Here is a 110,531-nt window from a genome sequence, read left to right on the forward strand (position 1 = left end):
CGAGATCACCGAGGGCAGCCGGTTCCCTCGTACGCCGTACGCCGCCCTGCTGAGCACCATCGTCGGCGCGGAGCCGCGCTTGCCCGCCACCGCGATGAAGCCGCAGAGGAGGAAGGAGAAGACGATGCCGATCACTCCGGCCGCGAGCGCCTGCCAGAAGGAGATGCCGAAGCCGAGCGCGAAGGCGCCGTAACTGAGGCCCAGGATCGAGACATTGGCCCCGAACCAGGGCCAGAACAGGGTCCGCGGAGTGCCCTTGCGCTCGGCGTCGCCGATCACGTCGAGCCCGTGCGTCTCCACCTGGAGCTGGCGGCCCGCGGGTCTGATGTCGAGGGAGTCCGGGGAGTCTGCCATCGTCGACCTACCTGTCTAGACGTGTTCAGCGGAGCGTAGGTCGACCGCCCCGGACGGTCAAGGGGCGCGAGCGAACCGGGGTCCGGCCCGCGGAGGTTGGGTCCCGCGGTGAGAAGCTGTGCCCGAACCGGCGTACTGAAGGTCGAGGGGCACCAGCCACCGAGCCCTTCCCTACCGGAGGTACCTCATCCGTGACCATCACCAAGGCAGCCCCGCCCCCGGTCGACCGCCGCGACGCGGACAACCGGCAGGGCCGACGGGGTTGGCAGATCAACTCCCCTCTCGTCCTGACCATGCTGCTGCTCCTGGTGGTCGCGGCGCAGGGGCCGGTCCGCCGGGCGCTGGCCGCGCCGGTGATGCAGAGCTGGATGACCGTGTTCGTGGCGGTGGTGATCCAGGCCCTGCCCTTTCTCGTCCTCGGAGTACTGCTGTCGGCGGTCATCGCGGTGTTCGTCCCGCCGTCGTTCTTCGCCCGCGCGCTGCCGAGCCGGCCCGCCCTTGCGGTGCCGGTGGCCGGGATGGCCGGGGCGGTCCTGCCCGGCTGCGAATGCGCCTCCGTGCCGGTAGCCGGGGCACTGGTGCGCCGGGGCGTCACGCCCGCGGCGGCGCTGGCGTTCCTGCTGTCCGCCCCGGCGATCAACCCGATCGTGCTGACCGCAACGGCCGTGGCGTTTCCGCGCGATCCGGAGATGGTCCTCGCCCGGTTCGTGGCGAGTCTGCTGGTGGCGTGTGTGATGGGGTGGCTGTGGCAACGCCTCGGCCGCGCCGACTGGCTGCGCCCACCGGCCCGCCCGGCACACGAGGGCCTCGGCAAGGGGGCGGCGTTCTGGGGATCCGTACGGCACGACGTGATGCACGCCGGAGGCTTCCTCGTCGTCGGGGCCATGGCCGCGGCCACTCTCAAGGCCGTCGTACCGGCGAGCTGGCTGCACGCCGCGGCGGGCAATCCCGTGGTGTCGGTCCTCGCCCTGGCGGTTCTCGCCGTGTTGTTGTCGATCTGCTCCGAGGCCGACGCGTTCGTGGTCGCGTCTCTGTCCCAGTTCTCGCTCACCGCCCGGCTGGCGTTCCTCGTCGTCGGGCCGATGATCGATCTGAAGCTCTTCGCCATGCAGGTCGGCACGTTCGGCCGCGGGTTCGCGCTGCGGTTCGCCCCCGCCACCTTCGCCTTGGCGATCATCATGTCGGTCCTGGTCGGGGCGGTGCTGCTGTGAACCGGCAGGCGCAGGCAGCCGTGCTCTTCCTGGTCGGCGCGGCGGTGCTGCACGCCGGCGCCACGGATCTCTACCTGCGGTACGTCAAGGCCGGGTTGCAGCCCTTGTTGCTCGGGGCGGGGGTTGTGCTGATCGTCGCGGCTTTCGCCACGGTGTGGTACGAGTTGCGCGGGGCGCGCACGGCCAAGCAGGTCCAACGCGGGGGCGATCACAGCGATACCCAGGGCGGACACGAGCACGGGCACGAAGCCGCGGACGAGCACAGGTACGTCCACGAACCAGCCGACGAGCACGGGCACGCCCACGAACCCGCCGACGAGCACGGGCACGCCCACCGCGAACCGCGTATCTCCTGGCTCCTCATCCTCCCCCTGCTCGCCCTGATCCTGGTCGCCCCGCCCGCCCTTGGCTCCTACAGCGCCATGCGCACAGGTACGGCCCTGCAGGCGCCCTTCGGTTACCCCGCTCTCCCCTCCGGCGACCCGGTCCCGCTCAGCCTGGTCGACTACGCCGGTCGCGCGGCCTACGGCCACGGCCGCTCCCTCGGCGACAGGCGGATCAAGATCACCGGCTTCGTCGCCCTCGACCGCGCCGGTACGCCGTACCTCGTCCGCATGGCCCTCAACTGCTGCGCCGCCGACGCCCAACCCGTCAAGGTCGGCCTGACCGGACGGATTCCGCCGGTCCTCCAACCCGACACCTGGCTCGAGGTCACCGGCACCTACATCAGCAAACGGGCCAAGGATCCCGTCAACGGCGGCATCATCCCGTTCTTCGACGTCAGCCGGGCAAGGCCGGTCCCGACGCCGCACGACCCGTATGACGAGAGCTGGAACAACTGACTGTCCGCCCTGCGCACATGCGTGCCCACGGCCGGGTCGGGCGTGAGCCGGGCGTGGACATGCTCAGCCAGGCGCATGGCCTCGACGTGAGCTTCGACGCCTGAGTCAGTCCGTCGAGGTCGAGTCGCGTCGGGCCCGCATTCACTCATGCGAGATGACCCGGCCCAATGCGGTGTACCGAGGAACTGCGCTCACTCATGTGAGGGCCCCTGAACCCCCAGATCCGCCCGCATCGTCGAGCGCATCGTGGACAAGTCTCGCCAGGCCTGCTTGATCTCGTCCCGTACGTCCTCGATGTCGTCGGCCTCGCGTGCCGTGCCGTGAGTGAGGCGGGCCAGGACGCCGTAGACCGAGCCCAGGCCGACGTCGACCCGTCTCACCTCCGTCAGCACCGTGTCCGGCACGGTCATCTGGGCCTCGGCGTACCGGCGGCGATAGTCCGCGCGGGCCGTCTCGACCGTGCTCAGCGACTCCTGCGGGTCGTACCCGATATGCAGTACGTGGGCGTGGTCATTCAGGGTTGCCAGGTAGTGGCGGGCAGCGGCGTTGAACTCCGTGTACGCCGTCCTGCGGGCCTCCCGGCCCGACTCCGCCTGCTGGGCGACCAGTTCGGCGCGGCGAGTGCGTTCGAGGTGTTCCCACTCCTCGCGGCGGGACGCGTCTCCGCGGCGCTGGGTCAACCACGCCGAACCCAGCGTGCCGCCCACGCCCACCACCGCCGCCAGCAGGCCTGCCACGGCCGAGTCCATCACGCCTCCTCCGTACCAACCACCGCTTCCGTACTGCCTCTTAGAAGTCATCTCATTTGGTTGAGTACGCTGTCGACCATGGCGGGGATCGTTGAGCGGCTGGTGCCGGACGAGTTGTGGGAGCTGTTCCAGCGGGTGGTGCCGGAGGCGCCGTCGCGGCCTCAGGGTGGTGGTCGGCGCCGGCACGGCGACCGCGAAGTGTTGGCCGCAATCGTGTTCGTGGCGACCTCGGGATGCACGTGGCAGCAGCTGCCGACCGCGTCGTTCGGGCCGTCCGGCGCGACGGCTCACCGACGATTCACCGAGTGGACGAAGGCCCGAGTCTGGGCCAGACTCCACCGCCTGGTCCTCGACGAACTCGGGTCCCGCGGTGAGTTGGACTGGTCCCGGTGCGCGATCGACTCGGTCAACATGCGGGCCTTGAAAAGGGGGATCTGACAGGCCCGAATCCTGTAGATCGGGGCAAGTACGGGTCAAAGATCCACTTGATCACGGAACGGACCGGCCTGCCCCTGTCCGTCGGCATCTCGGGCGCCAACACGCACGACAGCCAGGCGCTGATTCCCCTGGTACAGGGCATCCCTCCGATCCGCTCCCGCCGGGGACGCCGACGCCGCAGGCCCGACAAACTTCACGCCGACAAGGGCTACGACTACGCCCACCTGCGGCGATGGTTATCCAGCCGAGGCATCCGGCATCGCATCGCCCGCAAGGGCATCGAGACCTCACAACGACTTGGCCGCCACCGCTGGACCGTCGAACGCACCATGTCCTGGCTCGCCGGATGCCGCCGACTCCACCGCCGCTACGAACGCAAAGCCGACCACTTCCTAGCCTTCACCAGCATCGCCTGCACCCTCATCTGCTACCGCAGACTCACCAATGAGATGACGTCTAAGCAGCCGCGGCATCAGGCACCGCATCGCCCGCAAAGGAGTTGAGACCTCCCAGCGATTGGGACGTCACCGTTGGACGATCGAACGCACCATGTCCTGGCTCGCCGGCTGCCGCCGCCTCCACCGTCGTTATGAGCGCAAGGCCGAGCATTTCCTCGCCTTCACGAGTATCGCCTGCACGCTCATCTGTTACCGGCGGCTCGGCCGCTGATGTGGGCCCGCAGTAGCTTCATCGCCAGGTCGTGGCCGTAGTACTCGGCCACGTCCATGGGGGTGCGACCGTCTGGGTCGGCGAGCTCCGGGTCAGCCCCGAAGGCCAGCAGCACAGCAGTGGTGTGCACGGTCAACGGTTTGCCGCTCTGCAGGGAGCCGTCGCCCTCGGCATCGATCGCGTGCGTCAACAGCGTCATGTTGCTGAAGACCTCATCGGGATCGGTGCCGTCGGCCAGCATCTGGGCCAGGGTTTCCGCATCCTCGTGCTCGACCGCGTGATGCGCAGGTGTTGTCCAGAAGTTGCTCACCACGACATTCAACCGCCGCCACAGCACGTCTGCCAGCGACTATCGACGCCACTCGTCACCAATTGAGATGGCGTCTTAGTGTCCCTGACAGGCCAATGCCGCTCACTCCTCCTGCGGTGGTGCGGTGCCCTTCGGCGGCCGCGCTCCCCGCCCGCGGCAGAAGGAGCCGTCGGGGCGCACTACGTGCGACGTCCAGGCGAAAGTCGGGCTGGACATCGAAGCGAGTGGTCGCAGCTCCTGTTGATGTCAAACCTGGTTGATCACGCCCTGCGAACGGGTAGGCAGATCGGGCAGGGCGCTCCGGGAGGGGAGGCTTCGGTGCAGACAACGACGGCGGAGTAGAGCTGCCCCCTTGTGGCTTGCTGGACTTTTCACGGGGGAGGTGCATGGACATCGCATATGCGAGAAGAGGAGAGAGGGAACCAATGAGAGAATCTTTTCAATCAAGGCCGATTGCAATGCTATCGGCTGTCGCAGCCTTGTGCCTTGTGTCTCCAGGTGTCGCCAATGCCACATCGGCAGATGTCGCTCGTTCTGAGACATCCGCCTCGTATACCGACTCCTGCGCGACGGGGTTAGCGGTGTCTCTCTACAACGGACTGAAGATCCGAGCGCAGCCGAAAAACAATGCCACTGTCATCGCAACCGCAGGGTTGGGTGATCCCTATCCTTGTGAGTTGGACACCGTCAAACTGGGTGACCGGTATAACGGGTGTGGGGTGTACAACGCCAACGGCTGGATCATCATCCAGGTGGGCCCTGAGCGGTACGGATACTCCGCCATGACGTGTTGGAGAGACGCCTAGTCCCCAAGACGGATTGCCAGTGCAGCGTGTTGATCGGCCCCCGTCTGGCGGTTGCTGGGCGGAGGCCGTAGCTGGCGTCAGAGGTTATCCGGTGCGAAGTCTCGGGCCGATGTGCTGGGCATTCCCAGAAGGTGCCACCGCGCAGGCGTGGGGCCCACTTGGATGTACCGAGGTAACGATCACTCCGCTGATCTGGGGTTTTTGCGCTGGTTGGCATTGAAGCGCGCTTTCTTCTGGCGATTCCCGCACGTGTTCATGTCACACCATTTGCGGGTGCGACTTTGGCTGGTGTCGAAGAAGGCGGCTTGGCAGGTTGGTGATGCGCACAAGGCCAATTTTCCGTCTCGTTCGCCTGCGATGATGCTGATCGCGTCGGCGGCGATCACGCTGAGGGCATCTTCCACGCAGGAAGCCGAGCTGAGCCGCCATCGCCGCTTACCCTCGGGCGTCAGGATCGCTGCGGCCCGACCCTGAGCGCTGCGGTCATTGATGACTTGGACAGCAGATGCAGGGAGAGCGTCCTGGATCGCGGCCGCTGTCGCGGCGGCGTGAATCGACTCCCTCAGTTCCCGAGCGAGGTCGAGCTGGGCAGCGGTGCAGGAGTCCACGGCGAGGCCGTTCACTGCCAGCCAGTCGATGAGTCGGTGCGGCGTGGGAATGCGCTCCACAGCGTTGCCATGACGCTCCGACAGAGTCCCCGTGAAGCTGGTGGCCAGCACGGTACCGAGGCGGAAGTCGGGGAACCCAGCACGCATGGAACCACCTTAGCCGGTTTCACGCTGGCATGAAGACGGGTAGAACCGCCTTAGCCGGTTCGCATAGTTCGCAGCCGGCTCCACTATGTCCAGGGAGGTCTCATGCCTCGTCCAGCCAGCGACGTGCAAGTATTTGAAGCCCACGCGACTGACGCCGACCTCGACGATCTGCGCGCGCGACTTGCCGCGGCGCGACTACCGGAGGCCGAGACGGTGTATCGCGCCGCGCCCGACCCTCGCCGATGGGAACAGGGTGTTCCTCTCGCCGACCTCGTCGATGTCGTGAACTACTGGCGCACCGGGTACAACTGGCGGTCGTTCGAAGAACGCCTTGACCGGATCGGTCAGTTCCGCACGACCATTGATGATCTGGGAATCCACTTCCTGCACCGCCGATCCGCGCGCGCAGATGCCACTCCTCTGATCTTGACGCATGGCTGGCCAGGCAGCATTGCCGAGTTCACCGATGTAGTAGACGAGCTGGCAGATCCGAAAGATGCAGACGCGCCGGCGTTCCACGTCGTGGTCCCGTCGCTGCCAGGCTTTGGTTACAGCGACAAGCCGGCCACCACCGGGTGGGGAACCGAAAAGATCGCGGCCGCATGGGTGGAACTGATGGGAAGGCTCGGCTACAGCAAGTTCGCAGCCCACGGCGGCGACTGGGGAGGTAATATCACCACCGTTCTCGGCGGCAGGTTCCCGGCGCACGTTCTCGGCATCCACACAACGTTCGCGGAGGCACCACCCGGGTTGACAACGGACGGGCTGACGGCGGTCGAGCGCAAGTGGACCGAGGAAACCCGCGATTTCTGGCGCCACCGCGCGGCGTACGCGAAGCAGCAGGCGACCCGACCGCAGACCATCGGCTACTCGCTCGTCGACTCACCGGTCGGGCTTCTCGCCTGGATCCTCGACAAGTTCGCCGAGTGGACAGACACCGAAGACAGCCCGTTCGAGACGATTTCCAGAGACCGCGTTCTTGACGACGTCACCCTGTATTGGCTGACGCGGACCGGCGCATCGTCGGCCCGCATTTACTACGAAAGCCACAACTCGCTCGATCCCGAACTTCGGGTCGACGTCCCGTCAGCAATCAGTATGTATCCCGCCGACATCGAGAAGTGTCCGCGCGCCTGGGCACAGGAGCGGTACCGACAGATCGTCCGATGGAGGTCGCCCGAAATCGGGGGACATTTCCCTTCGCTGGAGGTTCCCGAGTATTTCGTCAAAGACCTGCAAGAGGGCCTCGCGGCAGTGCTGGCCGCTCATCGGTGAACGCGGCTCGGCGACCCGGCACTCGATCACCGCCTGATCCGGCTCAAGGCGTTGCCCGACGGCTTTCCGACCGCGCTCATCGAGACGGCAGAACGTGGTCAGTCGTGGCGCCCCTCCCCCTCCGTCCAGCCTCGACAGCCCAGGCTTGAACGATAAAATCGATCCGTCCGGCATGCGGGGCGCTGATCTCCGTTCATGCACATATGTATGGGTCGACCAGCGGGGGGATGCACATGACAGCCGGTTCCCATGGCCCACGTCTGACTCCGGGGCCGTCCGTGACCATCTCGGACGTCGCGGAGGCGGCCGGGGTGTCTCGACAGACGGTGTCCAACGTGCTCAACGCGCCCGACCGGGTCCGCGCCGAGACGCGGGAGCGGGTCAACCGGGCTGTCTCCGACCTCGGTTACCACCCCAACCGGGCGGCACGCTCGCTCAGGGCCAGCTCTCCCCGCATGGTGGGGTGCAGGATCCTGCCGGTCCACGCGGAGACGGTGGCCTCCATCCAGGACCGCTTCCTTCACGCGCTCGCCGAGGCGGGCCAGGCATGCGACCACCATGTGCTGCTGTTCACGGCGACCGATGCCGAGGAGGAGACCGAGCGGTGCACGGCGCTGTGGCGCGCCGGGGCCGTGAGCGCAGTAGTGCTCTACGACGTCACTCCGCACGACCCGCGGCCACGGCAACTGGTGGCAGCCGGCGTCCCGTTCGCCGCGTTCGGGCGTACGGCGACCAGTGTCGACGGCTACAGCTGGGCCGACGTCGACAACACGGCCGGTACGGCCTCGGCCGTCGATCACCTGGTTGCCGCCGGCCACCGGCGCATCGGATTCCTGGGCTGGCCCGAGGGCTCCAGTGTCGGCGACGCCCGGGCGCACGGCTGGCTGGCGGCCATGGACCGGCACGGCGTGCTCGCCCAAAGCCACCGGCTCGACGTACGGGGCGACGACACCATGTCGAGTGGTACGCGGCTCATGGCGGAGCTCCTGGACCGGCCGGAGCCGCCGACCGCTGTGGTCGCGGCAACCGACACCCTCGGAGTCGGCGCACTGCACGCCGTGCGCCACCACGGGCTGCGCCCCGGCGAGGACGTCGCGGTGGTGGGATTCGACGACACCCCGGCTGCAACGGCGGTGGGTCTGTCGAGTATCCGTCAGCCGATAGAGGAGGTCGGCCGGTTGATCATGGCGGAGCTGCTGCGGCTCGTCGGCCGGAACGCGGACAAGGACGTCGACGAGGCTGCCGAATCTCTGCACCGGCTGCTGGTTCCGGAGTTGGTCGTGCGCGCGAGTTCGGCGCCGCTGCGGAGCGCGCCCGGCGGCTGATCCGGACGCGTGCCCTGCCCCTGCCCCTGCCCAACGGCTAACCGTCCGCCACCGGTGTGCGCGAAGCGAGCCTGACTTCTCCCCCGGCCGGGACGTGATGGAGCTGTCCCGCGGCCTCCACCGGGAGCGATTCGCCCGCGTGCAGCCGTACCGTCGTGCCGTCGTGCCGGATGTCGATGTCGAAGACACGGCCCCTCCAGCGCAGCCGCCGCAAAGCGATGCCGTCCAGCGGGTCGGGCAGGATCGGTGCGAGGACGACCCGGTCCGTGCGCCAGCGCAGTCCCGAGTAGCCGTGGAGGAACTCCTGCAGGAAGCCGCCGTGCCCGGTGAGGAAGGTGAAGGCTCCCCCGGTCCGGGCCTCGGCGAACTGCTCGAAGGGCGGTCGGAGGAAGGGCTCGACGCTGCGCCGGGTGTGCTCGAACGCCGCCTCGGCGTCGCCGAGTTCGGCGTAGACGATGGAGTGTACCGAGTCAGTCATCGACGGGCCGTCCTCGTGCGTCCGGGGCACGTAGTACTCGAGGTCGGCCCGGGAGACCTGCGCGGGCTGCGGGTTCTCCCACGGGTAGGCGAGCATCACCACGTCGGCCTGTTTGATCCGTTGGCCTTCGTATCCGGTGAACTCCGGGTGGACGCCTTGGGCTTGATCGAACGGGATGACCAGCCGGTCCGCGACGTCCGTCCAGCGCGGGTCGGCCGGCTGCCCCAACGTCTCGGCGGCCCGGGCAGCGAAGCGGAGTGCGGCCCGGGCAGCGACGTTGGTGTAGACGGAGTCGTCGTGCGGCCCTTCCGCGTACTCGTCCGGCGGAATCACCCCGTTGATGTGACAGCGGCCCTCGGCGTCGGCGGTGACCCGGCTCGTCCAGAAGTCCGCGACCGCGCTGAGCACGGGCAGTCCCGACGTACGCAGCCACCGCTCGTCGCCGGTGGCCAGCCAGTACTGCCAGAAGGCCAGCGCGACATCCGAGCTGACGTGTTGTTCGAGACGGCCGAACGGGGCCCATGCCGGTGTGTCCTCGTCGCCGGTGAGACCGCTCTCCCAGGGGAAGCGGGCGCCGCTGTGTCCGCCGTCGGAGGCGTAGGCGCGGGCCGCGTCGAGCCGCCGGACCCGGTAGTCAAGGACGCTCTCGGCGATCTGCGGGTGCTGGGCGAGGAGGCTCGGCAGGATCCAGGTCTCGGTGTCCCAGAAGACATGGCCGTTGTAACTGTCACTGGAGAGCCCGGCGGGTGAGGGCGACCACGGCGAGTCCTCGCGCACGCTGGTCAGGAGGTAGAACTTCGAGGCCCGCACCTGGCGTTGCAGGCGGGCATCGCCGCGGACGACGATGTCGCCCTCCCACTCCCGCGCCCAGGCCCGGCGGTTGTCGTCGGCGAGCCGGCCGTATCCCGCACGGGCGGCCGCGTCGGCGTGGGCTCGGGCAGTGGCGGGCGGGTCGTCGGCGTCGTGCGAGGTCACGACGGACACGTATTTGGTGAAGCTGTGGGGGTGGCCCGGCAGCGCTCGTACCGTGACCGTCTGCGCCGCCGTCTCCTCCCCCTCCCCCAATGGACACGGCGGCTCGGCACCCGCGGCGTGGAGAACGGAGACGACCGCGGCCACGATGCCACTTCCCTCGGCCTCCGTGACGGTCCAGACCCGTCCCGCGCCCGCTCCCTGCCGGGCAGGTGTTGTGTGGGAAGCCGCCCGGTCGTCGAGGGTGTCGGTGACGACGAGTGTCCCCTCCCAGTGCGGGGTGACCGTCACGGTCACGGCGGCCACGTGAGGCCGGGACCGGTCGGTGAGCACTTGGTAGCGCACGTCCGTGACCCGGCCCGCCGGCGAGGTCCAGCGGGCCTCCGTGGTGATCACTCCGGTGCGCAGGTCGAGGGACTGCCGGTAGCGCTCGATGCCGCGAGCGGCTCCGGCTTCCGGCCGTGTCACCGCTGCCCAGTCACCTCCCACAAGCTGCTGCTCCGTTGCGCGTACGGAGCTGAACGCGTCGTTGAACGAGCCGCTGCCATCGCTCACGTCGAGCGTCGTCCAGGCGGGCAGGGACGCCTTGCGGGACCATCCGCCGACGCGGCCGGTGTAGAAGCCGGCGACATGGAACTGGGTACGCACGGGGGCCTCGGCGAAGCCGTTGCCGGCCGCCGGCACACGCGCGGCCAGTCGGCCGTTGCCGGTGAAGGCGGGGTGGTAGTCGGTCAGCAGGTCGTCGGTGCTCAGCACCCACTCGTCGGGGGCGGTGGACGCCCCGTCGGCCGGGGCGCTCACTTGGGCCGGTCCTCCCGCCGTGCGGGCGTCCACTATTTCAGTCCTCCTGCCGTGAGACCGTCCACGATCCGCCGCTGGAAGAACAACACGGCGACGACGAGCGGCAGGGTCACCACGACCCCGGCCGCCATCTGTGTGCCGAACGGCTGGTCGTACTTGTACTGGCCGGTGAAGAGCGACACGATCACGTTCGCAGTCATCATGTGACGGTCATTCACCACACTGACCGCGATGAGGAATTCGTTCCAGGCGCAGATGAAGACGAGGATCGCCGTGGTGAAGACGCCCGGTGCGGCGAGCGGGAGCACGACCTTGCGGAACGCCTGCGCGGGTGTGCACCCGTCGACCTGCGCGGCCTTCTCCAGCTCCGCAGGCATCTGGCGGAAGAACGCGGTGAGGTTCCAGACGGCCAGCGGCAGGGCGAAGCTCATGCTCGGGACGATCATCGCCTGGTAGGTGTTGATCCATCCCGCGTCCGTGAAGAGTTCGAGCAGCGGCACCACCAGAATGATCGGCGGGAACATCGAGGCCGCGATGATCAGCGTCAGGATCAGTGTCTTGCCGCGGAACTGCAGCCGCGCCAGCGCGTATCCGGCGAAGATGGCGACGACCAGCGTGACGGCGGTGGTGACACCGGCCACGACAAGGCTGTTGACCAGGGCCCGGCCGAATCCGTTGCGCGCGTCGAAGGCCGCGGAGTAGTTGTCGAAGGAGACCGGTGCGGGCAGCGGCGCGTTGGAGAACTGGTCGGCCGGTCTGCGCAGGCTGGAGACGACCATCCAGTAGAAGGGCGCGAGGCAGTAGGCCACGACCGCCGCGATGCCGAGGCGGCGGGCCCAGGCCGTGCCGCGCCCGGCGCGCTTCGTGCCACGCCGTACGGGGGTGACCCGCCGAAGCCTCAAGATCGTCGTACTCATGTCTCGCTCCCGGTGCCCCGGCCGATCAGATCGGCCCCGAACAGCTTCACGAACGCGAGGGCGACCACGGCCACGTACAGGAACAGGACGGTCGCGTACGCGGCGGCGGTGCCGAAGCGCAGATTGGTCATCTCGTCGAAGGCGATCATCGAGAGTGTCTCGACCGAATGTTTTCGCGGCCCCACCAGGACGTACGGCAGGTCGAACATGCGCAGGACGTCCAGGAGACGGAAGAGCACGGCGACCACGAGGGCCGGGCGGACCAGGGGCAGGGTGATCCGCCAGAAGACGCGCCATGGGGAGGCGCCGTCGACGCGGGCTGCCTCGTACAGCTCGCCGGGGATGATCTGCAGTCCGGCGAGGACGAGCAGCCCGATGAACGGCGCGGTCTTCCAGGTGTCGGCGATGACCACGGAGAGCCAGGCCTGCAACCCGTCGCTGCTCCACAGCACTTGGGCGCCGAGAATCTCGTTGGCGACCCCTTGGCTGTTGAAGATCCACTTCCAGAGCATGCCGGAGATCGCGGTGGGGATGGCCCACGGCACGAGGACGGCGGCGCGGACAAGGGCCCGGCCCCGGAAGGCCCGGTGCATCACCAGGGCCATGGAGACACCGATCAGGACCTCGAGGGTGACCGAGGCCAGGGCGAACGACGTGGTGTTCCACCAGGGCCGCAGCAGCCGGTCGTCGGAGAAGACGGACGTGTAGTTCTCGGCGCCGTAGGAGGTGGCAGTCACCTTGAAACCGGTGTGCGGGTCGATTGACTCGCTGGACACCTGGAAGGACAGCCGCAGGGCCGCCACCACGGGGTATCCGATGACCAGGACGAGGACCAGCAACGTCGGTGAGAGCAGGGCCGCGGCCAGACCGGCCGTCCCGGCCCGGCGCGATGAGCGCGCGGGCCGGGACGCCACAGTTTTGCGCACCGGGGTCGGTGTCGTGACGGACACGTGGGTGGCCCCGTCTACTTCGCGGCGATGGCGGCGGAGAGGTTCTTCTGCATATCGGCCAAGGCCTCGTCGACCGACTTGGAGCCGCTCAACGCGGCCGCGGCACTCTCCTGGATGGCGGCCGTGGCATCGCCGTAGTGCACGACCACGGGCCGGGGCGTCGCCGTGTCCAGCGACTCCTTGAGTGTGGCCAGGTACGGGAACTGCTTGCGCAGCGCCGGGTCGTCATAGAGGCCGGTGTAGGGCGGAGCCGCGGAGGTGACCTTGAGGTTGGTCCTGGCGTTGGCCTCACTGGAGAAGAATTTGATGAAGTCGAGGGCGGTCGCCTTGTTCTTGGCGAACTTGCTGATGGCCAGGTCGAGTCCGCCGAGACTGGACTTGCCGGGGCCGTCGAGGCCGGGCAGCGCGGCGACGCCGAACTTCCCCGCCACCTTGCTCGACCCGTCCTTGGCATTGGCGAGAGCCCACTGGTAGGGCCACTGACGGTGGAAGAGGAGCTTGCCCGCCTGGAAGGCGCGGCGGCCGTCCTCCTCCTTGTAGGTGGAGGCCTGTTGGGGAATGGTGCCGTCCTTGAACCCGTCGGCGAGGAATTGCAGGCCCTTCTTCGCAGCCTCGGTGTCGACGGTGGCCTTGCCCTTGTCGTCGACGACGCTGCCACCGGCGGAGGCCACGGCCTCGGCGAAGTTGACGGTCAGCCCCTCGTACTTGTCGAACTGCCCGGCGTAGCAGTCGACGCCCTTGCCCTCCGGGAGCTTCCTCACCTTCACGCAGTCCTGCTTCAACTCGTCCCAGGTGGTGGGCGGCTGGGCACCGATCCGGTCGAGAAGGTCCTGGCGGTAGAAGAGCAGACCCGCATTGGTGTTGAACGGGACGGCGTACTGCTTGCCGAAGTACTCGCCGGTCTTCACGACGGACGGGATCATCCTGTCGAGCGGGAACTCCTTGGCGGGGAGCTCGTCGATCCACTGGTTGGCCGCGAACTCGGCGACCCAGATCGGGTCGAGGTTGAGCACGCTGTAAGTACCGGACTTGGTCTGAGCGTTCTGGATGAACTGCTGGCGCTGCTGATCGGCGCTCTCCGGGAGCTCGACGAGAGTGACCTTCTGATCGGGGTGCTGCTTGTTCCAGCGATCGAGCTGGCCCTGCAGGGTGCCCGTGGTGTCCTTGCCAGTCGCCAAGGTGATCGGGCCGCGGTCCTGGGACTTCTCCGGACCTCCGGAGTCCGTGTCGGAGGAGTCCGAGCCACCGCATCCACCGAGCACCGAGGCGCACATCACCGCCGCCACCACCGCAGCCGCCCGCCGCACCGGCCTCGCGCCTGGGGGCTTCGGTCGGCCCTGTCCCGCACCGACGGGTATCCGCGAAGAACTCACGGTGTCCTCCTCGTTGTTCACCGGCAGATGCAGACGCTGCGTCGACCGGCTCATGGCAGCGGCCCTGCCAACGGCTGAATTTGATCGTTCAAGATGCCGTCCATGCGTCCTCCCGTCAACCCCTCCGACAGCGACTGTGCTCGTTCTCTTCCCGCCGCTCTGACCGGGGAGTTGATGTCGCAACTGGCGCTTAAGGGCTGTCTCTGGGCGGAGAAGTTTGATCGTTCATATCTGGGAGCGGGGGGCGACCGTGCGGCTCTCGACCGCGAGGGCGGGGTGGCTCACGTCGCGTTCGCTCTCACTTTGTGCAGCGAACGCTTTCAACCTGCCTTCCGGCGCAGGAGCGTGACCGGACCCATCGTCCTGCAGCAGACCGAGCGGGTGTCGGCGAGCAGCCCGGCTACGACGGCAGCTACGGCGCACGGGCGAGCAGGCGGGATTGCGCAGGCGTTCGCGGCATCGAGTACGGGAAGCAAGGCCTCCCGATGCCGAGGTCAGCTCTGCTCCCGCCCTGGGGGTCTGCCGACTCTGGCGCCATGTACCCATTCGCCGGCGGGCATTTGGCTCTGGCCGCTGGAGCTGAACTGCTGCCTCGGGAGTCCTGGGCACAGTGCGTCCCCTTCCCTCCATGGCACCAACGACTGGCAGCCCGCGGGTGTGCTCCAACCTCGCACGTTGCTGTCCCGTACGGCCGGCGGGTTCGTTCTGTTCCTGGGCGCTTCGGCGGGCAGGACCGGGGCCTTGCTCTGTGGTCAGTCGGGCAGGACGATGCCCTGCTCGTCGATGTGCTGTGCTGCCTTTTCTTGTGTCCTGAGCCAGTGGCGGCAGACCCTCCTGTACCGCACGAGGGTGCCCGAGGGTTCGCGGAGTACGGCTTCGGCGACCAGGGGCCGTTGGCATGCCTTCCAGCCGTGGGCGCTGCAGGCGGCATCGGACTTCGGCGGGTGGGCGGCGGGGAACGGCTGGATGGACTCGATGTCGGAGAGCATGCGTGCCGTCATGCCAGTTGAGCATACGGAAGCACGGGCCAGGTGGCGTGGCTACCAGCGCATGTTCAGGGCATCGAGTGCGTGGATGCGGCCTACGGGAGACGCTCTTTGCGACGGCGGGCGTTGCTGATCCACTGTCCGAGGCGTACGGGTGCGCCGTGGAGGATCTCGATGTGCCGCTGAGGAACGTTGAGGTGCCCTTCCCGGTGGTGAAGGGCGCGTGCGGCGGCCAGTCCTCTGGCCCAGCTCCGAGCGGCCGGTTCGCCTGGGCCAGGGGGCTGTTCAGCGATCTGTGCCAGGCCGAGGCCGGCGAGCAGACGCCGTTGCCCGGGCTGCAGGCGTTCGAGGTGGTGGCGTTGGGCGAGGACCACTCCCCCAGGCCGTGTCCGTCGTCGGTGGTGTATTACGCAAGGCACCCGCCAGCGACGACGACCCCCGCCACCTGGACGAGACCCGCCAGTATCTCAAGGACACAGAAGAACTGAGCGCCGTGGCCCGCCATGCCAAGGAGTTCACCGACCTGATGGCGCTGCGCCACCTGGCCCGCATCAACCCCACCGTCCTGTTCCTGACCGCCGAACACCCCTTCCCGGCACCACCGTCAACGACCGGGCCACTGAGTAGTAGCCAGCGATCGCCGCAGGCAAAGTCTGGGGTCGCCCCGTGATCTCGTGCCCGACGGAATGTGAGCGGAACTCATTCTGTTCGAGCCCCAGTGCGGTGTCGTACAGCGGGTCTGCCCGGTTTGATCACGTCACGCCGAGGAATGGCCGGGGTGTCGCACGCGTGGCGGCGAAGGCCCGCAGCCACTCGGTGAAGAGCCGGAAGGCGGTCATGCCCGACGCGTACGACCCTCGTGGAACGATTGGTTTACCCCAGGTGGGCCAGCCACCGCCGCCCCGTTCCCGTCAGTGCGTGCGGCGTCGCAACCGGCGGCCGAGGAGAACGACCGCAGAGCCGGCGCCCAGAGATGCGCCCGCGATGCCGCCGAAGGTGATCGCCTCCGCGCTGCGCCCCGACATGCCGGTGTTCGCGAGCGTCGGGCGAGCAGGATCGGTGGCGCCGGTGTTCGTCGCGGTGGCGGCCTGGAAGATCAGGTCGGCGACGGCGTCGGGGCGGGCGACGAGGGACACGTGGCAGGTGTCGATCTCCACGGTGTGGGAATGGGCGCGCTTGGCCTCGAAGCGTTCCTGCTCCGGGTTGATGGTCATGTCCTGCCGGCCGACGAGGGCCCAGGACGGGATGTCTTTCCACGCCGCGACCTTGGCCTTCTCCGAGAACGCGGTGGTCGCCGCGGGCCGCTGGGTGACCGCCAGCAGCTTCGCCTCCCTGTCCGGCAGGCAGTCGGCAAAGACCGGGTGCACCTTGTCGCGCTTGAGGTACAGGTCGGTTCCGCTGACGCCGCCCGCCTGGTACGGAACGGACGTGGTGGCGGTGCCGAGGGCGCTGGGGAACCGGGCGGACAACGACATGCCGCTCTCGCCCACGTCCGGCATCAGCGCCGAGACGTACACCAGGGACTTGACCTGGGGATTGCCGGCCGCGGCGGTGCTGATCACGGCTCCGCCGTAGGAGTGGCCGGCCAGCACGATGGGGCCCTTGACGCTCTTGAGCACGGAGGCGATGTAGGCAGAGTCGCTGTACAGCCCGCGCAGCGGATTGGCCGGGGCCATGACCGTGTAGCCGCGGCGCTCGAGCCGTTCGATCACCCCGTTCCAGCTGGAGCCATCGGCGAAGGCGCCGTGCACCAGCACGATGGTGGGCTTGGCGCCGCCTGTGCCACCGTCCGCGCCTGCCGGGGCCGCCGTGACCATGCACAGGGCGGCAACGGCGCCCCCCGCCGCCGCAACGTGAAGACGCCGTGTGCGGCGTCGTATGCCAGGGACCGCAGATGCCGTCATGCCGATCTCGCTTCCTCTTGAGGCCTTCGGCACATCAGCGTTCACGCGTCGGTGCCCTCAAGCCCGCTCATCCGGTGCAATCGGGTGAAAAGGGCGCGGCATCGGGGTGACAGCGAGCACGCTGCGCTGGTCGAGGCAGTCGACAGCCGCAGGAAGCGCCCGCTCGCAGTGACGTCCGCAGCATGGCGTGGAGACAGGAGCCTGCACCAAATGGGTGACCCCCCATTGGGGAAGCCTCGGCCGACCGCCGTGACGCACACTCCACGCCTCTTCGAAGTTGCGCCGATGCGCCGCTGAGAGACGATGGGAGGGGGGTATGGCTATCTATCATGGCCGAATACCAGAGGCAGGAGACGCATCATGTCCAGTTCCCCGTCTCTCTCGACCCCCGTCCTGGAACCCGCGGCCAAGGATCTGGCGGATGCCACCTCACAGCACCCGCGCATCTACGAAGTCCCACCGGAGAACGGCCGCGAGATCCTCGATGATCTGCAGGCCGGGAAGGCCGTGGCCAAGCCCGCGGTGGACGAGCAGTGGGTGAGCGTCGACGCAGGAGAGTACGGCCAGGTCCGCGCCCGGATCATCCGCCCCGAGGGAGCGACGGAAACCCTCCCGGTGGTGTTGTACATCCACGGCGCCGGATGGGTATTCGGCGACGAGAAAACTCACGACCGACTGGTCCGTGAACTGGCGGTCGGCTCGGACGCCGCGGTGGTCTTCCCGGTCTACGACCTGGCCCCCGAGGCGAAGTACCCCACCCAGATCGAGCAGAACTACGCGGTCGGAAAGTGGATCACCCACAACGGCGAGGAGCAGAACCTCGACACCTCCCGGATCGCGGTCTGCGGCGATTCCGTCGGCGGCAACATGTCGGCCGTCTTCGCGCTGATGGCCAAGGAACGCGGCGATGTTCAGCTCGCGGCCCAGGTGCTGCTCTACCCCGTCACCGATGCCAACTTCGACACCCCCTCATACGAGCAGTTCGCCGACGGCTACTACCTCACTCGCGACGGGATGAAGTGGTTCTGGGACGCCTACACCACCGACCCCAAGCAGCGCGCCGAAATCTACGCCTCGCCCCTGCGAGCTGACATCGAGCAGTTGCGTGGTCTTCCCACCACCCTGGTCATCACCGACGAGGCCGACGTACTGCGCGACGAAGGCGAGGCGTACGCGTCCAAGCTGCGCGAGGCGGGAGTGGACGTCACCGCGGTGCGCGTACTGGGGATGGTCCATGACTTCCTCATGCTCGACACCCTTCGCGACTCCAAGGCGACCGTTGTCGCACGCACACTGGCCATCGAAGCGCTGCGCCGAGCGCTCCACTCCTAGCCTCGATCTTTCATAGCGGTGCGTCGGTTCGCCGCCAGGCCGCTTCCGGCTCCTTGGGGTGTGTGGGCAGACGGACGGCCCGGCCGTCATGCCGGGCGGGCGCCGGGTTCACGGCTATCTGATCGCCTGGTGGACAGCCTGGTTCATGAAAGCGCGAGGTTAAGTGCCTTTGTAGAAAACCCTTGTTGATCCCGTGCGGGGCGGGTAGGCGATTTCGTTCTCCTGGGTGTCAGGAGGGTGCGCGAGCGAACCGGCCGTGGTTCCAGGCGTCGTACAACGCGCCGTGCCCACGCCGGAGTTCGGCCAGCAGCGTCAGATCGACTGGCGAGGCCACCGGCCCGTTCTCACAGAGCATCGCGTCCGTGAGCTCGAACAGCATGTCACCGTGCCGGGTCAGGCACGAGTAGAAGTCGAGTAGAAGTCGTCCCGGATTCCGAATGGTGTTCGTCAAGCCGCCAGGGCGATGGGGGGCGTCTGTTGGTAGCACCGCCCATCGCGCAGGAGAGCCCAGAGGACGTTGACACGGCGACGTTCGAGGCCAGAGGTCAAAAGCTGAGCGAGCCCACCGGACGATCAGTCGTCGAAGTAGGCCTTGGCAACGGCGTAGCTGTCCTCGTAGAGGTGGTAGCGGGTGATCCGCCCGTCCCGGACCGTGGTGTGCAGGGCGAACGCGGTGTCGATGTCCCGGCCCGTCTTCTTGACCTCGGAGACCATGCGCCCGATGAGCACCACATCGTCGCCCTCGGCGATGACCTGGCGGAGGTCGAACTCCTTGGCTTGCACATGGGTCTGCAGCAGCTCGAAGAACGTCCGCATGCCCTCCGCCGAGTCGACCTCCGGTACCCACGGAATGCCCGGCGGGTGCGGGATTGAGAACGACACCGAGTCGGCGAACAGCGCCGCCGCCTCCGCACTCTTCCCCTCGGCGAGCAGCGGGAACAAGCGTTGCACAGTCTGCGCCGGTGACTCTGCTGTCATGTGTGTCGACCTGCAAGTCCATCAAACCGTGATTCAAGAGCACCCTCTAAGGCGCCTGCCGCGCTCGATGCCCAGCGCGGTGAAACCTCCCTACATCATGAACCCTTCTCTGTAATGTCCCGTGACGGTTCGTGATTTTCGTTCAGCTGGTGCGGCCGTGTTCCATCTGGAGCAGGACGAGGGCGGCGCAGGTGATCCTGGTGATCGCCTTGGGGTCGAGGCTGACCCTGCGCAGAGCCTTGGAGGTCACCTTGAGCAGGGCGTTGGTGCGTTCGGCCACGCCGTGGACGCCTCGGATGACGGAGTTGAACGCCTTGGCGTCGTCGGTGAGTTCGCCGCCCTTGGGTTTTTTGACCGGGTGGTGGAGGCCGGCCCCGGCGTTCTGGTAGCCGAGGTCGGTCAGGGTGGGGAGGTCGAGGGTGGCGGCGAGCCGGTTCAGGGCGGCGATCAGGCCGTGGGTACGGGCGCAGGTGGTGTCGTGCTCGCGGCCGGGCCGGACCGGCGAGACCCAGAGCGGCCAGCCGTCGGGTGCGGAAATGACCTGGACGGTGCCGCCGTGGTGCTTGTGCTTGCCCGACCACCACAGGTCGGCTTTGTTCGGGCCAGGGGCGGCGACGCGATCGGTACGGATGACGGTGCCGTCGAGGTTGAGGTGTGTAAGGCCGGCCGCGGCCGCGCGCTCCAGTGCGGTGGACAGGTCCGGGGCGTGGTCGGCGAGCACGGTCAGCCCTTCGTGGAGGTAGCGGTAGGCCGTCGGGACGGAGATCCGGTTGTCGCGGGCAAGTTGAGTCAGCCGGGTACCGTCCAGGAACCAGCGACGCTCTGTTTGAACGACCCCAGGGCGCGGGTGCCCTTGCGGGTCCGGGTCCCGAGACGCTCACGGTGTTCGAGCAGCAGCTTCGCGAGGCCTTAGCGAGTGGCCCGGCTGACATCGAGCACGCCGGTGTAGGTGACACTGGTCAACGCGTGAAGCCTCTCGGTACCCGGAACCTGTTCTTCGTAGACCTGTTCCTACCAGGGGCTTCTCGCGTATCTGATGCCGGGTCAAGCCCGTCTGATGTCCCTGGTCAGGAAGATCTCGGATCCGTCGGAACGGCGGCATACTCTGAGCCCCGTCCGCACTATCTGGGAGAGTCATGACAAGTAGGTTCACCGAGTTGGCCGTTGACTGCCACGATCCGGAGAGGCTCGCGGCCTTTTGGTGCGAGGTCCTGGACTTCAAGGTGATCGACCGGAGCGAGGGCAAGGTCGAGATCGGCTCCTGGGCACCGACCGTCGAGGATGTTCGGGCCCGCCAGATGCCGCCCACCCTGCTGTTCATCCAGGTGCCCGAGGGCAAGACCGTGAAGAACCGGCTTCACCTCGACGTCAGCCCGATCGACGGCAGCACCGAGGACGAGGTGACCAGATTGCTCGGCCTCGGCGCCACCAAGACGGATGTGGGCCAGGGCTCAGACCGAAGCTGGGTGGTCATGGCAGACCCCGAGGGCAACGAGTTCGACGTCCTGCGCACCCTGGCACCGCAGAACTAGGCCGCGAGCGGGCACCCGCACCCCGTCACACACCGCAACTATCACGTTGCTGAGAAGACCTCCATGAACGTGATTCCGTAGCGGAACGCATGATCATGCGAAGGCCGTCCGCCTGCCGGGCGCCGAGCGGCCGGCCGTCACGGTGCGGTTGCGGGTGTCCGACCCGGCCGCCGTGGACGCGATGGCCGGGTCGGCATACGTGGGACGGGCCCGGCCGGTCCACCTGCCCTTCCGGGTAGAGGTGGTCCGGGCGGACCCGCCGGAACGGGAACCGGACGCGAAGCCGGTCCCCGGGACCCCCTGGTCCCGAGTGGCCCCCGGACCCACGCCGTCAGGAGATGCGGATGTCCGACCAGTTCGTGGCCTTGCCGACCTGCGACCGGTTGTCGAAGCCGCCCTGGCCGTTGCCCCGGTTCAGCCAGGCGCGGCCGTCCTTGTCGAGCGAGATCAGGTCGGCCCGGCCGTCCCCGGACAGGTCGAGCCCGCCGACCACGTCCTTGTAGGAGGTGCCCCAGTCCTTGAAGACCAGCGACCGGGGCGTGAAGGTGCCGGCGCCGGTCCCGCTGAACCGCCACAGCTCGTTCGACGCGTCGAGGGCCAGGAGGTCGTTCTTGCCGTCGCCGTCGAGGTCCCCGGCGGCGATCAGCCTCTTGTAGCCGCCGAAGCCGGACCCGGCGAGCGTGCGGGCCTTGAAGCCGCCCGCGCCGTTGTTCGCGTACACGTGCAGCTTCCCGGTCGAGGCGGACCGGGTCAGCAGGTCGGACCGGCCGTCGCCCGTCACGTCGCCGGGCGAGACGACCGCGTCGTACCCGCTCCAGTCCGAGGAGACCTTGACGTGGAACGACTGCTGGTCGGGCAGCCCGCCGCAGATCGTCGGGTAGACGCTGGCCTCGCCCCTCGGGTAGCGGACGAAGACGTCGCTGCAGCCGTCGCCGTCGAGGTCGCCGAACGGCAGCACCAGCGTGCCCGTCGGCCAGCTGCTCGCGCGCTGCCCCGCGGACAGCTTCGTCACGTCGCCCGCATACACCTTCAGCCCGGTGCTGTCCCGGCCGAACAGGTCGGCCTTGCCGTCGTCCGTGTAGTCACGCCACTTGGGCAGCGCGCGGCTGGTGGTGGTGCCCTGGTAGACGCCGTCCAGGACGACACTGTTCGTCTCGGTCCGCTTGTACTCGTCCCACAGCACGACGGGCCGGCCGAGCGCGTCGGCGGCCACCTGGGGCGCGCCGGTGGACTGGGCGCTCGTCGCGCTCAGCCGCCGCGGGGCGGACCAGGTGCCGCCCTTGAAGACGGCGGCCATCGCGTATTCCTGGCCCGAGTAGCCCTCACGCCACGTCACCGTGACCGTTCCGCCCGAGGTGGCGGCCGCGCCGACCGCGCGCACCTTCTTGTGCGTGGAGAAGCGCTGCGTGTACGGCTGCCAGACACCGGTGGCCGCCGAGCGCACCGCATACCAGGGGCCGGTCGAATAGCCGGGCCCGCCGGCGACGAAGAGGTCGCCGTTGGGCAGGTAGACGGGCGCCGTCATCCCGTACGTGCTGCCATAGTTGGCGGCGGACCGCGGGGTGCTCCACTGGGTGGCGCCGGCGGACCGGCGCGTGTGCATGAGGTGCGCGATGTCGTCGTAGAACACGTCGAACCCGCCCTGCGGGTTGGCGAACACCTTCGGGCGCGCCAGGTCCACGCCCGGGACGGGGAAGCCCTGGACCGCGGTCCAGGCGGTCGCGCCCGGGGCCTTCTCCAGGGCGACGACGGCCTTGCTTGCCTGCCACTGCCACACCAGCAGGGCGGTGCCGTCCTTGGCGACCGCCAGGTCCATGCCGGAGATGTCCCGGCTGCCGGACGGCGGCTGCTCGTTGAGGTCGGCCGGAGCGGTCCACGCGGCCTGCGGGCCGGTCTTCTCGGCGGCCTTCACGACGCCGGAGACCGACCACACGGCGACCAGCCGGCCGTCGGGGGCCGCCGCCAGGTGGTGGTAGCCCTTCTCGGGGACCGCGGCGACGTACTCGGGCTCGGAGAAGGCGGTCGCGCCGGGCGTGAGGGTGGCCACCTTCAGCCAGTAGTTGTTGTGGTCGTCGGCGCGCTTGGCCCGCCAGACCAGGCGCACCGAGCCGTCGCCGAGCGAGACCAGCTCGGTGTTGTACCCGCCGGCATCCGGCCAGGTCTGCGGGGCGAGCCAGCCAGTGCTGCCGGCGGGCCGGATCCGGGTGGAACGGGAGAGCCCGTCGCCGGTGAGGGAGACGAGGGCGCCGTTCCCGGCCGGCACCAGGGCGTTCAGCCCGCCCGAGGCGGAGGCGGGGTTGGGGTTCGGGGCGTGCAGGGTGCGGGTGCCCCACGGGCCCGGCGCACGCGTCCCGACGGCGGCCGGGGCAGTGCCGACGGCTGCCGTCGTGGCGGTGGTGTGGGCGGCGGCCGGGGCCGGGGCCGCGGCGGCCAGGGCGAGGACGGGAGTGAGCGCGATACCGAGCATCGCGCGGGACTGCGAAGTCATGGGAATGCCCCCCCCGGGCAGGGCGTATCCGGTGGCACGGATTCGCCGGACTGTTCGAGCAAGTCAGGCGAAGCGTATATCAGCCAAGATCGTCCCGCGTGGGAGGTTTCCCTCCCCTTGCTCAGAGGTAATCGGCCGGCGCGCGCAGCACCTCGCCCTCGTCGCACGACGGCAGTTGCGGCCACCACCTCCTCCACGCCCAGCTCCGTGTGGTGGTGTGCCCGCCGCCGAGCGGCAGCCAACGGCTGAAGGCGTCCATGCCCAGACCCACCTGATGGCGATGCTGGGCGCAGATCGCGCTGCGATCGGTAGCGTCCTCGCCTGTGGCCCGGCAGGCCCCGGCTTCCTCCAGACACCGGGGTAGGTGACCGCCCTCCTGACGTCGATCGCGACCTTCGGCGGGACATCCGACGACATCACCGAGGCCGTTAAAGCGCGCATGTAAAGCGCGCATGCGCCGCAACTCCGTGATCCGCGAGGGCGACCACCGGCACGCGATCCTCCTGGCCCGGCGGCCGCTCGTCTGCTGGATGCCCTGTCGTCGGACAACCTGGAGGCGGCTGAGCAGCGGATGCAGGAGGTAGCGGTCGCCCGGCTCGCCCAGCTGCTGGGCCTGGAGGGCGTCCCGACCCGGCCCGGTCCGCTGTACCAGCTCTCCTCGCCCAGCCACCGCTACGACAACGCCGGTCCGCAACCATCACCAGCTGACCCTCCCGTCCTTCACCGGCGCTGGCTCGGGGCGCTCGACCGGGACCAGGGCCTGCCCAGCCGGCCAAGCCAGTGTGCGACCTACCGTGCGCCTATCCCACGGCCGGCGGGAAAGGCACTTAAATGTCGAAGCATGACTACCGAGCCGCAGCGCTTCACTGTCTTGCTGGTCCCCGAACACGTCGAGGACGCAGACGGTGCTTCCGCGGAAGACTCAGCTGTGCGATCAGCAGTCGTCGAGGCGACTGGCGAAACAGGCGAGACGGGTTACCCCCGCTACGCCGGGGAAGGGATCGTGGCCGACATCGACCCCAGTACGCGCACGGTCGAGGCGCTGCTGGTCGACGGTGCGGAGCTGGACTACGGACTCAACGCCAGGGTCGCTTCCTGATCGAACCAGTTCTCCGGAAACTGCCGTGAGATCAGTACCGCTGCCACTTCTGCGGCCCGTTGCGAGCAGCGGGCCATCCTGACCGGGCCTCGCCGGAAGCCGCCCGCGCCGGTTGTGACAAGCGATCACAGGGCCGGAAACCGTCAACTCCCATGACGGGCAGGTGAGATGCTGTGCCAGACTACGATGATCGGAAACACCGCTGACCGCCTCGCGCGCTGGAGCCCGTCATGACGCCCGACATACCCAGCCCCTCGCGTTTCAACACGGACACGGCGCATCCCGCCAGGGTCTATGACTGGCTCCTGGGCGGCAAGGACAACTACCCCGTCGACGAGGCAGTGGGCGAGAAGCTACCGCCCGAAGCACGTGACGCGGCCCGACAGAACCGTCAGTTCATGCACCGGGCGGCCGCCTGGCTCGCCACACAGGGCATCGATCAGTTCCTCGACATCGGCACCGGCATCCCCACCCGGCCGAATCTGCACCAGATCGTTCAACAGATCACGCCGACGGCGAAGGTCGTTTATACCGACAACGACCCGATCGTGCTGCGGCATGCGGAAGCCCTGCTGATCAGTCATCCCGAAGGGGTCACGGACTACATCGAGGCCGATGTACGGCAGCCGGACTCCATCCTCGAACGCGCCCGTGCCGTACTGGACTTCAACCGCCCGATCGCGCTGTCCTTGATCGCACTGATGCACTTCATCACCGACGAGCAGGACGCCCACGGCATCGTCCGCAACCTGGTCGCCACCCTGCCACCAGGCAGTCACCTCGTGCTGTCGCACGCCGCCAGCGACCTCTACCCGGAACTGGCCGAACAGGTCACCGCCGAATACGCCAAGGGCGGCATCCGCCTCGGCTTCCGCACCCGCCCGGAAGTCACCCGCTTCTTCGACGGCCTGGACCTTCTCGACCCAGGACTGGTCACCGCCCCCCAGTGGTTCAAGACGGCCCCCGCACCCGCGCCCGAGGGCAGCGGTATCTACACCGGAGTGGCACGCATCCCCTGACGGACCGTCACCTGATCCTCCACCTCGTCCCCCGTGGCCGGCAGCCCTGCTCCGCCGACACACAGGGTGCAGGGGACGCACCATGGGCAGGGTTGCGCCTTCAGCGGGTGCTCTCCGTGCTGCCGATACCTCATCTGACGCCGCGGAGGCTGTGGGGCATGACGACACGCCCGGGTGGGAAGAGCGACCGCTCGCTCACCGCAACCAGATTTCTACCCTCGCGAAGGGCGCCGTAGCCGATGCAGTTGTGACTGAGCGTCTTAGTTGGTTGCGCGTCCGTGAGCTCTCGGCTCAGCGAGGTAGCGGAAGTCCGCTCCCGTTCGGAGTCCCCACGGAAGCGTGGCCACGGCCAACTGGGCTGCTTCGTCACAGCAGATGTGACTGCGCGTTCTCGCCCGTCACCCGGGTCACCGGTACGCAGCGCTTCTTCGGCCAGTTCGTACAGCCGACCCTCAACGCAGCCGCGCGAAATCCCGCCGATCACCTCGCCTTTCGGGCCTACCGCCGGACAAGCGCCAGGACCGAGCGGCGCACTGCCGTCGACCACAGCGACGGTGACCATCGCGAAGGGTGCACGGGCCCTCCAGGACGAGATGCGGCCCGGAAGCGGCGGTGAGGCAGGGCTCCGTAACGGGGTTACCGGCTTTCGGAGTTGGCATGAGTACCTCCCCTTGTCGAGTGCATGGCCCGGGGGTGGTGGCACCAGCTCTGAAGGCACTGACATCCCGCTGATTGGGGGGCATGACCGACCGGCTTCTTCGCAGTTCGGGAGGATCTTCGCAAGGTGAATGTGGCGATCGGTGCCGTGGCAGGGCCGGACGGGTACGACCGGATGACACGCCACGTGATCGATACCGGCGACAGCGACGCGCGTTCGCCGCGCTGGCCGACCCGGCCTCCCGCACCTACTACGTCCTGCACGGCGTCGGCCGGCTCGACGGCGGCGAGAGCGAACACGGCGCCGCGGCTCCGCCTGCACGCGGCCGACGGTGAGACGTGCGGGGAACGCTTCGGAGCGGAGCGATAGGGACGGCAGCACGTCCAGGGGCATGGAGTGCGCCCCGGCGGCGCCCGCCCTGTGGCCGCCGTCAGGCGCATCCGGCAAGTGCGATGAGCAACTGCCACGACGCACGTCGTAACGTTCATTCAGACATGCGCACACCCGGGTCGCAAAACGATGCCGCGCCAACAACAACCAGAACGAGAGCGGGAGCACAATCCAAGGAATTCGGATTTTGCATATTATCCGAGCTTCGCAAACGCTCTTGTCTTGACCTCACGTTCTGCAGCTAGCTGGCTGCTGCGCCCACTTCATGGCCCGGGTTCCAGATGAGCCCTGGGCCGACCGACAGCACTTCGGCCAGTCCCCTGGGCCGTCGGTCAGGGAGGTGGGCGGCAAATCCCGCATGTGAGGAGTAGTCATGAAGAAGGCCTACGAGGCACCGACGCTCGTCCGGCTCGGTACCTTCCGGAAGGAGACGGGGCTCCTTCAGCGCCACGGCAACGACCGACTGATCCTGAGCAAGAACTGACGACCGACGGTCCCTGACCGACGTCATGACTGAACTGCACGAAAGTGCGGGGACGGGCCCCGGCGACGCGCACTTCGCGGTCTTCTCGGACCATGCGGACGCGGCCGCCGTGGCCCGCTCCTTCGCCCGCCCCGGAAGCCGGACCCTCGCACATGCGTCGGGCCGGCCCTGGCTGGTCGGCCACTGGCACGACGACGAGGTCCTCACAGCCAGTGCCGGCGGCGCCTCCGTCGCCGTCGTCGGCTGCTGCCCGATCGACGCCGACGAACTGCGGCGTCGCGCCGCACGGTTGCGTGATCTGGCGGAGCTCGACGCACTGGCCCGATCCCTCCCCGGCAGTTTCCACCTCGTCGGCGCCCTCGACGGACAGATCAGAGTGCAGGGCACCGCCTCCGGACTGCGACTCGTCTTCCACGCGGAGATCGGCGGCGTGCGGGTGGCCGCGACCCGCGCCGACACGCTCGCCGCCGTCCTGGGCCTCGACCCCGCCGTGGAGGAACTGGCCGTAAGGCTGCTGTGGCCCGCCCCGTATCCGCTGTTCGAGACGTCCATGTGGCGTGCGGTTACCGCCGTTCCTCCACAGGACGCCGTGGTCGTCGCCGCGGACGGGCGCACCGTACGACACACTCGTTGGTGGATTCCGCCGGAGCCGGTCCGGCCGCTTGCCGACGCGGCGCCCCTGATCCGGGAGGCACTGGAGGAGGCCGTCGACGCACGTACCCGTCAGGGCGGCGTGGTGAGCTGCGACTTGTCCGGCGGCCTGGACTCGACGTCCGTCTGCTTCCTGGCCGACCGCTCCCCCGCCCGCGTCGTGGCCAGTACGTGGCCGGGACGCGACCCGGCGGACACCGACCTGTACTGGGCCGAGCGGGCGATCGGGCACCTCCCGGACGTCGAGCACGTGGTCTGGGACGCCGACGCCTCGCCGCTGGTCTACGAGGACCTGCTCGGCATCGACGACCTCCTCGACGAGCCCACCATCGGCGTCATGGACCGCTCCCGGGTCCTGCACCACCTGCCCGGCCTCGCCGCACGCGGCAGCCGGTTGCACCTGACCGGCATCGGCGGCGACCACGTGGCATGGTGCTCCGAGGCGTACTACCACCGGCTACTGCGCACCCGTCCGCTGTTCGCCCTGCGCCAGTTGCGTGGGTTCCGGGCGCTGTGGCACTGGCCGCTGGGCGGCACGGTCCGCGCGGTCGCCGACTCCCGGCCGTACGGGAAGTGGCTCGCCGACGCCGCCCGCCACCTGCGTGGCCCGTTGCCCGCGTCCGTCGCCACGGGTCTCGGGTGGGGCATGGCCCCGCGCCTGTTCGACTGGGTGACTCCCGAGGCCGAACGGATGGCCCGCCAGGCACTGCTGCGTGCTGCGGCGACGACCTCGCCGCTGCATCCGGACCGTGGACTGCACACCGACCTGGAGCAGATCCGCGCGTGTACCCGCGTCATCCGGCAGTGGGACCGGATGGCGGCCCGCGCCGGCCTGCCGATGGCCTCGCCCTTCCTCGACGACCGCGTCATCGAGGCGTGTCTCGCCGTACGTCCGAGCGAGCGCGTCACGCCTTGGCGGTACAAGCCCGTCCTGAGCGCCGCGATGCGCGGGATCGTGCCTGAGGACTGCCTGCGGCGGGCCAACAAGGCCACGGCCGCCATGGACGCCTCCAACGGACTGCGCGAACACCGCGCCGATCTGGTGGCCCTGTGGGAGGACTCACGGCTGGAGGAGCTGGGCCTGGTGGACGGCGCCGAGCTCCGCCGCCTCGCCCGGCGGCCCGCCTCCCCGGGGCTGTCCGACGCCATTCTCTACTCCACGATCGCCGCCGAGGTGTGGCTGCGGGGACTTGCCCGCAGTCGCACCCGTGTCCCACGACCCTGACCACATCCCCCGTCAGACACGTCAGAAAGGCCCTCACATGCCCTTGCGGTTCGGCGACGACGTCTCCACGGCCGAGACCGACTACGGCACCGTGCTGCTGGACGAACGGGCCAGCGCCTACTGGGAGTTGAACCCGACTGCCACCCTGGTGGTGCGGACGCTGCTCGGCGGCGGCGAGGAGGCGGACGCGGCCGCCGCCCTGGTCCAGGAGTTTGACATCGACCAGGCGCAGGCCCTGCAGGACGTCGAGGCGCTCGTACGGCAACTGCGCCGCTCGGGGCTCGCCTCATGACGACGCCCAGCGCGCTGGAGCGCCCCACCGGTGTGCCCCTGGCCCGGCGCCTGGCCGCCCGCCTCGTCCTGTTCCCCGCCGTCGCCTTCGCCCTGCTGCCGCCCCGCCGCATCCGCACCGTACTGGGCATTATGCGGCGCGGTGCCGCGCCCGCCACCTCCGCGCAGGCCCAGAACGCACGCGACGCCATGTGCGCCGCCAGCCTGCGCTGCGCCGGACCGAAGGGGTGCCTGCCGCGCTCCCTGGGGGCGGCAATGCTGTGCCGGCTCGGCGGAACGTGGCCGACCTGGTGCACCGGTGTACGCGTCGTCCCGCCCTTCACCGCGCATGCCTGGATCGAGGCGGAAGGCGGTCCCGTCGGCGAGGGTGTGCCAGAGGGCTACTTCGCCCGGCTGGTGACCGTCGAGCCGCTGCCACGGCCGACGGACCGATGACCGGCACGACGGTCCTGCACGGCGGCCGGGCCATGGTCACCGAGGGCGACAAGTCCACCCGGGCGGCGGTGGCCACGATGTACCGGCTCACCGCCGGGCACCGGAGCGCCATCGCCGTCGCCACCGCACTGACCCTCGTGGGCTCCGGCCTGGGACTGGCCCAGCCGCTCGTCGCCAAGCAGGTCGTGGACGCGAGCGGCCGTGGACAGGTCATCTGGCCGCTGCTGGGACTCCTCGGCGCGCTGTTCGTCACCGAGGCGGCGACGGGAGCCGCGGGCCGCTTCATTCTGGAACGGATGGGCGAAGGCGTCGTACGGCAGCTCCGTCACGGGCTGGTGGGACGACTGCTCCGGCTGGAGATGAGGGAATACGGCCGTCATCGCAACGGCGACCTCATCTCCCGGGTGACGGCCGACACCACCTTGCTCCGGGAGGTCGTGTCGCAGGCCCTGGTCGATCTCGTGACGGGAAGCCTTGTCGCCGCCGGGGCGATCATCCTCATGGCGTGGCTCGACCCCCTGCTGCTGCTCCTGGTCGCCGTCACCGTGGCAGCGGCGGCCGTGGTCGTCGGCTCGCTGCTCACGGGCATCAGATGCGCGTCCGAACACATGCAGGACGCGGTCGGTGCCATCGCCGCCGATCTGGAACGCGCCCTCGGTGCCCTGCCGATGGTCCGCGTGCACCGCGCCGAGGAGCGCGAGGCGGCCGGCATCGGCACCCGCGTCGATGCCGCCTACGGCGCGGGGGTACGCGCCGCGAAGCTCGCCTCCGTCATGAGCCCCGCCGTCGAACTCGCCGTCCAGGGCTCATTCCTCATCGTCCTGGTCGTCGGCGGCCTGCGCGTCAACGGCCACGCCGGCTCCCTCGGCGACCTCGTCGCCTTCCTGCTGTACGCCTCGTACCTCGTCCTGCCGCTGTCCTCCGTCTTCCGTGCCGTGGGCCTCGTCCAACGCGGCATGGGCGCCTACCAGCGCATCGACGAGGCGCTCTGCCTGCCGGTCGAGCCCACCGCACCCCAGATCCCGGGAGACCGCGCACCCACACCGACACCGCGGCCGACCAGGGCCTCCGCCAGCCACGAACAGCCCGCCCTCGCCCTGCGCGACGTCCACTTCGGCTACGCCCCGGAGCGGCCGGTCCTCCGCGGCGTTTCGTTCGCCGTCCAGCACCGCCGGCACGTGGCCCTGGTGGGCCGGTCCGGAGCCGGCAAGAGCACTGTGTTCGCCCTGGTGGCGAGGTTCTACGAGCCGGACGCGGGCACCGTGCTCTTCGACGGACGGCCCACGAGCGAACTCACCCGTGACGCATGCCGCGGACGCATCGCCGTCGTCGACCAGAACACCCACGTCGTCCACGGCACCCTGCGCGACAACATCACCTACGCCGTGCCCGACGCCACGGATGCGGAGATCCGGCGCGTCGTCGAACTGGCCCGACTCGAAGAAGTCGTCGACCGGCTGCCCGGCGGCCTGGCCGCTGTCATCGGCGAACGCGGCAGCACCCTGTCCGGCGGCGAACGCCAGCGCGTCGCTCTCGCCCGCGCGTTGCTGGCCCGCCCCTCGCTGCTCCTGCTGGACGAGCCCACCTCCCACCTCGACGCGATCAATGAAGCGGCGCTCACCACCGTCATGAAGGACGTCGCCCAGGAGTGCGCCCTGCTGGTCATCGCCCACCGCCTGTCCACCGTGCAGCACGCCGACCACATCGTGGTGCTGCAGGACGGCCGCACCGCCGCCGGCGGACGCCACGAGGAGTTGCTGGCCAGCAGCACCCTCTATCGCGAGCTGGCCGCGAGCCAGATGCTCCGGCCGGGCGGGGAGCCCGGGAGCGGCAACCGAGGACGCACGGACGGTTGAAGCCGTGCCGTCCTCGCGGCCCAGCCGACCGAGATGCGGACCATGCCCGGGCCGAAAGCCCAACGGCCGCGGCCTCTCCACCCGCCGGCACCTGGACTGCGGACGGACTCCACGCGCGCGGCTGAGGTGGTACCAGCGGTCTGCGATGGCGGCGGGGTCGCCGTCGCCGCTGCCGGGCAGGATCGGCAGTCCGACGCACATGTGGCCGACGTAGACGCCCTGGGGGGCGAGTTCGGTGTGTGCGGCGCCGGCCCAGTTGCGCAGGCCGGCCTGGGCGATGCCGGCGTTGCCGAGGATCGGCATGGGGGTGATGGCCGAGCGGCCGGTGGTGAACAGCAGGGCGCCGTCGCGGGCTTCACGCATCGCGGGCAGGACGGTGGCGACGGCGGTCAGGGCGCCGCCGACGACGAGGTCGAACTGGGCTCGGGCGGAGGCGGGGGTGGTCTCCAGGGTGCTGGTGATGCCCATGGCGGCCATGTCGGGCAGGCCGCCGCCGGAGTGGTCCCACACCGGAGCGGGGCTGTAGGAGAGAACGCCGATGGCCATGGGATGATCTTGAGACCCGGAGAGCCCCGGCCCGTCACCCATTCGGCTCAGTGTCGTTGGTGGTGATGGTGACCATCGTCTTGGGGCCTGCGGTGAGTTGTGACCTCGATCGAACGGACCGCGTATCCACGGTTCAAGCGGCTGATCACCGCGCACGAGCTGTATCCGTTCTTCTCTCCGACGCGCGATGCGCCTCAGTGGGCATCGGATGCCACCGACTGCGATGAGCATCTGCTGGCCTTGTTGCTGATGCTGAAGTCGTATCAGCGCATGAGGCGCTTCCCGAAGCTGGAGGACGTCCCGGAGCAGGTGGTGGACTTTGTCCGGCGCCAGGTTGAGCTGCCGGAGGGCGCGCTGCCGGTGTAACAGGCGGAGAAGACCGCCAAGAACCACCGAGGCCTGGTCCGCAAGCGCGTCGGGGCGCTCTACGAGCAGGCGGAGGCCCGGCGGATCGCGGAGGAGTCGATCCGCAAGGAGGCGGCTGCGAAGAACCGCCCGGCGGACCTGATCAAGATCGCGCTGGAGAAGGTGGTGGAGGCCGGGGTGGAGCTGCCAGCGTTCTCCACCTTCGACGCGATGGCCTCGAAGGTCCGCCGCCAGGTGAACACCGCGATCTGCGACGGCATCCACGGCCGGATCAGCCCGGCGGAGCGGGTCGGCCTGTTGCGGCTGCTGCTGCTGCTGCTGCGGAACGCAACGCGGACGGCACGACGCTGTTCAACCGGCGAAGAAGCCCGCGCAGGGGCCCAGCTGGTCGCACTTCAAGCGCCTGACCAGCCGTCTGGAGTGGGTAGACGGCCTCGGCGACACGGATGTGGCGGTGGAAGGTGTGGCCGCTGGGAAGGTCACCGACTTCGCTGGGGAGGCGGACGCCGCCGACGTGCCCTCGACAGCGGTTCTTCCTCGGCATTCACGACGCTCTCCTGGCCCTCGGATCGCCGGCCCGGCTCGTCCGCCGGCTGCCGTCACAGGCTCAGCAGCAGGTCCCGGACCGCTGCAGGCTGGGACAGGAACGGGTGGTGGCCGGCGTCAAGTTCGACGACGTTGCCGGCGCGGCGGGCGAACTCGCGCTGCAGCCACGGCGGGGTGCCCCGGTCCTGAGCGCAGACGAGGTACGTCGAGGGCAACTGCTGCCATGCGGCCGCTCCGACCGGCTGCCCGGTCACCTGCACGCTCTGCCGGGCGAGGTGGTCCGCCGCCTGCGCCTGGACCTCGGGGTCGCAGTCCTGCAGGAACGTGTCCACGAGTTGCTCGGGGCGAACCCCGAACGTGCCGGCGTCGGGGTCGATGTCGAGGAACGGGGCGGGGCTGCCGTCCCCGAACTCCGACAGGCTCTGCCCGACCTCGGGCAGGTAGCTGGAGACCAGCAGCAGGTGGCGCACCGACCCGATTCCCGCGGCGGCTTCCGCGGTGATGATGCCGCCGTAGCTGTGGGCGACCACGACGGTCGGCTCGTCGCTGTCCTGCAGCACCTGCCGCACCGCGGCAACGTCCTCGGGCAGTCCCGGACCGCCGACGCCGCCGGGCAGGCCCGCCTCGCCGCAGCTCGGCAGCGCCGGCGCCACGCTCGGCACCCCTCGCTCCTGCAGCAGCTCGGCGGTGCGGTGCCACCACCACGACCCGTCCCGCACGCACGCCCCATGCACGAACACGACCCTCATCGCTGCCTCCACGTCTGCCTTGACTGCCCCCCTGCCGACGATAGACGTAGTAGCCGTTACGTGAAAAAGTTGGGCCGTGGGCAGACGACCGCAACCGCACATCAAGGAAAGGCTGCTGGATGCCTGCGCTGATCACGCCCTCGCGCACGGCCTCCCCGACCGGCTCGAGCCCTTGGCCACCGCCACCGGCACCTCAGCCCGCATGCTGATTTATCACTTCGGCACCCGCGACGCCCTGCTACGGGCAGTCCTCGGGCACGCGCGGCAACGTCAGCTCGACACATTCGGCGACCTCCTGCGGGTGCGACCAGACGAGCCGTACACGGCCACCCTGAACCGCGCCTGGACCTCCATCACCGGCCCGGACGGGCAGCCGTACCTGCGGATGTTCGGTCAGCTGCGCGAGAGTGCAGAGCAGCAGTTGTGGCCCAACTTCCGACGCACCGCGACGACCGACTGGCTCGGGCCGCTCGAGGACGGCCTGCGCAGCATCGGTCGGCCGGATCTCGCGACGCTCGTTCTCGCTGTCATCCGTGGTCTCCTCATGGACCTCGACGCCACCGGCGACACCACCCGCACCGACCGGGCCTTCCGCGACTTCCTCGGCGCAGTCGAGCACCTGTCCAGCGGCTACCGCTCAAGCGCTTACCGCTCCCAGGAGCGCGCCAGCAGCAGCACGACCAGCACCGACACGGCGTCGGGCACATAGTGCCGCGTCGCCCACCTATCGCCGAAGGTCACAGGCTCGACTCTTGGCTCGCAATCAAGAAGCAGCGTTCCCGCAGCGGGATCGCCTTGCGGACGTGGGGGGTGCGATTCGAAAACCGCCTGCTCCATCCCCACCCCCCAACGGAGACGAGGTTGACGACCAGCTCACTGGCCCGAAGTCCCGCCCCCATCAACTTCCCTTAAGACGGATCTCCTTACTTATCCGGTGCGACCTCGTGTCGCGCACTGAGTTCCCCAGTTGGCCTTACGTTTCGGGGACCGGCTGGGGTCGCGCCCTTCGTACGGTTGAGCAGCCCTGGGGTGTTGAGTGGCTTTTCGGCCTCCTAACAAAGTGGTGGACTTGACCTGGCCAGAGGTCGGTGTCGTGCACGAGGCCGCCGGGTATCGGGACGCGGTCAGCCGCGTAATCGCACGCGATAAACCCGGCGACGTCGGCGATCATCCCCGGGATACTGGTCGCCCATGGATGAGGTCAAAGTCGTCGTCGCCCATTCCGAGCGCGCGACCCTGCGCGTCGGTGACGTGTTCCTGAAGGTGGACGCCGATCAGGCGCGCATCGACGTCGAGGTCGAGGCGATGTCCCTCGCGCCGGTCCCGACCCCGGAGGTCCTGTGGCGCAAGCCGCCCGTGCTCGCGATCGCCGCACTCCCGGGGACGACGCTTGGGCGCCTCGGCGGGCCGTCGACCGGGTCGCCGGCGGCGTGGGCCGCGGCGGGCGCCGCCATCCGGAAGCTGCACGACGCGCCGCTGCCGCCCCGGCCCGGCCGGGCCGGCCGGAGCATCGTCGCGCTGGCGGCGGAACTCGACGCCGAGTGCGAGTCGCTCGTGACGAACGGCCTCCTGCCCGCTGACCTGGTCACCCGCAACCGCCAGGTCGCCGAGGCCGCGCTCCGGCCGTGGACTCCGGCGTTCACGCACGGAGACCTGCAGATCGCGCACGTCTTCGTCGACGGCGACGAGGTCACGGGCATCATCGACTGGTCCGAGGCGGGCCAGGGTGATGCCCTGTACGACCTCGCCACCTTCACGCTCGGACACGAGGAGCACCTCGACGACCTCGTCGCCGGATATGGCACCGACATCGACCTCGACGTGATCCACGCGTGGTGGTCGTTGCGAAGCCTGCTGGCAGTTCGCTGGCTGATCGAGCACGGCTTCGACCCCTTCGCGCCGGGCTGTGAGGTCGACGTGCTGAGATCCCGGATGTGAGGCTGCGCGGGCCCGACTGCTACGCATGCGTTCTGACGCATCGAGCAGGCCATCCCCTGGGGCGCATCGCCTGCCCTTACAGCACCGCCCGCAGCTGGGTTTTGGTCAGTCGGGCGGCTTTGGCCGGGATGGGTGCGGCTGCCAGCAGCGCACAGTCGACCTCGTCACTAGTGCGGGAAGCGGCGGGGTGGGCGAGCGACTATGGATTCGCGGAACTCGGCAATCCGTGAATGGACTTGGCGCATCAGGTGGGTGTCCTCGATCCGATCCAGGTAGAGGCAGCGGGCTGCCAGGCCCGGGAGGTCGAAGGCGAAGTACAGGGACATCAGCGGGTTCACGAACAACTCGCTGCCCCGGGTGCGGTCAGTGAACCGGACATCGCCCAACGAGCCGCGCACGGCTGCCGCGATCGAACCGTTCACGATGCTGGGGTACTCCGGGGTGTGGTGCTGAGCGTGCGTCACCGCGTCAAGGTAGAGAGCGCCCTCACGGGTGGCGCGCGGTATCGAGAACGCACCGAGGTACGCGCCGTCGCGCTCCAGCGCGGCGATATTCTCCAATACCTGCGTGTGGTTTACGCCGTGGTACGCGTCTACACCGAAGCCGACTGACACGACGAGCCGGGCCGGTATGCCGTCCAGCGCGGCCAGCGCCGCCACGCTCGTCAGGTCCTCCTCTGGAGTGCCGAGCCCGGCTTCATCGCCGCGCATCAGAATGTCCGTACCGCCGTCGACCAGCACGACAGCGTCGACGCCGTGCAGCTTGATCAGTGCTTGGTAGGCGGCGCGCAGCGGGCGCACCCCGGTCTGGGGGAAGGCGTACACGGTGAACGGGTAGCCGTGCTGGCGCAGCCACTGAGCGAGGGTGCGCTCCGGGAAGTAGCTCTGGTGCAAAGCGGAGTCGGGAGTGACGGCGGCCAGGTCGGGGGCGACCCAGTCATCGATCGGGAGACCGGCGAGTGAGCTGAAGGAGAGGTTCGCGAGATATACCTGCTTGCCCTGATGCAGGAGGGAGAGAGCCAACGGCAGGCCGGAGTAGATGTCGAAGCCGCCACCCGCGCCCGCGACAAGGATCCGTTCGGCATCGGCGAGCCGCGTGAAGAGTGGGTTGGAGTGGAGGGACGTCATGACGATCATTGTCCGGGGACCCGGCCCCGGGCGCTCCCGAGTTCTCGAAGCGACGACGGAGCCACGGAGTAACCGGAATCAAAACCTCCGACCCTCGACCGCCCAGAGTCAACCTGTTGCGGTGATGGCCCTGACTGGCGCCCGCTCATGAGGCGTCCGTAGCAATTCGTATTCAGGGACAGGGAGCCTTTTCCAACCTCAGTTCGTGCAGGCCAGATGCAGGGTGATGATGGCTCGGACGACGCGCGGCACCAGTTCGCGGCCGTCGGCCCTCCTAGCCATGTCAGTTCCCCCCGTCGTCTCCGCAGTTGTCGACGAGCTTGACCTGCGGCTCTCCGACCACCCGGCCGTGACGGGCTGGCGTCCGGTCGATGGAGACATCACCCCTGGTCAGTTCGCCGTTGACGCGAGCCCAGTGCGCACCGTTGCGGTCCTGGAACCCGATGCTTGCCTCCAGGAAGCCCACGCTGTCCTCGAAGTCCCCGAGGTCGATGCCATTGGCGTCAGCCTCCAACAGGGGCGGCCAATAGCCGTCCTCGTCCGCCGGATCATCCTCCACGTACCTCAGGGACTTCCCCTCGATGGTCAGGACCGAGTAGGGGGTCAGCGCAGGAAGGAACACCTGGAACGCCACGTCGCCAGGCGGATCTTGCGAGACCAGGAACACAATGTGCAAGTTCGACAAGGGGTCTGGTGACCTGTTCATCACGTGGAGGAGGCTCTCACCCTTCGGCCCTCCATCCGCCCAGAAGGACACGCGCGCAGCCTGCTCCCGCTGCTTCTCCTCTGCCTGCTCGCGGGATTGCGCCAACTGGTCAGCGGACACCCGGGCACTCCAGATCGTGCCGATGCCCGTGGTTACCAGGCCGCCCAGGCTCGCCACAATGGTGACGGCCGCGCCGAGGGTGAGGAGGTTCAGGCCACCCAGCCGAGTGCTGGCCTCGGGCTCGTCGGCTCGCTCTCGGGCCCGTACCCGCCTTGGGCCTGGCCTGTGCCGAGCCAGGCGCAATCTCGTCCGCCTCGGTGCTCCCCCGTCTGGCATGCGCGTCCCCTCCCCGCTGCCTCTGCAAAGAGCATGACGGGGAGGGATGGCGCCCGGGAAGAGCCGGGAAGGGGAGCGGATTCCCATCCTTGCGCGACGGGTCAGCAGCCATGCCGATGCAGTGCGCCCTTTTCAACCTCAAGATGATGCGAGGTGAAGTGCGAGTACCGCCTGGACGAGGCTGGTGATTCGGGTGGTGCTGCAGCGCAGTTTGCGAAGGAGGCGCCAGCTCTTGAGGGTGGCCATGGCCTGCTCGCCGACGGCCCGGATGCGGGCGTGGGCGATGTTCACGGCCTGTTGACCGGAGGGCAGGTTGCGGTGCTTGCCGCGGAAGGGGACCCGCACGGTGGCGCCGGCGCCTTGGTAGCCCTTGTCCGCCCAGCAGGGCAGGTCGGCCTCGGCCAGGGCGTCGATGATTCCATGGGTGCGAGCGGCCTTGATGTCGTGCACGGCGCCGGGCAGCGCGGCGGAGGCCCACAGCAGGCGGCCGAACGGATCGGTGAGGACTTGGATGTTCATGCCGTACTTCTTGTGCTTGCCGCTGTAGAAGGGCCGGTCCGCGGCGATCCGGTCGATGGGCAGCAGGGTGCCGTCGAGGATGACGTACGCCTTCGTCGTCGCGGCGCGGACCGCCTCCGCCAGGGTGGGCGCGAGGGCGGCGAGCAACTCGACCGCCTCGACGACGTACCGGTAGGCGGTGGTGGTGGTGCCGACGCCGAACCCGGCCGCAAGCTGTGCGTAGGTGTGCCCGCACCGCAGGTGAGCGAGGGCAAGCTGGGCCTGACGTCCTGGGGTCAGACGCCGCCATCGGGTCCCGCGCTCGTGGCGCCGTGTGCGCAGCTGGGCGGACAGCAGACGCAAGGTCGAGGAGGCGACGTCGACGCCGGACGGGTAGACAAGCACATGAAGCCCCTGGTGGAGACGGTTCTCTTGGCAGAAAACCCATCTACCAGGGGCTTCGCCGTCCTGTCAGGCCAACGGGCAAACGCTCTACGGAGGTTGGAAAAGGCTCAGGGAGTCCTCAGGAGGACTTGGCGGTCGCGCGACGGTGGCGTACGGCCAGGACCAGGCCACCGCCGAGGGCAACCGTGGCGGCCGCGGCGCCGGCGATGAGCGGGGTGCCGTCGGAACCGGTGCTCGCCAGGTTGCCGTCGACGGAACCGGTGGTGGAGCCGCCCGTCGAGGTTCCGGCCGACGTGGAGCCGGTGCTGCCCGTGCTGCCGGAGCCGCCGGTGGACTGACCCTCGGGATCGTTGCCGTCGCTGCCCGTGGTGGAGCCGCCGTCAGTCGAGCCGCCGGTGGAGGCGCCGCCGGAGGTGGCGGATCCGGGCTCGTTGTCGGTGGGGATGGCGATGCGGATCTGGGCCTTGTCGTTGGCGGGGTTCTTGTCGAAGGCCGGGTGGATGTCGTAGACAGAGGTCGCCTTCACCTCGCCGGTGGTGGTCTGTGCGTCGTCCTCGATGGCCAGCATGAAGGTGAAGGAGAGGGACTCGCCGACGTCGATGGTGTGGTCGGCGGGCCAGCAGACATACTTGGACTTGCCCGGCGTCCCCCCGGGCCCGGACGGGCCGTCGATCCCGAACGGCGCGCACTCTTGGGGGACTTCAGTGGCGACCGTCTCCTTCGGTATCTGCACCATGAGCGCCGTCTGGTCGTCGCTCTCCTGGTTCTGGATCCAGCCGGGGCCGTCGTTGCGGAGCTTCACCGTGACGGACTGCCTGTCGCCCGCGAGGGCTTCGGTGTCGTCACCGACGGCGACGAGGTCGGCCGAGCTGTCGGCGGTCAGGGTCAGCCGTCGGTGACTGTCGCTGAACCCCTCGCCCGGAGCCTCACCGGTAGCCGAGGTGCCGTACTGGACGGCCTCCATCAGCGCGTTGGGCAGTGCCTTGAACCGCACGGGCGTTTCGACGGAGGCGCCGGGCTCGATGACGGTGTCGAGCTCGCACAGAGCCTGCCTGACCTGGTCCTCGATGGTCGAGTAGGTGCAGCCCTGCACTGCCTCGGGGAAGTCGAGCCCTCGGGTCAGCCGGATCCGGAAGGTGACGCCGTCCGCGGCCGCGGTGCCCTTGTTGGTGATGACGACGGACTCGTCGTACACCTCGCCGGGCTTGGGAGACGTACTCGGCAGACTCGAGATCACCAGGGAGGGCTCGCCCTCCTCGGCATACGCCGAGGAGGCGGCGACCGCGGGAACGGCCGCGACGATCACGGCAGCGGCCACGAAGGCCGCCGACTTGCGGAGGTGCGGGGGGCGGATGCGCTGGCGCACGGATGGGTCTCCTCGTCGAAACAGGAAGCACGGCGACCGGAGGTTTGCCATCCGGTCATGTCCTGGACACCTGGAGGGTGCCGAGAGTTGTGCCGCTGTTTGAGGAGAGGGAGAGGAGGGATTGGGGGTAAGGGGAAGAGATGGAGGCCGTGGTGGCGGGAATCTAACCCACGTGACTCGCTTTGCAGGTGCGTCCGGGTCCCTTGCCTGCCCGCCATGCGGTGTGGATCGTCAGGTCGCGTAGCGGCCAGAGGTGTGTTCCCACTCGTTGTCGCCGGCGAGGAGGTCATGGAGGCCGGTGATGTAGCGACGCAGCGCGATGCGCCCGGTCGTGGTGAGGACGTCGTCGAGATCGGGTGCCTGGGTTTCCAGGCGTAGGAAGCGGGCGTAGCGCTCGTGGGTCATCTCGCGGAGTCGTTCGATAGCTTGGTGGCGGGTGCAGCCGTGTTGGTCTTCCAGGATGAGGAGGAGGTTGTTGACCCGGTCGCCTTGGGCTTCTTCTTTCTCGGCGGAGACAAGGTCGTTGGTGATGCTGATGATTTCGGCGGTGAGCCGGCGCAGTTCGGACAGGAGCGGGCTCTGCCAAGCCTGGTCGGGCACTTCGAAGCCGCTGAGGCACTCGATCAGGTCGCTGAGCGGGCCGCTCGACGTGGTGACCGCCCGCCGACGCAGACAGCCTTCGACGTCCTGCGTGCGGGCGTGACGGCGGTCGACGACCTCGGCGAGCTGTCGGCTTAAGTACTGCCGCCAGTGCTGGGCCGCACGCTGACGCCACTGGGTCGACATGCCGCGGCAGGAGCGCCACCACAGATCGGCGAAGCCGGCGACCACCGGCGAGGGAGCAGGCAGCGGGGCGCCTTCGGGCAAGTCCAGGATCGTGGTGAGCTCGCCGCACAGCTGTGCGGCGGCCTGGGAATCGCGGGCGAGGTCGCCGTCAAACTGATCATCGAAGGGGGCGAAGTACCAGCCCATCAACTGCGCTGCCAGTTCAACGCCCTCCGGTGTGCCGTCCGGATAGAACCACGCCGCGCACTCGGCCAGCTTCCAGTGCCGGAACTGGGCGACATTGGCCTCAAAATCCCGCGTCAGACCGAAGTCCTCCATCCACTCCAGGGCGCTCTCCCGGGCGCGTTCCCGGAAGGGGCTTTCCCTCAACGGCCAGGGACAGCCGAAATTCACCTCGCGCGGACTCTGACCGGCACAGCGGATCCGAGCGGAGGACGTGCCCGGCCCGGAAGGCCCGGCCAGCACCCGGGTCATAGCGGCGGCGCACCCCTGACCATCAGTCAGGGACCGCACCGCGGGGGCATACGAACTCGTCACAGCAACTCCCGGCCGCTGACGGCCGCCCCGCAGGTGGCGGCCTGACATGCTCACCGTGCCAGGTCAGCACGCGCGACACCCCGCAGCCGTCCCGCAAATTCACCCTCCGGGGGACCCGCTTCCCTGGCTTCCCAGGCCGTTGGCAGTGCGGGCCCGCACTGCCAACGGCGGCCACCCAGCGGGCAGCGGTGCGGCATCGCGGGCGTCGAGCATGCCGGCGAACTGGCCGGCCAAGTCGTGGGTGTGGCGGAGTTCCGGGCAGTGTTTGAGGAGCCGCTGCAGGCGCTGCGCGGTCTGCGTGCCGTGCCGGTCGGGTGCGGTGACGATCCAGCGCGCGGCCTCACGTGGGGAGGGCGGACGTTCGCGCGGCTCATCCAGAGGCAGGCCGTGCGGCAGGGGCGCTACGGCCATTTTCACGCGCTGGTAGTGGCCCAGGTAGCCCTTGGCCAGGAGTTCCTGGTGAAGGATCTTGGCGCCGTGTTCGCCTTCGGCCCAGCGTTGTTGCAGGTAGTCGAGGTAGGGGTGCAGGGTGGGCGGGGCGGGCGGCACATGTCCGCACAAGCCCGCTGGCGCGCGGTCAACGCACCCCACCTGGTCGCCCTGTTCCGCGCTGGCGCGACGTTCGAGGACGGCCAGTTCGTCGAACGACCCGAAGAACCGGGAGGCGATCAGCAAGCCGCGTGACCAGGGCGGCCATGAGACCGGTCGGCATGTCGGTCAGAGGGAACTTCCGGCAGGTTCGTCTGCTCGACGGGGTGGGGTGTATGGATGGACTCAGACATGCAGGGTGGGCCGGTAGATGAGCTCTTGGATGTGTCCGTCGAGCGTCCGGCACTCGATCAGCTCGAGGTCGAAGTCGGCCGCACCCTGGAAGATCGGGTCCAGCCCGCTCTGACCGGTGATCACAGGGAAGAGCGTCACCTGGACGCGGTCGACCAGACCGGCGGCCATCAGCGCCCGGTTCATCGACAGGCTGCCGTGCGAGCGCAACGGTACCTCGGACTCCTCCTTGAGCCGAGCGACGACGTCGACGGCATCGCCGCTCACGACGTTCGCATCCGGCCAGTCGAGGGATCCTTCCAGTGTGGTCGACACCACCGTTGCCGGCAGGCTCCTCATCCGTGTGACCCATGGGTCACACACCTCGGACTCCTCAGTGCTCGAGGCCAGCATCCGCGCGAACGCCCGATACGTGTTGGCCCCGAAGACCATCCGCTGCTCCTCGCCGTACAGGGCGAGACGGTGGTCGAGGAGCTCGGGGCCTTGCTTCCCCCAGTAGCCGGTCCAGTTGCCGCCGGCAGCGCCGAAGCCGTCGAGGCTGGAAAAGACGTCGAATGTGTAGGTAGCGGTCATGATGCTCTCCTCCAGTGCGGTTGAACGCGTGTTGGGAATACAGACTGGCAACCACGGCGAGACTCATCGCCCTTGGACTCCTGGAGTCCGGCCGCGCCCCGGATGCGGGGCTTTACCACAGCCAAGAAGGTGGAGGTCAGCGTGATCGGCGGCACGGCGGGCGAGAAGAAGAGCGTGACACGCCGATCCACAGGTCTTGACTATTGCTCGCCGACGAAGGCGAGGAAGTGTTCGGCTTTGCGTTCGTAGCGGCGGTGGAGCCTTCGACAGCCGTCCCAAGGCAGCACGCCGGGCGACCCAGCCTGGAGCGAGGACGCAACGGCCTCGGGGCAGACCCGCCGCCCGTGATGCGGCCCAGCACGGTACGGAAGCGTTCCCGCCCCGCTGTGACGCTCGCGTCCCACAACCCCTCGGCATCGCCGGACACCGAGAGGAACTGCAGCCGCTGCTCCTGGGCGCGGAAGCCGGCACCCGTCACGTTCTGGTCCAGCATCCCCATCGCGGTGAGCGCCGCATGGCCGCAGGACACCGCATCATCGGCGTTCCCGGAGCCGTTGGCCAGCAGGGCGTACCGCAGGACCAGGGCGGCGAAGAATGCGTAGGTGTCGGCGTCGTCGGTGATCCCCTCTTCGCCCGGCTGAAACTCGGGGAACCACTCCAACATGCTTACGCGCTCGGCAGCATCGGAGAGCGGACGGTCGGCCTGCCAGAGGTCGCGTACGGACTCCGCAGAGAAGTCCAGGTCGACTTCCCGTCCCGCCGTGCCCGCCCGCGGACCCATGAACAGTGGCGCCATGCGTTCGGCACAGGCGGCCACGTAGAGACGGATCGTCTCGCCGTCCTTGCCGCGAAGTGCCTCCGCGACGGCCTCTTCCAGCAGCGTCACCACGCCCACGCCTCTCCTTCCCGCGCCAGTCCGTAGGGACCTGCTCCAGCTTCGAAATCTGCTGCTCGATACCTGTCCACGGACCGGCCTCATCGTCGACCTCCCCCTGCAACCAGCCCAGTCCCTCGGGGGTGTGCCCCAACCTGGAGGTGCCTCGTTCCTGGACCCCGTCCTGGCGACGTCCCTTACCTGTGGGGCACGGCGGCGTGCTCGCAGGAGTGACTCACATTCCAGCGCTCGGGAGGTGGCTGGAATTACGACGCCTCTCTTGTGGTGCGCCACTCAGGCCGTCCTCCCGGCGCTGAGCGCGGTTGCGGCCATCATCGCGCTCAGTGGCCGCCAAGTAGAGCGATCGAGTGGTCCCGGTCCGTCGGCGGCCCCCAGATCCCCGGCCCGGCCGGCCTCATGGCGCCGATCGCCATCCGCCGCACCAGCCTGTCGCCGAGCCGGACCTTGTCGGGCACGTCCCGACTCGCGCGCCACGTCTGGTCACCGCGATCCTTGGTCGACACGGGTCAGCCCCTGGGGGTCGAGCGGGACAGGCGGATCGCCGAGACGAGGAAGAAGATCCCTCCGAGCGTGGCGTAGCCGGCGAGGGTGGTCAGCGAGGGGTCATCCTGTGAGGCGCTTTTGATGAAGGACGCGCCGGCCAGTACCGAGATGCCGCCGCTGACGATCATGGCCCATTGGCCGCCCATCGGCCGGCGCGCGATACCTACGAGGAGCTGGATCAGGCCGGAGACGATCGCCCACGCGCCCCAGACGCGCAGCACGTCGGCGACACCCGAGGCACTGGCGACCGCTACGCCGACGGCGGCGAGCGTGCTGATGGCCATGTTGGCGTACAGGCCCTTGACCGGCCCGCCGGCGCGCGCCGACCTGAAGTCGACGACGGCCGCGACCACGTCGAAGGCGGGATAGAGGAACAGCAGCAGCTTGGCCCCGGTGGTGAGGTCGGAGCCGGACACCAGCAGGAGCGCCGCCCACACGGCGGCGAAGAAGAAGCGGATGACGTACAGCCGGCGCAGGGCGGGCGTGGCGCCGACGTGCTCGGCGGAGGCGACGGATGCCATGGGGTTCTCCAGTGAGTGCGGGAAAGGGGTACGGGACGGGTTCGGCCGCCCGGGCCGGGACAGGCGGGCTTCCCCGGCCCGGGCGGCAGGATGCCTCAGCGGGTGAAAACCTCACCTCGAAGCAGAGAGAACGATCTCTCTTGTCTGCAGCCTGGCACACCCCTCCCCGTAAAACAAGAGAGAACGTTCTACATTGACATAGAGAGATCGTTCTATCTGCTACGGTGGGCGATATGACACAGACGGAAGCCGGCACCGGCAGGCGAGTCTCCGAGGCCCGAGAGCGGCTCCTGAGGACCGCCGGGCAGCTCTTCTACACCGAGGGCATCCACACGGTGGGCGTCGACCGCCTGGTCGCCGAGTCGAAGGTCACCAACGCCACCTTCTACCGCCACTTCCGCAGCAAAGAAGACCTGGCCGTCGCCTACATCGGAAGCGTCGACCAGGCGATCCGCACCCAGATCGGCGCCCTGATGGCCACGGACACGCCGACCGACGGCATCCTGCGGGGCATCGGTGCGTCCCTGGTCGAGCAGATCCGCTCGCCCGGCTACCGCGGATGCGCCTTCCTCAACGCGGCAGCGGAATTCCCCGCCCCCGACCACCCGGTCCACCGGGCCGTCGTGCAACACCGCGAGTGGTTCCTGCAGACGATCACCGGACTGTTCACCGAGATCACGGACGCGTCGGCCGAGTACGCCGGGCGGCACTTCGTCATGCTCCGCGACGGCGCGATGAGTGCCGGCTACCTCGGCGACCCCGTCCTGGCCGGCGAGACCCTGCTGCGCGGCATCGACGGACTGCTGCGGGTACACACCGCCCGTGGGCTCGAGGAGGGCGCCGCCCCCACGCCCGGCCAGGCACTTTCGACGGCCACGACGGTCCCCGACATCGAGTGCTCGCCGCCCGGCGCGTAGCCGCGGTCGGGGCGAGACCGGCCACGTTCAGCGCCGGGGGCCGGGGCGCGGTCAGCTGCCATCCGCGACGGCGAGCGGTGACGGCCCGTCGGCCGGTTGCCGGTGACCCTCCCGTGGCCCCCGCCTGCATCACAGCTTCGCCGGTGAGGACGTGAGGCAGCGTCCTCAGCGAGTCGACGTGAGCGTGGGCAACCGGGCGACGACCGACACGATCCGGGGCCGTGTGACTGAGCGCCTCACTTGGTTGTGACCGCGCTTCCGTGATGGCTACGGCTGGAGGAGGATGCGGGCTCTGAGCAGGGTGAAGGAGGCTTGGCCGTACATCTGCCGTTTGATCGTCTTGATTCTGTTGACGTGTCCCTCAACGGCGCCGGAACTGTAGGACAGGGTGAGACCAGCAGTGGCGGCCGGCAGGTCCTGGCGGACGGAGCCGGCGAAGAACACCGATGGCCTCAGGGCCGCTCACCTCGGCTTTCTGGTTCCAGTCCCGGAGTCGGTGCTCCTGCCGGTGGCGGAACCCTGGCGTCAGCAAGTTCACCCGCGCTGCCCACAGCCTCGACGCCCCGTTCAGCCTCTCAGCCCGCGCTTGAAAGCGGCCCTCAGCGAGAACCGCTGCGAATTGTGCGTGAGATCGATTTCGGACGTGTCGACTCTCAGCTCCGCCGCGCTGAAGTTGTCGAGCTTCTGCATCTCACTGAGCAAGCTATCTGCCGCCGCAGCCCCTGCTTCACCGCAGTAAGAGTCCCAGCCCTCCAGCATGCCCAGCAGGTGCTCGATGTCGTCCGTGGGCCGGCCATCGCCGTAGGGGGCGCGGTCTACGTACTGCTGTGCGGCCTTCTTCAACCGGTCGATCGTGGGGCGAGAACGCTCAGCAGACACAAGCCGAGAAGCATGAACCGGGCCTGCCCAGTCGCTCAGATCATTACGCCAGCCGAACGCCGGGGCCTGCCGCCCGCCCGGGCGACGCCGTAAACCGGCGGCACGCTGGTCCCGGTCCGTGACCGGAGTGTGGCCGCGTCCAGCCGCAACTACCGGTTCTCCGCAGATGTGCAGGTCATCGTGGACGCCGACACCCGGCTGGTGACCGCGGCACCCCGTCCGGTGCCGGGCACCACGGCGGGTGCCGGGCACCACGGCGGGTGCCCACGCATGGCGCAGGTCCGGGCTGAGCCAGTACTGCGAGGGCGTCACGGTGTATCGGGTCGGGACTCATAGCGCAGGCTGTGGAAACGACCGTTCTCCTCCCGCCCGGCAGGGTCGCCGCCCAGCGCCCGTACCGCCGCGATCGCATACTGCCGTTCCCGCTCGTCAGCGAAGAGGCGCTGCGGATAGGTGCGGGAGACATCGACGGTGGTGCCTAGACCGTGCGCGGCCAATGTCCGGACGACCGGGTGGTACGACACCGTCCGCAGCACAAACGCGCTGACCCACACCGGTCTCCGGGCACCGTCCAGCAGTGCCGTGAACGTTCGGGCAGTGATATAGCTGCCGCCGCCTGTCAGAGTGATGAGGCCGACCTCGGCGAGCGCGCGCCTCAGCCTGGGGCTGGGTGAGCCCTGTTCCAGGTCGTCGGTGAAGGCGGCGTCCAGGAGCCCCACCTCGACCGCGTAGTGCACGGCGGGTGCCGCGACGTCCAGGCCGAACACCGGCACTGCGTCCGGTCGGCGCCGCTCGGCGTAGAACTCCTTGTCTCGCGCCGCGAGTTCCGTCGTCGACATCGCCTGGCAAGCAGGGGAGGTGTACCGCTCGTACATTTCCGCCAGCGTGACGTCGTGGTTGAGCAGCGCGGCATTGATCCCGTACGAGCAGCAGACGTCCAGCACTGCCGGCCTGTAGGGGCGGCCGTCGTCGAGCGCGGCGCGTTCGGTTGCGACCTGCCGGAAGACCGGCTGGGCGTGGTGCGGGATCTCGTACTCCAATGGGGCCAGCCGCCCGAAGTACGCGCGGGGGTCCGGCCGGTCGTAGATTTCGTCGAACCGCGCCTTGCCACCCGCAACGCCCTCGGTACCGCCCGAGCACGACCCGGCCATGCCGTACTCCTCCTCGCCGAACGCATCTGTACCTCCATCATGTCCCGCCTCCTGCACCCCGAGACGCGTGCCACACAGGGGGGCGCACAGATGCACTCGGTCGCCCTGCAGCACCAGGTCAACTTGACCCGGTCCTGAAGGACCGGGCTTGGAGGTAGGGCACCACTGGCTGTGGTGTGGCCTCCTCCGTCCAGACACCTTTATGGGGTGGCAGGGACGCGTGACTCACGCCCCGCAGTCCACGCAGCCTCGCCCTTGCGGGCGATGTTGTGGGAAGCGTTCCGGTCTGCGTGGGCAACGACCCCGCAGTTCGCGCACCGCCGCATCGATCCGGTCGACGATCGCCTTGGGCGGGTGCTTCCGCTCGCCGGTGCGGTAGCGCTCCACGGAGCGCTGGGTGATACCGAGTTCCTGAGCGACAGCCTTGGTCGTCTTCCGCTTCCCCAGCAGGAAGTTGATGCGGCCCTCGAGTGTCTTGGGGGCTCACGGGTGAAGACTTCTGCGCTGGCGCGCTCGACGGCCTCGTTGATGAGGGCGTCGTCGGCGCCAGCGTTGGCCGGGCGGATGCGGCGGACCCTGGGCTACTCCCCTTCGTCCGGGACGGCGTCGTGTAGGGTCTCGCCCCCTCGTGACATGTCGATCTTGCGTGACCTGGGCGTTCTTGGCTGTCTCACGGCCTTGTCACCCATGATCAGTCTCAAATCCGTGGCATTTCCTCGCGAGGGCGAGGTCGAGATCAGGCGGCTTGTCCGAGTCGGCCGAGTACACCACGCTGAGCCCCGAGCACGAGGGCTACCGGCGAGCCCAGATCGCGCACCGATGAGTTTCCCGCGCCGCGCTGGTCTATACGCCGGACACCCACGAACGGAAGGCTGAGCCGTGCGGAAACTGATCTACGGCATGAACCTGACCCTGGACGGCTACATCGCCGCGGCCGGCGACGACATCGGCTGGAGCGGACCGCCGAGCGACGAGCTGTTCCAGTGGTGGCTCGACCACGAGCAGGCGAGTGGCCTGTCGCTGTATGGGCGCAAGCTGTGGGAGACGATGAGCTCCTACTGGCCGACCGGCGACCAGCAGCCGGGCGCCACCCAGGCGGAGATCGAGTTCGCGCGGAACTGGCGGGACACGCCGAAGGTGGTGTTCTCCTCGACGATCGACAAGGTCGACTGGAACACCCGCCTGGTCACCGGCGACGCGATCGCCGAGATCACCCGGCTCAAGGCCGAGGACGGCGGCCCAATGAACATCGGCGGCGCAACGCTCGCCGGCGCGGCCATGCGCGCCGGGCTGATCGACGAGTACGCGATCGCCGCCCATCCGGTCCTGGTGGGCGGCGGCACGCCGTTCTTCACCGCGCTGGACAGCTGGGTGAACCTGAACCTGGTGGAGACGCGGACGTTTCCCGGCGGCGTGGTCCTGACCAGGTACGAGACGAGGCGCTGAGCAGCAGCACCCGCGCGCTAGTCTCACGGTGATGTCGTATACGACATCGGTACGACACGGCCCGTGAGATGACGACATCAGCCGCGAGACCCTACACGTCGCCGCCCTTGATGTGGCGGGAGGGGTTGTAGCCCTGCTCGATCAGGTCGACCGCCCAGGCCATCTCCTGGACGCCCTCCACCTTGCAGAAGCCCGGGTTCGCGCCGACCCGCGAGGTTCCGTCGACGGGGGTTCCGTCGCCGTTGGACGGAAGGAAGTCCAGCGCGGAGGGGCCGCGGCCGGCGTAGCGCCGGGAAGCTCGCCTGGCGCTACTACTCGCCGCGGGTGGAGTCGGTCTTCCAGAAGTCGGGTTTGCCCCGCGACATGGGGGGAGTCCGGGGAGTTGTGACCTGTACCTGCTATCAGTGCAGGTCACAGCGTATGCGGGTCACCTGCCGCTATCCAGCCGTAGGGCGAGGTCGTGGGCGGTGGCGCTGGTGAGGTCCCCGGCGAAGGCCCCGACGATTTCGAGACGGCCGCCGGTGATCGAGGAGGTCACGAAGGGGTTGCCCCAGAGCTTGCCGTCGATGACGATGGCGAATCCGTTGCGCGGGGACGGGGCCGCGGCGATGGAGCCGGTGAGGGCGGCGAAACGGGTCCGGTCGGCGGAGCTGAGGGTCACCTCGACCTGCCAGGTGCCGTCGATGCTGCTTTTCTCGGCCTTCGCGGAGGTGACACGGACGTCGGTCATGCCCCTGGCCCGGTCGGCGTGGACGCAGAACGCCGGGTGGGTCGCGCTCGCGTGCACGGTGTAGCCGCCGCTGCCACGGGTGCAGGCGTGCTCCGTGGACGAGGTGACCGGCAGGATGGAGATCAGGGCCACGTTCTCGGTGTTCCCAGTGCCCTCTGCGGCGGGCTGAACGCGGTGCGCGTGCTGGGTCGCGCCGTCCGCGACGGCCACCCAGGCGGTGGCAACCACGGCGGCGGCGATGCCGACCGCGGCGCGGGCCAGCCGCTGCCGCCGCCGGGCGACCTGCAATGCGCCGTCGGCCAGGCCGGCCAGATAGGGACCGGCGGCATTACCTCCGCTCTCCCGGACATGGGCGTGCAAGGCATCGTGCAGCAGCGTTTCGTGCAGCGGGTGTTCGGTCGAGTCGTTCATGCGATGACGCCCCTTCCGGAGGCAGTGGAGGAGGAGGCGGCCGACGGCCCTGCCTCGGCCAAGGCGGTGCGGAGGGAGGCGAGGGCCTTGTGGGTCTGGCTGCGGACCGTTCCTTGGTGGACGCCCAGAATCGCGGCGATCTCGGTGTCCGGCCGGTCCTCGAAGTAGCGCAGCACGATCACCGCGCGCTGGCGCTTGGGCAGCCGCCGCAGCGCGGCCATGATGTCCTGCCGCTGGACCACGGTGTCGGCCCAGTCGGCGCCCTGCGCGGATGGCTGGTCCGGCAGGGTGTCGGTGACCGTCTCCCGTCCCCAGCTGAGCAGTCGGAAGCGGTCCACCTGGGCGTGGTAGATCGCCCGGCGCACATAGATCTCCGGCTGCTGGCGGTCGCGCAGCTGCGACCAACGCCGAGCGGTGGAAGCAAGCGCGGTCTGGAGCAGGTCGCGGCCCTGCTCCCAGTCCCCGGTCAGCAGGTAGGCCGTGTGCAGCAGCGATCTCGACCGCGCCGCCACGAACTCGCGGAACTGGCGTTCCTCGTCGGCGTTCAATGTGCCCTCCCTCGTTCCCCCGTAAAGACGGGTACGGAACGGAGTTCGACTGCCCTGCCGGTCAGACTTTCTCGACCACGACGCTGCCAGCGGCCATCGGCTCTGTGACGACGAGTCTGGTGGTCGCCCGATCTGACCCGCTTCGTGAGCCGCCGTTTCGACGACCCGCACACGGTTGCCGACGTTGTCGCTGACGTCTTCGTCGCTGTCGTCGGCTCTGGCAACGCAGATCAGTTGCAGGCGCGGAACGAGCGGGCCTGGTTGTTCGGCGCCCATGTGGTCTTTGCGGAGTACTGGCACAAGCTCTCCCACAAGCAGGTCACTTTGGTCCAGGACGTAACACCATGCCTACTGGGCAGTTCGATTCGGCGGCGGGAGTCGACCGGGTTCCAACGCTCCCATGTGCAGGCCTTCGGATCGCGTGAGTCGAATACGACCCTGCCACCCGGAACGAGGGCGCGATACAGATCGCCGAGTGTGCGTGCCCATGCGTCGTCCTCGACGAGGAGCTGCGCGACGTTGCTGGTCATCACCGCCACGTCGAACGACGCATCAGGAAGACCTGTTGAGGTGCCTTCCACCCAGGTCACGCGCCCGGCTCCCGGCTTGCCGCGAGCCGCCTCAAGCGATGCCCGCGCCGGATCAACACCCATCACCACATTGCCTGCTGCCGCGATTCCAAGAGCGAGGCGGCTGCGTCGCGCCCCACCTTCCCCGGCTGGGATACGCAAGACGCCGCGGAGTTCGCAGCTCCCGGTAGGCAGCGACGGTCCGCTGGTAGATGCCCCAGGTCGCTTCGACCTCGACGTGCTCCTCGACGGCGAACACCGCCTCCAGTCGGGTGCGCTGCTTGTCGGTGAGAAGGCCCGCGCCGGTGTGCAGGGTGCGGCGGGCGTTGTAGAGCGGGTCGCCGGCGCGACCACGATGCCCAGTGGTGTCTTGCTGAACGCGTTGCCGGCACCGGTCCAGCCCGTCGCCGGCGAGGCGGACGACATGGAACGGGTCCATCACCGGGACTGCGTCAGGGAGCTCTTCGGCGGCGGCGGTCTTGAACCCGGTGAACCCATCCATCGCGACCGCTTCGATCCCGGCGGACCAGGCCTTCGGGCGCCCGGCGAGCCACTGCTTGAACACTGCCTTCGAGCGCCCCTCGACGATGTCCAGCAGCCTCGCCGGCCCGGTCTTCTCACGAATGGGGGTGAGATCGATGATCACGGTGACGTACTTGTCGCCAAACCTGGTGTGCCTCCAGACATGCTCGTCAACCCGATCGTGGTGACACCGTCGAACCGGTGAGGGTCATCGATCAGACGTCGCTTGCCTTCGGCGAGGATCGCGCTGCTCGCGGTATGCCAGGACACCCCCAGCCCTGCGGCGACGCGACTTACGGTGAGGTGATCGACCACGATGCCCTGCAGTGCCCACTCCAGCCCGCCCCGGGAGATCTTCGCCCGCGGCGCAGCCACCTTCGAGGTGTCCTGCCGCCACGTCCTCTCGCACGCGTCGCACTGATAGCGGCGTACCGCACCAGCAGCGTCGTGGGGCGGTGCCTGAACGGCTCATGCGCCGGCCGCCGCGTGACTGTGTCGCGCACCACGCCCTCCGACCCGCACTTCCGGCACCGCGGATCCGGCTCGGCGACCCGGCACTCGATCACCGCCTGATCCGGCTCAAGGCGTTGCCCGACGGCTTCCAGACCGACTTATGTCTTCGGAGTGTTGTCGGGGGCGACGCGTGCTGATCCCCGCGGCAGGCCGATGGTATGCGGTACGCGCAGCGTTGCGGATTGACCCCGGAGCAGCGGCGATTGCGCGAGCGGATCCGGAACGCTGCTTCAAGCGGCTCACCTTGGGTCGTTGTCAGACGATGTCCGGAGGGTCCAGATAGTAGCCGCGGTCTGTGGAGAGCGTGCTCTTGACCAGCCGCGACTGCTCGTCCGCCAGCACCTCCTCCTTACCGTTCTCCAGGCCTTCAAGCGCGGTTGCCGCGACGTCGCGCGGCCGGCTTTTCTCTGCGTCGATGCCGCGTGCCAAATCGGTGTCTATGAAGCCCGCATGCAATCCGACCACCTGCACGCCCTCGCCCCTCAAGTCAAGACGCAGGGCGTTGGTAAAACTCCATGCGGCGGACTTCGTGGCCGAGTAAGAAGCAACAATCGGTCGAGAGAACCATGTGGCGTCAGACAGCACGTTGATTATCGCCCCACCGCCGTTTTGGGCGATGATCGGCCCGAAGACCTGACTGACACGCACCATGCCGTAGAAGTTCGTCTCAAACATCTCGCGCGAGGAATCAATGAACGCGGGGTCGAGAGTCCCCTCGTTTACAGTGCCGATTCCAGCATTATTGACCAGGAGAGTTACATCACCGCATCGGTCCGCGGCTTCCTGGATCACTGCGGCGTCGGTGACGTCCAACCTGACTGGTACGACGCCAGGCAAGTCGATACTGTCAGGGTTCCGAGCAGCGGCGTAAACCTTTACACCGCGGTTGCGCAGCTCCTCGGCAAAGGCCAGGCCCAAGCCGCGGTTGGAACCAGTGACCAGAGCAACTGAACCTTGAATTCTCATTGCCTGCCCCATCCGTATAGGCTCGGGCCATAACACCGCAGTGGGGGCCGCTCTGAAGGCAGCGGGACTGCAACCGCGAAGCACGGTCCACATCTACGGATTCACTCTCTCAGCATTTCCACAAGCGAGGGTGGCTGAGCCGTCACCGATGTCCCACATCCAAGATTGACGGCGAGGGAGGGCCACGTGCAGCGCCTGCGTTGAGGCCTGTGACAGGCGCGTCTCAGGCGAAGCTGGTCACGATGGCGGCAGGCCGAAGAGGGTGAAGAATCGCTGTGCCGCGGCTTGGTCGCCGGTCACTTCCAGGACGTCCGCGTCGATGGCCGATGCAACGGTCATGTCAATGAAGACCACGCTCCACAGCGTCCGGACATCGCCTCGGACGACGGCATCCATTTGCGCGTCCATCCCACCCTCCCGCCAGAAACGTCGCCAGCGTGACCACCACCGCAGACACTGCCACCATCACTGCCCCAGACCGCTCGCAGCGCCGACTCGAGCCGGTGCTTCCGAGCTCTGCAATGGTGGCCTCGAAGTCCTCGAGCGAGTCGAACGCCCGGTATACGGACGCGAACCGCATATCGGCGACGGGGTCGATTCCTGCAACGGGCCAAGTACGGCCCGCCCCACGTCATGGGTGGTCGGTTCAGCGCTTGACGCCTCCTCGGTCGCACAGCAACTGACGGCACTGGAGCGCAAGGGCTTCCTGCGCCGCGAACCGCACCGCCCGTGCGCATGCGAGTCCACGGATCCGCGAGTCCTCCTTGCAGCCCCACGGATATCGCGGACAAGCCGACAACGTCGTACGTCCCGCTCCCCCGCCAGCTGGCCGGTGACGGCGAGCTGTTCGTCCTGAAGGTCGTCGGCGACTCGATGATCGAGCCATCTGCGACGGCGAGCGGGTGACGGTCCGCCAGCCGGTTGCCGGTGAGCCCCAGCCGGCCCCCGCCCGTGTCAGGCATTCGACGGTGAGGTCGCGAGGCGGCGTCCTCGGCGAGTCGAGGTGAGCGTGAGGAACCGGGGCGACGACCGACACGATCTGGGGCCGCGTGTGACTGAGAGCCGTAGTTGGCCATTGCGAGCATCACAGTTGGCCACACCGCCTGACCCACGCAGATGCACCCGCGGAACGCCCTCAACGCCATGCCGCCCATTCCTTCACCGCGAACCGGTCGCCGACGCGTCGCACTTCGGCCGCGCCCGGCCCGGGAAATGCGCCGGGAACAGCACGGCGCCCCGGTCCGCGGCCTCCCCCAGCACCCGGCGCCGGCTGTCCCGTGCGCGGGGCTCGTCCTCGTCGAAGCTGGGACAGTCGTCCGGCTCCACGATCTGCAGTGGGCTGTGCAGCAGATCCCCGGCGAACGCCGCCCGGTCAGTACCCGACCGCAGCCATACGACGGAGGAGCCGGGCGTGTGGCCGGGGGCGGGCTCGATGCGGAGCTGGGCGTCGATGTCGTAGTGGTCGCCCTCCCACAGCACGGTCTGGCCGGCCTGGTGCACGGGGGCGATGCTGTCCTCGAAGACGTTGGCCATCCGGGGGCCGGAACGGGTCCGGTGTCCGTTGGCCGGATTCCAGTAGTCGAAGTCCGCCTGCGAGAGGACGTACTGGGCATTGGGGAAGGTCGGTCGCCACTCCCCGTCGCGCGTCAGGCGGGTGTTCCAGCCGACGTGGTCGCTGTGGATGTGGGTGCAGATCACCGTGTCCACGTCCTGCGGGCGGACGCCTGCTGCGGCCAGCTCTCCGAGGTAGTGGGTGTGCAGATGGTGGAAGGAGGGCATGGCCGGGCGCTCCCGGTCGTTGCCGATGCCGGTGTCGATCAGGATCGTTCGGCCCTCGCTGCGGATCAGCCAGGTCTGGATCATCATGTGGATCTCGTCGGCGGCCGGGTCCAGGAAGGTGGGGGCGAGCCAGTTCTGATGCGCCTGCCAGTGCTCGACGGGCACGTCGGGGAAGACGTAGTCGCGGGTGCGGCCTTTGGCGGGCAGCTCCACCACACGGGTGATCTCCACCTTTCCTAGCGCGATGGTGTCCATACCTCCAGCCTGCGCGCCGGATGACGCCGGCGCGATCGGTCGCATGGCTGCAGCTCGGGAGGAAGCGGGACGCGGCGCGATACGGCCGGTCCGCGACGCGTGACACCAGGTTCGAGCGGGACGGTGACCATGGTGGCGCGGGACAGCGGGAACTCGCGGCATGTCGCGCGAACAGCGACAGCGCCGCGTTCGGAATGCCAACGAGAAGCCACACCCGGCACCCCTGGGTGGCCCAACCCTACGAATGGCTCGACCATCCCGTCCCAGGAACGTGAGGCCAACTACGGCGCTCAGTCACACCGTTGTGACCGTTCGCTGTTGTTGGCGATTGACGCGGGGTGGCTGCGCTGCTCGCGCGGTTTCTGTTCAGGAGGGTTGGCGGGTTTTGTTCGCGACAGCCGGCAGGGGAAGGGGCTTCTTTGGTCACGGAAAGTGCTTGGCAGGATTGCCTCCCTTGGCTGGCTTTAACGGTCGTTTGTGGCCCCACTTTTCCGGCTGGTCTGTCGGGGAAGGAGATCGGGATCCGCACCATGGATGTACTCGGCGAGGAGTGTTCGCTTGCATGCAAGGCGCGGGAGTTCGCCGGTGATCTGGGGAGGAGGCGTTCGTGAGGATTGGGTCCGTGAAGCGGGCTGAACGTGTCGCTGTCATCGGAGTGGGCATCCTCGGAGCCAGCGTGGGCTGGAACCTGTCCCGGCACGGTGTCGAGGTGGTCTTCGTCGACGCAGGCCAGCCGGGCGAAGGCGTCACCAACTGGTCCTTCTCGTGGGTCAACGCCAGCAACAAGACCGCGCGCAAGTCCTACTTCGACCTGAACGTCGCGGGCATGGCAGCGCACCGTGAGCTCGCCAGGACCATCGGGCCGGACTCATGGTGGTATCCCAGCGGCCACCTGCGCTGGGCAGACGATCCCGCAGCGAAGGCGAAGCTCCTGGAAACAGCCGAACTGCTGGCCAGCTGGGGCTACCGGGTCGAGGTGTGCACGGGGGCCGAGGTGCGTCGCCGCCTCGAACCTGCTCTCACGGTGCCCGGCGAGGCTCCAGTCGTGTTCTACCCCGACGAAGCCTGGGTGCACGGACGTCATCTCGTCGGCCGCCTGGTCGGCCAGGCCGTTGCATCCGGTGCCGAGCTCCGGTCCGGCACCGCGGTCTGTGACATCGGCACCGGTGCCGACGGGAGCATCCGGACCGTTGCTCTGTCCGATGGGAGCCGTCTCGACGTCAACATCGTCGTGAACGCAGCAGGCCCCAGCGCCTCCCACGTCGCCGGGCTCATCGCACGGCACTTGCCGATGCGCCGGGAACCCGGCGTCGTCACCCGGATCGGCTGTGCTCAGGTCCCGGTTCACCGGGCCATGCACGCGCCTCACATCGAGATCCGTCCTGACGGAGACGCTTCGGTGGTCCTCCACAGCCGCGAGATCGACGCACTCATCGATACAGGCGAAGATCCAGCGGAACTCGCACGGCTGCTCCACGAATCGGCACGGCATGTCGTTCCCGAGCTCGGCAACTCCCGCATCGCACAGACACGAGTAGCCGATCGGCCCATCCCAGCCGACGGATTTCCTTCGGTGGGAGCGGTGCCCTCTGTGCCGGGCTACTACGAGGCCGTTTCCCACAGCGGCATCACGCTCGGGCCGGTAATCGGCCGGCTGCTTGCTTCGGAGATCCTCAGCGGGAAGAGAGATGAGATGCTTGCGGACTTCCGCCCGGAGCGGTTCCCCACGTGACATCGTGGTGGTAAGAGAAGCGCCCGAACCGACAACCCGCCCTGCCATGAGTCGCGGCGGATCTCGCAGTACGCCTCCAGCGTCCGCAGGTACAACTTGCTCTTGTCGCCGAAGGCGGCGTAGAGGCTGCCGCGGCCTAGCCCGCCGGCCTTGGCGATGTCCTCAACGCTGGTACCGGCGTATCCAGTAGGGCGGAACTGTCGCTCGAGGGCCTGTACTACGTCGCCCTTGTCGAATCCCGGTGGGCGCCCCATGGCGGCCAGTAGGGCAATGCCGGGTGGGGTTATCGAAGGACGAGCTGTTCTTGCGGGCATGATGAACCCGACCGGCTCGGCTGCATGGTGACCGGCTTCGTCGTCGAAGGGGTCGACCACCACCCGCAGGCCGGTGCACACGTCAGGCAGGCCCTCATGAGAATTGAAGGTTCGCTGACCGGGTGCGTTCAGGCTGCGCAGCGGCATGGTGACCTCGATCCCGAGGCGGACGCCCCTGGAATCAGCCAACTGCTCATGGCAATCAACCGCGCATGGAAGTACTGGCCAGGGCCGGGCTCGACAGGGTCGCGCTGGAGCGCGTTGCCGGTCAAGCATTCGAAGGGCTCCCGCTTACGGCACAGGTCCCGTCCCACCAGGCGCCCCGCCCAGTCGTCTCAGACACTTCCTGAGCGCTGCTTGCTTGAGGGTCCGTACTCCGCAGTGCGGTCAGCGTTCTGCGGCGAATGACTCGATGTAGGCCAGGGCTCCGTACAGCGCGTCACGCAGGGGTGTGGATTCGCCGGCCGCCTGGTCCAGCAGTGCTCCGCCCTGGAACGCGGCGGCGAGCAGGTGGGCGAGCGCGGCCGGGTCGGCCTCGGGCCGCAGTTCGCCGCGCTCGCGCATCTTGCTCAGGCCGCGCCTGAACAGTTCCTGCCACCGCTCGAAGCCGTGGGCCACCGCGTCTCGGTGGGAGGGCTCGGTCTTGACGACCTCGGCGGCCAGGGAGCCGAACGTGCAGCCGCCGCGCAGCATGTCCTGCGAGGCGATGTAGGAGTCGGCCCACCGATACAGGGCGGTGAAGCTGTCCAGCTCGCCCAGCTCGGGTGCCTGGTGGCGGGCGACGATGCTGTCGGCCTGCCAGGCGAGCACCGCGCGCACCAGGGACTCCTTGGTGGGGAAGTGGCGCGTCAGCTGCGAGCCGCTGACTCCGGCGGCCTCACGGATCTGCTCGTTGTTGGTGTTCTGCGCGCCGTGTTCGTAGATCAGCTCGGCGGCCGCCCTGACGATGCGTTCGCGTGTGGCCAGGCCCTTGGCGGTCAGCTTCTGAGTCGACGCTTCGCTGGTGGTGGTCATGGTGACCATCATACCGCAAAAAAGGGCTTGACAACCCATTCTGTGGGGTGTCTCCTGGAGGCAGGTCAAAAAAGGGCTGTCAAGCCCATTCCTCTGAGGAGGTGGACGGGATGTCCACACAGGCGGCAGCGCCGTGGGCGTGGCCCTGCTCGTCGCCCTCACCCCCCAGACCACGACTACCGGGTTCGACCGCGCCTGGTCCGTCCAGGCAGGCGCCAGAATCGCCGCGGCCACCGCGCTGCTCGCCCTCCGGCCCCGCCACACACCCTGACCACAAGGCCGCGGCCACTCGGGGCGGGCCCGCAAGTAACCACGGCCTCCTGCTGGACAGGCCTCGCACCGCCTCACTCATCTTCTGCGACACCCGCTCGAAGGACTGAGGCTGGTGTTCCCGCCAGCTCCCTCTCAAGAAACGGAGATCACCATCATGGAACGCAACTTCCTCGTGATCGGGGCCACCGGCAAAACCGGCGGCCACACCACCGAACTCCTGCTCCAGCGCGGACACCGCGTCCGCGCACTCGTCCGCGGCCTCGACGGGCGCGCCGAGCGGCTCGCCGCCCTCGGAGCGGACGTCGTGGAAGGCGACGTCCTCGACCTGGACTCCCTGGCCCAGGCGACCAAGGGGATCGACGCCCTGTACTTCACCTATCCGATCCGCCCCGGCCTGATGGACGCCACTGCGAACGTGGCCCAGGCGGCGGAGGAGAACGGGGTGCAGGCGATCGTGAACATGTCGCAGGTCTCCGCCCGCCGCAACACCGCCAGCAACGCGGCACGCCAGCACTGGGTCGCCGAACGCGTCCTGGACCACGCTCCGGTCCCCGTCACCCACATCCGCCCGACCTTCTTCGCCCAGTGGCTGATCGACACTTGGGCCGACGGAACCGGCGAACTGCGCCTGCCGTTCGCCGACGGACGCCACGCCCCCATCGCGGAAAGCGACCAGGCGAAGGTGATCGCGGCCATCCTGGAAGACCCCGCCCCGCACGCCGGCCAGATCTACCCGCTGTACGGAGCCGAGGAGCTCAACCACTACGAGATCGCCGAGAAGATGTCGCGGGCGCTGGACCGTGAAGTCACCTACGTGCCCATCGAACTCGATGAATTCGCCGCCATCCTGCACGGGCGCGGTGCGCCGGACCACCTGATCCAGCACCTGCTCGCCGTGGCCGTCGACTACCGCAACGGCGTCTTCGCCGGCACCAACGACCTGGTGAAGACGATCGGCGGCAGCGACCCCCTCGACGTCGAGGGCTTCGTCGCCCAGAACCGCGCGGCCTTCGACCTGCACACTGCCTGAACACTGGAGAAGACAATGAGCGTTTGGTTCATCACAGGATCGTCCCGGGGCTTCGGCCTGGAGATCACCCGTGCCGCCCTCGCCGCCGGCCACCAGGTGGTCGCGACCGCGCGGAAGGCCGAAACCGTCCGCGAGCAGTTTCCCGACGCCGGCGACACGCTGCTCACCGTGCCGCTGGACGTGACCGACCACCAGAGCATCCAGGCGGCCGTCGACGCAGCGGTCGAACGGTTCGGCCGGATCGACGTCCTGGTCAACAACGCCGGCACCGGCCTGCTCGCCGCCATCGAAGAGTCCGACGACGCCGCAGTACGCGCGGTGTACGAGACCAATGTGTTCGGCCCGCTCGCCGTCCAACGCGCCGTACTGCCAGTACTGCGCCGCCAGCGCTCCGGCCACGTGATCAACATCAGCTCCATCGTGGGCTTCGCCACCGCGCCGGGCTGGGGCATCTACGCCTCCACGAAGTTCGCCGTCGAAGGCTTCACCGAGACCCTCCACACCGAACTGGCCCCCCTCGGCATCCACGTGACGCTCGTGGAACCGGGCTTCTTCCGCACCGACTTCCTCGACCCCGCCAGCCTGCACACCGGCCCCGACACGATCGACGACTACGCGCCCACCGTCGGCGCGATGCGTGCAACCGCCGCGAGCCTGAACCACGCCCAGCCCGGCGACCCGGCCAAGGCCGCGCGCGCCATTGTCGAGATGGCCTCCGCCCCCGAGCCGCCCCTGCGCCTCCCGCTCGGAGCCGACACCCTGCAAGCCTTCGACGCCAAGCTGAACACCTTCCGCAAGGAGATGGACGCCTGGCGGCACGTCGCCCTCTCCACCGATCACGACTAGGACAACACCGCCGAATCCGCCTTCTTCGGCACCACGGTCCGAAGCCCCTCAGGAGTTGCGGCCGCGCTTCGATCACCCATGACCGTAAGGACGTTCCCGTGACCGCACAGCAGCCGTCCGCCGTAGCACGCCATTACCGGCAAGGCGACCTGCGCCGGAAGATCGACGAAGCGCTCGACCGCCTCTACCCGGGGCATAGCACGCTCACCACCGACGACCTCCCTGGCGTAGACGAGTTCCACACCGGCGGCCATGCGGCGACGCGAGAGCTGGCCGAACACCTGGAGCTGAGAGCGGGGCTGCGTGTCCTTGACGTGGGAAGCGGCCTGGGCGGTCCGGCCCGCCATCTGGCTGGGCCGGCTGTCCCACCAACGAGCGCCCGCGCCGCAGGTAGTGACAGGGCGACGAGCAGTCCGTTGTTGTGATCCATGATGTATTGCCGATCGGCGTGCGGGGACGCCTGCCGCGTCTTCCCCCGGCGCGCGGTACTTGGACTGGTCGCTCGATGACCCGGCCGGCCTGGTGATCAACGCCGTCCGGCCGATCCGCGACGCCATCGAGGCGTGGGTGCGCGGTCTGCTCGCCGGGATGGGCGCCCGGCCTCCGGTTGGCCGCTGCGCGGGGCGCGGTCACGTGCCGAAGGGCGGGACCTGCTGCACGGCGAGGTCGTCGCGCAGCCGCAGAAAGCGGACAGGATGACGGTACCGGCCCTCGTCGACGGCCGTGTCGGCCTGGAACTGCGCCACCAGGTCCGGGCGGACCGGGTGGTACTCCAGTTCGCCGCGGGTGCCCCAGCTGGCGCTGCACCGGCGCCCGTGCCAGGGATGGTCGGGGTCGGCCGGATGCAGTCGCTGTGCGAGGTTGCAAAGTTGGGCGGTGGGCAGGGGGTGGTGCGGGCGAGCAGCTGCAGGTTGCCGACGGCGTCGTGGCGGGCCTGCAGCAGGGTGGCCGGAGAGGCGAGCGTCGGCCGTGGCGCTCGCGCACCCTCCGGAGGCCGGGCGGACCCGCTTCTGTGACTGAGCGCTCTGGTTGCCTGACTGGTCAACCAGAGCGCCCGAAGGAAGTGCCGGCCGGCGCGGTCGCCGGAGGCGGGGTACCACCCCGGCGTGCGGTCAGCGGGTGGCGAGGAACTCGAGAGTGTCGATCACGCGGTTCGAGAAGCCCCACTCGTTGTCGTACCACGCGGCCACCTTGACGTGGCGGCCGTCGACGCGGGTGAGGGCAGAGTCAAAGATCGACGAGGCCGGGTTGCCGACGATGTCGGACGACACGAGCGGGTCGTCCGAGTACTCGAGGATGCCGGCGAGCGGCCCTTCCGCTGCGGCGCGGTACGCCGCCAGCACGTCGCCGCGCGTCACGTCGCGGGCGACGGTCGTGTTGAGTTCGACGATCGAGCCCACCGGCACCGGTACGCGGATCGAGTCGCCGGACAGCTTGCCGTCGAGGTTCGGCAGCACGAGGCCGATCGCCTTGGCGGCGCCGGTCGTGGTCGGCACGATGTTGACGCCGGCGGCCCGGGCGCGACGGGCGTCGCGGTGCGGACCGTCCTGCAGGTTCTGCTCCTGCGTGTAGGCGTGCACCGTCGTCATGAACCCGTGCTCGATACCGGCGAGTTCGTCGAGGACCGCGGCCAGCGGCGCGAGCGCGTTGGTGGTGCAGGAGGCGTTCGAGACGATCGTGTGCACGGCCGGGTCGTAGGCGTCGGTGTTGACCCCGAACGCGAGCGTGACGTCGGCGCCGTCCGACGGCGCGCTGACGAGTACCTTCTTCGCGCCCGCGTCGAGGTGGGCGCGGGCGGCCTTGGCCGAGGTGAAGCGGCCGGTGGCTTCCAGGACGATGTCGACGCCGAGTTCGGCCCACGGCAGCTGCACCGGTTCGCGCTCGGCCAGCACCGTGATCCGACGGCCGTCGACGACGAGGGCGTCCCCGTCCACGGTCACTGGGCGCCCGAGCCGGCCGGCCGTGCTGTCGTAGGCGAGCAGCCGGGCGAGAGTGGCGGGCTCCGTCAGATCGTTGACGGCGACGATCTCGAGGGCGCTGTCGCGCTCCAGCAGTGCGCGCAGCACATTGCGTCCGATGCGGCCGAATCCGTTGATGGCGATGCGAGTCATGAGTGATGTCCCTTCCCTTCGCCACCAGGCTCGCCCGCGGCTCCCGCCGCTGACAGTGGCGGGATCGCCACGGTTCGAAAGGATCCCGCCACGCGGTGCCCGGCGTGTTACTCGCCCCGGGTGAAGGTGCGCCGGTACTCGCTCGGTGTGGTGCCGAGGATGCGCTGGAAGTGCAGGCGCAGGTTCGCGCCGGTGCCGAGCCCGACGTCGGCGGCGATCTGTTCGACGCTGCGCTGCGAGCGCTCGAGCAGTTCGCGGGCCAGGTCGATGCGGGCGCGCATCACCCACTGCATCGGCGTGTAGCCGGTCTCCTCGACGAAGCGCCGGGAGAACGTGCGCGGCGAGACCCCCGCCTGCCGCGCCAGTATGTCGAGCGTGAGGGGCTCGCCGAGCCGGTGCAGCGCCCACTCGCGGGTGGCGGCGAACCGCTCGCCGAGCGGCTCGGGGACGCTGCGCGGCACGTACTGGGCCTGGCCGCCGCTGCGGTAGGGGGCCGCAACCAGACGCCGGGCCGCGTGGTTGGACGCGGCCACTCCGAGGTCGCCGCGCAGGATGTGCAGGCACAGGTCGATGCCGGAGGCGGCGCCGGCCGAGGTGAGCACGCTGCCCTCGTCGACGAACAGCACGTTCTCGTCGACCTGGACGAGCGGATGCCTGGCCACGAGTGCCCGCGTGTAGTGCCAGTGCGTCGTGGCGCGCCTGCCGTCGAGCAGGCCCGTGGCGGCGAGCGCGAAGGCGCCCGTCGAGATGGCGGCGAGCCGCGCGCCCCGGTCGTGGGCGGCGATCAGTGCGTCGACGACGGCCTGCGGCGGGTCGTCGCGGTCCGGGAACCGGTAGCCGGGGACGAAGACGATGTCGGCCCACGCAAGGGCGTCGAGGCCGTGGGCGACGTGGTACGCGAGGCCATCGCCGCCGGTCACGAGACCGGGTGTCGCCCCGCACACCCGCACCTTGTACGGCATGCTCGCGCGGGTCGTGAAAACCTGCGCGGGAATTCCGACATCGAGCGGCTTCGCACCCTCGAGCACAAGGACGGCGACGCGATGCTGGCGGAAGGCTGGCACAGGAAGAGGTTACGTGGCGCGTGACTTCGATACGCCCACTGCACGGACCGGACAGACGACACACCGCCCGGGCTGTCTTCCACGTTGCGGTCCACCGCCCGTCCCACCCTTCGTCCGCCTCCAGCCGATCTGAGACCAACCCCGCGCTCAAGAGGACCTCCTCCCTCCCCCCACGCTCCCGTTCCCGGTATGGCCGGTCGAAAAGCTCGGTGCCCCAGGCCTCCAGGACATCGAAAACGATCAGGTAAGCGGGGCGGCCGCCGAACGCGTGGAGGGCTGTGGTGTCTGCGGGGCGCTGGCCCGGCAGCGGGCCGAGTCCACGGCCGCAGGGAACCCGTCGCGGGCGACGGACTGCAGGGCCGAGATCCGCAACCACCCGCACAAGGGCGGCGCGTCGTGAGCGGCGTAAGGCGGGAGTGGCGCGACGCGGGAAGCGCGTCAGGCCACATGCAGATGGTCGCCGACAGCGGCACGTTCAACCGCGTGCAGACCGCGTACCACGCCTTCATCGAGCACCCCACCACGTGCGACGGCTGCGGGCACGGAGAGCGGCGGTGCGCGGAGACGGACCAGTTGTGGAGGGCGTACCGCGCCGCGCGCACCAGGTCGCGTCTGAAGGCGGAGCTGTCCGCCGCAGCGTAGGCCGTTCCTGCCCTGACCGGGCGCCGGGACCCCGCATATGTACATCCGTTCTTATGCTGTGTACGTTTGTACGCATGAAGCGCGACGAGCCACAGCCCACGGCCGATACCCGACGGGCCCGGCGCAACGATCCCGGGCGCAAGGCACGCATCCTCGACGCCGCCCTGGACGTCATCGCGGAGCACGGGGTGGCCGGGACGACGCACCGGAGCATCGCGGCGCGGGCCGATGTGCCGCTGGGGTCGGTCACGTATCACTTCGCCGGGCTGAGCGAACTGCTGGCACAGGCGTTCGCGCGACATGTCGAGGCGCAGTCGGCGGTGTTCGAGGCGCTGTTCGCGGGGGTCGCGACGCGGGAGGAGTTCGTGGAGGTCCTGACGGACCTGGTCCACGGGGGTCCCGCCCGGCACCGGAGCGCGGTGCTCGGTTTCGAACTCCACCTGGCGGCGCTGCGGGACCCGGAGCTGCGGGCCCTGACGCAGAAGTGGACGCGGGACAGCCGCAGCGTGCTGGCCCGGTTCACCGGCCCGGAGGTCGCCGCCCGGCTGGACGCCACACTGGAGGGCATGATCATGCACGCCCTGCTCACGACCGCGCCGGAGCCACGGGCGACGACCCGGGAGGCGATCCTCGCGACGCTCGGCCCGGCGCGCCGGCCCGTGGCATGACCCACTCCCCCGTCGCCGCCCCCGGGACCCCGGCGACGCGCGCGGACCGCCCCGGGTCGCAGGTGACCGCCGCGACGCGGGCGACGTACGCGGCATTCGCCGGGCTGGGACTGGCCGGCTCGTCGTGGTCCTCCCGGCTCCCCCAGGTCCGCGCCCACCTGCACCTGAGCCCGGCGGCGCTGGGCCTGCTGCTGCTCACCATCGCGGTCGGCGGCGTCCTCGTGCTGCCATTGTCGGGGCCGGTCGTCGCCCGGTTCGGACCGCGCCGGGCCGTCACCGTCGTGGCGCTGCTCGTCGGCACCGGGCTGGGCGTCATCGCGCTCGGCTACGCCTGCTGCCCCGCCGCTGCTGGTCGCCGGGCTGTTCCTGCTCGGCTCGGCGACGGGCTTCTGGGACGTCCCGATGACCGTGAACGTCGCCGCTGTCGAACGGCGGCTCGGCCGGGCGCTCATGTCGCGGTTCCTCGCCGCATTCAGCCTCGGCACGCTCGCCGGCACGGCGGTCGGTGTGCTGATGGTCGCCCTGGGGGTGCCGGTCGCCGTCCATCTGGCCGTGGTCGCGGCCGTCATCGCCGGCGCGGTCCCCGCCGTGGCCCGGCACCATCTCCCCGAGCACCCCAGGGCCCGAACCGGCACGCTTCCGAAGGGGGCCCGTCCGGGCGCGTGGCGGGAGCCGCGCACCGTGCTGATCGGGCTCGTCGCGCTGGCCTTCGCGGTCGCCGAGGGGGCGGGCGGCAACTGGGTCAGCGTCGGCGTCATCGACCGCCACCACACCACCGCCACAGTCGGCACGCTGGCGTACGCCGCGTTCCTCGCCGCGCTCACCGCCGGCCGCTGGCTCGGCCCGGTGGTCCTGGACCGGGCCGGTCCGGTCACCGTCGTGCGGACGGCGGCCGGCATCACCGCCACCGGTGTTGTGCTCTTCGCGCTCGGGCCGTCCTTGGGCGCGGCGCTCGCGGGGAGTCTGCTGTGGGGCGCGGGCGCGGCGCTCGGTTTCCCGGTCAGCATGAGCGCCGGGGCCCATGACACCGCCCGCGCGGCCGGCCGGGTCGGCGTCATCACGTCGATCGGCTACTGCGGCTTCCTCGGCGGTCCGCCGCTCATCGGGTTCGCCGGCGGCCGGACCACCGTGGGGCACGCCCTGTTGCTCGTCGTCCCGGCCCTCATGGCCCTGGCCGCCCTCCTCGCCGACGCCACACGCCGCACCAGCTCCACGCCGCCGGCGCACACCGCTCACGCCTGAAGGCACCAGCAAGGAGAACTCCCGTGACCCACCAACCGCCCCTTATCGCCGTTCCTCCGGCCGAACTCGACGACCTGCGGTCCCGGCTGCTCGCCACCCGCTGGCCGGCTCCCTGGCCCGGCGGCGGATGGCAGGCCGGCACCGACGCCGGTGAACTGCGGCGGCTGGTCGACTACTGGGCCGACGGCTACGACTGGCGGGTCCACGAGGCCGCCGTCAACGCGCTGCCGTCCCGTTTCGCGGACATCGACGGCACGCCCGTGCACTACCTGCGTTTCGACGGCGAACGCCCCGGCGCGCTACCGATCGTGCTGACCAACGGGTGGCCCAGCACCTTCCTCGAACTGACCGCCCTCGCCCGGCGGCTGGCCATGCCGTCCCGGTACGGGGGTGACGCCGCCGACGCGCTCACCGTCATCGTCCCGTCGCTGCCCGGCTTCACCTTCTCCCCGCAGCGGCCCTCGCTCACGGAGCCGCCGCAGACCCACGAGATCTGGCACCAGCTCATGCGGGACGAACTCGGCTTCGACCGCTACGCCGCGCACGGCGGCGACCTGGGGGCCGGGATCACCTCCCGCCTCGCGGAGGCCCATCCCGACGCCGTGGTGGGCATCCATCTGATGGCGGTCGCGAGCCCGGTCCGTTATGACGCCGCTTCCGTCACCCCCGAGGAGCAGGCGTACCTCGACTCGGTCGCCGCCTGGTCCGCCGCGGAGGGCGGGTACCAGCACCAGCAGAGCACCCGGCCGCTGACCCTGGCCTACGGGCTGACCGACTCGCCGGCCGGGCTGCTGGCCTGGATGGTGGAGAAGTACCGCGCGTGGAGCGACTGCGCGGGCCGGCTCCCGTCCCGGTTCAGCGACGACTTCCTCCTCACCCAGGCCTCGCTGTACTGGTTCACCGGGACCATCTCCACCTCGTTCCGGCCCTACTACGAGTACGCCCAGGGCCTGACGCGCCGGGTGGAACGGGTGACCGTGCCCACCGCCGTCGCCCTGTTCCCCGCCGACCTCACCCAGCCGCCCCGCAGCTGGGCCGAGCGCGTCTACAACGTCACCCGGTATACCCGCATGCCGCGCGGCGGGCACTTCGCCGCCCACGAGGAACCCGCGCTCCTGGCCCGGGACATCACCGAGTTCCTCCGCGCCCACCGGTGAACGGCCGCCCCCGGACCACACCGGCCGACGAATGCCAAGCTGAGGGGGCTGCAGCGCAGGTCAGGGACAGCTTCTGCACATCGGCTGGGTCGGTAACAGCCGCGCCTACTGGGTGCCGGTCGACCGAAAGATGCCCCCGGCCCGGCTCACCGAGGGGCTGAACCGGCAGGCGGAGCGGCTACAAGCAGTCTTCCGTCCCGACCCACGCCCACGTCAGCCACCTGCGCACGGCGTCGACCTCGGTGATCGACGGGCACAGCCACGGCGCCGACAGAGCCCGGCCTGCGACAGCCAAGCGGCATCGATCAGCCCAGCGACGCAGTTGCCGCACGCAGGTCTTCCAAGGCTGCCAGTGCATGTGGCGCGAGCCCTTCCGCGTCATCACGATCGCTTTCGGACCACTGGGCGTAGCCCTGCTTGAACGCGAGGACTCCCAGCTCGCCCGCGAGATGCGCAGTCGGGTCGGGGACACCGCGGGCGATGAGCGCGGCTGTCATGGCGGCTGCGAGACCGACGCTCTTGAGGGCGTCGCGCTCTTGAAGTTCGGTGCTGGCTGCCACGGCTGCTTTGAGGCGGGGGCCGAGTTCGCGGTTCGTTGGCCCCATGGCGCTCGATGCGCGCTCGAGACCGGCCGCCACCGCCTGGAGCGGGCTGGCGCTCGCAGGTGCCTCGGTGATGCCGTCCGCGAGCAGCCTGCTGAGCGTCTCCTGGCCGGCGACCAGTAGCTCGCGCTTGTCGGAGAAGTGTCGGAAAAAGGTGCTCTTGGTGACGCCGGCGCGCTCGGCGATCTGCGTCACCGTGGTGGCGTCGTACCCCTGCTCCGTGAACAGGTCCACGGCCGCAACGACGAGTCGCTGGGTCGCCCCTGGTTGCCATCTAGCCATGAGACAAGAGTAGGTGATGGGACACCTGTCCCGTCACCGTGTAAGGTCAGTGATGGGACAACAGTCCCATCACTTTCAGGGAGAGCTCATGCACGTCTTCATCACCGGCGGTACCGGCACCATCGGCTCCGCCGTCGTCGCCGAACTGCTCGGCAACGGCCACACCGTTCTCGCACTGGCTCGCTCGGACGGCTCCGCGCAGGCCCTCGAGAGCGCTGGTGCCAAGGTGCTGCCAGGAGATCTGGCGGACCTCGACGTCCTGCGGTCCGGCGCAGCGCAGTCCGACGGCGTGATCAGTCTGGCGTTCGGACGCGACTACAGCAGTCCGGATGCGCTCGCGCAGGCCATCGCCGAGGAGAGCGTCGCTCTCGCCGCGCTGGGACAGGAACTCATGGGAAGCGACCGCCCGATCGTCACGGTCTCGGGTACGCCCTGGGTGCCGGGGCGCGCCTCCACCGAGGCCGATCCGCTGCCGACCGACGGACCGGTGGGCGGTCGGGGCCGTTCGGTCAATGCGCTGCTGGATCTGGCCTCGCGCGGTGTGCGCAGCACGGCTGTCCGCATGCCGCGCACGGTCCACAATGAGGGCGAGGGCGGATTCGCCGGCCTGTTGACCGATCAAGCGCGCCGCACCGGGGTGGCCGGCTACCCGGGCGACGGCACCCAGCGCTGGCCGGCCGTGCACGCGCTCGATGCAGCGGTCCTGTTCCGTCTGGCTCTTGAGTCGGCACCGGCCGGGACGTCCTGGCACGCCGTCGGCGACGAGGGCGACGCGGTGCGGGACATCGCGACAGTCATCGGCCGGAGACTGGGCCTGCCGGTCGAGGGGGTTCCGCAGGAAAACTTCGGCCCGTTCGGCCCGATCTTCGCCATGGACCAGCCGGCGTCCAGCGCCCACACCCGCGATGCCCTCGGGTGGCAGCCGACGCACTCCGGCCTCCTCGAGGACCTGGAAAACATTCAGCCCTGACGCACGCCCGTTCGTGAGGGGGACCGTCCGGGTCGGCTCATTGGGCTGCTGACCGTGCCCATCAATTCCTCGTGCTCGCAGCGTCCCTCAGTCCGTCCCGAGCCTGGTCGACCTCATTCCTGAGCGCGCCGCGGTCGGCCACGAGGACAACCCGGTCCCGGAGCTGCCAGTCACCCTCGACATGCCAGGCAAGGTGGCCGACTTCCTCCACGCGGCCGAGCCGGACGACACCGAGCAGACCGCGCTCGACCACGGCGTGACCGTACGGCGCGGCCAGGGCCACACCCCGCGCGTCAGCACCACAACCGCGGTCCACCGCCAACTCCTCGCCCGTTGCCAGCCCCTCGACGGCTCCCCGGCCATCCCGGCACAGCGCAAAGATGTGCCCCTGCCCCACTCCACCGGCATCCTGCTGCAGCGTCGCTGCGGCTGCACCTGCCACGCGTACAGCACGCGCGTCATGACGCGCAGCACAGGAAGCGGCCGTTGACCCGCGCCATGTGGGCATCGAAAACGGCGCAGATGGCTGTACCTGACGCAGACGGTACGGATCGTTGTCCCAGGCATGCTGATCTCGTCCTCGACGCAGCGGACGGAGTCGGGTCTATTGACGGTGGCCGATGGCCAGTTCGAGAATGACACGTCATTCCGCGTTCCGCTGACGTGAGGGGAACTCCATGCCCGAAGGTGCGGTCGACAAGCGGGACGCGATCCTGCGCGCCGCGGGAAAGGTATTCGCCGAACGCGGCTACCACGCGACCGGTATCTCCGACATCGCGCGGGAGCTCGGCGCCGGACACGGCACGTTCTACCGTTACTTCAAGAACAAGGAGGACATCGCGCGGAGCGTGGTGTCGCAGGCGCTCGGCCGGATAACGGACGCGCTGTCCGACGAAGACCCCGGCTCCTCGGAGACCCTGTCGCAGTACCGAGAGCAGGTCAGGCGGATCGGCCACAAGTTGTTCGAGCTCGTCGTGGCGGAACCGGAGTTGGGCCGCATTCTGTTCTACGACGCGATAGCCATCGACCGCGCCGAACCCGACCTCGCGGGCCAGGCCATGGAGGCGGCAGCCGCGTACACCGCCGCGTTCATCCGCAACGGCCAGGACCGTGGCTTTCTGCGTCGCGATCTGGACGCCCATGTGGTCGGGCTCGCGGTGAACGGGATGATCGTGACCGGAGCCGTACGCCTGCTGCACGTGCAGGACCCGGCCGGCATGCGTCAGCCGTGGATCCACACGGTGGAAACCCTCATGTTCGACGGCCTCGGCTCCTCCTGAGCCGCAGGCCCGCAAGGACCGTTCATTTTTTCTGCCTTCGAAGCGGAATGACGTGTCATTCCGGAAAGGAGAGCACGATGGTCCAGGTCGACGTCTTCTGGTCGTACGGCATCGGCGCAAGCTTCGCGACCGCCGCCGCGTACCGGCTCGCCAGCAGGCCCGGTTCACCCCGCCGCCGCGTCCTTCGGTGGTCGGACCCATACCTGATGGGCACCGTCCTGTACTGCTCGGTGCTGTTCGCGCCCAGCGGCGTATGGCTGCTCTGGGGCTTCCCAGACTGGGAGACGATGCAGGTGGCGCGTGGGCACGAAGCGCTGCCCGCCTGGCTGGTCGCCCTGTTCGCCGCAACCAACGTGAGCCAGGGCCTGCTCGGATACTGGGTAGCTGCGCGGCTGATCGCGGCCGGCCGCGCGTACGCGGCTTTCCTCCAGGCCGGAGTGGGCTACCTCGGGATGTTCTTCATCCTGGTCCACGGCTGGGACGGGCGCGGGTACCAGCGGTTCTTCTCGGCCGACCGGAAGACCTTCGCGGCCTGGCCGGAGCACCCGGGCTTCGGACAGGTCCTGTCGCGCGTCGGTGACTGGCTGTCTTCGCCGGTCGCGCTGACGCTGTACGGGATGGGAGCTGTCCTCGTACCCGTGATGCTGGCAGCGATGGTCTCCTGGCTCCGGGCGGGCGAGCGTGAGCCGGGCAGCGGTGCGGCACCCGGGCACGTCCGCATCGTGCTCGCGGTGCTGGGTGCCGTCTTCGCAGTGGCGCTCGGCAGCGCCGTAGCCTCAAGTGTTCTGATCCATCTGCTGGACTGGTGGCTCGGCGTGCCCGCCGCGGCGGCCCTCATCGCCCTGGCCGTCGTCCGGCGTGGGACGGGTGCGGCCCACCGCGCCTTCGGGCTGCTGGCCCTGCCCGACGTGCACAGCGGCCGCCCGCGGCACGTGCCGTCGGCCGGCTGACGGCGTTGGGCCGGAAATCACCCCGGCCAGCTCCTAGACGGCACCGAGCCCGGGGGGCAGCGCAGCGCGCTGCCCCCGTTATCTTCTTCGCGGTCCTGCAAGAGGGCCGCTGGCCTCCGGGCCCGGCATGACTGTTCCCCCCTGTCGAACGGATGACCTGGGGGGTGGTGTCACCGGGCCCGAGAGGCGCCGTTGGAGACGCTGATGAGAGGTCTGACCACCGCCTGGCCTGGCGCAATGCCCGGCATCCCGCGGGCGGCAGGTCTGCATAACGTGGATGCGCGCATACGACGCCAACGCCCTGGCCAGCACCACACGAACCCCGCTCGGGAGGATGGGTTGTACGACATCGACGACGTGGGCGTCTTCCTCGGCCTGGACGTCGGCAAGAGCGTCCACCACGGGCACGGCCTCACCCCGGCCGGCAAGAAGGTCTTCGACAAACAGCTGCCCAACAGCGAGCCGAAGCTTCGGGCCGTCTTCGACAAGTTGGCCGCGAAGTTCGGCACCGTGCTGGTGATCGTGGACCAGCCCGCCTCGATCGGCGCCCTGCCCCTGACGGTCGCCCGGGACGCCGGCTGCAAGGTCGCCTACCTGCCCGGACTCACGATGCGGCGGATCGCCGATCTGTATCCCGGCGAGGCGAAGACCGACGCGAAGGACGCCGCGGTGATCGCGGACGCAGCCCGGACCTTGCCGCACACCCTGCGCTCGCTGGAGCTGACCGACGAGATCACCGCCGAACTGACCGTGCTGGTGGGCTTCGACCAGGACCTGGCGGCCGAGGCCACCCGCACCTCCAACCGGATACGCGGCCTGCTCACCCAGTTCCACCCCAGCCTGGAGCGCGTTCTCGGGCCGCGCCTGGACCATCAGGCCGTGACCTGGCTTCTGGAACGCTACGGATCCCCGCAAGCTCTGCGCATAGCCGGACGCCGCAAGCTGGTTGAGGTGATCCGGCCCAAGGCCCCGCGCATGGCCCAGCGGTTGATCGACGAGGTCTTCGACGCGCTCGACGAACAAACTGTCGTGGTCCCGGGAACCGGCACTCTCGACGTCGTGATCCCGTCCCTGGCCCGCTCGCTCGCGGCCGTTCACGAACAGCGACGAGCCCTGGAAGCGCAGATCGGGCAGTTGCTGGAGGCTCACCCTCTTTCCGCAGTCCTGACCTCGATGCCGGGGGTCGCGGTCAGGACTGCCGCCACCTTGCTGGCCACCGTCGGCGACGGCACCAGCTTCCCTACCGCCGCCCACCTGGCCTCCTACGCCGGCCTCGCCCCGACTACGAAGTCTTCGGGAACCTCGATCCACGGCGAACACGCGCCCAGAGGCGGCAACCGGCAGCTCAAGCGAGCGATGTTCCTGTCCGCGTTCGCCGCCCTGCACGATCCCGCCTCCCGCACCTACTACGACAAGTGCCGGACCCGCGGAAAGACCCACACGCAGGCTCTTCTCCGCCTGGCCCGCCACCGCATCAGCGTGCTGTTCGCGATGCTCCGCGACGGCACCTTCTACGAAGCCAGAACCCCGCGGCTCGCTTGACGAAAGACATAGAGGCACCCCCCGGGCACCCGCGCCGTTACCGGATCGGCGACACCGGCACGATGGCCGCCCAACTCGGCCATCTGCTTTCCGAGATGGCGCTGTCGCCCATCTCCCTGGGCGTGATCCCCTTCACGGTCGAGCGCACCGTCTGGCCGATGGCGACCTTCACCGTCTTCGACGACCAAAGCGTGCACGCGGACTCGCTCGACGCTGCCGCGACGCTCACCCAGCCGGGACAGGTTGGTCTCTACCTCCGCGCCTTCCGGGGGCTGTCACAGGCTGCGGTGTACGGCGCCGGCGCACGCGGACTCATCACCCAAGCCCTCACCGCCCTCGACAGATGAAGATCCGCGAAGGCGCGAGACGGAGAAGCGAGACGGTTGCAACGTCAAGCGCGTGTGTGAACTGCTGCTGACGGCCTGCGCCAGTGGGCACAGGAATCGCTGGAAGATCTTGCACAACGGCTCGCCGAGCCCTACCAGGAACCCTTCGGCCAGTGACAATCCTCGAGGCCTCGCTCGCTCCCTGTCACGCTACCGAGTCAGGAGCGCGGGACGGCCTCGCTGATGTCCTGGTGCATATGGTCCATGAGTTCGCCCATCTCGCGGACGTCGGAGTTCGGGGTGTCGGCGTTCCGCGCCGCACGGCGCAGCCAGTCGGCGGTCGTCAGGGCTAGTGTGGTGGCCTCTTCTTCGCGGTTGTCGCCGAGGAGTTCCTCGATCCGGAAGGCGAGACCGCCCAGGGTTTCATCGTTGGTCTCCGGCGTCAGGTAGCCGCGCAGGCCGGTGGGGTACGGGTCCTGAGCTCTGGCGTGCCGCACAGCGGCAAGTACCGCGGGGTCGTCGCTGTACCGGTCGAGATGGCCCAGGAGGACGTAGATCCGCGCGATCAGCCGTGGCCGCCCGGGGTGGCGGTCCAGCCAGGCCATCAGCTCCCGCTGGCCACCGAGGTGGTCGATGAGCGGGGTCAGCGCCTCCACCGACTTGGTGGGGAGATCCCAGTGGTGGGGAAGGAGCTGGGCCACTTCGTCGGCGAGCCTCGCCTCGTCCTCGGGGCTGAGCGTACCGGCGGTGAACCCGCTGACCTTCAAGCTGTCCAGGGCGAACCCGTCCGGCCCTGCCTGGTGGGTGGGGCGTGAGGAGCCGTGCCGCCGGCGCAGCAGTTCACCGACGCTCTTGAGGAGCGGCTTGTCGTGCACGAAACCTCCTGATGAATGCTCTCAAGGGCCCCTCGTCCGCGACGGGGAACTCGGACGACACCGCGGTCCGGACGGCGATGCCGATCGGTGCTCTCCGACGACGGCACCACTACCCTGCCGCCCGGTCGCGGTATCCGCGCGCCCGGTGGCCCGGATGAGTGGGGAGCGCTTGGCGTCAGAGGAGCTGGGTGTGTCCGGTCGGCGGGCCGACGATGGTCAGGGAGCGCGCGGCGGTGGGCACAGCCGCGGGCACCGTGGGCAGGCGGTGGAGGTGGGGCTGGCTGCGCTACGGCGTGCTGGCGGGTATCCGGGTGGTCTCGCCCGTCCGGCGGCTGGGTCGCCGAGCGCCAGGAGGCACGAGGGCCGACGCGGGCGTGCTCAGTGGTGGGATTGCCACCGCTGAACACCAACCAGGACGGGAAAGAGGCCGGCACGGTAGAGATCGGCCGCCGTGGTGGCCACACCAAGGTCGTGGGGCCAACGTCACCGACGTCACGCAGGCCCTGGCCCCGGTCGACGGGGAGCCCAGCTGGCCGCGGGCTTGCGGTTCGCCCTGTCGCAGCTGGACGCGCTGCACCACACGCAGTTCGAGCAGGCGATCCGGGAACTGATGCGACGTGACGGATGCCCGGATGCTGCCCGGGTCGGAGGTGGCGGCGACCTCGGCGCGGACGTGAAGGCCACCGATCCGTTCGGGCGGCGCTGGGTGATCCAGTGCAAGCACCGCGGCAACGGGGATCGTGGCTCGGCCGTGGGAACCCCGGATCTGCAGGTGCTCAGCGGCACCGCACGCCAGGTGCACGGGGCGGACGTGGCGGTGATCGTGACCAACGGCCGTGTCACCGCGCCGGCTGTGGCCTTCGCCAAGCAGCAGCGACTGCATGTGGTGGATCGTCGTGTGCTCGGCACCTGGGCCGCAGGCAACCGCCCGCTGTGGGAGCTTCTGCGAGCCCTCCCCCCTCCCCGGAAGCCATCCGCTCTGTCCTGAGGGCTGTCGCCTACGGACGCCGGCACAGAAGAAGGTGCCCGTCGGTGACGGGCCCCCTTTTCGTGCCTGCGCGGACGGCTGGCGGGGCCGGGTCCTGGACCTCACCGACCAGCGAGAGTGACGGTGGCCGTACCCGGGCGTGTTCGCGTGCTGCAAGCCGCTGCTTCACCTGGTCGCCCACCACGGCGAAGGTCCTCTTCCCGTGGGGCAGGGTCGCGACGGGTTGGGTCGTGTCAGTGTGCGATGGAGTCGATCAGGGTGCGTGCGCCCTGGCGGAGCAGTGCGACGGCGACCGAGGTGCCCAGGGTGGCCGGGTCGAGGGGGCCCGCCCATTCGTGGGCGTTGAGGACGGTCTTGCCGTCAGGGGTGAACACGCATGCGCGCAGGGGCAGTTCACCGTGGCGTTCGGCCTTGGCGTATCCGGCAATCGGTGAGTTGCAGTGGCCTTGGAGGACGTGAAGGAACATGCGCTCGGCGGTGGCTTCGCGATAGGTGTCGGGGTGGCCGAGGCCGCTGACCGTGTCGATCAGGTCAGTGTCGTTCTCGCGGCACTGAAGGGCGAGGATCCCGGCGCCGGTCGGCGGCATCATCACCTCGGTCGGCAGGATCTCGGTGATCACATCGGTGCGGTCGATGCGCTGGAGGCCGGAGACGGCCAGGAGGAGGGCATCGGCGTCACCCGCGGCGAGTTTGTCCAGGCGGCGGTTGGCATTGCCGCGCATCGGTGCACAGTTCAGGTGCGGGTGGGAGGCGGCGAGCTGGGCGATATCACGGACCGGGAGGTTCTGCTCGACCACTTGAGGATACGTTTCTACACGCGGATCCGGCCTGCTCTGCAAGATCTCCACCGCGCAATGCGTGGTCAGCGAATGCTGACGTTCTGGGGGGCGATCAACGTACAGGCCGCCGCACCACCGGTGATGACGAGCGCCCTGGCCGTACTGGCGATGCAACCGTCCGTCGCGCAGTCTGCGGCGATCGGCCTCGGCGGATTCGCCATCGGCGCCTGTGCCACGGCATTGAGTCACCGGCAACTGCGAGAGCAAGCACTGGGCACTTCTCCAATGGCGTACCTGCACCAGCTCCAAGCAGGGCTCTCTCCTCTAAGCCTCACCGAGCGGGTCCGGGCCGCTGCAGAACGACTGTCTCGGCCACGGCTCCCCAGGTGAGTCGACGGAGTGGCTGCTCGGCTCTCGCGGCCCGTTCCCGTCACCGACCCAGGAATTCACGGAAATGCGGACAGAGCCAAATTCAAGGTTCTGTCCGCACTTTCGGATGCTGTTGGTGATCTTCGCTCTGTTGAGTGAAGTTCTGCCGTGGTCCGGCTACTGAGCTCGTCGGATTGTTGTCGGGTGCTGAGTGAGGCTGAGTCCGGTGCGTATGAGGGCAGTTGCACGATAGGAGCCAGTCGTGTGCGGCCGCGTATTCACGCATCCGGGCGGCCCGGTGGGTGTTGAGATTGATCCCAGACAAGGACGATGGGGGCGCCGAGCTGGATGTGGGCGCGGACGACAGGTCGCGGTAATCAGTCCAGGCGAAGCTGTCGCGTCCTTTGCCCTTGTGCTTGCGGTGTCGGCGCGGCCGGTAGATCAGCCGGGACGCTTCGCCCGGCCGGTAACAGCACATGGCGGCGATCGACCAACGGCGCCAGGACCGGCCCCGCACCCGCACCACGGGCGTCTGCCCACGCCGGCCCCAGGTGCGGGCTCGTGGCGCAGTCATCGAGAACCCGGCCTCATCGTCGAAGACGACAAAGGCCCCCAGCGCCGCCGCAGTCATTCCGCCTGCGGCCACACGTCCTTCGTCCACAAGCCCACCGCGCCCTCGTCGCGTTCCATGGCCCGGCGGGCGGGAGACTGCCAGGACCAGCCGCGGCGGTGCAGCAGCAGCAGCCATACCGCCGCCATCGAGCAGTCGGTCCCGAACTTCCAGTCGATCAGCGCTCTGATCCGGGCCAGGGTCCACCGCTGGTCCTCCCAGCCGTGCTCGGCAGGGCCGAGGGCCAATTCCTTCTCCAACTCGGCGAGCTGGCCGTCGGACAGCTTGGGCAGTTTCGGCGGCCCCGTGGCGAGGGCATCCGTTCCGCCTTCCCGCCAGGACGTCGCCAGCGTTCCACCGACCGCTCGCTTACCCGCAGGTCCCTCGCTACTGAGCTCTTCGCGTTGTTGTCGGGTGGTGCCGCGTCCCGGCGCGTACGTCCTCCTGCGTGGTGAACGTCCGTACCGGCTGGCTGAGTTGGGCCGGGCAGCGACGCCGGGGGGGGCGGGATGCGGGGTCCCATGGAGGTCCTCCTCGGCACCGGGCCTGACGGTAGATCAACGGGCCGTCGGTGGCACATGATGGAGGCGCCTGTCCCGTGAGAAGCGAGGTGCCGCATCCCGATGAAGCGCAAGACCAGAATCTTCCTGGCGGGCCTGGCCTCCGTGGGCGGCGCCGTCGCCGGCGCGGGCCTGCTGCACAACCGCCGGCCTGATCGCAGGGAACGCCTCCATGTCACGGTCTTCACCGAGCCCGGCTACGCGGGCCGCAATGAGAGGCTGACCTGGACCGGCGGCGAGCGCGAGGTCGTCCCGCTCACCCGGGTACAGCTGCCGCGCATCGGCTCGATCAGGCTGGAGCGGCTCGTGTACCGCTTCCAGCCCGCGGTGCGGCTACCGAACATGTACATCCCGTGGCACGCCCTCACCGAGCGCCCGGACCGCACGGACCCCGAGGACGGCGTGGTCAGCTTCATCGCCCTGCACCAGCTCGCCGGCATGTTCTCGGCGGGCTTGTGGGAGCCGGTCCGCGAGTCCGAGGCGCGGTCGGGAGTGCGGCTCTGGGCCGGGCGCCCCGGCTATCCGCTGCCCGCGCACGACGAGGGGGACCCTTCCGGTAAGGCGGCTCCCGGCGAGGCAGCCGCTCCCGGCGCCCAGCCCTGGCACGACGTCCTGGCCAACACGCCCGACCTCGGCTCCTGGAGCACCCGCACCCGCTACCTCGAACTCGGCTACCACGACGGGAGCGGCCCCCGCGGCTGACCGGCCGCCTGCCCTGCCTGCTCCCCCCACCGCCGCGTAAGTGGTCGGCGACGTGGGCGGTCAGACGGGTGATGTGGTCCGCACGCTGATCCAAGAGAGAAGCACTAGCCGCCTTTCGTTCAAGATCACCGATGGCTGCTTCGGCACGGGATGATGAACGGGTGGATCTCACAGGTATGAGCGAGCGCGAGTACTGGGCCAACGTGGCGAAGCGGCCCGGGATGTTCATCGGTCGGACCACGCTCACCGGCCTGGAAGCGTACTTGGACGGGTACAACCATCATTCCTGGCGCCATGGAGGACCAGGCCTGGATGGCTGGCGCGAGTGGCTGGTGGCTCGACGCGGCCGCGACTGCAATCACGGATGGCATGGGCAGGTCCGCCACCTCGCTCTGCCTGACGGATGGGACCACTGGGAGCTCCCTCCGGACCAGGAGCAGCATGTCATCAGGGTGCTCTTCGAACTGCTTGACGAGTTCCTCTCGGATCGAGAGGCAGGAGCCCGCACGGCTTGACGTCATCCTTTGGAAATCACTGCGCCGGGCGCTGCGATACCCGCAGGCTCCTCACCCTGACAGCGAGAGGAAGGCATTACCCGGCATGAACAGCCGGTTCCACTCGCCCGTACTGCCTCTAAGCTGTTGAGGTCGCAGCCGTTGCGGGCTGCATGGTGATCCCGACATCACGAACGCGACAGACTTCCCCATACCCTCGCGGCCGTGGCACCTCTTATCACCTCGGTGGCCGGCCCTGAAGAAAGGCCAGCGTCATGTCTGAAAGCCAGGCTCCGACCACAGAACTGACGTCGCAGTACATGGCCCAGGTGACCGGCGACCTTGAGCGCAACGCCAAGGAGCAGGAACGCATCGGTGCGGAGATCGAGGCACTGCAAGAGCAGTTGCGTGCCCTGCACCATGACCACACCGTGCTGGTGAACATCCAGCAGGCGCTGGGCAACGGGAGCACTCAACCGGCCGGAGGGCCCGCCGAAGCAGACACCGTGGCTATGCCGTCCGTGCCTCAGCAGGCTTCCGCTGAGCCCAAGACGAGCAAGCCCAGGAAGACCGGAGCCGCCGCCACGGCGAAGAAAACGGGCTCCAAGAAGTCCGCTGCCAAGGCCTTGGCCCCGAAGACCGCCAGGGCGCCAGCCCGGCCGACCCTCGTCGACCTCATCCGCAGCCACCTCGAGCAGCAGAGCGAGCCGCGCTCCGCTGCGGAGATCTCTTCCGCGCTCGCGGAGGCTCACCCCGACCGTGGGGTCAAGACCACCGTCGTGCGCACCACCCTGGAAGGGCTGGTCGCCAAGAGCCGTGCTCAGCGCACCAGGCAGGGCTCGTCCGTCTTCTACAGCGCTGCGGCCGACTCGGAGCCCGTGCAGGCCGTGCCCCAGGCCAAGGACGTCACCAGCTGAACAGCTGTGGCAACCACACCCGCTCTGGCGCGCCAGCGTGGAAGGGCCAACGCGACAGACGCAACCGGCAGGCAGCGGTGTTCGATTGAGACGATGCCGAGCAGACCAGGTAGCGGACTTTCTCCGTTGCCTCCTCCCATGACTTCGGCGGCAGCGGTGCTGCTGTAGTCGAGCAGGCAGTGCAGAGCACGGCGTGGCACTGCTGCAGGGCGGGGCAGTCGCTGAGCGGCGGCCGGATGAGGCGCTGGCGCTGCCGTATGGATGGCGCTCAGCAGCGCCCACGCCCTCCCAACACGACTGGATACCAGCAGGCATCCTCAAACCCGGCATGACCCTGCGGACCCTGCGCACGCCACCCGCGCGCACGAAGGCGGCGGCGCCCGATCCCCGGGGCCGCCGCCTTCGCCGGGTCAGCTGATGTGGTTCGTCCAGCCGACTTCGAGGTAGGTCGTGCGGACCACCGGGTTGGCGCCGGCGCTGCCGCTTTCCAGAACGCGGCTTGTATCCGGGTCGATGACGTAGCGGAGGGAGTACTGGAAGGTAACGGGCTTGGCGCCCTGCTTGTCCACCCGCCTGGTGCCGCGGAGGACGATCTCAGTGCCCGGACGGCCCCGGCTGTCCTTGACCTTGGGGGTCATGGTCACCCCCGGAGTCTGCGCGACGATCTGAAAGAGCGCGGAGCGCACGTCAGGGCTCGCGGGTGACTCCGCCAGCAACGACATGATCTGCTCGAACCGTGCCTCGGCGTTCTTGGAGAAGCGGGCCTTCAGCTTCTCCGGTTCGGTGGGCAGCTGGTCGAATTCGGTCCAGGGCAGGCGCCGGTCGCCCACGTTCCAATCGGCGATGTTGTGGCCGGACCTGGTCACCTCGCCGTTCGGCTTCCGAATCCAGGTGGCGCCCGCCCGGTCGCTGTACACGGTCACCGTCGACGTCCTCCGGCCGTCCTTCGCCCAGTAATGGACCATCCAGTATTTTCCGTGGGTCGCTGGTGCCTCGGTCGAGACCTTCGCCATGTCGTTCAGGAACGCCGAGGCCGCCGAGGCCGTCGACGGCGGTTTGCCGGTCACGTCCAGCACCGGGTGGACGGCCGCGCCCACGGCGATGGCGGCCACCGCCGCGGCCGCGACCAAGAAGCGTCCACGACGCGAGAGGCGGCGGTGTCGCGGCGCCGTGCCCGGCCCGTCGGGGCCGAGGACGACCAGCGGGTCCTCGGGCAGGTCCTCCGGGGGTGCGAGGGATGCCGCCGGGCCGCCTCGTCGGGCCGTGGCGAGGGGTACCACGCTGTCGTGCGCGGTGGCGGTGGGTGTCTGTTCGGTCTCGCGTTGTGCGAGGAGCGCCACGATGTCGCGTACGGCCATGATGTTGGCGTTCGAGGGCGGCGCCACGGTTCCGGCCGCAATCAGTTCGTCGGCGCCGGGGAAGTCGAGAAGGCCATCACGTTCGGTCATGTCGGTCATTTCGGGTCTCCGGTCAGGTCGAAGGGGGCGCCCGAGCGCATACGGTTGCGGACGCGGTGCAGACGGGTGCGGGCCGTCGCGGCGGGTACGCCGACCACGGCGGCGGCCTCGCTGGGCGTCAGCTGCTCCCAGGCGACCAGGAGCAGTAACTCCCGTTCGTCGGAGGGGAGCTGAGCGAGAAGCTCGCGCAGCCTGGGGGCCACGGCTGCGGCGACGAGCCGGTTGTCCACGGCCTCCCAGGGGTCGTCGTCGACGATGGCGCGCGGGATGTCCGCGCGGGCCGCCGCGACCCGCCGCCAGTGAGCGGAGAGCACGTTCCTGGCCACGCCGAACAGCCAGGCCCGTACGGACCCGCGGGCCGGGTCGAACCCGCGTCGCGTCGCGTACGCCTGGAGCCACAGCTCGGCGAGCAGATCGTCGACGGCTCCGGGCGCGCGGCGCGCGAAGTAGCCGTGCAGGGCTGCCGAATGGCGTTCCACCAACGGCTCGAAGGAGGCCGGGTCGCGTGCCGTACGGCCCAGCAGCTCCTCGTCGTCCAGGCCCGTTGTCATGGGACCTCCGTCTCCGGACCGCCGGTCGGCGGTCTCACCCCCTACTTGGCGGAATACACCGACAGCGTTCGCGCCCCGGCCGAGGCCCCGAGTCGCCTCGCCGCGGCCGACAACTTCGACCACGCCGACTACAAGGGCGCCCTCGTCCTACTCAGCGGCTATCAGACCCCCGCCGCCTAGCGCCGCTGCGGCCAAGCCCGCGTGACCCGCTGGCTCGCGGCCCGCGGCGTGCGCCAGCCAGCCAGCCACGGTGGCCGCCACCGCCCTTAGCGCCGCGCACGCCCAACGCATCACGCTGCCCGGCCAGGACACCGCAGCGCGCATGACCGCGGATCTCTCCTGGCCCTGGACGACCGGCTCAAGCAGCTCTACCGGCAGATCCGCGACGTCTTCCGTACCACCCGCAAGCCCACATCATCGAATCGCTGCCCGGCATGGGCCCGCTCCTGGGCGCGGCTTCTCGGTGAAGGCGAGAATTCCCGCCGTACGGTTGGCGTGATCGTTCTGTCTGGCCTGTGGATCATCGTATTCGGACGCGTGCTGTGGGTCTCAATGCTTAGGCGCAAGGCAGCGAGTGCGTCGGATTCCTTGACATCAGTACCTGACACCAACACTGACGAACGGCAGCGGTCGACGCCGAAACATCAGCGACCAGCCAGCCCAGGCCGAGGACGGGTTGACCGATGTCGATGGCTCCCCGTATCGACCTGATAGGGATGACGTCGCAGGCAACTCCCGTTGACGCGCTCAGGGCCAACCCGCCGCGATGCGCGTCATGTTGCAGCTCAGCGGGCAGGCCACCCACGGCGGTCAGGTGTCCCTGCTTGGTCTGAGGGGTGGGTGCGCTGGCCGTGGGATCGGCGCTCGCCTCGAAGAAGGGGTTCAGCTGGTTTCGCGAAGTGATCGCGTCCGGGCTCCAGGGGAGACCCGCGGAGTAGGCCCGTGTGCAGGACTTTGGTGGCCCGCGGCTGATAGCCACAGCGCTTGCCGTGGCAGGTCTGATCGGAACGGGGGCGGCCGTGGTCCTGCTGACACGAGGCTAGACCCAAGTCATGCCCCTACCGTGCCCGATCGACCGGTAGCTGACGGGGAACCACGGTGGTTGACGGACAGCGCACATGAGAACGGCCCCCGACCGAGTTACTTGGTCGGGGGCCGTTCATCTGCGGTGGGTGTGAGATTTGAACCCACGGCCACATCGCTGCGACGACGGTTTTCAAGAGCGTCGCCGTTTTGAGCCGGCTGCGCCGCCCTGACCTGCTGGAGTTGACGGAGGCATGTGCTCCGCGTACTCACTGGCCCACAGATGGCTCTCTGACCCGCAGCTGGGTGGTCCAGAACGATGGCGGAACTGGGTAGCCGCCGCATGGGCCACGCTCGACCGGCAGCCAGGACCACCTGTCCGGCGGATCTTCGTTGGACACCAGGACCTGGAGCGGGAAGGAGCTAGCTCAGGGCGACGCTGTCCCCTGACGCGGTCGCGCCGCTCGTCGTCCCCGTACCGGCGAACTTCCACCGCCAGGTCCCCGAGTAGCTCGCGGTGACCGTCGTCTTCAGCTTGCCGCCGCTGTCGGTGGTCACGTTCTTGACCGTGGAGTACGTCGAGGATCCGGACTTCTTGAACTGAAGGGCCACCTTCTGGCTGCCGTACCCCGCGTAGACGTTGGTGTCCCAGTTGGCCCGGGTGAGCGCCCCGGACACGGTGAGCGTGCCGCCCTTGGTGACTGGCTCGGGCGTGGCCTGGGTGGTCGCCAGCTTCGCGTACCGCTTCACCTTGAACGGCGCGCCGGTGTCCAGGGTGAAATAGTCCTGGTCGTAGGCGGCGGCCTCGGCATTGAAGTGCCAGGTGCCCGCCGAGCTGTTCTTGAGGTCGAAGTAGTCGGTGCGATCGGGTTCGAGCGTGTACGTGTACGTGCACTTCATGGTCGTCGACGTGGGCCGGGTGCAGGTGGCGGAGTCCGCGTAGATGAGCCGACTGTCGGAACTGACCAGCTTGCCGCCGTAGATGCCCTTGATCCCTGAGCCGTCCTTGGCGGTGGCCGTCACGGTAAGGCTCTGCGCCGCGCTGACGCCGACGTTGACGGTCGTCTTACTGAAGGTCACGGAGGTGAAGACGGTGTCGCCCTTGCTCGAGTCCGCATGGGCGGCGGGCGTCACGAACGAGAGCAGTGCCAGGGTGCCGACGGTGGCGGCCGCGGCGGTACGCATACGCATGGTTCTCCAAGAACGGTGAGCCGGAACCGTGTCCGGGCGCGTAGGAGACCTTCGGCGAGCGGGATTGGTTGTACGGTCGACATCCGCCTCGTCATGGCGGACGACCGCCAGGCGCCTGACAGCTCAGGCACCGCCTTTACTGCCGCACGATCCAGCAGCAGAGCGGACAGGGCGCGAGGGTCGAGCGGATGCGCCTCGTCGACAGTCCCGCCACCCCGGACCAACTCCGTTTCCTGCTCGCCCGGATGACCGAAGCCAGTGAGGTTCGGTTGGGCACTCTACGGTCTTGTCCGCACACCGTGATCCGTCGGACAGCCCCTGGCACTACAGGTGGCATCGGCCGGCCATCGCCAATGCCGCTCGTACTGATGTGTTCGGCTGTTCGGCCGAAGCAACGAGGTGGCGTGCCGGGCGTCGCGAGCGTGGAGGGCTTCGACCTGTGATCATGCGGCTTTGGCTACAGGTGATCGACGAGGAGCTCCAGCCCGCGCGGGACATGTGGCGCCCGCCGAGTGACGCTCGCGGGAACGCGTGGTAGGTGATGTGGTGGACTGGTTGACCTCGCTGCCGGCCGTGGTGCTGGTCGTGGGCTGGCTCTTGCTCGCTTTGCTGGTCGCGGCCCTTGCGCGGGTCGGCGTCCGGGCGTTGGTACCGGCCGGGGAACAGGAACGGGTACCGCAGATCGCCATGCCCTTGATGCCCACACTCGGCGCTGCCTTCGCGATCTTTGCGGCCCTCTCACTGGCCAGCGAGGCCGGCTATCTGCGCGCTGCGGAGAGCTTGGTGAGCGACGAGGCGGCCGCGGCATCCCGTCTGGCGTGGGCGGCGACAAGTCCGCGAGTCCACTCGGAGCCGATCCATATGGCACTGCGGGACTACCTGCAGACCACGCGGGCCAGGGAGTGGAAGGGCGCGGCAGCGGCGTCCGGTGACGATCCGGTCACCGCTCGCGCCATCGCAAAGCTGGAGCGGAGCGTGCGCACCGAGGCGGCCCGGCCCGAGCTGGGATCCCCGGCGAGTACGGAGCTGCTGGTTTCCCTGGACGGCCTCACCAGTAGTCGGCGAGCTCGTGTTGCGGCCGCCTCGCGGGACGTTCCCACGCTCTACGTCATCACACTTGTGGTCAGCGGACTGGCCCTGATCGTGAACGCGGGCGCACTGACCTTCCGCAGCAGCTTGCGAACGTCGCTGCTCATCACGGGCGTTGGGAGCGTGGTCGGCCTCAGCCTGGCGCTGCTCTTCGCACTGAGCGCGCCGTGGAGCGGACCGTTCATCGTGAGTGGGCACCCACTCGACGCCGTCGTCGGGGATCTGGGGTCCGGCTTCTTCCACAGCGGGTCGTAGGCGGACCAACGACACATCTCCGAGTGTGAAAACAGGGGGAGTCGGCGGCGCGCAATGTCTTGGAAGGGAGGCGCATCGACGTCCGCTCCAGGCCGTGATCCGGGCGGGTCGAACGGGGGAAGGGCCACACGTGCCGTGCAGGGGGCGCTTCGTCATGTCCGGGGTCAGTGCAGGTTCAGCACCATCGCGTCGTACAGGGACGCGTCCGTGAAGGGCTGCACCTCGTCGAACCACTCGTAGCCCCACATCTCGTACAGGCCGCGGACCTTCGGGTGGTCGCGCTCGACGAGGAGCGTCACCCGTTCCTCGGGCCGGCCGCGCAATAGCTCGTGGTGGATCTGATGCGCCACGCCCGTACCGCGGAACTTCTCGACGATCACCAGCTCGGACAGGGCGAAGGTGCGGGCACCAGTCTCGACGATCGCACCGTCGGGCACCGGGGTGAGCAGTCCGTTCCACTATCGGGTGTCAGCTGGCAGCGTGCCTTGAGGGCGGTGTAGTGGGAGTCGGCGTCCCACAGCGCGACGATGGACGCGCCGGGCTCGGGCCACACCACGCGCGGTCCGGACAGGACGATCTCCCGTTCGGCGAGCGGGCCGGTGCCGGGCAGGCGGTGTCGGGCGGACGCGGGATCGACGGTGGTGTCGGTCTTCGTTCCGTGGCGGTCGACGACGTGGCCGTGGTCGATGGTGACGATGACGGCCATGCCCTGGACCGCCGCGATGCGCAGCAGGTCGCGCAGGCCGGGGACGTCGTCGACGCCGCGCTGTCCGCCATGTACCTCGCCGACCGTTCGCCATCGCGCTGGCGTGGAAGATGGAGCGTGGTGAGGTGGCCACCTCGTGGTCTCGTTCATGAAGCGGGAGTTCGGGACGCAGCTCATCGAGGGGTACTTCGGGCACACGGCTGGCAGAGTCGCGGTACGACGCGTACGTGGAGTGGACGACAACCCGACTTACCGCGGGTGGCTGGAGAAGGCGTTCGACGAGCTGGGCACGGGCCAGGCCGAGGGCCGCGCGGAGGCCAATGAGGAGCTGGTGCAGCTCACCGCCGCCGAGTCGGCCCTCGTCGGCCGGCTCGCGACTGGCTCCGCCAGGTGAGCCACGACAAGGGGCGCCCAGGTGCCAAAGGCGAACTCGCGGCTGCCGAACCCAAGAAACCGTGCTACCGCCTCCTGCACGTCGCCGCCCGGATCGCCCGTGGCGGCCGCCGCCTTCGCTTGCGGATCTCGGCGACCTGGCCCTGGAGACAAGAACTCACGGCCGCATTCCATCGCCTGGCCGCGCTACCCCGCCCCGCCGGCTGACCGGCCGCCCCCTGACCTCCCACGATCCGAGGGAACTTGGAGAACCCGACCACCGCGCCGGGCCGCCACCATGCCCACCGACCGACACCGCCCCAAACGACGCCGCTCAGCCACCCAACAGCTTCAACTGAAACGGCGAGGTCAAGCACCTGTCCGCGCGGCCGGAGACTGGTGATGCGGGCGATGCATCATCCGGTAGGGCGATGACGGGACCGGGCCTTGCCGGGCAGCAAGCGGTCGTGGAGCTCCCAGTGGTGGGGCCGCAGTATCGGCCACCATGTCATGGCTGCTCTGCGTTCGCGGCTCCCGTACGGTCTCCAGGCTGCGGCCTTGCCTGAGAGGGCAGTGGAAGGGCCCGGGCAGGTACGTCAAAGGTGTAGGCGTCGGCGTCGAATCGGCTCAGTCGGCGCACGAGCCGCCCGGTGGACCACGGCCAGGCGAAGGTGTTCCGCCCGGTGGAAGTGAAGTAGTAGCTGGTGCAGCCGCCGGCGTTGTAGACCGTGGTCGCGAGCGCGTCCTGGACTGCGGTGTTGTGCGCGGCCTGTGCGGCCGACCGGACGTCCAGGGCACAGTGGCCGCCCTGGTCGAGGTGGGCCAGGGCGGCAATGAGATACGTCAGCTGGGCTTCCAGGACGGTGATCGCGGAGGTGGAGCCGCCGAGCAGATTGGGTCCCAGAAGCAGGAAGAGGTTGGGGAAGCCGCTCACGGTGGTGCCCATGTACGCCTGCGGTTCGCCACCCCATGCTTCGTCGAGTGTCCGGCCGTTCCTGCCGTACAGGGTCTTGGCCAGCGGCAGCTGCCCGACGCGGAAGCCCGTGGCCTCGATGAGCACGTCGGCGTGGACGGTGGTGCCGTCGGCGCCGACGACTTCGTTGCCGCGTACGGCGGTCACGGCCGTGGGGTGCAGGCGGACGTGCGGCTGGGACAGGGCCCGGTAGAAGGTGCTGGACGTCAGAAGACGCTTGCAGCCCAGCCGGTAATCCGGTGTCAGTTGCCGGCGTAGTTGCCGGTCGCGGACCGCGAGCCGCAGATGTGCGCGGGCGCCGGCCTCGAGGAGACGGGCGCCCTGAGGGTGGCGGAAGGCGTAGCCAAAGCCCTCCTGCAGGGCGTACTGCCCGGCGCGCAGGGCGCCGCGCACACCGGGTACGCGGTCCAAAAGCCGGTTGAACGCCGCGGGTAGCAGCAGATCGGGCTTGGGCAGCACCCACTGGGCAGTGCGCTGGAAGAGGCCCACGGCCGCAGCCTGGGCTTCGATGGCCGGGACGACCTGGACGGCGGAGGCGCCGCTCCCCACCACGGCCACCCGCCGCCCGGCCAAGTCGACGCTGTGGTCCCACCGGGCGGTATGGAACACGGGACCGTTGAAGTCCTCGATCCCGGGGACTTCCAGGCGGCGCGGGACGTGCCAGGGGCCGGTGGCCAGGACCAATACCGCCGCGCTGTAGGGCCCGTCGGTGGTCTCCAGCAGCCAGCGGCCGGCCGCCCCATCCCACCGGGCTCCCAGCACCTGAACACCGCAGCGCAGCATGTCACCAAGCCGGTACCGCTGGGCCGTCGCCCGCAGATAAGCAAGGATTTCCCGCTGCCCGGCGAAGACCCTGCTCCAGGCGGCATCCGGGGTGAAGGAGTAGCTGTAGAGCGTCGAGGGCACATCACAGGCGCAGCCGGGGTAGGTGTTCTGCCTCCAGGTGCCGCCGAGTTGCGTCGACTTCTCCAGAACGAGCACATCGTCAAACCCTGCCTCGCGAAGCCGGACGGCGGCGCCGATTCCGGAGAACCCCGCTCCGACGACCACGGCCCGCAGGTCCCTGTCAGTCCGCGCCCTCTGAGCCGGGATCACAGCAACGCTCCGGTCGGGCGGCCGGTGCAGAGACCACGGCCCGAGCGCAGCTCTCGCGGAGCCGTTCGGCGGCCGGATCCCGGAGGGAACCCGGCATTGCCGGCTGCCTTGGCCGCCCGTCGTGCGGTCCCTGCCACAGCCTGCTCACCTGGAACGCGCGGCCCTGCCGAGGTGTGTGGGTCTGGCTGGGTCACAGCAGCCAATGGCAGACCTGCCTGCATCAGTTCCTTCTTTCCCTTGCTCCGGTGGGTGCCGTCGGTCGGCGATCCACCCGTGCTGGTCGACGGGTCACCCGGACACATCCACAACGTCGACCAGTCCGGCGCGTGGTCGTCCGTGCGGCGTCGTCCGCATCCAGGCCACTTCGGCCGAATCCGGCGTGAGCGCCTCGTGCATGCAGTTCACGGGAAGTGATCGGGTACGTGAAACGGGGCCACAGGGCGTTCCACTGACGCCACACACTGCATGATCCCGAAATGCTCACGCCGGCAGCGCACGTAACGCTGGCATCGGATGACGGTGAGGAAACGTCACATGCTGGGGATTTGTTCAGTCAGGGCCGTCGAGAGCATCACTCGAACGAAGCACGAGGCGGGCGCAGGGCAGCCCCGCCGTACAGTGCGGCTGTCGGAATCGACCTGGGTCTGCAGCCACGGGTGCAGTGCCACATCCGTCTCGCCGCGGGTCTCCTGACTGCCCTGCCAAGAAGCTGAGCGCCCACGAACGAGGGTCTGTGGATGCGTGAACCGTCCACGGCGAAACCGCAGGCCGGCAGTAGCGAGCCCTGGGGAAGCGGCGGCGGCAGACGCCGACGGATCGGGGCGCGGCGAGAGCTAAGTAGGTGGCGTTGATGCGGAGTTCGACAAGGTCGCCGACGACCTGCCGCAGTTCCTTGATCACATCCGTCGTTGCGTCGTCAGTTTCGTGGAAGCGGGTGCGATCGGAGACCTGTAGTGATCACCCGCTGCGATCGCCGGGTGCGTACATGGTCCGGCTGTGACCGCCGAAACACCGACGGCCGGCAGCCGCTACCGGCGTCCTTGGGACCGGCCTCGGCCAGGTCGCTCACCGCAGAGGCAACCCCAGGTCGGGCCCGCGCTCGGCAGGTCCGGACGATCGGTGCCAGGCGGGGTGCTTGGGGGACCAGAAGTAACTCATTCATTCGCGCCGGGATAGTCCGGGGCGAGGAACCGGCGGACTGGGCCATGCTCTCGCGCGTGGCAGTCAGGAAGGCTGGACCTCGTCGAAGAGGGCGAGGGCTTCGGACGGGTCCGGGCTCACGAGGCGTTCCAGACCAGCCATCGTGATGTTCGCCCACCTGCCGGCCCGTGCCCACATCCGTTCCTCGAAGGCGCGGACGGCCTCGTCCAGATCTCCAGGGCCGGGGGCCGCGGCGATGGACTCGGCGAGTTCGGCGCCTTCCAGCATCGCGAGGTTCGCGCCCGCCCCCAACGGGGGCATCAAGTGGGCGGCGTCGCCCAGGAGCGTCACCCCGGGGACGTGGGCCCAGGTGTGGGACACGGGAAGGACATAGAGGGGGCGGTGGATGAAAGCCGTGCCGTGGTGGAGGAGGTCGAGGACGGAAGCGGCCCAGCCGTCGAACTGGGCCAGCAGGCTTGATCGCGTGGCCTCGACGTCGGCCGGGCCCAGGCCCGCGCGCTGGTTCAGGCCCGTAAGCCGGTCCGTGTTCGTGTGCCAGTCCAACGGTACGCGGAACTGGGCGTACACCTTGACGTGGCCGCCGCTGTTGCGCTGGGCGACGAGCGCGCGGTTCACGCCGTACACGGCCACGGAACCGTCGCCGACCAGCCGGGCGAGGTCGGGGTGGCGGGTGTCGACGTCGTCCAGGGAAGTCTCGACCAAGGTGACGCCGGTGTACTGCGGCGACGCGGACGAGACCGCCGGGCGGACCCGGGACCAGGCACCGTCCGCGCCGATCACGAGGTCGAACGTCTCCTGTCGCCCGTCCGCGAAATGGACCAGCACGCCATCCCGGCTCTCCGGCACCACCTCCGTCACGACCCGCCCCCACTGAACGTCCACAGGCCCGAGCAACAGGTCACGCAGTTGCCCGCGGTCGATCTCGGGATTGGCCCGGTCACCCGGACGAGGTTGCCAGTCGCGCAGGACGGTCCCGTCCGCGTCCAGGATGCGCATGGCCTGCCCCTCGGGACGGGACAGTGCCTGGAACTCCGCCAGCACCCCCGCCTTCTCCAGCGCCAGCTGGCCCAGCCCCTCGTGCAGGTCCAGCGTGCCGCCCGCGGGACGGGCGTCGCGGGCGGGATCGCGTTCGAGGACGGTGACAGGGTGACCATGACGGTGCAGGACGCGGGCAAAGGTAAGGCCGGCGGGACCGCTGCCGATCACGGCGATACGGGGTCTCATGTCGATACAACGTACGGTCCCTCACCAAGCCGGTCCCGCCCCGTCACCGAACCGAAACGACGGCGTGAGCCAGCGGATGGGTGATCCCCGTCGTGCTCAGTTGCGGGGCAGAAGGGCGCATGGTCGTACGGGGCGGCCGAGGAGTTGGAACACGAGGGTGCGGTGGGCGGCGTGGAGGGTGCGGACGTCCGCGCGGTTGATGTCGGGTTTGACTGCAGGGGCGCCGTGGCGGCGGCCCGGTTTGGTGGGGATCCACAGGTGGCCGGGGTCGCTGCCCTGGAATTGCCGGGTGATGTGTGCGCGGGTGTCGAGCCAGCGGGTGAGGACGTCGGCAGTGCGGGTGTCGAGGGGGGGTGAGGCCCGGTGTGGAGGTGGACGACGCGTTGTGCGAGGTCGAGGTCGGCGGTGCGAAGGCGGTGAAGTTCGGGGACGGTGCGGCCGGTGGAGGCGACGAGGATGGCACCCATGAAGGGCTGCACCAGCAGACACCCTGGCGAACCGTCGCCCACCTGCGCGACCTCCTGATGGACAGCGGTGTCCTCCCGCGCGTCGACCGGCAACTCATGCTCTATCAGCGCTGCCTGACGGAACGACACACCATCGAGGACTCCGAACACCGTCGGCTTCTGCACCGCTTCGCCACCTGGCACCAAATGCGGCGCGTACGGGCCAAAGCAGAGAAGGGACCGCTCGGACGCTCCCAAGGCAGCCAGGCCCAACAGGAGATCACCCAGGCCAATGCCTTCGTCGTCTGGCTCGCCGACCGAGGCCGCACCACCGAACAGTGCCAGCAGGCCGACCTCGACGCCTGGCACACCGAGAAGCTCGCCACCCGACGCCCAGCCCCGACCTTCCTCCCCTGGTGCATGAGGACGGGCCGGACACCCAGCCTCACCCTTCCGCCCCAGGCCATCGCCAGGACCAGGCGCCACTGCACCAGCACCGCCGACTCGCCTTGCTCCGACGGGTCCTCAACGACGGCTCCCTGCCTCTGCGGAGCCGCGTCGTTGCCGCACTCGTTCTCGCCTATGCCCAGCCTGTCAGCCGCATCGTTCGCCTCACCATCGACGACTCACCGACGACGGCACCACCATCTCCGTCTGCCTGGGAGATCCACCGTCTCCCCTACCTAAGCCCGTCGCCGAACTGATGCGGGCCTGCGTCCACTCCCGCCAGCACCTGCCCTACGCCAGCAGCCGAAGAGCCCGGTGGCTCTTCCCCGGACGCCAGCCCGGGCAGCCGATGAACCCGGCCAGCCTCCAGGCCCACCTACGCGAGATCGGCGTCCCTCCACAGCGCGGCAGGACTTCCGCGATCCGCCAACTTGTCCTCCCGGCTCCAGCCCCCGTCATCTCGAAGGCCCTCGGCTACCTCGACAAGACCGCCACACGGCTGGTCACCGAAGCAGGCGGAACCTGGAGCCGATACGCCCCTGGTGACCATGAAAGGCACCGATGACTGACAATGCCGGGATGAAGCGACCCAGAATCCGTGTCGCCGCATACGTAATCCGGGATCGCGCCGTCCCCGAAGTTCTGGTGTTCGACCATATCGGTATGCCGGAGGCCGGCACCCAAGTCCCTGCGGGAGGAGCCAAATCAGGCGAAGTTCTGGAAGAAGCGGTCTTTCGAGAGGTCTCCGAGGAGACCGGTCTGCTGACAGCCACGGTGGTCCGGCAGATCGCCGTGGAGGACAAGCCCCATCCCGACACGGGTCAGCCACGACGAACCAGCTTCTTCTTCCTCCAGGCACCAGCAGACACCTCTGATGCGTGGGACCACCACGTCCACGGCGACGGAAACGACGCCGGCCTCACCTTCGCCTGCCGGTTCCTCCCCCTTCCCCTGAAGCAACCACTGGCCGACGATCAAGACACATGGCTGGGCCACATCGATCCGCGCTGGACCACCGTGACCGGCGACGGTCAGTAATCACTAACCGGATTCATCCGCCGAATACGCGACACATCAACATGCGAGCCCACCAGTCCCACGGCCGTCTCGGGTGAGGAGACGGCTCGCTGAGGTGGAGATAAGAACTTGACAGGGAACGCCGCGCCGGGCCGGTCCCGCTCGCGCAGCATAATCCGGCGGAAGTTGTCCTGGCCGACGAGGGCCAGGCCACGGCCGAAGCGGTCACGGATGCCGGCCGCGACGGATGACTTACCCGAGGCGCTGTTGCCGCGCAGGACGACCAGCCTCGTGTCTTCGGTGCCCACCATCATCCGACGCAGGCTACCGGCGGCCACTGACACCGCCTGCCGATTGCCAGCGGCGAGGCGCGGCGACGGCACCGACACCCAACACCGCGAGCACGCCCCGATCCCCGGCAGCGGGATCACCAGGGCGGGAACGACGCCCGCCGCTGCCCGCGGTGGAGTGCCGGTGGTGTCGCGGCAGCGCGTCGTAGGCGGCCAGCGACGGCAGCGGCCGGGTGTCGGCGGGCAGCCGGAACAGGTGGGGGAGATTGGCGTCGACGTCGCCCGCGACGCCGCCGGCCGGTGGCGCCACCCCGTGCGATGGCACCGCGCCCGTACCGACTGCAGCCCGCCGACGTACCGCACGCCATGTCGCCATGAACGCCCGCGGGTGACGAGGACTGGTCAGCCTGCGCAGCGTACGCGCAAGCCATTGAGCACCTGGACAACGGCGCGACCGACTGACGGGATACGAGGCCTGCTCGGGCAGGCGGCAGCGAGCCGGCACGCGAGCGTTGTCAGAACGGGGTGCTATGTATGCCGCATGAATTGTGATCAGGCTGGCCCTGCTGAGCTGGCGGCACTGCGGGGAGCGTTCGGCATCGATGACGGTGGTGAGTCGGCTCTTGGCTGGGAGGCAGTCCGTGCCTTCGAAGCAGCCCACGGGATCGTGCTGCCCGAGCCGTACCGGACGTTCGTCGCCGAGATAACGGACGGTTCGTCGTCCGGGCCACCGGAGTACGGACTGCTGCCGGTCGCGGAGCTGCCGGCCGACTGGGGTGACGACGAGCAGGAACGCGACCTGAGCAAGCCGTTCCCGTTGACGGAAACTTGGATCTGGGAGGACGACGCGGACCCGCCCGAGGATGAGGACGAGCTCCTGGAGCAGGTCTACAACCATGGCTCGATCGTCCTCGGCACTGACGGATGCGCATTGAACTGGCACCTCATCGTCACAGGCCCCCACCGAGGACACATCTGGCAGATCGGTGACGTCGGTGCCTCCCCTTTCGGAGCCCAGTTCGGATTCACCACCGCTGAACCCGGCTTCGCCGGCTGGGTCCGGCACTGGGCCGCGAACAAGCCCTGGAACGATGCAGCGTGACACTCCAGAAGATCGGCCTGCGGCTTCTTGTGCGTCGTCGCCCAGAACACTCAGATCACAACACGACCACATGACGCACCCGTTCGGCCATCAGCATGCAGGGGGCCCTGGGCTGATCAAATTGACCCTGGGGGACCATGTACGCCCGTCGAGCCGAATGCGCGGCCCTGCTCGCTCTCGCCGCAGCAACGGCAGGATGCACCAGTGCGGACGGAGACCGCCCACCGACTTCTGTCCATGCCCTGGCCCGCAGACTTGCAGCCGGCCGACGCCTCCCGTCTCCGAGGGAGGACGGCGGCGTGACCCAGGACTCCACATCACGAGCCCTCAGCACCCGGGCGGAAACTGAGAACTCACACTGAGCAGCATCGTGGTCGCGGCGTCCTTGAACGTCGCGAACTCCAACAGCCGGCCCCGGGACCTCATGACAGATGCCCCGGAGCCCTGTCAGAGGCACTGGCCAAGCACACCCTGGCGCATCCGGGCTGAGTCGGCGTCCCTACCGCAACTGCCTGGTGGTCAAGGCGGCACCTCGGCCGCCTCCGGCTCTCTCCCTTCACTGCTCACCAAATTGCGCCGCGGTCGCCGGCGAGCGCGGCGTTCGACTGTTCATGCATCTTCGGTGCTCCAGCCGCTCGGCGGACTGGAGCAGGTACTTGGGCAGTTTTGAACCGGCGGCCCATACCTCGACGGAGTCGCCGGAAGCCGTGCAGCCGGGCGAAGCTCCGCTCTACCACCCACCCGTAGACGCCAAGTCCGGTGCCGTGCCGGGTGTTCCGGCCAGCGATGGCCGGAACGATGCCTCGGGCCCGAACCTGGTTGCGGTAGGCATCGTGGTCGTAGCCGCGGTCGGCGAAGAGCGAATCGGGTCTGCGGCGGGGGTGTCCGACGCGGCCTCGAATGGATGGAAGGCGTCCTTCGGCTCGCTGATGGAGCAGGGCACCGCTGCCCTGACGGCCCGCCACCAGGAGCTCGGCGGCTGAGGCGGCACCGCTGACCGCAGCACCACGGCCCGGGGCGTAACCGGACAACTCCTGTCCCGGTCACGCCCCGCGCCGCTACCGTTGTCCTCTGACTGGTGGCGTGGCCGTCGGCGCGGACTCAGGGGGTGCGATGGCGGTCCTTCTCTACTACCCGATGGTCAACCCGCCCAAGGAGATCCTGCACCAGGCCCTTCTGTACTGGGACGGGATCGCATCCGTCGTGCCCCGCGCACCCGAGGTCTACGAGGCCGTCCTGGCGCCGGAGTTGGCCGCGCTCCGGGACCGGCAGCTGTATACACCGGTCGCGCTCTGGGACGATTCACTCGACCCGCTCGCGGAGCCCCGGCACAACCCGGTCTTCGTCCGCGCGAGTTCGGCGTCATCGGTGCTGCGTGAGGAACTTCGGCGGATGGCCGCGCGCCCGCAACCTCCGTGCCTTCCCGAACCGCCCGACAGCTTTCTCTACCTCTCAAAGGTCAGCAACTGGCTGCTGGAGGAGCTGGTGAGCCTCCGCCTCGCCGTCCCCGACCACCGGGAGTTCCGGGCGGTAGCGGTGCCGAAGGAGGTCCAGACGCTGATCGTCGGTGTGCTCGCCCGGGAGCTCGCCGGCGATGCCGGTCTGCAGGAGGACGCGGCCTTCGTGCCGTACACGGACAGCGCGGACGCATACCGGTGGTCCCTGCAGTCGCCCTTCAGCGGCGGATCCCTGGCATGGGAGATGGAGCTCGGCCGGCTGCTGCCCGTACCCGCTCCCAATACACCCACCGCGCAAGTCCTCCTCTTCCGCGAGCGGTACGCCGACGAGCGGCTGCGCCTGATGCGGGCCGTGCACCGGCTGCTTGGCGATCTGCGCCGCGACTACGAGCATCCGGCAGAGGTCTTCGCCCAGCTGCGGGCGGAGCTGGCGCAGTCGGTCGAGGACTACCGGTCGGCGGCGCGCAGCAGCCGGCTGGCGTGGGTCCACCGGTCGGTGATGGTGGCCGTCGCGCTCGCCGCCGCGGCGGGCGGTTCCCTGCTGCAGCCCGATATCGGCTGGTTGCTGGGCACCGTCGGTGGCTACACCCTGAATGTCGCCACCCGTGAGATCCGTCCGCTGACGAAGGCGAAGCAAGGGCACGACTTCAGCTATCTGCACCGGGTCCAGAACGGCCTGGCCTGAAGAGGGGAGTTGACCGCGGTGACGGAGCGGCACCGGCAGAGCGGCGGGGTCCGGCTGATCGACGGAGAACCCTGGGAGATCGAAATCACCGAGCCCGGGGAGGCGCGGGAGCCCTACCGCACGGCACTGGTGCGGGCGGGTGATCCGAAGCCCCGCGGCTTTCGCCGCGCCGATACCGGTCCGTTCACACCGACGTACGCCGATCTGGACCACACCCTCGGATTCCTGGGTCTGGTGAGAGGGGGGCCCGAGCGATCCGGCGACCTCGAGGTGGGCAAGATGCTGGAGCTGTTCCGGTGGTATTACGTGCGGGACGAGGACTTGGCGGCCAGGCGGGCGGCCGTCGAGCTGGCCCTTTCGCGTGGTGTCGAGGCCCTGTCCGTGACGCTACCCGTGGCCGAGGCCGGGCAGCTGCGCCAAGCGCTCCTAGACACCATGGGCAGGTTGGGCGACCCCTTCCGTACCGAAGAACTGGCGGATCTGGCAGCCGCCATCGACGCGGCGGACGGAGTGCGCGTACTCCTCCCTGTCCTGCAGGCGACCCATCTGCCGAGTGAGCTGAGAGGCAACCGGTACGGTGAACCGGACGAGGAGGTCAGCCCCGAACTGAACCGTCTCGCCGAACTCATCGAACAGGGCCAATTCACCTCCGGCCGCTGGCAGTCCGTACGCCAGCCCCTGCGGGACGCCCTGCGCGACGCCCTCTCCCTTCCCGGGGCCGAAGGCCTGGCCGCGCGCGACGAACTGCTTGATGTCGTCGAGCGCTTCGCCCGGGCGCACCGGAGCGCGACGCGCGCGGACGACACCGAACAGCAGCGACTCCAGGCCCTCCTGAACCCTGCGCCGGAAGACGCCGTGGCCCCGCCTGCGCCGCGTGCCCGCCGTCGATGGTCATTTCCTCGCCGGTGAGAGAAGCAGCCTGATCGCCCGCGTGGGCCAGGAGTCAGGTGGGGTTTGCCCCGGCCATGAGCACCATCGAGAACCGCACAGCGAACGGCAGTTCGTTAAGGCCAACAGTTGGCCGAAGGCATCCCGGGGCGTCGCACGTCGATCCGCCCGCCGACGCGGTCAGAGCAACCAATGCTCTACCTACGCCACGCCGTCTCCAGGACGCACTCATGTCCCCCGCCCTCCCCTCTCACAGAGTCCCCACCCTGGAGTCACAAGATCCTCAAAGTATTGGGACTTTAATTGCGCCTTACTTGCGCGCGTCAAGAGAGAGACCTGCAGGTAACAGCCGTCGAGCACTCCCAATCGACCCTCTTCAGCCGCACCATCACATGACCGATCAGAAGCGAATACATGGCGTCTGTAACAGATTCACCCCCATCGCATATACGGACATGAGCCCACAGCCAAAGCGTGCTGCGGGACGACAACGGCCGCGCTCGACCGACGCCGCATTGCCAAGATTTGACGAACCTTGAGGAAACCTGCGCGGCCCTCGTACGGCAGTTTCTTGACTCAAGGTGCGGCTTCGCCAACCTGCACATTTCACCGAACGCACCATGATCGTTACTGATGCCACCGCCGGGCCCCTTCGAAGATCACAGACAGTTCGTGATCTTCGTAGTCGGGGAGCGGCACACGCCGTCCGGCCTTCCGCCGCCGGTTCACCCATGGGGACGGTAAGTGACACCGGTCACGCGCGAGCTGAGAACCCGGACTCGGCGCCTGGGTGGTGGAGGATCCCGTACGCCCGGGCCCCCAGCGCGACGGCTTGGCTACCGCGTCGAGCAGTTGGCCGGGGAGGGTCGGCGACGGCTGCGCTCGTTCGGAGCGGCCCTATCCGAGTAAGCTCCGCGAGCTCGTCCCGGGCGAGTCCCGGCAGCACCAGCCGCAGGGCGAGCGGGTTCCCCTGCAGCCACTCCATCAGCTCGCTGAACTCTCGGCCCGCCCGCCGCTCGGCCACCTCAGGATGGTCGGCCGGCAGGAGCACGCTGGCGCCGCGCCCGCCCCGCCCTCTCCCCCGCCGACGCGCGAGGAGCACCGGCGGCGCCCGATCCCCTCGCCCGCCGCCGGGACCTGTCCCGCCCACCCACTTTCCACGCGGCAATGCCTCACCGAATGGGTCGTGAGCGGGCGACCCAGGGTGGAGCTTGGCGGGCCGGTACGACGGCCGGACCGTGCCCTGCGAGTCCCCTCCGGCGGCCGTTTGGACTCAGCCGCCGCTCTTGCGCCGAAACGACCGCTGACTCGCAGCCGGGCCGTGCGCCCCGCGGATCTTCGACGCGTCGGTGTTCGCAGCGAGGGCGGCCGCGTCCGCCTGCATGCCCCGCTTGCGTGCCAGGGCGTCCCGGAACTTGCGTTTCAAGTCATCCTGCCCGTCGTCGTCGGGCGCTGGCGCGGGCTCCTCGATGTCGGCCGGCTCCGAACCTTCTTGCGGTGAGGGCTCTGCAGTCATGGTGACCTCCGGGTTTCGGGCAGTGGGAAGCACAGCTTGTCATGAATCATGGTGTCCGCGATCAGGCCCCCAGTCCGGGCGCGCGTCCGCGAAGGTTGGTGAGGCCTACACGCCCGCCGGGGGCGACGTCGTGATGAAGGTGGTGGCGGGTACCACCCGGCACGCGGTGGTCTTCCCTGTCAGGTTGCTCTGTTCAGGCTCATGGCTTGTCGCGCGTTGCGTTTGCATCAGCGGCAAGCGCGGTTGGCACTGGCCTCGGTTATTCACCCCGAAGGGGCTAACGATCCAGACCTACCTCACCACCGGTCGCCCGCAGTACGAGATGGCCACGACCTGAAGCATGTGACATAGGTCTGCTGGGAACGAGGAGAACTCGGCGTCTTCCCGATCATCGCGGCCTCCGACCTCGCCGCCGCGCTCAACCACGCCCGCACCCACCCGCAGGCCGGCGGCGCGCTGATCCTGCGCCGGGTGCCACCAGCGCACTACACGCCGTAAACGGGCCGAGGAACGGGATTACCGGCCCCGACCGCCCGGAGCCATCCCGAGCACCCCATCGAGGCGGCCACGGACAGCGGGGAGCAGGAGGAGTAGCCGTGGCGGATACACCGCCGGAGCCGCCGCTCATCACGGTGATCCTCCCCGACCGCCAGGGATTCTCTGGGACAAGACGTGTGGCACGAGGCGGAGTTCGACGACTCAGTGCAGCTCAGCGCCGGTGTCGTTGACGATATCCGGCAGAACAGATGTGGCGCCATCGTTGAACCGAGCGACGATGCCTTGCTGTAGGGAAACGACTTCTCGTCCGGGAGCAAGCTAGGCCGAGGAACAGCGCTGCCGCGTGCCCCATGTCGAAGTGCGATCGCGATCACCCTGCTGCCGCCTCTTGCGCGTGCCGAAGACGCTGGAGAAGTGGTTGTCGTTGAGTGAGAGGACGAGAAGGTATGGATGTGTACGAAGTTGTGGTCAGTCGCCCAGTTGGGCTGACCTCGTTGGTCCGTGCCGTGAGGGTCCGTCGGTCGAACCGGGGGACCCTCACGGTGGTCGTCTGCGTGGTCACCCGAGGGCGTTCCAGAACGCGCAGTGGTGGCGGGACTGCGCCGTGCGGGTGGGGACGATGTGGTCCGGCGCCAGGGACAGCACCGTTTTCCGGGGCCAGTGCGGCGATGACGGACCGTTGGGGTCGGCGGTGCGGGCGAAGCGGGTCCAGTAGTCGATCATGGTGTCGGCCAACTGGTGCTGTGCCGCGGTCAGGTCGCGGGCGCGGCCGCCCAGGTCGAACAGGTAGGGCAGTTCGCTTGCGTGCGGTGCGCCGAGCGGGAACGGCGGCGTGCCCGAGGTGAGCGGCGGGGCGTGCTCGTCGGCGAACTCGTAGCGCCACACGGGCACTTGGGCGGCGAGCAGGGCGTCGGTGCGCGCCGTCGGGCAGGCGAAGTCCGCGTCGCCGATGACCGCGCCGAACACCGGGCCCCCGTCGGTGCGGTGCACCGGGTACTCGCGGACGATCGCCTTCGCCTGCCCTGGGGAGGGGAAGAAGGAGGCCACGACGTCGGGCCAGGTGCCGGGGGTGACGGGATGGCCGGCCTGGACGATCCCGGCGGCCCAGCCATTGCCCTCGTCGTGGTTGTTGCCGAGGAGCACGGGGACGCGGTGGAAGCGGCCGGCGGCGATCGCCGCTGCGGGGTCGCTGGGCAGCAACGGGGTGGCGTAGGCGGGCTGTTGATCGGTGTCCTGGGCCGCGAGCAGACGGGAGACGCCCACGCGCCGCAGGCAGGCCAGAACGTCCCGGGTAGAGCCGCAGCCGACCTTCGCCGCGAAGTCCGCGCCCGAGGCGCGCGCCGCGTTCAGGGGGACGGAGGACGGGGCGAAAGGCCGGTCGGGGCGGCCGGTGCACGGGCCGCTCTCGATGATCGCCTGGTCGAAGAGCCCCGCGGCGGCGGGTGAGGCGAGCTGGGCGCAGACGCTGTAGCCGCCCGCCGACTCGCCGGCCAGCGTCACGTTGCGCGCGTCGCCGCCGAAGGCGCCGATCTCGGCGCGGACCCAGCGCAGCGCCGCCTGCTGGTCGGCCAGGCCGAAGGTGCCTGAGCCGGGCAGGCCGCTGTGCGCGAGGAAACCGAGGGCCCCGAGGCGGTAGTTGACGGTGACGACCACGACGTCGCCGCGGGTGGCCATGCGGTGGGCGTCGTACGAGCTGCCCGCTCCGGTGGTGAAGCCGCCGCCGTGCAGCCACACGATCACCGGCCGGGGGGCTGCCGGTCCCGCGCCGTCGGGCGTCGTGACGTTCAGGTAAAGACAGTCCTCGTCGGTGCTGCCGCCGGGCACCTCGCCGGTCGGCTGCGGGCAGGCGCTCGCGGGCCCGGTCGCATCCCGTACCCCGGACCAGGGGGCCGCGCGGCGGGGCGGGGCCCAGCGCAGTCTGCCGAGTGGGGGCGCCGCGTAGGGGATGCCGTCGAAGGTGCGGTAGCCGTCGTGGGCGGCGCCCCGCACCGGGCCGTCGTGGGTGCGTACCGTCGTGGCGGTGGCGGGCGAGGCGGGCTGCGTCGGTGGTGCTGCGGACCAGGCCGTCGCGAGTACGGCGGTGATGGCGCAGCCCAGGGTGGTCAGGGTGCGGTGCATGGTCATCGTCTCCCCGTTCGGTCAGCTGCCGCCCATGCCGCCCTGTGCGGCGATCATGGTGGTCGGCAGCGCGCGTACGGCTTTCTCCAGGCCGGGTGCGAGGGCGCCGAGTTGCCCCGTGCAGGCGTCGATACGGGCCCGGAAGGTCTTGTGGTCCTGGCGTGACACGACCGAGTGGATGCCGCCTGCCGCGGCCAGCGCCAGCAGCGCGGCGTCGGCGGCGGGGATCTCGGTCACGGGGTCGTCCCCGTGCAGCGCCGTGGACACGCGGGCGCGGAGTACGGCGGGCACGGCGCGGTCCGTCACGGTCAGCCGCCGTGTGCCGAGGCGGGTGCGGGGCGCCTTCACGGTGAGGAGTCCCGCCGCGGCGAGCCGGTCCTCCACCTCCGTCAGGGTCCGCTTGCGGTGGCGGCGCACGAGGTGCTTCCAGCCGTGCCCGCCTGCGGCGTCGCGCAGCACGCCGTCCAGGACCAGGTCGCCGGTCGGTTGCTTGCCGGACACGGTGACCGTGCCGCCCGCCTCCCCGAGGCGGCCGCGCAGCGCGAGGTCGATCAGGGCGGCGGCGCGGACCAGCAGCTGGGTCCGGGAACGGTCGTACGGGCCGTCGGCCGCGTCGTCGTGGGCGAGCAGATACATGAGGCAGGCCAGGTCGTCGATCACACCTCGACGCTAGGGCCGCGCGCCCCGGCCACGGATCGGCCACGGGAACGGACTGACAGTGGGAACACGGGAGGAGCGCGGCCCGGTCTCCTCCTTGAGGAGGAGGCAGCGTTGTCAGGGGTGGCGCGGCTGCACGAGGCCGTGGTCGTAGGCGGCCACGACGGCCTGGACGCGGTCGCGCAGGCCCAGTTTGCGCAGCACCGCGGTGACATGGTTCTTGACGGTGGCCTCCGACAGACGTAGCCGCTCGGCGATCTCCGCGTTCGACAGTGCCTGCCCGATCAGGGTGAGCACCTCCCGCTCGCGGCCGGAGAGGGCCTGCAGGGAGGGCGCCGGCGCCGGGTCGGGCGTGGTGCGCAGGAACCGGTCGAGGACGCGGCTGAGCACGGCCGGCGCCAGCAGCGCGTCGCCGCGCGCGGTGAGGCGGATCGCGTCGACGAGTTCGGCCGGGCGCATGTCCTTCAGCAGGAAGCCGCTCGCCCCGGCCCGCAGAGCGGCGACCACGTGCGCGTCCACGTCCCAGGTGGTCAGCACGAGCACCCGGGCCCGACTGCCGCACTCCACGATCTGCCGAGTCGCCTCGATGCCGTCCACGACGGGCATGCGTACGTCCATCAGCACCACGTCGGGCGCCCGTTCCTGCGTCAGCCGCACCGCCTCCTGGCCGTCGGACGCTTCACCCACCACCTGGAGGTCGTCCCGGGCGTCGATGATCATGCGGAATCCGGTACGGACCAGGGCCTGGTCATCGGCCACCACCACGCGCAGCGTCATGACGCGCCCTCCACCGGCAGCTGCGCCGCCACCTCGAAGCCGCCTTGGGGCAGCGGACCGGCGTGCAGGCTGCCGCCCACGATCCGTGCGCGCTCCTTCATCCCCACCAGGCCGCGTCCCGCTCCCGCCGCGGCCGAACCTTCCTGCGGCGTACGCCCGTTGTCGACCACCTTGACCTTCACGCACTCCCCTTCGGCCGTCACGCGCACGCTCACCTCGTCGGCGCCGGCCGCGTGGCGCAGTGTGTTGGTGAGGGCCTCCTGGACGATCCGGTACGCCGCCAGGTCCACCGTGGCCGGCAGTCCGTCGGTGGTGCCCTCGCGGTGTACGTGCACGGTCATCCCGGTCGCGCGCACGGTGTCGGCCAGCTCGTCCAGGCGCGCGAGCGAAGGCGCCGGCTCCCGATGCTCCCCGGCCCCGTCCTCCCCCGCATCGGGCCGGAACGCACGCAGCAGCAGGCGCAGTTCGCCGAGCGCCGAGCGGGCGCCCGTCTCGATGGCCCGCAGCGCCTGACGGGCCTGTTCGGGCCGCTGGGTGAACACGTCGTCGGCGGCGCCCGCCTGAATGACCATCACCGACAGGGTGTGCGCCACGACATCGTGGACCTCGCGCGCGATCCGCGCACGCTCCTCCACCACAGCCCGGCGCATCTCCGCCCTCGTCCGTGCCTCCTGCGCCCTGCGCCACTGCCCAGCCGTCCACGACAGGACCACCGCCAGCAGATAGACCGCCCCACCCGCGCCGCCGCCCGCCGCGAACGCCAGCGGTGCCGGCAGGCACATCGCCGCGAGCGCCCACACCGACACCCGCCGCGGCCTCACGGCCGACAGCACGCACAACGCGACCTGCGCCGCGAGCAGTGCCCCCGTCAAGGTCACCGCGGGCAGCAGCGCCCACACCGCGAGCCCCGCCGCCGCGTTCGCAGCCAGTACGGCGACCGGGGCGCGCGCCAGCCACCTCAGGGCGCAAGCCTGCGCGAGGACCAGGGCCACCGCCACGAGCAGTCGTCGGCCGTGCTCCGCGCCGGCGACGAGCACCGAGGTGCCCAGGACGACGAGCACCAGACCGGCCGACCCCCACCACAGCGCCCGGGCCATGCGGGGCGGCAACTCGCCCCGTGCTGCCCCGGCGAACAGGTCGTCCAGTTGTCTGCTGCTGCGGTCCACGCCCCGACCCTATCCAGCGGTACGGGCCGGGCCGTTCAGGAGACCACCCTCCAACACGATGGGCCCTCGATGCCCGCGGCCGGTCTGCACAGCCACCGCTTGGCTGCCTTGACGCTGTCGCCGCCGCTTGTGTTGAACCTGATTGCCGCCGCGGGTGCAAGCCGCATAGAACGGGCCTGGTACACCGTGTGGGTCCAAGCCCCCGATCATGTTGACGCCCGCCTGTCCCGTCCCTCAAGTCGGCTCACTCTCGACGGGCGAGAGGCAGTAGAACGACGACGCCAGAGCGCTTGGCGAGTTGCTCGCGGAGGGCGGCGTTCTCGGCGGGGAGCGTGGCGATGACCGTCGCTGCGGCGTCGACCTGCTGCTGAAGTCGTTGGCGCTCTTGCCGGTTGCCCCTCAGTTGTCGGTGGAGGCGGGTGATCTCCTTCTGCTGATGTTGAACGCGTCGGCTGGCGGGGTTACGGCCGACGCGGTTGTCCCACTCCTTCCGGCGGTCCGTGAAGAAAACCGCACCAAGCCCCCAGGGACGACGACCTCACGGGATCGAGAAACCAGTCAGTTACCCTGCCTGACCAGCACGGCAGCGGCGAGTCTCGGCTCTCAACATCACCCGAAGGAGAACGACCGGAGGGCAGCTGACAAAACCCGAGAGACTCGCACACATATTCGAATAAGGTCTAAGTGAGAGAAGGGCGGGGTTGGCAGAGAACAACTACTGACCTTTCCGTTCAGTTGTCGGGGCTGACATTGCTAGATCCCTGCGGTACGCCGTGGCCATGAGATATGCGCAGGGCGGTGGTCTCACTCCGCAGGGTCAGGCCGTGCGGGAGGGGGTGCGCATGCTGGCCGTCGATGGCTTTGCGCGGGGTGAGAAGAACACGGTGATCGCGAGAGAACTGCGGGTCAGTGTCCGGTCGGTGGAGCGGTGGCGCCGGTCATGGCGTGAGGGAGGGCGGCAGGCCCTGCGCCCTTCGGGGCCGGCCAAACGGCCGAAGGTCGGCGACAGTGACGTCGCCGTGCTCGAGCCACTGTTGCTGGAAGGCGCGATGGCTCAGGGCTGGGCGGATGAGCGGTGGACGCTCTCGCGGGTGCGGCTGCTGATTGCAGACCAGTTGGGAGTGTCGTTGTCGATCCGCGGAGTGTGGGAGCTGTTGCGGCGGCACGGCTGGTCGTGCCAGCAGCCTGCCCGGCGGGCGGTCGAGCGGGACGATGCGGCGGTGTCCGGATGGGTGAAGGAGACGTGGCCGCGGGCAAAGCCATCGCGGCGGCGCTCGGGGCATGGCTGGTCTTCGAGGACGAAGCCGCTGTCTCGATGACGTCGCACCGGGCACGCACCTGGGCGCCCAGAGGGAGCACGCCTGTGGTTCGGTTCAACGGCGCTTCCCGCGGCCGCATCTCGATGGCCGCGCTGGTGTGCTTCAAGGCCGGCGAACGCAGCCGTCTGATCTACCGTCCTCGCATCCAGGGCCATCACCGAGGTGCCCACCGTGGCTTCACTTGGCAGGACTACCGTGATCTTCTCGTGCGGGCTCACCTTCAGCTCGGCGGTCCCGTCGTGGTGATCTGGGACAACCTGAATGTGCATCGCTGCAGTCGATTACGTGAGTACGCGGCGGCGCATGACTGGCTCACCATCGTCCAGTTGCCCAGCTATGCGCCCGATCTCAATCCGGTCGAAGGCATCTGGTCGTTGCTCCGGCGCAGCACTACCGCCAACGTCGTCTTCCGCGACCGCGACCACCTTGTTCAAGCCGTCCGCAGCGGCCTGCGCCGCATCCAACAACGCACCGACCTCATCGAGGGTTGCCTCGCCGAAACCGGTCTCTCGCTCAATACGACAACTCAACGGAAAGGCCAGTAGGACCTCTAAGAGCAGGTGGGAGGGGCTGTGACGAGGGGTGTCGGTTGCATCATCCGCTACTGACGTTGTCGCTGTGATGTCGTCAAGGTGAGGCCGGTTTCGGCGAGGCATCCGTCGATGCGCTTGCTGCGGTACTGAATCTGGCGGAGACCGTGCCGAAGCGTGCTGATGAGGTGGTCGGGGTCGGTGAAGGCGGTGTTGGTCTGGCTGCTGCGCCGCAGCAGGGACCAGATGCCCTCGACGGGGTTGAGGTCGGGTGCGTAGGCCGGCAGAAAGTAGCAGGTGATCCAGTCGTGGGTGTCGATGAACTCCCGTAATCGGCGGTCTTTGTGGACGTTGAGGTTGTCCCACACCAGCACGATCGGTGCGCCGAGTTGCCGGTGGGCGGCGATGAGCAGGTCGCGATAGTCGGTCCAGGTGAAACTGCGTCTGCCACCGCGTTTGTGATCGAGATGCCGTTTGGGCCGGTAGATCAGCCGTGAGTGTTCGCCCTGCTTGTAGCAGGCGAGCGCGGCAACGGAGAAGCGGCGCTGGGAGCGTCCCCGGACCCGGATGACGGGTGTGTGGCCGCGTCGGGCCCAGGTCCGTGCGGTGGGCGGCGTCATCGAGAACCCGGCTTCGTCTTCGAAGCACAGCCAGGCGTCGAGCGCCGCCACGGCCCTTCCACCTGCGGCCAGGTCTCCTTCACCCAGCCCGCCACGGCCTCCTCGTCGCGCTCGATGGCTCGGCGGGCTGGGACCTGGTGACTGAAGCCGTGCCGGTGCAGCATCCGCGCGATCGCCGACAGCGTCATGCTTTTGTGGAACCGGCGCCCGATCAGCGTCTTGATCCGCGCCAGCGTCCACGTCTGGTCCGGCCAGCCATGGGCGACCGGCCCTTTGGCCAGCTCCTGCTCGAGCACGGCGAACAGCTTCTCGCTCAGCTTGGGCAGCGATACCGGTCCGGCAGACCGCAGCCCCTCCGCGCCGGCGTCGTGCCAGGCCCGGCGCCAGCGCTGCACCGAGCGCACACTCACCCGTAATTCCTTGGCGACCTCGGCGGTGGAGGCACCGACTGCGAAGCGCTCCGCGGCCTCCAGCCGGATCCGCTCGCGAAACGCCTGCCGTTCAGGCGTCAGCCCACCACCCTGCGGATATCTCACACAACCGGCATACCGCGACGATCACACATCGTCATCCCTCAACGACATCACGCCGCAAAAGTCAGTAACTACTTCGACGGTTAGCCCCACGGTCGGCTTGACATCGACGCCACCGTTCTCCTGGCCGAATGGTGCGCCGGTCACCAGCGCGAACGGGGCTGTAAATCGTTCGCTTGAGGGGCCTTGCCGGGTGCGCGTCGTTTACCGGTTGGTGCTGAGTCCGTCGAGGATGAGCGCGAGCATGTGGGGTGCCCGGTCCTCGGGGCTGGACGCGGCGCGCCACAAGGCGCCGGTGAGTTGGAGGAAGTCGCCCGGGTCGGCGTCTGGGCGGATGCTCTCGTCCTTCTTGCCGGCGTCGAGGAGCTGGGTGATCGCGGCGATGACCGGTCCGTAGCTCTGCTCGCTGATCGCCTGGTGCGCGCCCGGGCCGAGGGCGTCGCCGAGGCCGTGCTTTCTGCGCATGGCCTCGACGAGGTCGGTCGTCCAGTGGCGGAGCGCTTCCAGTGGCGGCATCTGGGCAAGCAGGTCGGGCACGGTGCCGGTGATGCGTGCCACTTCGTCCTGGTAGACGGCCAGGACCAGCGACTCGCGGGTGGGGAAGTTGCGGTACAGGGTGCCCGCGCCGACTCCCGCGCGCTGGGAGATCTGGTTCATCGACGTGCTGCCGTCCGCCGCGAGCGCTTCGCGTGCGGCGGCGAGGATGCGCGCCCTGTTCTCACGGGCGTCCGAGCGGACCACGGGACCTCACCTTGATAAGTGGAGAGTTCTCCACTACGTTATGTGGAGAGCTCTCCACCTACTCTAAGGAGCGTCATGCATTACATCAAGCTCGGCATGACCGGCCTCGACGTATCCCCGATCGCGATCGGCGCGATGACCTACGGCGAGCCCGACCGCGGGCACCCCGTCTGGTCGAAGGGCGAACAGGACGCGCGACCGCTCATCAAGCACGCGCTGGAGGCGGGGATCAACCTCTTCGACACCGCGAACATGTACTCCAACGGTTCCAGTGAGGAGATCCTGGGCCGCGCCCTGAAGGACTTCGCCGACCGCGACGAAGTGGTGATCGCGACCAAGCTGCGCCACCCGATGCGGCTGGGACCCAACGGACGGGGACTGTCACGTAAGGCGATCATGACTGAGGTCGACCATTCGCTGCGCCGCCTGGGCACCGACTACATCGACCTCTACCAGATCCACCGCAACGACCACTCCACCCCCTGGGAGGAGACCCTCGAAGCGCTCAGCGACCTGGTGAAGGCCGGCAAGGTCCGCTACCTGGGCGCCTCGTCCATGCACGCATGGGAGTTCGCGAAGGCGCTGCGCCTGCAGAAGGAGAACGGCTGGGCGCGGTTCGTGTCGATGCAGGACCACTACAACCTCCTCGCCCGCGAGGAGGAGCGCGAGATGATCCCGCTGTGCCTGGACGAGGGCGTGGGCACGATCATCTGGTCGCCGCTGGCCCGCGGCCGCCTCACCCGCGCGTGGGACGACGCCCGCTCGACGGTGCGCTCCGAGACGGACGGCGCCTACGCGGACCTGCTCTACTCGCCGGCCGAGGAGGCATCCAACCACGCGATCATCGACGCCGTCGGGAAGGTCGCCGCCGCCCACGGCGTCAGCCGCGCACAGGTCGCGCTCGCCTGGCTGCGACGCCAGCCGGTCGTCACCGCGCCGCTGGTCGGCGCCGGCTCGGTCCGGCAGATCGACGAGGCCGTGGCCTCCCTCAATGTCGAGCTCACCGACGACGAAGTGCGCGCCCTGGAAGCCCCGTACACGCCCCGCTACGACTGGCAGGGCGTCTCGGACGAAGCCGAGATGGAGGCCATCCGCCAGCGCGTGCCCGGCATGGCTCTCGCATGAACCCCATCGTCCGCTCCGGCGCGGCTGCCCGCGCCGGAGCCCTCCTCATCCTTGTCGGGCCGCTCGTGTCCTGGGGCGCCGAGTTCATCACCGCCGCCGCATGGCAGGACCCGCCATACTCGCCCCTGTACAACTGGGTCAGCCACCTCGGCCTGACCGGCCCGCCGCAGACCGCGTTCGGACAGGTCGCCAACTCCCCCCTCGGTGCCGTCATGGACACCGGCTGGGTGATCTACGGCACCCTCCTGATCGTCGGCGCGTTCCTCGTGTTCGACCCGCGCAAGGGCGCCCGCCCGATCATCATCATGATCCTCGCCGTCCTCGCCGGCGCCGGAGTCTCACTCGTCGGCATCTTCCAGGGCTCCAACAACAACGTCGACAACGGCCTGATCGCCTTCCACACCGTCGGCGCGCAGGGCGTCATGCTCGCCGGCAACATCATGGCGATCGCCGTCGGAACCGGGGGAATCCCCATCGGCCTCACCAGGGGCCGCTCGATCGCGAGCACCGCGCTCGGCACCGCCGGACTGATCGCGTTCCCCCTCTTCATGACCGACGTGTTCACCGGCTGGAGGTGGAACATCGGCATGTTCGAACGCGCCGTCATCTACCCGATCATGATCGGCCACGCCCTCCTCGGAAGCAGCGTGGCCGCCACCCAGCGCCACCGTGCGACACACCCGCTAGCACCCCTTCCTGCACGAGCCGAGAGCTGAAGGAGAGACAGATGACACAGGTACTGGTCACCGGAGGAACCGGCTTCATCGGGAGCTGGTGCATCCAGGCCCTGCTGGATGCCGGGCACACCGTCCGTACCACGGTCCGCGACCTGCAACGCGAGCCGGCACTGCGGTCCTGGCTGCACGCGGCCACACCGTTCGATGACGACCGTCTCACGGTCGTACGCGCCGACCTCGAACAGCCTGAGGGGTGGGATGCTGCCGTCGCCGGCTGCGAGTTCGTCCTGCACGTCGCCTCGCCGACTCTGCGCCATACGCCGGCGAACGACGACGACCTGATGGTCCCGGCACGCGAGGGCGTCCTGCGGGTGCTGCGCGCCGCCCGCGACGCCGGTGTGCGCCGGGTCGTCCTGACCAGCGCCTTCGGCGCCATCGGGATCGGACACCCCCCGCGCTCGACCCCGTTCGCCGAGGAGGACTGGACCAACGTCGACAGCGACATCCCGCCCTACCAACGGTCCAAGACGCTTGCCGAACGCGCCGCCTGGCAGTTCATCGAGGACGAAGGCGGTGGCCTGGAACTGGCAGCGGTCCACCCCGTGGGAGTCCTTGGACCCCTGCTCGGCCTGGACGACCCGCCATCCCTGCGTCTGGTCCGCAGAATGCTCGAAGGACAGGTTCCCGCGTGCCCTCCCTTCGGGATGGGCTTCGTCGACGTACGCGACATCGCGGATCTGCACCTGCGCGCGATGACCGATCCGGCAGCCGCCGGCGAACGCTTCCTTGCCATCGCCGGACACAGCCTGCGCGTCATCGACGTCGCACGCATCCTGCACGACCGCCTCGGTGAACGCGCCGCGAAGGCCCCCACCCGTGAACTGCCCGTCTGGGCCGCCCGCACACTGGGCCTCGTGAACCCGGAACTGCGACTGCTCAAGCACCAGCTCGGCCGGGATCTCGACGCCACAAGCACCAAGGCGGAGAAACTCCTCGGATGGCGAGCGCGCCCCATCGAGGACACCATCG

Annotated in this window: 111 protein-coding genes and 16 pseudogenes (2 of these 127 only partly in view); 58 read left to right on the forward strand and 69 right to left on the reverse strand. The window is 69.1% G+C overall.

The genetic code is table 11. From position 1 onward, the window contains the following. On the reverse strand, window positions 1-354 hold the 5' end (the start) of the coding sequence (locus AB5J53_RS03775) for a cytosine permease (RefSeq protein WP_369244235.1). Its footprint begins 1,152 nt before the window's first position; the window shows 354 of its 1,506 coding nt (coding positions 1-354); its start codon is at window positions 352-354; its stop codon lies beyond the left edge, outside the window. Window positions 355-545: 191 nt separating this feature from the next. On the opposite strand from AB5J53_RS03775, the gene AB5J53_RS03780 reads away from it, so the two are divergent. Both AB5J53_RS03780 and AB5J53_RS03785 read left to right on the forward strand, forming a co-directional pair. Continuing rightward, the gene (locus AB5J53_RS03780) at window positions 546-1,565 is read left to right on the forward strand and encodes a permease (protein ID WP_369244236.1); all 1,020 of its coding nucleotides are present in this window, start codon (window positions 546-548) and stop codon (window positions 1,563-1,565) included. Continuing rightward, window positions 1,562-2,407: a TIGR03943 family protein gene (locus tag AB5J53_RS03785; protein ID WP_369244237.1), complete on the forward strand. Its 846-nt coding sequence runs from the start codon at window positions 1,562-1,564 to the stop codon at window positions 2,405-2,407. Before AB5J53_RS03780 ends, AB5J53_RS03785 begins: the two co-directional genes overlap by 4 nt. A gap of 191 nt (window positions 2,408-2,598) precedes the next feature. On the opposite strand, the gene AB5J53_RS03790 is transcribed toward AB5J53_RS03785, so the two are convergent. After that, window positions 2,599-3,156 (reverse strand): hypothetical protein, encoded by a 558-nt coding sequence (locus AB5J53_RS03790; protein WP_369244238.1) that lies wholly within the window; start codon window positions 3,154-3,156, stop codon window positions 2,599-2,601. 78 nt (window positions 3,157-3,234) lie between these two features. On the opposite strand from AB5J53_RS03790, the gene AB5J53_RS03795 reads away from it, so the two are divergent. The 3 genes and pseudogenes from AB5J53_RS03795 to AB5J53_RS03805 all read left to right on the forward strand — a co-directional run. Then, window positions 3,235-3,594, forward strand: a complete 360-nt coding sequence (locus AB5J53_RS03795; protein ID WP_369252929.1) for a transposase — start codon at window positions 3,235-3,237, stop codon at window positions 3,592-3,594. Between the two features lie 47 nt (window positions 3,595-3,641). Beyond that, the gene (locus AB5J53_RS03800) at window positions 3,642-4,097 is read left to right on the forward strand and encodes an IS5 family transposase (protein ID WP_369252927.1); all 456 of its coding nucleotides are present in this window, start codon (window positions 3,642-3,644) and stop codon (window positions 4,095-4,097) included. Beyond that, window positions 4,057-4,263: pseudogene (locus AB5J53_RS03805) on the forward strand (transposase); the annotation flags it as partial. The gene AB5J53_RS03800 and the pseudogene AB5J53_RS03805, both read left to right, overlap by 41 nt. On the opposite strand, the gene AB5J53_RS03810 reads toward AB5J53_RS03805, so the two are convergent. Continuing rightward, window positions 4,235-4,573: an ankyrin repeat domain-containing protein gene (locus AB5J53_RS03810; RefSeq protein WP_369243649.1), complete on the reverse strand. Its 339-nt coding sequence runs from the start codon at window positions 4,571-4,573 to the stop codon at window positions 4,235-4,237. The pseudogene AB5J53_RS03805 and the gene AB5J53_RS03810 overlap by 29 nt on opposite strands. A 985-nt stretch (window positions 4,574-5,558) precedes the next feature. Next, window positions 5,559-6,134: an ABATE domain-containing protein gene (locus AB5J53_RS03815; protein WP_369244239.1), complete on the reverse strand. Its 576-nt coding sequence runs from the start codon at window positions 6,132-6,134 to the stop codon at window positions 5,559-5,561. A gap of 102 nt (window positions 6,135-6,236) precedes the next feature. Between AB5J53_RS03815 and AB5J53_RS03820 the strand changes: the two genes are divergently transcribed. Then, window positions 6,237-7,409, forward strand: coding sequence for an epoxide hydrolase family protein (locus AB5J53_RS03820; protein ID WP_369244240.1), 1,173 nt, complete (start codon window positions 6,237-6,239; stop codon window positions 7,407-7,409). Window positions 7,410-7,687: 278 nt separating this feature from the next. Further along, a complete protein-coding gene (locus AB5J53_RS03825) occupies window positions 7,688-8,734 on the forward strand; it encodes a LacI family DNA-binding transcriptional regulator (protein ID WP_369244241.1) in 1,047 nt (348 codons plus the stop codon). 37 nt (window positions 8,735-8,771) lie between these two features. On the opposite strand, the gene AB5J53_RS03830 is transcribed toward AB5J53_RS03825, so the two are convergent. From AB5J53_RS03830 to AB5J53_RS03855, 6 genes are all read right to left on the reverse strand, one after another. After that, window positions 8,772-10,985 (reverse strand): glycosyl hydrolase family 65 protein, encoded by a 2,214-nt coding sequence (locus tag AB5J53_RS03830; RefSeq protein WP_369244242.1) that lies wholly within the window; start codon window positions 10,983-10,985, stop codon window positions 8,772-8,774. Window positions 10,986-11,017: 32 nt separating this feature from the next. Next, on the reverse strand, window positions 11,018-11,902 hold the full coding sequence (locus AB5J53_RS03835; protein WP_369244243.1) for a carbohydrate ABC transporter permease: 885 nt from the start codon (window positions 11,900-11,902) through the stop codon (window positions 11,018-11,020). Beyond that, a complete protein-coding gene (locus AB5J53_RS03840) occupies window positions 11,899-12,828 on the reverse strand; it encodes a carbohydrate ABC transporter permease (protein ID WP_369244244.1) in 930 nt (309 codons plus the stop codon). Before AB5J53_RS03840 ends, AB5J53_RS03835 begins: the two co-directional genes overlap by 4 nt. Window positions 12,829-12,866: 38 nt before the next feature. Beyond that, the gene (locus tag AB5J53_RS03845) at window positions 12,867-14,279 is read right to left on the reverse strand and encodes an ABC transporter substrate-binding protein (protein WP_369244245.1); all 1,413 of its coding nucleotides are present in this window, start codon (window positions 14,277-14,279) and stop codon (window positions 12,867-12,869) included. A gap of 698 nt (window positions 14,280-14,977) precedes the next feature. Next, window positions 14,978-15,226, reverse strand: a complete 249-nt coding sequence (locus AB5J53_RS03850; RefSeq protein ID WP_369244246.1) for a hypothetical protein — start codon at window positions 15,224-15,226, stop codon at window positions 14,978-14,980. Between the two features lie 80 nt (window positions 15,227-15,306). Then, window positions 15,307-15,630, reverse strand: coding sequence for a Helicase associated domain protein (locus AB5J53_RS03855; RefSeq protein WP_369244247.1), 324 nt, complete (start codon window positions 15,628-15,630; stop codon window positions 15,307-15,309). Here AB5J53_RS03855 and AB5J53_RS03860 point away from each other — a divergent pair. Then, window positions 15,597-15,881, forward strand: coding sequence for a hypothetical protein (locus tag AB5J53_RS03860; RefSeq protein ID WP_369252935.1), 285 nt, complete (start codon window positions 15,597-15,599; stop codon window positions 15,879-15,881). The genes AB5J53_RS03855 and AB5J53_RS03860 overlap by 34 nt on opposite strands. Window positions 15,882-16,122: 241 nt before the next feature. Here the strand turns inward: AB5J53_RS03860 and AB5J53_RS03865 are convergent, their stop codons facing one another. Then, window positions 16,123-17,028, reverse strand: a complete 906-nt coding sequence (locus tag AB5J53_RS03865; RefSeq protein ID WP_369244248.1) for an alpha/beta hydrolase — start codon at window positions 17,026-17,028, stop codon at window positions 16,123-16,125. Between the two features lie 447 nt (window positions 17,029-17,475). Between AB5J53_RS03865 and AB5J53_RS03870 the strand changes: the two genes are divergently transcribed. Continuing rightward, on the forward strand, window positions 17,476-18,447 hold the full coding sequence (locus AB5J53_RS03870; protein ID WP_369244249.1) for an alpha/beta hydrolase: 972 nt from the start codon (window positions 17,476-17,478) through the stop codon (window positions 18,445-18,447). A 229-nt stretch (window positions 18,448-18,676) separates the two neighbouring features. Here AB5J53_RS03870 and AB5J53_RS03875 read toward each other — a convergent pair whose 3' ends face one another. The 3 genes and pseudogenes from AB5J53_RS03875 to AB5J53_RS03885 all read right to left on the reverse strand — a co-directional run bounded on the left by AB5J53_RS03875 (window position 18,677) and on the right by AB5J53_RS03885 (window position 20,364). Beyond that, a complete protein-coding gene (locus AB5J53_RS03875) occupies window positions 18,677-18,898 on the reverse strand; it encodes a hypothetical protein (protein WP_369252937.1) in 222 nt (73 codons plus the stop codon). Window positions 18,899-19,020: 122 nt separating this feature from the next. Further along, a complete protein-coding gene (locus AB5J53_RS03880; RefSeq protein ID WP_369244250.1) occupies window positions 19,021-19,425 on the reverse strand; it encodes a nuclear transport factor 2 family protein in 405 nt (134 codons plus the stop codon). A 142-nt stretch (window positions 19,426-19,567) separates the two neighbouring features. Further along, a pseudogene (locus AB5J53_RS03885) lies at window positions 19,568-20,364 on the reverse strand (transposase family protein). A gap of 197 nt (window positions 20,365-20,561) precedes the next feature. Here AB5J53_RS03885 and AB5J53_RS03890 point away from each other — a divergent pair. Then, complete coding sequence (locus AB5J53_RS03890) at window positions 20,562-20,957, forward strand: VOC family protein (RefSeq protein ID WP_369244251.1); 396 nt, start codon at window positions 20,562-20,564, stop codon at window positions 20,955-20,957. A 331-nt stretch (window positions 20,958-21,288) separates the two neighbouring features. Here the strand turns inward: AB5J53_RS03890 and AB5J53_RS03895 are convergent, their stop codons facing one another. Together AB5J53_RS03895 and AB5J53_RS03900 are read right to left on the reverse strand one after the other, a co-directional pair. Beyond that, window positions 21,289-23,445, reverse strand: a complete 2,157-nt coding sequence (locus AB5J53_RS03895; protein WP_369244252.1) for an FG-GAP repeat domain-containing protein — start codon at window positions 23,443-23,445, stop codon at window positions 21,289-21,291. Between the two features lie 121 nt (window positions 23,446-23,566). Further along, on the reverse strand, window positions 23,567-23,704 hold the full coding sequence (locus AB5J53_RS03900) for a hypothetical protein (RefSeq protein ID WP_369244253.1): 138 nt from the start codon (window positions 23,702-23,704) through the stop codon (window positions 23,567-23,569). A gap of 582 nt (window positions 23,705-24,286) precedes the next feature. Between AB5J53_RS03900 and AB5J53_RS03905 the strand changes: the two genes are divergently transcribed. Continuing rightward, window positions 24,287-24,544, forward strand: coding sequence for a hypothetical protein (locus tag AB5J53_RS03905; protein ID WP_369244254.1), 258 nt, complete (start codon window positions 24,287-24,289; stop codon window positions 24,542-24,544). A gap of 230 nt (window positions 24,545-24,774) precedes the next feature. Further along, the gene (locus AB5J53_RS03910) at window positions 24,775-25,563 is read left to right on the forward strand and encodes an SAM-dependent methyltransferase (protein WP_369244255.1); all 789 of its coding nucleotides are present in this window, start codon (window positions 24,775-24,777) and stop codon (window positions 25,561-25,563) included. Window positions 25,564-25,693: 130 nt separating this feature from the next. Here the strand turns inward: AB5J53_RS03910 and AB5J53_RS03915 are convergent, their stop codons facing one another. Then, window positions 25,694-26,614, reverse strand: coding sequence for an XdhC family protein (locus AB5J53_RS03915; RefSeq protein ID WP_369244256.1), 921 nt, complete (start codon window positions 26,612-26,614; stop codon window positions 25,694-25,696). Window positions 26,615-26,984: 370 nt separating this feature from the next. On the opposite strand from AB5J53_RS03915, the gene AB5J53_RS03920 reads away from it, so the two are divergent. The 7 genes and pseudogenes from AB5J53_RS03920 to AB5J53_RS03950 form a co-directional block, all read left to right on the forward strand. Further along, window positions 26,985-27,095, forward strand: a complete 111-nt coding sequence (locus AB5J53_RS03920) for a keywimysin-related RiPP (protein WP_107407388.1) — start codon at window positions 26,985-26,987, stop codon at window positions 27,093-27,095. 25 nt (window positions 27,096-27,120) lie between these two features. Then, window positions 27,121-28,971, forward strand: coding sequence for a lasso peptide isopeptide bond-forming cyclase (locus tag AB5J53_RS03925; protein WP_369244257.1), 1,851 nt, complete (start codon window positions 27,121-27,123; stop codon window positions 28,969-28,971). 37 nt (window positions 28,972-29,008) lie between these two features. Then, window positions 29,009-29,263, forward strand: a complete 255-nt coding sequence (locus AB5J53_RS03930; protein WP_369244258.1) for a lasso peptide biosynthesis PqqD family chaperone — start codon at window positions 29,009-29,011, stop codon at window positions 29,261-29,263. Then, on the forward strand, window positions 29,260-29,697 hold the full coding sequence (locus tag AB5J53_RS03935; RefSeq protein ID WP_369244259.1) for a lasso peptide biosynthesis B2 protein: 438 nt from the start codon (window positions 29,260-29,262) through the stop codon (window positions 29,695-29,697). Before AB5J53_RS03930 ends, AB5J53_RS03935 begins: the two co-directional genes overlap by 4 nt. After that, entirely contained in the window at window positions 29,694-31,553 is a 1,860-nt protein-coding gene (locus tag AB5J53_RS03940) for an ABC transporter ATP-binding protein (RefSeq protein WP_369244260.1), read from the forward strand. Before AB5J53_RS03935 ends, AB5J53_RS03940 begins: the two co-directional genes overlap by 4 nt. Before the next feature lie 301 nt (window positions 31,554-31,854). After that, window positions 31,855-32,079, forward strand: a complete 225-nt coding sequence (locus AB5J53_RS03945; RefSeq protein WP_369244261.1) for a hypothetical protein — start codon at window positions 31,855-31,857, stop codon at window positions 32,077-32,079. 119 nt (window positions 32,080-32,198) lie between these two features. Further along, window positions 32,199-32,627 (forward strand): annotated as a pseudogene (locus AB5J53_RS03950) (DUF4158 domain-containing protein); the annotation flags it as partial. Window positions 32,628-33,064: 437 nt separating this feature from the next. Here the strand turns inward: AB5J53_RS03950 and AB5J53_RS03955 are convergent. Further along, the gene (locus tag AB5J53_RS03955) at window positions 33,065-33,760 is read right to left on the reverse strand and encodes an alpha/beta hydrolase (protein ID WP_369244262.1); all 696 of its coding nucleotides are present in this window, start codon (window positions 33,758-33,760) and stop codon (window positions 33,065-33,067) included. Window positions 33,761-33,836: 76 nt separating this feature from the next. Here AB5J53_RS03955 and AB5J53_RS03960 point away from each other — a divergent pair, with 76 nt between their 5' ends. Together AB5J53_RS03960 and AB5J53_RS03965 are read left to right on the forward strand one after the other, a co-directional pair. Then, window positions 33,837-34,469, forward strand: a complete 633-nt coding sequence (locus tag AB5J53_RS03960; protein ID WP_369244263.1) for a TetR/AcrR family transcriptional regulator — start codon at window positions 33,837-33,839, stop codon at window positions 34,467-34,469. 482 nt (window positions 34,470-34,951) lie between these two features. Next, window positions 34,952-35,698, forward strand: coding sequence for a phosphotransferase family protein (locus tag AB5J53_RS03965; protein WP_369244264.1), 747 nt, complete (start codon window positions 34,952-34,954; stop codon window positions 35,696-35,698). A 167-nt stretch (window positions 35,699-35,865) separates the two neighbouring features. On the opposite strand, the gene AB5J53_RS03970 is transcribed toward AB5J53_RS03965, so the two are convergent. The 10 genes from AB5J53_RS03970 to AB5J53_RS04015 form a co-directional block, all read right to left on the reverse strand. Further along, window positions 35,866-36,825 (reverse strand): DUF1152 domain-containing protein, encoded by a 960-nt coding sequence (locus AB5J53_RS03970; protein ID WP_369244265.1) that lies wholly within the window; start codon window positions 36,823-36,825, stop codon window positions 35,866-35,868. 283 nt (window positions 36,826-37,108) lie between these two features. After that, window positions 37,109-37,651 carry a hypothetical protein gene (locus tag AB5J53_RS03975; protein WP_369244266.1) on the reverse strand — a complete coding sequence of 181 codons (543 nt, stop codon included), beginning with the start codon at window positions 37,649-37,651 and terminating at the stop codon, window positions 37,109-37,111. Window positions 37,652-38,005: 354 nt separating this feature from the next. Then, window positions 38,006-38,770 (reverse strand): transposase family protein, encoded by a 765-nt coding sequence (locus tag AB5J53_RS03980; RefSeq protein ID WP_369244267.1) that lies wholly within the window; start codon window positions 38,768-38,770, stop codon window positions 38,006-38,008. 118 nt (window positions 38,771-38,888) lie between these two features. Beyond that, complete coding sequence (locus tag AB5J53_RS03985; RefSeq protein WP_369244268.1) at window positions 38,889-40,136, reverse strand: LAETG motif-containing sortase-dependent surface protein; 1,248 nt, start codon at window positions 40,134-40,136, stop codon at window positions 38,889-38,891. A 231-nt stretch (window positions 40,137-40,367) separates the two neighbouring features. Beyond that, entirely contained in the window at window positions 40,368-41,396 is a 1,029-nt protein-coding gene (locus AB5J53_RS03990; RefSeq protein WP_369244269.1) for a pentalenene synthase, read from the reverse strand. A 162-nt stretch (window positions 41,397-41,558) separates the two neighbouring features. After that, on the reverse strand, window positions 41,559-42,134 hold the full coding sequence (locus AB5J53_RS03995) for a hypothetical protein (RefSeq protein ID WP_369252939.1): 576 nt from the start codon (window positions 42,132-42,134) through the stop codon (window positions 41,559-41,561). A gap of 99 nt (window positions 42,135-42,233) precedes the next feature. Next, the gene (locus AB5J53_RS04000; RefSeq protein WP_369244270.1) at window positions 42,234-42,812 is read right to left on the reverse strand and encodes a dihydrofolate reductase family protein; all 579 of its coding nucleotides are present in this window, start codon (window positions 42,810-42,812) and stop codon (window positions 42,234-42,236) included. A gap of 136 nt (window positions 42,813-42,948) precedes the next feature. Then, complete coding sequence (locus AB5J53_RS04005) at window positions 42,949-43,701, reverse strand: hypothetical protein (RefSeq protein WP_369244271.1); 753 nt, start codon at window positions 43,699-43,701, stop codon at window positions 42,949-42,951. Between the two features lie 326 nt (window positions 43,702-44,027). Then, window positions 44,028-44,210: a hypothetical protein gene (locus tag AB5J53_RS04010; RefSeq protein ID WP_369244272.1), complete on the reverse strand. Its 183-nt coding sequence runs from the start codon at window positions 44,208-44,210 to the stop codon at window positions 44,028-44,030. Window positions 44,211-44,213: 3 nt separating this feature from the next. Beyond that, window positions 44,214-44,771 (reverse strand): hypothetical protein, encoded by a 558-nt coding sequence (locus AB5J53_RS04015; protein ID WP_369244273.1) that lies wholly within the window; start codon window positions 44,769-44,771, stop codon window positions 44,214-44,216. 233 nt (window positions 44,772-45,004) lie between these two features. Between AB5J53_RS04015 and AB5J53_RS04020 the strand changes: the two genes are divergently transcribed. Beyond that, on the forward strand, window positions 45,005-45,688 hold the full coding sequence (locus AB5J53_RS04020) for a TetR/AcrR family transcriptional regulator (RefSeq protein ID WP_369244274.1): 684 nt from the start codon (window positions 45,005-45,007) through the stop codon (window positions 45,686-45,688). Window positions 45,689-45,955: 267 nt separating this feature from the next. Here AB5J53_RS04020 and AB5J53_RS04025 read toward each other — a convergent pair whose 3' ends face one another. Both AB5J53_RS04025 and AB5J53_RS04030 read right to left on the reverse strand, forming a co-directional pair. Then, window positions 45,956-46,132, reverse strand: a complete 177-nt coding sequence (locus AB5J53_RS04025; protein WP_369244275.1) for a transposase — start codon at window positions 46,130-46,132, stop codon at window positions 45,956-45,958. 123 nt (window positions 46,133-46,255) lie between these two features. After that, a complete protein-coding gene (locus AB5J53_RS04030) occupies window positions 46,256-46,531 on the reverse strand; it encodes a hypothetical protein (RefSeq protein WP_369244276.1) in 276 nt (91 codons plus the stop codon). Window positions 46,532-46,666: 135 nt separating this feature from the next. On the opposite strand from AB5J53_RS04030, the pseudogene AB5J53_RS04035 reads away from it, so the two are divergent. Beyond that, window positions 46,667-46,771, forward strand: a pseudogene (locus AB5J53_RS04035) (IS5/IS1182 family transposase); the annotation flags it as partial. Between the two features lie 104 nt (window positions 46,772-46,875). Here AB5J53_RS04035 and AB5J53_RS04040 read toward each other — a convergent pair. From AB5J53_RS04040 to AB5J53_RS04050, 3 genes and pseudogenes are all read right to left on the reverse strand, one after another. Further along, window positions 46,876-47,718, reverse strand: coding sequence for a hypothetical protein (locus AB5J53_RS04040; protein ID WP_369244277.1), 843 nt, complete (start codon window positions 47,716-47,718; stop codon window positions 46,876-46,878). Between the two features lie 200 nt (window positions 47,719-47,918). After that, entirely contained in the window at window positions 47,919-48,044 is a 126-nt protein-coding gene (locus tag AB5J53_RS04045; RefSeq protein ID WP_369244278.1) for a hypothetical protein, read from the reverse strand. Further along, window positions 48,031-48,248: pseudogene (locus AB5J53_RS04050) on the reverse strand (XRE family transcriptional regulator); the annotation flags it as partial. The gene AB5J53_RS04045 and the pseudogene AB5J53_RS04050, both read right to left, overlap by 14 nt. Before the next feature lie 349 nt (window positions 48,249-48,597). Between AB5J53_RS04050 and AB5J53_RS04055 the strand changes: the two are divergent. Continuing rightward, entirely contained in the window at window positions 48,598-49,164 is a 567-nt protein-coding gene (locus AB5J53_RS04055) for a dihydrofolate reductase family protein (RefSeq protein ID WP_369244279.1), read from the forward strand. Between the two features lie 427 nt (window positions 49,165-49,591). On the opposite strand, the gene AB5J53_RS04060 is transcribed toward AB5J53_RS04055, so the two are convergent. The 7 genes and pseudogenes from AB5J53_RS04060 to AB5J53_RS04090 all read right to left on the reverse strand — a co-directional run. Further along, the gene (locus AB5J53_RS04060) at window positions 49,592-50,305 is read right to left on the reverse strand and encodes a hypothetical protein (protein ID WP_369244280.1); all 714 of its coding nucleotides are present in this window, start codon (window positions 50,303-50,305) and stop codon (window positions 49,592-49,594) included. Further along, window positions 50,302-50,853, reverse strand: a complete 552-nt coding sequence (locus AB5J53_RS04065; RefSeq protein WP_369244281.1) for a SigE family RNA polymerase sigma factor — start codon at window positions 50,851-50,853, stop codon at window positions 50,302-50,304. Before AB5J53_RS04065 ends, AB5J53_RS04060 begins: the two co-directional genes overlap by 4 nt. Window positions 50,854-51,083: 230 nt before the next feature. Beyond that, the gene (locus tag AB5J53_RS04070) at window positions 51,084-51,506 is read right to left on the reverse strand and encodes a class I SAM-dependent methyltransferase (RefSeq protein WP_369244282.1); all 423 of its coding nucleotides are present in this window, start codon (window positions 51,504-51,506) and stop codon (window positions 51,084-51,086) included. Window positions 51,507-51,603: 97 nt separating this feature from the next. Further along, a pseudogene (locus tag AB5J53_RS04075) lies at window positions 51,604-52,555 on the reverse strand (ISL3 family transposase); the annotation flags it as partial. A gap of 157 nt (window positions 52,556-52,712) precedes the next feature. Further along, window positions 52,713-53,435: an SDR family oxidoreductase gene (locus tag AB5J53_RS04080; protein WP_369244283.1), complete on the reverse strand. Its 723-nt coding sequence runs from the start codon at window positions 53,433-53,435 to the stop codon at window positions 52,713-52,715. 225 nt (window positions 53,436-53,660) lie between these two features. Next, window positions 53,661-53,819 (reverse strand): hypothetical protein, encoded by a 159-nt coding sequence (locus tag AB5J53_RS04085; RefSeq protein ID WP_369252941.1) that lies wholly within the window; start codon window positions 53,817-53,819, stop codon window positions 53,661-53,663. Further along, window positions 53,764-54,077: pseudogene (locus AB5J53_RS04090) on the reverse strand (hypothetical protein); the annotation flags it as partial. The pseudogene AB5J53_RS04090 and the gene AB5J53_RS04085, both read right to left, overlap by 56 nt. A 7-nt stretch (window positions 54,078-54,084) precedes the next feature. Between AB5J53_RS04090 and AB5J53_RS04095 the strand changes: the two are divergent. Further along, window positions 54,085-54,349: pseudogene (locus tag AB5J53_RS04095) on the forward strand (LexA family protein); the annotation flags it as partial. Between the two features lie 209 nt (window positions 54,350-54,558). Here AB5J53_RS04095 and AB5J53_RS04100 read toward each other — a convergent pair. Beyond that, a pseudogene (locus AB5J53_RS04100) lies at window positions 54,559-55,457 on the reverse strand (MBL fold metallo-hydrolase). Window positions 55,458-56,079: 622 nt separating this feature from the next. On the opposite strand from AB5J53_RS04100, the gene AB5J53_RS04105 reads away from it, so the two are divergent. Continuing rightward, window positions 56,080-57,189, forward strand: a complete 1,110-nt coding sequence (locus tag AB5J53_RS04105) for an NAD(P)/FAD-dependent oxidoreductase (protein ID WP_369244284.1) — start codon at window positions 56,080-56,082, stop codon at window positions 57,187-57,189. Between the two features lie 98 nt (window positions 57,190-57,287). On the opposite strand, the pseudogene AB5J53_RS04110 reads toward AB5J53_RS04105, so the two are convergent. Together AB5J53_RS04110 and AB5J53_RS04115 are read right to left on the reverse strand one after the other, a co-directional pair. Beyond that, a pseudogene (locus AB5J53_RS04110) lies at window positions 57,288-57,779 on the reverse strand (TetR/AcrR family transcriptional regulator); the annotation flags it as partial. A 111-nt stretch (window positions 57,780-57,890) separates the two neighbouring features. Continuing rightward, window positions 57,891-58,517, reverse strand: a complete 627-nt coding sequence (locus AB5J53_RS04115) for a TetR/AcrR family transcriptional regulator (protein ID WP_369244285.1) — start codon at window positions 58,515-58,517, stop codon at window positions 57,891-57,893. 133 nt (window positions 58,518-58,650) lie between these two features. On the opposite strand from AB5J53_RS04115, the gene AB5J53_RS04120 reads away from it, so the two are divergent. From AB5J53_RS04120 to AB5J53_RS04130, 3 genes are all read left to right on the forward strand, one after another. Continuing rightward, complete coding sequence (locus tag AB5J53_RS04120) at window positions 58,651-58,788, forward strand: hypothetical protein (protein WP_369244286.1); 138 nt, start codon at window positions 58,651-58,653, stop codon at window positions 58,786-58,788. Window positions 58,789-58,944: 156 nt separating this feature from the next. Further along, on the forward strand, window positions 58,945-59,820 hold the full coding sequence (locus AB5J53_RS04125) for an NmrA family NAD(P)-binding protein (RefSeq protein ID WP_369244287.1): 876 nt from the start codon (window positions 58,945-58,947) through the stop codon (window positions 59,818-59,820). A gap of 15 nt (window positions 59,821-59,835) precedes the next feature. Then, on the forward strand, window positions 59,836-60,666 hold the full coding sequence (locus AB5J53_RS04130; protein ID WP_369244288.1) for an oxidoreductase: 831 nt from the start codon (window positions 59,836-59,838) through the stop codon (window positions 60,664-60,666). On the opposite strand, the gene AB5J53_RS04135 is transcribed toward AB5J53_RS04130, so the two are convergent. The 3 genes from AB5J53_RS04135 to AB5J53_RS04145 form a co-directional block, all read right to left on the reverse strand. Beyond that, window positions 60,663-61,013: a hypothetical protein gene (locus AB5J53_RS04135; RefSeq protein WP_369244289.1), complete on the reverse strand. Its 351-nt coding sequence runs from the start codon at window positions 61,011-61,013 to the stop codon at window positions 60,663-60,665. The genes AB5J53_RS04130 and AB5J53_RS04135 overlap by 4 nt on opposite strands. A gap of 765 nt (window positions 61,014-61,778) precedes the next feature. Next, a complete protein-coding gene (gap, locus tag AB5J53_RS04140; RefSeq protein WP_369244290.1) occupies window positions 61,779-62,777 on the reverse strand; it encodes a type I glyceraldehyde-3-phosphate dehydrogenase in 999 nt (332 codons plus the stop codon). A gap of 107 nt (window positions 62,778-62,884) precedes the next feature. After that, on the reverse strand, window positions 62,885-63,841 hold the full coding sequence (locus AB5J53_RS04145; protein ID WP_369244291.1) for a GlxA family transcriptional regulator: 957 nt from the start codon (window positions 63,839-63,841) through the stop codon (window positions 62,885-62,887). Window positions 63,842-64,237: 396 nt separating this feature from the next. Between AB5J53_RS04145 and AB5J53_RS04150 the strand changes: the two genes are divergently transcribed. From AB5J53_RS04150 to AB5J53_RS04170, 5 genes and pseudogenes are all read left to right on the forward strand, one after another. After that, window positions 64,238-64,483 carry a hypothetical protein gene (locus tag AB5J53_RS04150; RefSeq protein WP_369244292.1) on the forward strand — a complete coding sequence of 82 codons (246 nt, stop codon included), beginning with the start codon at window positions 64,238-64,240 and terminating at the stop codon, window positions 64,481-64,483. Window positions 64,484-64,557: 74 nt separating this feature from the next. Next, window positions 64,558-65,151 carry a TetR/AcrR family transcriptional regulator gene (locus AB5J53_RS04155; RefSeq protein WP_369244293.1) on the forward strand — a complete coding sequence of 198 codons (594 nt, stop codon included), beginning with the start codon at window positions 64,558-64,560 and terminating at the stop codon, window positions 65,149-65,151. Window positions 65,152-65,499: 348 nt separating this feature from the next. Further along, complete coding sequence (locus tag AB5J53_RS04160) at window positions 65,500-66,393, forward strand: MFS transporter (protein ID WP_369252042.1); 894 nt, start codon at window positions 65,500-65,502, stop codon at window positions 66,391-66,393. Window positions 66,394-66,416: 23 nt separating this feature from the next. Then, window positions 66,417-67,550, forward strand: coding sequence for an epoxide hydrolase family protein (locus tag AB5J53_RS04165; protein ID WP_369244294.1), 1,134 nt, complete (start codon window positions 66,417-66,419; stop codon window positions 67,548-67,550). A 64-nt stretch (window positions 67,551-67,614) separates the two neighbouring features. Next, window positions 67,615-67,704 (forward strand): annotated as a pseudogene (locus AB5J53_RS04170) (protein phosphatase); the annotation flags it as partial. A 151-nt stretch (window positions 67,705-67,855) separates the two neighbouring features. Here AB5J53_RS04170 and AB5J53_RS04175 read toward each other — a convergent pair. Next, window positions 67,856-68,434: a TetR/AcrR family transcriptional regulator gene (locus tag AB5J53_RS04175; RefSeq protein ID WP_369244295.1), complete on the reverse strand. Its 579-nt coding sequence runs from the start codon at window positions 68,432-68,434 to the stop codon at window positions 67,856-67,858. An 88-nt stretch (window positions 68,435-68,522) separates the two neighbouring features. On the opposite strand from AB5J53_RS04175, the gene AB5J53_RS04180 reads away from it, so the two are divergent. The 6 genes from AB5J53_RS04180 (at window position 68,523) to AB5J53_RS04205 (ending at window position 73,523) form a co-directional block, all read left to right on the forward strand. Next, complete coding sequence (locus AB5J53_RS04180; protein WP_369244296.1) at window positions 68,523-69,404, forward strand: SDR family oxidoreductase; 882 nt, start codon at window positions 68,523-68,525, stop codon at window positions 69,402-69,404. 181 nt (window positions 69,405-69,585) lie between these two features. Beyond that, the gene (locus AB5J53_RS04185) at window positions 69,586-69,894 is read left to right on the forward strand and encodes a hypothetical protein (protein WP_369244297.1); all 309 of its coding nucleotides are present in this window, start codon (window positions 69,586-69,588) and stop codon (window positions 69,892-69,894) included. Between the two features lie 187 nt (window positions 69,895-70,081). Continuing rightward, the gene (locus AB5J53_RS04190; RefSeq protein ID WP_369244298.1) at window positions 70,082-70,684 is read left to right on the forward strand and encodes a TetR/AcrR family transcriptional regulator; all 603 of its coding nucleotides are present in this window, start codon (window positions 70,082-70,084) and stop codon (window positions 70,682-70,684) included. 77 nt (window positions 70,685-70,761) lie between these two features. Further along, window positions 70,762-71,634: a hypothetical protein gene (locus tag AB5J53_RS04195; protein WP_369244299.1), complete on the forward strand. Its 873-nt coding sequence runs from the start codon at window positions 70,762-70,764 to the stop codon at window positions 71,632-71,634. 339 nt (window positions 71,635-71,973) lie between these two features. Further along, a complete protein-coding gene (locus tag AB5J53_RS04200; protein WP_369244300.1) occupies window positions 71,974-73,176 on the forward strand; it encodes an IS110 family transposase in 1,203 nt (400 codons plus the stop codon). Beyond that, window positions 73,173-73,523, forward strand: a complete 351-nt coding sequence (locus tag AB5J53_RS04205; protein WP_369244301.1) for a Scr1 family TA system antitoxin-like transcriptional regulator — start codon at window positions 73,173-73,175, stop codon at window positions 73,521-73,523. The genes AB5J53_RS04200 and AB5J53_RS04205 overlap by 4 nt, the downstream gene beginning before the upstream one ends. Before the next feature lie 197 nt (window positions 73,524-73,720). Here AB5J53_RS04205 and AB5J53_RS04210 read toward each other — a convergent pair whose 3' ends face one another. Then, window positions 73,721-74,377 carry a hypothetical protein gene (locus AB5J53_RS04210; RefSeq protein ID WP_369244302.1) on the reverse strand — a complete coding sequence of 219 codons (657 nt, stop codon included), beginning with the start codon at window positions 74,375-74,377 and terminating at the stop codon, window positions 73,721-73,723. Window positions 74,378-74,828: 451 nt separating this feature from the next. Here AB5J53_RS04210 and AB5J53_RS04215 point away from each other — a divergent pair, with 451 nt between their 5' ends. Then, window positions 74,829-75,365: a restriction endonuclease gene (locus AB5J53_RS04215; protein ID WP_369244303.1), complete on the forward strand. Its 537-nt coding sequence runs from the start codon at window positions 74,829-74,831 to the stop codon at window positions 75,363-75,365. Window positions 75,366-75,598: 233 nt separating this feature from the next. Here AB5J53_RS04215 and AB5J53_RS04220 read toward each other — a convergent pair. After that, window positions 75,599-76,141 (reverse strand): annotated as a pseudogene (locus tag AB5J53_RS04220) (hydroxymethylbilane synthase); the annotation flags it as partial. On the opposite strand from AB5J53_RS04220, the gene AB5J53_RS04225 reads away from it, so the two are divergent. Then, window positions 76,109-76,534, forward strand: coding sequence for a DUF6236 family protein (locus AB5J53_RS04225; RefSeq protein WP_369244304.1), 426 nt, complete (start codon window positions 76,109-76,111; stop codon window positions 76,532-76,534). The pseudogene AB5J53_RS04220 and the gene AB5J53_RS04225 overlap by 33 nt on opposite strands. 232 nt (window positions 76,535-76,766) lie before the next feature. Here the strand turns inward: AB5J53_RS04225 and AB5J53_RS04230 are convergent. Next, a pseudogene (locus AB5J53_RS04230) lies at window positions 76,767-77,087 on the reverse strand (DDE endonuclease); the annotation flags it as partial. Between the two features lie 53 nt (window positions 77,088-77,140). Continuing rightward, window positions 77,141-77,383: a winged helix-turn-helix domain-containing protein gene (locus AB5J53_RS04235; protein ID WP_369244305.1), complete on the reverse strand. Its 243-nt coding sequence runs from the start codon at window positions 77,381-77,383 to the stop codon at window positions 77,141-77,143. Window positions 77,384-77,746: 363 nt separating this feature from the next. Here AB5J53_RS04235 and AB5J53_RS04240 point away from each other — a divergent pair, with 363 nt between their 5' ends. The 3 genes from AB5J53_RS04240 (at window position 77,747) to AB5J53_RS04250 (ending at window position 79,796) form a co-directional block, all read left to right on the forward strand. Further along, complete coding sequence (locus AB5J53_RS04240) at window positions 77,747-78,385, forward strand: hypothetical protein (protein WP_369244306.1); 639 nt, start codon at window positions 77,747-77,749, stop codon at window positions 78,383-78,385. Between the two features lie 161 nt (window positions 78,386-78,546). After that, the gene (locus AB5J53_RS04245) at window positions 78,547-78,900 is read left to right on the forward strand and encodes a hypothetical protein (protein ID WP_369244307.1); all 354 of its coding nucleotides are present in this window, start codon (window positions 78,547-78,549) and stop codon (window positions 78,898-78,900) included. Between the two features lie 254 nt (window positions 78,901-79,154). Beyond that, the gene (locus tag AB5J53_RS04250; RefSeq protein ID WP_369244308.1) at window positions 79,155-79,796 is read left to right on the forward strand and encodes a hypothetical protein; all 642 of its coding nucleotides are present in this window, start codon (window positions 79,155-79,157) and stop codon (window positions 79,794-79,796) included. Window positions 79,797-80,206: 410 nt separating this feature from the next. On the opposite strand, the gene AB5J53_RS04255 is transcribed toward AB5J53_RS04250, so the two are convergent. Both AB5J53_RS04255 and AB5J53_RS04260 read right to left on the reverse strand, forming a co-directional pair. Continuing rightward, complete coding sequence (locus tag AB5J53_RS04255) at window positions 80,207-81,244, reverse strand: hypothetical protein (protein ID WP_369244309.1); 1,038 nt, start codon at window positions 81,242-81,244, stop codon at window positions 80,207-80,209. A gap of 5 nt (window positions 81,245-81,249) precedes the next feature. Then, window positions 81,250-81,804 (reverse strand): RNA polymerase sigma factor, encoded by a 555-nt coding sequence (locus AB5J53_RS04260; protein WP_369244310.1) that lies wholly within the window; start codon window positions 81,802-81,804, stop codon window positions 81,250-81,252. 45 nt (window positions 81,805-81,849) lie between these two features. Here AB5J53_RS04260 and AB5J53_RS04265 point away from each other — a divergent pair, with 45 nt between their 5' ends. After that, window positions 81,850-81,984, forward strand: a complete 135-nt coding sequence (locus AB5J53_RS04265) for a hypothetical protein (protein ID WP_369244311.1) — start codon at window positions 81,850-81,852, stop codon at window positions 81,982-81,984. Window positions 81,985-83,250: 1,266 nt separating this feature from the next. On the opposite strand, the gene AB5J53_RS04270 is transcribed toward AB5J53_RS04265, so the two are convergent. Next, entirely contained in the window at window positions 83,251-84,018 is a 768-nt protein-coding gene (locus AB5J53_RS04270) for a calcium-binding protein (RefSeq protein WP_369244312.1), read from the reverse strand. 546 nt (window positions 84,019-84,564) lie between these two features. Between AB5J53_RS04270 and AB5J53_RS04275 the strand changes: the two genes are divergently transcribed. Continuing rightward, window positions 84,565-85,362, forward strand: coding sequence for a hypothetical protein (locus AB5J53_RS04275; protein WP_369244313.1), 798 nt, complete (start codon window positions 84,565-84,567; stop codon window positions 85,360-85,362). 164 nt (window positions 85,363-85,526) lie between these two features. Here AB5J53_RS04275 and AB5J53_RS04280 read toward each other — a convergent pair whose 3' ends face one another. Next, window positions 85,527-85,799, reverse strand: a complete 273-nt coding sequence (locus tag AB5J53_RS04280; protein ID WP_369244314.1) for a hypothetical protein — start codon at window positions 85,797-85,799, stop codon at window positions 85,527-85,529. Between the two features lie 44 nt (window positions 85,800-85,843). Beyond that, window positions 85,844-86,122, reverse strand: a pseudogene (locus AB5J53_RS04285) (hypothetical protein); the annotation flags it as partial. Window positions 86,123-86,204: 82 nt separating this feature from the next. On the opposite strand from AB5J53_RS04285, the gene AB5J53_RS04290 reads away from it, so the two are divergent. Further along, window positions 86,205-86,462, forward strand: coding sequence for a hypothetical protein (locus tag AB5J53_RS04290; RefSeq protein WP_369244315.1), 258 nt, complete (start codon window positions 86,205-86,207; stop codon window positions 86,460-86,462). 486 nt (window positions 86,463-86,948) lie between these two features. Here AB5J53_RS04290 and AB5J53_RS04295 read toward each other — a convergent pair whose 3' ends face one another. Beyond that, window positions 86,949-88,463: a flavin-containing monooxygenase gene (locus AB5J53_RS04295; RefSeq protein ID WP_369244316.1), complete on the reverse strand. Its 1,515-nt coding sequence runs from the start codon at window positions 88,461-88,463 to the stop codon at window positions 86,949-86,951. A gap of 1,269 nt (window positions 88,464-89,732) precedes the next feature. Further along, window positions 89,733-90,893, reverse strand: coding sequence for an FAD-dependent oxidoreductase (locus AB5J53_RS04300; protein ID WP_369244317.1), 1,161 nt, complete (start codon window positions 90,891-90,893; stop codon window positions 89,733-89,735). 365 nt (window positions 90,894-91,258) lie between these two features. Here AB5J53_RS04300 and AB5J53_RS04305 point away from each other — a divergent pair, with 365 nt between their 5' ends. Next, complete coding sequence (locus tag AB5J53_RS04305) at window positions 91,259-92,026, forward strand: hypothetical protein (protein ID WP_369244318.1); 768 nt, start codon at window positions 91,259-91,261, stop codon at window positions 92,024-92,026. Between the two features lie 339 nt (window positions 92,027-92,365). Then, entirely contained in the window at window positions 92,366-92,824 is a 459-nt protein-coding gene (locus AB5J53_RS04310; RefSeq protein WP_369252044.1) for an NUDIX domain-containing protein, read from the forward strand. 119 nt (window positions 92,825-92,943) lie between these two features. Here the strand turns inward: AB5J53_RS04310 and AB5J53_RS04315 are convergent. Together AB5J53_RS04315 and AB5J53_RS04320 are read right to left on the reverse strand one after the other, a co-directional pair. Continuing rightward, window positions 92,944-93,114, reverse strand: a pseudogene (locus AB5J53_RS04315) (kinase); the annotation flags it as partial. A 13-nt stretch (window positions 93,115-93,127) separates the two neighbouring features. Further along, window positions 93,128-93,403: a hypothetical protein gene (locus tag AB5J53_RS04320; RefSeq protein WP_369244319.1), complete on the reverse strand. Its 276-nt coding sequence runs from the start codon at window positions 93,401-93,403 to the stop codon at window positions 93,128-93,130. Between the two features lie 231 nt (window positions 93,404-93,634). Between AB5J53_RS04320 and AB5J53_RS04325 the strand changes: the two genes are divergently transcribed. Beyond that, the gene (locus AB5J53_RS04325; RefSeq protein ID WP_369244320.1) at window positions 93,635-94,195 is read left to right on the forward strand and encodes an SMI1/KNR4 family protein; all 561 of its coding nucleotides are present in this window, start codon (window positions 93,635-93,637) and stop codon (window positions 94,193-94,195) included. A gap of 689 nt (window positions 94,196-94,884) precedes the next feature. On the opposite strand, the pseudogene AB5J53_RS04330 reads toward AB5J53_RS04325, so the two are convergent. Continuing rightward, window positions 94,885-95,106 (reverse strand): annotated as a pseudogene (locus tag AB5J53_RS04330) (IS5/IS1182 family transposase); the annotation flags it as partial. A gap of 202 nt (window positions 95,107-95,308) precedes the next feature. Here AB5J53_RS04330 and AB5J53_RS04335 point away from each other — a divergent pair. Further along, entirely contained in the window at window positions 95,309-96,337 is a 1,029-nt protein-coding gene (locus tag AB5J53_RS04335; RefSeq protein WP_369244321.1) for a hypothetical protein, read from the forward strand. 9 nt (window positions 96,338-96,346) lie between these two features. Then, window positions 96,347-97,246: a hypothetical protein gene (locus AB5J53_RS04340; protein ID WP_369244322.1), complete on the forward strand. Its 900-nt coding sequence runs from the start codon at window positions 96,347-96,349 to the stop codon at window positions 97,244-97,246. Between the two features lie 1,252 nt (window positions 97,247-98,498). On the opposite strand, the gene AB5J53_RS04345 is transcribed toward AB5J53_RS04340, so the two are convergent. From AB5J53_RS04345 to AB5J53_RS04365, 5 genes are all read right to left on the reverse strand, one after another. Next, a complete protein-coding gene (locus tag AB5J53_RS04345) occupies window positions 98,499-98,741 on the reverse strand; it encodes a DUF5302 domain-containing protein (protein ID WP_099924393.1) in 243 nt (80 codons plus the stop codon). Between the two features lie 1,056 nt (window positions 98,742-99,797). Further along, window positions 99,798-101,363 carry a carboxylesterase/lipase family protein gene (locus tag AB5J53_RS04350; RefSeq protein ID WP_369244323.1) on the reverse strand — a complete coding sequence of 522 codons (1,566 nt, stop codon included), beginning with the start codon at window positions 101,361-101,363 and terminating at the stop codon, window positions 99,798-99,800. Window positions 101,364-101,378: 15 nt separating this feature from the next. Further along, window positions 101,379-102,017: a GPP34 family phosphoprotein gene (locus AB5J53_RS04355; RefSeq protein WP_369244324.1), complete on the reverse strand. Its 639-nt coding sequence runs from the start codon at window positions 102,015-102,017 to the stop codon at window positions 101,379-101,381. 114 nt (window positions 102,018-102,131) lie between these two features. Beyond that, window positions 102,132-102,791 (reverse strand): response regulator, encoded by a 660-nt coding sequence (locus tag AB5J53_RS04360; RefSeq protein WP_369244325.1) that lies wholly within the window; start codon window positions 102,789-102,791, stop codon window positions 102,132-102,134. Then, window positions 102,788-103,957 (reverse strand): sensor histidine kinase, encoded by a 1,170-nt coding sequence (locus AB5J53_RS04365; protein WP_369244326.1) that lies wholly within the window; start codon window positions 103,955-103,957, stop codon window positions 102,788-102,790. The genes AB5J53_RS04360 and AB5J53_RS04365 overlap by 4 nt, the downstream gene beginning before the upstream one ends. Before the next feature lie 779 nt (window positions 103,958-104,736). Between AB5J53_RS04365 and AB5J53_RS04370 the strand changes: the two genes are divergently transcribed. Together AB5J53_RS04370 and AB5J53_RS04375 are read left to right on the forward strand one after the other, a co-directional pair. Beyond that, window positions 104,737-105,276 carry a winged helix-turn-helix domain-containing protein gene (locus AB5J53_RS04370; protein WP_369244327.1) on the forward strand — a complete coding sequence of 180 codons (540 nt, stop codon included), beginning with the start codon at window positions 104,737-104,739 and terminating at the stop codon, window positions 105,274-105,276. Then, the gene (locus AB5J53_RS04375) at window positions 105,273-105,821 is read left to right on the forward strand and encodes a transposase (RefSeq protein ID WP_369252046.1); all 549 of its coding nucleotides are present in this window, start codon (window positions 105,273-105,275) and stop codon (window positions 105,819-105,821) included. Before AB5J53_RS04370 ends, AB5J53_RS04375 begins: the two co-directional genes overlap by 4 nt. A 56-nt stretch (window positions 105,822-105,877) precedes the next feature. Here AB5J53_RS04375 and AB5J53_RS04380 read toward each other — a convergent pair whose 3' ends face one another. The 3 genes from AB5J53_RS04380 to AB5J53_RS04390 all read right to left on the reverse strand — a co-directional run bounded on the left by AB5J53_RS04380 (window position 105,878) and on the right by AB5J53_RS04390 (window position 107,700). Next, on the reverse strand, window positions 105,878-106,426 hold the full coding sequence (locus tag AB5J53_RS04380; protein WP_369251986.1) for a transposase: 549 nt from the start codon (window positions 106,424-106,426) through the stop codon (window positions 105,878-105,880). Further along, on the reverse strand, window positions 106,423-106,962 hold the full coding sequence (locus tag AB5J53_RS04385; RefSeq protein ID WP_369243776.1) for a transposase: 540 nt from the start codon (window positions 106,960-106,962) through the stop codon (window positions 106,423-106,425). Before AB5J53_RS04385 ends, AB5J53_RS04380 begins: the two co-directional genes overlap by 4 nt. A gap of 201 nt (window positions 106,963-107,163) precedes the next feature. Next, window positions 107,164-107,700 carry a TetR/AcrR family transcriptional regulator gene (locus AB5J53_RS04390; RefSeq protein ID WP_369244328.1) on the reverse strand — a complete coding sequence of 179 codons (537 nt, stop codon included), beginning with the start codon at window positions 107,698-107,700 and terminating at the stop codon, window positions 107,164-107,166. Window positions 107,701-107,775: 75 nt separating this feature from the next. Between AB5J53_RS04390 and AB5J53_RS04395 the strand changes: the two genes are divergently transcribed. The 3 genes in view from AB5J53_RS04395 to AB5J53_RS04405 are tightly spaced (at most 11 nt apart) and all read left to right on the forward strand, a layout consistent with a single transcriptional unit that may run on beyond the window. After that, the gene (locus tag AB5J53_RS04395) at window positions 107,776-108,825 is read left to right on the forward strand and encodes an aldo/keto reductase (protein WP_369244329.1); all 1,050 of its coding nucleotides are present in this window, start codon (window positions 107,776-107,778) and stop codon (window positions 108,823-108,825) included. Further along, window positions 108,822-109,541, forward strand: a complete 720-nt coding sequence (locus AB5J53_RS04400) for a DUF998 domain-containing protein (RefSeq protein ID WP_369244330.1) — start codon at window positions 108,822-108,824, stop codon at window positions 109,539-109,541. Before AB5J53_RS04395 ends, AB5J53_RS04400 begins: the two co-directional genes overlap by 4 nt. Window positions 109,542-109,552: 11 nt before the next feature. Further along, window positions 109,553-110,531, forward strand: partial view of an SDR family oxidoreductase gene (locus AB5J53_RS04405; RefSeq protein WP_369244331.1) — the 5' portion only. 56 nt of this gene lie beyond the right edge of the window; only the first 979 of its 1,035 coding nucleotides appear in the window; its start codon is at window positions 109,553-109,555; its stop codon lies off the right edge, out of view.

Origin of the sequence: Streptomyces sp. R41 (assembly GCF_041053055.1) — a bacterium.
Lineage (GTDB): Bacteria > Actinomycetota > Actinomycetes > Streptomycetales > Streptomycetaceae > Streptomyces.

What these genes read in the sequence shown, in the direction of transcription:
- AB5J53_RS03790 (WP_369244238.1), bottom strand. Translation starts at nt 3,156, where the DNA reads ATGGACTCGGCCGTGGCAGGCCTGCTGGCGGCGGTGGTGGGCGTGGGC.
- AB5J53_RS03795 (WP_369252929.1), top strand. Translation starts at nt 3,235, where the DNA reads ATGGCGGGGATCGTTGAGCGGCTGGTGCCGGACGAGTTGTGGGAGCTG.
- AB5J53_RS03815 (WP_369244239.1), bottom strand. Translation starts at nt 6,134, where the DNA reads ATGCGTGCTGGGTTCCCCGACTTCCGCCTCGGTACCGTGCTGGCCACC.
- AB5J53_RS03820 (WP_369244240.1), top strand. Translation starts at nt 6,237, where the DNA reads ATGCCTCGTCCAGCCAGCGACGTGCAAGTATTTGAAGCCCACGCGACT.
- AB5J53_RS03835 (WP_369244243.1), bottom strand. Translation starts at nt 11,902, where the DNA reads ATGAGTACGACGATCTTGAGGCTTCGGCGGGTCACCCCCGTACGGCGT.
- AB5J53_RS03845 (WP_369244245.1), bottom strand. Translation starts at nt 14,279, where the DNA reads ATGAGCCGGTCGACGCAGCGTCTGCATCTGCCGGTGAACAACGAGGAG.
- AB5J53_RS03850 (WP_369244246.1), bottom strand. Translation starts at nt 15,226, where the DNA reads ATGACGGCACGCATGCTCTCCGACATCGAGTCCATCCAGCCGTTCCCC.
- AB5J53_RS03865 (WP_369244248.1), bottom strand. Translation starts at nt 17,028, where the DNA reads ATGGTCACGGCGGCCCCGGCAGGCGCGGACGGTGGCACAGGCGGCGCC.
- AB5J53_RS03870 (WP_369244249.1), top strand. Translation starts at nt 17,476, where the DNA reads ATGTCCAGTTCCCCGTCTCTCTCGACCCCCGTCCTGGAACCCGCGGCC.
- AB5J53_RS03880 (WP_369244250.1), bottom strand. Translation starts at nt 19,425, where the DNA reads ATGACAGCAGAGTCACCGGCGCAGACTGTGCAACGCTTGTTCCCGCTG.
- AB5J53_RS03890 (WP_369244251.1), top strand. Translation starts at nt 20,562, where the DNA reads ATGACAAGTAGGTTCACCGAGTTGGCCGTTGACTGCCACGATCCGGAG.
- AB5J53_RS03895 (WP_369244252.1), bottom strand. Translation starts at nt 23,445, where the DNA reads ATGACTTCGCAGTCCCGCGCGATGCTCGGTATCGCGCTCACTCCCGTC.
- AB5J53_RS03900 (WP_369244253.1), bottom strand. Translation starts at nt 23,704, where the DNA reads ATGGACGCCTTCAGCCGTTGGCTGCCGCTCGGCGGCGGGCACACCACC.
- AB5J53_RS03905 (WP_369244254.1), top strand. Translation starts at nt 24,287, where the DNA reads ATGACTACCGAGCCGCAGCGCTTCACTGTCTTGCTGGTCCCCGAACAC.
- AB5J53_RS03910 (WP_369244255.1), top strand. Translation starts at nt 24,775, where the DNA reads ATGACGCCCGACATACCCAGCCCCTCGCGTTTCAACACGGACACGGCG.
- AB5J53_RS03915 (WP_369244256.1), bottom strand. Translation starts at nt 26,614, where the DNA reads ATGCCCCTGGACGTGCTGCCGTCCCTATCGCTCCGCTCCGAAGCGTTC.
- AB5J53_RS03920 (WP_107407388.1), top strand. Translation starts at nt 26,985, where the DNA reads ATGAAGAAGGCCTACGAGGCACCGACGCTCGTCCGGCTCGGTACCTTC.
- AB5J53_RS03925 (WP_369244257.1), top strand. Translation starts at nt 27,121, where the DNA reads ATGACTGAACTGCACGAAAGTGCGGGGACGGGCCCCGGCGACGCGCAC.
- AB5J53_RS03930 (WP_369244258.1), top strand. Translation starts at nt 29,009, where the DNA reads ATGCCCTTGCGGTTCGGCGACGACGTCTCCACGGCCGAGACCGACTAC.
- AB5J53_RS03935 (WP_369244259.1), top strand. Translation starts at nt 29,260, where the DNA reads ATGACGACGCCCAGCGCGCTGGAGCGCCCCACCGGTGTGCCCCTGGCC.
- AB5J53_RS03940 (WP_369244260.1), top strand. Translation starts at nt 29,694, where the DNA reads ATGACCGGCACGACGGTCCTGCACGGCGGCCGGGCCATGGTCACCGAG.
- AB5J53_RS03945 (WP_369244261.1), top strand. Translation starts at nt 31,855, where the DNA reads ATGGGGGTGATGGCCGAGCGGCCGGTGGTGAACAGCAGGGCGCCGTCG.
- AB5J53_RS03955 (WP_369244262.1), bottom strand. Translation starts at nt 33,760, where the DNA reads ATGAGGGTCGTGTTCGTGCATGGGGCGTGCGTGCGGGACGGGTCGTGG.
- AB5J53_RS03965 (WP_369244264.1), top strand. Translation starts at nt 34,952, where the DNA reads ATGGATGAGGTCAAAGTCGTCGTCGCCCATTCCGAGCGCGCGACCCTG.
- AB5J53_RS03970 (WP_369244265.1), bottom strand. Translation starts at nt 36,825, where the DNA reads ATGACGTCCCTCCACTCCAACCCACTCTTCACGCGGCTCGCCGATGCC.
- AB5J53_RS03990 (WP_369244269.1), bottom strand. Translation starts at nt 41,396, where the DNA reads ATGACCCGGGTGCTGGCCGGGCCTTCCGGGCCGGGCACGTCCTCCGCT.
- AB5J53_RS04000 (WP_369244270.1), bottom strand. Translation starts at nt 42,812, where the DNA reads ATGACCGCTACCTACACATTCGACGTCTTTTCCAGCCTCGACGGCTTC.
- AB5J53_RS04015 (WP_369244273.1), bottom strand. Translation starts at nt 44,771, where the DNA reads ATGGCATCCGTCGCCTCCGCCGAGCACGTCGGCGCCACGCCCGCCCTG.
- AB5J53_RS04020 (WP_369244274.1), top strand. Translation starts at nt 45,005, where the DNA reads ATGACACAGACGGAAGCCGGCACCGGCAGGCGAGTCTCCGAGGCCCGA.
- AB5J53_RS04040 (WP_369244277.1), bottom strand. Translation starts at nt 47,718, where the DNA reads ATGGCCGGGTCGTGCTCGGGCGGTACCGAGGGCGTTGCGGGTGGCAAG.
- AB5J53_RS04045 (WP_369244278.1), bottom strand. Translation starts at nt 48,044, where the DNA reads ATGCGGCGGTGCGCGAACTGCGGGGTCGTTGCCCACGCAGACCGGAAC.
- AB5J53_RS04060 (WP_369244280.1), bottom strand. Translation starts at nt 50,305, where the DNA reads ATGAACGACTCGACCGAACACCCGCTGCACGAAACGCTGCTGCACGAT.
- AB5J53_RS04070 (WP_369244282.1), bottom strand. Translation starts at nt 51,506, where the DNA reads ATGGGTGTTGATCCGGCGCGGGCATCGCTTGAGGCGGCTCGCGGCAAG.
- AB5J53_RS04080 (WP_369244283.1), bottom strand. Translation starts at nt 53,435, where the DNA reads ATGGGGCAGGCAATGAGAATTCAAGGTTCAGTTGCTCTGGTCACTGGT.
- AB5J53_RS04085 (WP_369252941.1), bottom strand. Translation starts at nt 53,819, where the DNA reads ATGGATGCCGTCGTCCGAGGCGATGTCCGGACGCTGTGGAGCGTGGTC.
- AB5J53_RS04115 (WP_369244285.1), bottom strand. Translation starts at nt 58,517, where the DNA reads ATGACCACCACCAGCGAAGCGTCGACTCAGAAGCTGACCGCCAAGGGC.
- AB5J53_RS04125 (WP_369244287.1), top strand. Translation starts at nt 58,945, where the DNA reads ATGGAACGCAACTTCCTCGTGATCGGGGCCACCGGCAAAACCGGCGGC.
- AB5J53_RS04130 (WP_369244288.1), top strand. Translation starts at nt 59,836, where the DNA reads ATGAGCGTTTGGTTCATCACAGGATCGTCCCGGGGCTTCGGCCTGGAG.
- AB5J53_RS04135 (WP_369244289.1), bottom strand. Translation starts at nt 61,013, where the DNA reads ATGGCGGGCCGGACCGCCCAGGCCGCTTCCCACGTCAAGGACACGCAG.
- gap (WP_369244290.1), bottom strand. Translation starts at nt 62,777, where the DNA reads ATGACTCGCATCGCCATCAACGGATTCGGCCGCATCGGACGCAATGTG.
- AB5J53_RS04155 (WP_369244293.1), top strand. Translation starts at nt 64,558, where the DNA reads ATGAAGCGCGACGAGCCACAGCCCACGGCCGATACCCGACGGGCCCGG.
- AB5J53_RS04175 (WP_369244295.1), bottom strand. Translation starts at nt 68,434, where the DNA reads ATGGCTAGATGGCAACCAGGGGCGACCCAGCGACTCGTCGTTGCGGCC.
- AB5J53_RS04180 (WP_369244296.1), top strand. Translation starts at nt 68,523, where the DNA reads ATGCACGTCTTCATCACCGGCGGTACCGGCACCATCGGCTCCGCCGTC.
- AB5J53_RS04185 (WP_369244297.1), top strand. Translation starts at nt 69,586, where the DNA reads ATGCCAGGCAAGGTGGCCGACTTCCTCCACGCGGCCGAGCCGGACGAC.
- AB5J53_RS04190 (WP_369244298.1), top strand. Translation starts at nt 70,082, where the DNA reads ATGCCCGAAGGTGCGGTCGACAAGCGGGACGCGATCCTGCGCGCCGCG.
- AB5J53_RS04195 (WP_369244299.1), top strand. Translation starts at nt 70,762, where the DNA reads ATGGTCCAGGTCGACGTCTTCTGGTCGTACGGCATCGGCGCAAGCTTC.
- AB5J53_RS04240 (WP_369244306.1), top strand. Translation starts at nt 77,747, where the DNA reads ATGAAGCGCAAGACCAGAATCTTCCTGGCGGGCCTGGCCTCCGTGGGC.
- AB5J53_RS04250 (WP_369244308.1), top strand. Translation starts at nt 79,155, where the DNA reads ATGTCTGAAAGCCAGGCTCCGACCACAGAACTGACGTCGCAGTACATG.
- AB5J53_RS04255 (WP_369244309.1), bottom strand. Translation starts at nt 81,244, where the DNA reads ATGACCGAACGTGATGGCCTTCTCGACTTCCCCGGCGCCGACGAACTG.
- AB5J53_RS04260 (WP_369244310.1), bottom strand. Translation starts at nt 81,804, where the DNA reads ATGACAACGGGCCTGGACGACGAGGAGCTGCTGGGCCGTACGGCACGC.
- AB5J53_RS04270 (WP_369244312.1), bottom strand. Translation starts at nt 84,018, where the DNA reads ATGCGTATGCGTACCGCCGCGGCCGCCACCGTCGGCACCCTGGCACTG.
- AB5J53_RS04300 (WP_369244317.1), bottom strand. Translation starts at nt 90,893, where the DNA reads ATGAGACCCCGTATCGCCGTGATCGGCAGCGGTCCCGCCGGCCTTACC.
- AB5J53_RS04310 (WP_369252044.1), top strand. Translation starts at nt 92,366, where the DNA reads ATGAAGCGACCCAGAATCCGTGTCGCCGCATACGTAATCCGGGATCGC.
- AB5J53_RS04325 (WP_369244320.1), top strand. Translation starts at nt 93,635, where the DNA reads ATGAATTGTGATCAGGCTGGCCCTGCTGAGCTGGCGGCACTGCGGGGA.
- AB5J53_RS04335 (WP_369244321.1), top strand. Translation starts at nt 95,309, where the DNA reads ATGGCGGTCCTTCTCTACTACCCGATGGTCAACCCGCCCAAGGAGATC.
- AB5J53_RS04345 (WP_099924393.1), bottom strand. Translation starts at nt 98,741, where the DNA reads ATGACTGCAGAGCCCTCACCGCAAGAAGGTTCGGAGCCGGCCGACATC.
- AB5J53_RS04350 (WP_369244323.1), bottom strand. Translation starts at nt 101,363, where the DNA reads ATGACCATGCACCGCACCCTGACCACCCTGGGCTGCGCCATCACCGCC.
- AB5J53_RS04360 (WP_369244325.1), bottom strand. Translation starts at nt 102,791, where the DNA reads ATGACGCTGCGCGTGGTGGTGGCCGATGACCAGGCCCTGGTCCGTACC.
- AB5J53_RS04370 (WP_369244327.1), top strand. Translation starts at nt 104,737, where the DNA reads ATGAGATATGCGCAGGGCGGTGGTCTCACTCCGCAGGGTCAGGCCGTG.
- AB5J53_RS04375 (WP_369252046.1), top strand. Translation starts at nt 105,273, where the DNA reads ATGACGTCGCACCGGGCACGCACCTGGGCGCCCAGAGGGAGCACGCCT.
- AB5J53_RS04380 (WP_369251986.1), bottom strand. Translation starts at nt 106,426, where the DNA reads ATGACGCCGCCCACCGCACGGACCTGGGCCCGACGCGGCCACACACCC.
- AB5J53_RS04395 (WP_369244329.1), top strand. Translation starts at nt 107,776, where the DNA reads ATGCATTACATCAAGCTCGGCATGACCGGCCTCGACGTATCCCCGATC.
- AB5J53_RS04400 (WP_369244330.1), top strand. Translation starts at nt 108,822, where the DNA reads ATGAACCCCATCGTCCGCTCCGGCGCGGCTGCCCGCGCCGGAGCCCTC.